The sequence below is a fragment of the Pseudomonas sp. FW300-N2A2 genome (genome assembly GCF_017351735.1).
Lineage (GTDB): Bacteria > Pseudomonadota > Gammaproteobacteria > Pseudomonadales > Pseudomonadaceae > Aquipseudomonas > Aquipseudomonas migulae.
The window spans coordinates 288,358-403,700 of sequence record NZ_JACNDU010000001.1 but is presented as its reverse complement, the minus strand read 5'-3'; the positions used below and the strand labels follow the sequence as shown (position 1 = coordinate 403,700).

Annotated in this window: 99 protein-coding genes and 1 pseudogene (2 of these 100 only partly in view); 40 read left to right on the top strand and 60 right to left on the bottom strand. The window is 59.1% G+C overall.

The features are described from left to right. The 5 genes from J4E42_RS01615 to J4E42_RS01595 form a co-directional block, all read right to left on the bottom strand. On the bottom strand, positions 1-74 hold the 5' end (the start) of the coding sequence (locus tag J4E42_RS01615; protein ID WP_192416248.1) for an alpha/beta fold hydrolase. The gene continues 949 nt to the left of window position 1, outside the view; 74 of the gene's 1,023 nt are visible here — the first part of the coding sequence; the start codon lies at positions 72-74; its stop codon lies beyond the left edge, outside the window. Between the two features lie 84 nt (positions 75-158). After that, positions 159-593, bottom strand: a complete 435-nt coding sequence (locus tag J4E42_RS01610; RefSeq protein WP_192227077.1) for a YqaA family protein — start codon at positions 591-593, stop codon at positions 159-161. After that, positions 593-1,042, bottom strand: a complete 450-nt coding sequence (locus J4E42_RS01605) for a DUF411 domain-containing protein (protein WP_008031144.1) — start codon at positions 1,040-1,042, stop codon at positions 593-595. The genes J4E42_RS01610 and J4E42_RS01605 overlap by 1 nt, the downstream gene beginning before the upstream one ends. Positions 1,043-2,234: 1,192 nt before the next feature. Further along, positions 2,235-4,226 (bottom strand): methyl-accepting chemotaxis protein, encoded by a 1,992-nt coding sequence (locus J4E42_RS01600; protein ID WP_207284396.1) that lies wholly within the window; start codon positions 4,224-4,226, stop codon positions 2,235-2,237. Positions 4,227-4,405: 179 nt separating this feature from the next. Next, entirely contained in the window at positions 4,406-5,401 is a 996-nt protein-coding gene (locus tag J4E42_RS01595) for an aldo/keto reductase (RefSeq protein ID WP_207284395.1), read from the bottom strand. A 118-nt stretch (positions 5,402-5,519) separates the two neighbouring features. Between J4E42_RS01595 and J4E42_RS01590 the strand changes: the two genes are divergently transcribed. After that, positions 5,520-6,446: a LysR family transcriptional regulator gene (locus J4E42_RS01590; RefSeq protein ID WP_207284394.1), complete on the top strand. Its 927-nt coding sequence runs from the start codon at positions 5,520-5,522 to the stop codon at positions 6,444-6,446. A 6-nt stretch (positions 6,447-6,452) separates the two neighbouring features. Here J4E42_RS01590 and J4E42_RS01585 read toward each other — a convergent pair whose 3' ends face one another. Continuing rightward, positions 6,453-6,593 (bottom strand): hypothetical protein, encoded by a 141-nt coding sequence (locus tag J4E42_RS01585; protein WP_008024803.1) that lies wholly within the window; start codon positions 6,591-6,593, stop codon positions 6,453-6,455. A 182-nt stretch (positions 6,594-6,775) separates the two neighbouring features. On the opposite strand from J4E42_RS01585, the gene J4E42_RS01580 reads away from it, so the two are divergent. After that, positions 6,776-6,964, top strand: coding sequence for a hypothetical protein (locus tag J4E42_RS01580; RefSeq protein ID WP_008024801.1), 189 nt, complete (start codon positions 6,776-6,778; stop codon positions 6,962-6,964). Positions 6,965-6,983: 19 nt separating this feature from the next. On the opposite strand, the gene J4E42_RS01575 is transcribed toward J4E42_RS01580, so the two are convergent. Further along, positions 6,984-7,355 (bottom strand): hypothetical protein, encoded by a 372-nt coding sequence (locus tag J4E42_RS01575; protein WP_008043684.1) that lies wholly within the window; start codon positions 7,353-7,355, stop codon positions 6,984-6,986. A gap of 309 nt (positions 7,356-7,664) precedes the next feature. Here J4E42_RS01575 and J4E42_RS01570 point away from each other — a divergent pair, with 309 nt between their 5' ends. Further along, a complete protein-coding gene (locus tag J4E42_RS01570) occupies positions 7,665-10,013 on the top strand; it encodes an acylase (RefSeq protein ID WP_207284393.1) in 2,349 nt (782 codons plus the stop codon). 55 nt (positions 10,014-10,068) lie between these two features. On the opposite strand, the gene J4E42_RS01565 is transcribed toward J4E42_RS01570, so the two are convergent. Together J4E42_RS01565 and J4E42_RS01560 are read right to left on the bottom strand one after the other, a co-directional pair. Further along, positions 10,069-11,070, bottom strand: coding sequence for a FecR family protein (locus J4E42_RS01565; protein WP_207284392.1), 1,002 nt, complete (start codon positions 11,068-11,070; stop codon positions 10,069-10,071). Positions 11,071-11,167: 97 nt separating this feature from the next. Further along, the gene (locus tag J4E42_RS01560) at positions 11,168-16,024 is read right to left on the bottom strand and encodes a dermonecrotic toxin domain-containing protein (protein WP_207284391.1); all 4,857 of its coding nucleotides are present in this window, start codon (positions 16,022-16,024) and stop codon (positions 11,168-11,170) included. Positions 16,025-16,207: 183 nt separating this feature from the next. On the opposite strand from J4E42_RS01560, the gene J4E42_RS01555 reads away from it, so the two are divergent. Beyond that, on the top strand, positions 16,208-17,248 hold the full coding sequence (locus J4E42_RS01555; protein ID WP_207284390.1) for an Ldh family oxidoreductase: 1,041 nt from the start codon (positions 16,208-16,210) through the stop codon (positions 17,246-17,248). Between the two features lie 156 nt (positions 17,249-17,404). Here J4E42_RS01555 and J4E42_RS01550 read toward each other — a convergent pair whose 3' ends face one another. After that, positions 17,405-17,722 carry a YqjD family protein gene (locus tag J4E42_RS01550; protein WP_008029950.1) on the bottom strand — a complete coding sequence of 106 codons (318 nt, stop codon included), beginning with the start codon at positions 17,720-17,722 and terminating at the stop codon, positions 17,405-17,407. A gap of 165 nt (positions 17,723-17,887) precedes the next feature. Between J4E42_RS01550 and J4E42_RS01545 the strand changes: the two genes are divergently transcribed. After that, a complete protein-coding gene (locus J4E42_RS01545) occupies positions 17,888-18,139 on the top strand; it encodes a hypothetical protein (protein ID WP_007937833.1) in 252 nt (83 codons plus the stop codon). Positions 18,140-18,147: 8 nt separating this feature from the next. Here the strand turns inward: J4E42_RS01545 and J4E42_RS01540 are convergent, their stop codons facing one another. Then, positions 18,148-19,056: a LysR family transcriptional regulator gene (locus J4E42_RS01540; RefSeq protein WP_207284389.1), complete on the bottom strand. Its 909-nt coding sequence runs from the start codon at positions 19,054-19,056 to the stop codon at positions 18,148-18,150. Between the two features lie 84 nt (positions 19,057-19,140). On the opposite strand from J4E42_RS01540, the gene J4E42_RS01535 reads away from it, so the two are divergent. After that, on the top strand, positions 19,141-20,061 hold the full coding sequence (locus J4E42_RS01535; RefSeq protein WP_207284388.1) for a carbon-nitrogen hydrolase family protein: 921 nt from the start codon (positions 19,141-19,143) through the stop codon (positions 20,059-20,061). A 106-nt stretch (positions 20,062-20,167) separates the two neighbouring features. On the opposite strand, the gene J4E42_RS01530 is transcribed toward J4E42_RS01535, so the two are convergent. Together J4E42_RS01530 and J4E42_RS01525 are read right to left on the bottom strand one after the other, a co-directional pair. Then, entirely contained in the window at positions 20,168-21,601 is a 1,434-nt protein-coding gene (locus J4E42_RS01530) for a nucleobase:cation symporter-2 family protein (RefSeq protein ID WP_008036659.1), read from the bottom strand. Between the two features lie 190 nt (positions 21,602-21,791). Beyond that, the gene (locus J4E42_RS01525) at positions 21,792-22,685 is read right to left on the bottom strand and encodes a LysR family transcriptional regulator (protein ID WP_192227090.1); all 894 of its coding nucleotides are present in this window, start codon (positions 22,683-22,685) and stop codon (positions 21,792-21,794) included. A gap of 101 nt (positions 22,686-22,786) precedes the next feature. Between J4E42_RS01525 and J4E42_RS01520 the strand changes: the two genes are divergently transcribed. Beyond that, the gene (locus tag J4E42_RS01520) at positions 22,787-23,878 is read left to right on the top strand and encodes a polyamine ABC transporter substrate-binding protein (protein WP_008036664.1); all 1,092 of its coding nucleotides are present in this window, start codon (positions 22,787-22,789) and stop codon (positions 23,876-23,878) included. A gap of 21 nt (positions 23,879-23,899) precedes the next feature. After that, positions 23,900-24,859, top strand: a complete 960-nt coding sequence (gene speB / locus J4E42_RS01515; RefSeq protein ID WP_207284387.1) for an agmatinase — start codon at positions 23,900-23,902, stop codon at positions 24,857-24,859. Positions 24,860-24,966: 107 nt separating this feature from the next. Here speB and J4E42_RS01510 read toward each other — a convergent pair whose 3' ends face one another. Next, positions 24,967-26,019, bottom strand: a complete 1,053-nt coding sequence (locus J4E42_RS01510; RefSeq protein WP_207284386.1) for an aldo/keto reductase — start codon at positions 26,017-26,019, stop codon at positions 24,967-24,969. A gap of 191 nt (positions 26,020-26,210) precedes the next feature. Here J4E42_RS01510 and J4E42_RS01505 point away from each other — a divergent pair, with 191 nt between their 5' ends. From J4E42_RS01505 to J4E42_RS01485, 5 genes are all read left to right on the top strand, one after another. Next, positions 26,211-26,927, top strand: coding sequence for a YafY family protein (locus J4E42_RS01505; protein WP_008040237.1), 717 nt, complete (start codon positions 26,211-26,213; stop codon positions 26,925-26,927). 52 nt (positions 26,928-26,979) lie between these two features. Further along, on the top strand, positions 26,980-27,321 hold the full coding sequence (locus J4E42_RS01500; protein ID WP_008029932.1) for a nuclear transport factor 2 family protein: 342 nt from the start codon (positions 26,980-26,982) through the stop codon (positions 27,319-27,321). Between the two features lie 30 nt (positions 27,322-27,351). Next, positions 27,352-28,470, top strand: a complete 1,119-nt coding sequence (gene zapE / locus J4E42_RS01495; protein ID WP_008040240.1) for a cell division protein ZapE — start codon at positions 27,352-27,354, stop codon at positions 28,468-28,470. Between the two features lie 18 nt (positions 28,471-28,488). Continuing rightward, positions 28,489-29,070, top strand: coding sequence for a DinB family protein (locus J4E42_RS01490; RefSeq protein WP_207284385.1), 582 nt, complete (start codon positions 28,489-28,491; stop codon positions 29,068-29,070). 127 nt (positions 29,071-29,197) lie between these two features. Next, positions 29,198-29,689 carry a GNAT family N-acetyltransferase gene (locus J4E42_RS01485; protein WP_008040243.1) on the top strand — a complete coding sequence of 164 codons (492 nt, stop codon included), beginning with the start codon at positions 29,198-29,200 and terminating at the stop codon, positions 29,687-29,689. A 106-nt stretch (positions 29,690-29,795) separates the two neighbouring features. Here the strand turns inward: J4E42_RS01485 and J4E42_RS01480 are convergent, their stop codons facing one another. The 4 genes from J4E42_RS01480 to J4E42_RS01465 form a co-directional block, all read right to left on the bottom strand. Further along, a complete protein-coding gene (locus J4E42_RS01480) occupies positions 29,796-29,996 on the bottom strand; it encodes a hypothetical protein (RefSeq protein WP_008040245.1) in 201 nt (66 codons plus the stop codon). Between the two features lie 98 nt (positions 29,997-30,094). Further along, positions 30,095-32,329 (bottom strand): TonB-dependent siderophore receptor, encoded by a 2,235-nt coding sequence (locus tag J4E42_RS01475; protein ID WP_207284384.1) that lies wholly within the window; start codon positions 32,327-32,329, stop codon positions 30,095-30,097. A gap of 202 nt (positions 32,330-32,531) precedes the next feature. After that, positions 32,532-34,274, bottom strand: coding sequence for a phosphoethanolamine transferase CptA (locus J4E42_RS01470; protein WP_207284383.1), 1,743 nt, complete (start codon positions 34,272-34,274; stop codon positions 32,532-32,534). Between the two features lie 200 nt (positions 34,275-34,474). Beyond that, on the bottom strand, positions 34,475-34,657 hold the full coding sequence (locus tag J4E42_RS01465; protein WP_008029917.1) for a DUF6026 family protein: 183 nt from the start codon (positions 34,655-34,657) through the stop codon (positions 34,475-34,477). 272 nt (positions 34,658-34,929) lie between these two features. On the opposite strand from J4E42_RS01465, the gene gnd reads away from it, so the two are divergent. The 3 genes from gnd to J4E42_RS01450 are packed head-to-tail and all read left to right on the top strand — an operon-like array spanning position 34,930 to position 38,251. Further along, positions 34,930-35,910 (top strand): phosphogluconate dehydrogenase (NAD(+)-dependent, decarboxylating), encoded by a 981-nt coding sequence (gene gnd, locus J4E42_RS01460; RefSeq protein WP_207284382.1) that lies wholly within the window; start codon positions 34,930-34,932, stop codon positions 35,908-35,910. Beyond that, positions 35,907-37,430, top strand: a complete 1,524-nt coding sequence (zwf, locus tag J4E42_RS01455) for a glucose-6-phosphate dehydrogenase (protein ID WP_008029913.1) — start codon at positions 35,907-35,909, stop codon at positions 37,428-37,430. Before gnd ends, zwf begins: the two co-directional genes overlap by 4 nt. Further along, on the top strand, positions 37,427-38,251 hold the full coding sequence (locus tag J4E42_RS01450) for an HAD family hydrolase (protein ID WP_207284381.1): 825 nt from the start codon (positions 37,427-37,429) through the stop codon (positions 38,249-38,251). Before zwf ends, J4E42_RS01450 begins: the two co-directional genes overlap by 4 nt. Before the next feature lie 97 nt (positions 38,252-38,348). Here the strand turns inward: J4E42_RS01450 and nhaB are convergent, their stop codons facing one another. The 3 genes from nhaB to J4E42_RS01435 all read right to left on the bottom strand — a co-directional run bounded on the left by nhaB (position 38,349) and on the right by J4E42_RS01435 (position 41,765). Further along, positions 38,349-39,851, bottom strand: a complete 1,503-nt coding sequence (nhaB, locus tag J4E42_RS01445) for a sodium/proton antiporter NhaB (protein ID WP_207284380.1) — start codon at positions 39,849-39,851, stop codon at positions 38,349-38,351. 78 nt (positions 39,852-39,929) lie between these two features. Further along, the gene (locus tag J4E42_RS01440) at positions 39,930-41,219 is read right to left on the bottom strand and encodes a hypothetical protein (protein WP_207284379.1); all 1,290 of its coding nucleotides are present in this window, start codon (positions 41,217-41,219) and stop codon (positions 39,930-39,932) included. A 282-nt stretch (positions 41,220-41,501) separates the two neighbouring features. Beyond that, on the bottom strand, positions 41,502-41,765 hold the full coding sequence (locus J4E42_RS01435; protein WP_008040259.1) for a hypothetical protein: 264 nt from the start codon (positions 41,763-41,765) through the stop codon (positions 41,502-41,504). A gap of 343 nt (positions 41,766-42,108) precedes the next feature. On the opposite strand from J4E42_RS01435, the gene J4E42_RS01430 reads away from it, so the two are divergent. After that, on the top strand, positions 42,109-43,434 hold the full coding sequence (locus J4E42_RS01430; RefSeq protein WP_008040261.1) for a sigma-54 dependent transcriptional regulator: 1,326 nt from the start codon (positions 42,109-42,111) through the stop codon (positions 43,432-43,434). Positions 43,435-43,503: 69 nt separating this feature from the next. Here the strand turns inward: J4E42_RS01430 and J4E42_RS01425 are convergent, their stop codons facing one another. The 9 genes from J4E42_RS01425 to J4E42_RS01385 all read right to left on the bottom strand — a co-directional run bounded on the left by J4E42_RS01425 (position 43,504) and on the right by J4E42_RS01385 (position 52,593). Beyond that, a complete protein-coding gene (locus tag J4E42_RS01425; RefSeq protein ID WP_008040263.1) occupies positions 43,504-44,784 on the bottom strand; it encodes a transporter in 1,281 nt (426 codons plus the stop codon). A gap of 46 nt (positions 44,785-44,830) precedes the next feature. After that, positions 44,831-45,571, bottom strand: coding sequence for a hypothetical protein (locus J4E42_RS01420; protein WP_008040265.1), 741 nt, complete (start codon positions 45,569-45,571; stop codon positions 44,831-44,833). A gap of 33 nt (positions 45,572-45,604) precedes the next feature. After that, a complete protein-coding gene (locus tag J4E42_RS01415) occupies positions 45,605-46,285 on the bottom strand; it encodes a C39 family peptidase (RefSeq protein WP_008040267.1) in 681 nt (226 codons plus the stop codon). A 62-nt stretch (positions 46,286-46,347) separates the two neighbouring features. Beyond that, positions 46,348-47,658 (bottom strand): hypothetical protein, encoded by a 1,311-nt coding sequence (locus tag J4E42_RS01410; RefSeq protein ID WP_008040269.1) that lies wholly within the window; start codon positions 47,656-47,658, stop codon positions 46,348-46,350. A gap of 51 nt (positions 47,659-47,709) precedes the next feature. After that, positions 47,710-48,282: a hypothetical protein gene (locus tag J4E42_RS01405; RefSeq protein ID WP_008040271.1), complete on the bottom strand. Its 573-nt coding sequence runs from the start codon at positions 48,280-48,282 to the stop codon at positions 47,710-47,712. Position 48,283: 1 nt separating this feature from the next. Beyond that, the gene (locus J4E42_RS01400) at positions 48,284-48,718 is read right to left on the bottom strand and encodes a hypothetical protein (protein WP_008040279.1); all 435 of its coding nucleotides are present in this window, start codon (positions 48,716-48,718) and stop codon (positions 48,284-48,286) included. A 357-nt stretch (positions 48,719-49,075) separates the two neighbouring features. After that, a complete protein-coding gene (locus J4E42_RS01395) occupies positions 49,076-49,600 on the bottom strand; it encodes an AAA family ATPase (RefSeq protein WP_207284378.1) in 525 nt (174 codons plus the stop codon). Continuing rightward, positions 49,597-50,160 carry a nicotinamide riboside transporter PnuC gene (pnuC, locus tag J4E42_RS01390; protein WP_207284377.1) on the bottom strand — a complete coding sequence of 188 codons (564 nt, stop codon included), beginning with the start codon at positions 50,158-50,160 and terminating at the stop codon, positions 49,597-49,599. The genes J4E42_RS01395 and pnuC overlap by 4 nt, the downstream gene beginning before the upstream one ends. 798 nt (positions 50,161-50,958) lie before the next feature. Continuing rightward, the gene (locus J4E42_RS01385; protein ID WP_008043778.1) at positions 50,959-52,593 is read right to left on the bottom strand and encodes a methyl-accepting chemotaxis protein; all 1,635 of its coding nucleotides are present in this window, start codon (positions 52,591-52,593) and stop codon (positions 50,959-50,961) included. Positions 52,594-52,886: 293 nt separating this feature from the next. Here J4E42_RS01385 and J4E42_RS01380 point away from each other — a divergent pair, with 293 nt between their 5' ends. After that, a complete protein-coding gene (locus tag J4E42_RS01380) occupies positions 52,887-53,717 on the top strand; it encodes an undecaprenyl-diphosphate phosphatase (protein WP_008043777.1) in 831 nt (276 codons plus the stop codon). Continuing rightward, the gene (locus J4E42_RS01375) at positions 53,714-54,139 is read left to right on the top strand and encodes a DUF1294 domain-containing protein (protein WP_192227108.1); all 426 of its coding nucleotides are present in this window, start codon (positions 53,714-53,716) and stop codon (positions 54,137-54,139) included. The genes J4E42_RS01380 and J4E42_RS01375 overlap by 4 nt, the downstream gene beginning before the upstream one ends. Here the strand turns inward: J4E42_RS01375 and J4E42_RS01370 are convergent. Together J4E42_RS01370 and J4E42_RS01365 are read right to left on the bottom strand one after the other, a co-directional pair. Next, positions 54,136-54,495: an MmcQ/YjbR family DNA-binding protein gene (locus J4E42_RS01370; RefSeq protein WP_008043775.1), complete on the bottom strand. Its 360-nt coding sequence runs from the start codon at positions 54,493-54,495 to the stop codon at positions 54,136-54,138. The two genes, J4E42_RS01375 and J4E42_RS01370, sit on opposite strands and share 4 nt — an antisense overlap. Next, a complete protein-coding gene (locus tag J4E42_RS01365) occupies positions 54,492-55,400 on the bottom strand; it encodes a LysR substrate-binding domain-containing protein (RefSeq protein WP_008029879.1) in 909 nt (302 codons plus the stop codon). Before J4E42_RS01365 ends, J4E42_RS01370 begins: the two co-directional genes overlap by 4 nt. Positions 55,401-55,529: 129 nt before the next feature. Here J4E42_RS01365 and J4E42_RS01360 point away from each other — a divergent pair, with 129 nt between their 5' ends. After that, positions 55,530-56,141: an FMN-dependent NADH-azoreductase gene (locus tag J4E42_RS01360; protein WP_008043774.1), complete on the top strand. Its 612-nt coding sequence runs from the start codon at positions 55,530-55,532 to the stop codon at positions 56,139-56,141. A gap of 257 nt (positions 56,142-56,398) precedes the next feature. Then, positions 56,399-57,436 carry a dienelactone hydrolase gene (locus J4E42_RS01355; protein ID WP_192227111.1) on the top strand — a complete coding sequence of 346 codons (1,038 nt, stop codon included), beginning with the start codon at positions 56,399-56,401 and terminating at the stop codon, positions 57,434-57,436. Positions 57,437-57,730: 294 nt separating this feature from the next. Here the strand turns inward: J4E42_RS01355 and J4E42_RS01350 are convergent, their stop codons facing one another. Beyond that, the gene (locus J4E42_RS01350; protein ID WP_207284376.1) at positions 57,731-58,918 is read right to left on the bottom strand and encodes an MFS transporter; all 1,188 of its coding nucleotides are present in this window, start codon (positions 58,916-58,918) and stop codon (positions 57,731-57,733) included. 251 nt (positions 58,919-59,169) lie between these two features. Next, entirely contained in the window at positions 59,170-60,759 is a 1,590-nt protein-coding gene (locus tag J4E42_RS01345; protein WP_008026595.1) for an ABC-F family ATPase, read from the bottom strand. 494 nt (positions 60,760-61,253) lie between these two features. Here J4E42_RS01345 and lpxO point away from each other — a divergent pair, with 494 nt between their 5' ends. The 3 genes from lpxO to J4E42_RS01330 all read left to right on the top strand — a co-directional run bounded on the left by lpxO (position 61,254) and on the right by J4E42_RS01330 (position 63,873). Further along, positions 61,254-62,153, top strand: a complete 900-nt coding sequence (gene lpxO, locus J4E42_RS01340; RefSeq protein ID WP_207284375.1) for a lipid A hydroxylase LpxO — start codon at positions 61,254-61,256, stop codon at positions 62,151-62,153. 160 nt (positions 62,154-62,313) lie between these two features. Next, positions 62,314-62,670 carry a hypothetical protein gene (locus J4E42_RS01335; RefSeq protein WP_207284374.1) on the top strand — a complete coding sequence of 119 codons (357 nt, stop codon included), beginning with the start codon at positions 62,314-62,316 and terminating at the stop codon, positions 62,668-62,670. A gap of 51 nt (positions 62,671-62,721) precedes the next feature. Beyond that, positions 62,722-63,873 (top strand): PQQ-dependent sugar dehydrogenase, encoded by a 1,152-nt coding sequence (locus J4E42_RS01330; RefSeq protein WP_207284373.1) that lies wholly within the window; start codon positions 62,722-62,724, stop codon positions 63,871-63,873. A 133-nt stretch (positions 63,874-64,006) separates the two neighbouring features. Here the strand turns inward: J4E42_RS01330 and rimI are convergent, their stop codons facing one another. Then, positions 64,007-65,107, bottom strand: a complete 1,101-nt coding sequence (gene rimI, locus J4E42_RS01325) for a ribosomal protein S18-alanine N-acetyltransferase (protein ID WP_192229990.1) — start codon at positions 65,105-65,107, stop codon at positions 64,007-64,009. Between the two features lie 92 nt (positions 65,108-65,199). On the opposite strand from rimI, the gene J4E42_RS01320 reads away from it, so the two are divergent. Continuing rightward, positions 65,200-66,774, top strand: a complete 1,575-nt coding sequence (locus J4E42_RS01320) for a RimK family protein (RefSeq protein ID WP_259331653.1) — start codon at positions 65,200-65,202, stop codon at positions 66,772-66,774. A gap of 7 nt (positions 66,775-66,781) precedes the next feature. Continuing rightward, the gene (locus J4E42_RS01315; protein WP_008044231.1) at positions 66,782-67,705 is read left to right on the top strand and encodes a magnesium transporter CorA family protein; all 924 of its coding nucleotides are present in this window, start codon (positions 66,782-66,784) and stop codon (positions 67,703-67,705) included. A 114-nt stretch (positions 67,706-67,819) separates the two neighbouring features. On the opposite strand, the gene J4E42_RS01310 is transcribed toward J4E42_RS01315, so the two are convergent. Continuing rightward, positions 67,820-68,155 carry a DUF2834 domain-containing protein gene (locus J4E42_RS01310; RefSeq protein ID WP_207284372.1) on the bottom strand — a complete coding sequence of 112 codons (336 nt, stop codon included), beginning with the start codon at positions 68,153-68,155 and terminating at the stop codon, positions 67,820-67,822. 247 nt (positions 68,156-68,402) lie between these two features. Between J4E42_RS01310 and ilvA the strand changes: the two are divergent. Beyond that, positions 68,403-69,419: pseudogene (gene ilvA, locus J4E42_RS01305) on the top strand (threonine ammonia-lyase, biosynthetic); the annotation flags it as partial. A 117-nt stretch (positions 69,420-69,536) separates the two neighbouring features. Here ilvA and eco read toward each other — a convergent pair. After that, the gene (gene eco / locus J4E42_RS01300) at positions 69,537-70,019 is read right to left on the bottom strand and encodes a serine protease inhibitor ecotin (protein WP_008026580.1); all 483 of its coding nucleotides are present in this window, start codon (positions 70,017-70,019) and stop codon (positions 69,537-69,539) included. Between the two features lie 304 nt (positions 70,020-70,323). On the opposite strand from eco, the gene J4E42_RS01295 reads away from it, so the two are divergent. Further along, positions 70,324-70,593 (top strand): DUF1652 domain-containing protein, encoded by a 270-nt coding sequence (locus J4E42_RS01295; RefSeq protein WP_008026579.1) that lies wholly within the window; start codon positions 70,324-70,326, stop codon positions 70,591-70,593. A gap of 131 nt (positions 70,594-70,724) precedes the next feature. Here J4E42_RS01295 and J4E42_RS01290 read toward each other — a convergent pair whose 3' ends face one another. Next, positions 70,725-70,991 (bottom strand): DUF2790 domain-containing protein, encoded by a 267-nt coding sequence (locus J4E42_RS01290; RefSeq protein WP_008044241.1) that lies wholly within the window; start codon positions 70,989-70,991, stop codon positions 70,725-70,727. A gap of 507 nt (positions 70,992-71,498) precedes the next feature. Between J4E42_RS01290 and J4E42_RS01285 the strand changes: the two genes are divergently transcribed. Then, positions 71,499-71,795 carry a hypothetical protein gene (locus J4E42_RS01285; protein ID WP_207284370.1) on the top strand — a complete coding sequence of 99 codons (297 nt, stop codon included), beginning with the start codon at positions 71,499-71,501 and terminating at the stop codon, positions 71,793-71,795. A 104-nt stretch (positions 71,796-71,899) separates the two neighbouring features. Here the strand turns inward: J4E42_RS01285 and J4E42_RS01280 are convergent, their stop codons facing one another. Genes J4E42_RS01280 through tssI form a run of 3 tightly spaced genes read right to left on the bottom strand, consistent with a single transcriptional unit; the run spans position 71,900 to position 75,187 of the window. Continuing rightward, positions 71,900-72,433 carry a hypothetical protein gene (locus tag J4E42_RS01280; protein WP_207284369.1) on the bottom strand — a complete coding sequence of 178 codons (534 nt, stop codon included), beginning with the start codon at positions 72,431-72,433 and terminating at the stop codon, positions 71,900-71,902. Then, the gene (locus J4E42_RS01275; protein WP_207284368.1) at positions 72,430-72,990 is read right to left on the bottom strand and encodes a transglycosylase SLT domain-containing protein; all 561 of its coding nucleotides are present in this window, start codon (positions 72,988-72,990) and stop codon (positions 72,430-72,432) included. The genes J4E42_RS01280 and J4E42_RS01275 overlap by 4 nt, the downstream gene beginning before the upstream one ends. A gap of 1 nt (position 72,991) precedes the next feature. Beyond that, positions 72,992-75,187: a type VI secretion system tip protein VgrG gene (gene tssI, locus J4E42_RS01270; protein WP_207284367.1), complete on the bottom strand. Its 2,196-nt coding sequence runs from the start codon at positions 75,185-75,187 to the stop codon at positions 72,992-72,994. A 371-nt stretch (positions 75,188-75,558) separates the two neighbouring features. Here tssI and J4E42_RS01265 point away from each other — a divergent pair, with 371 nt between their 5' ends. After that, complete coding sequence (locus J4E42_RS01265; protein WP_207284366.1) at positions 75,559-76,860, top strand: OprD family porin; 1,302 nt, start codon at positions 75,559-75,561, stop codon at positions 76,858-76,860. Positions 76,861-76,982: 122 nt separating this feature from the next. Here the strand turns inward: J4E42_RS01265 and J4E42_RS01260 are convergent, their stop codons facing one another. From J4E42_RS01260 to J4E42_RS01205, 12 genes are all read right to left on the bottom strand, one after another. Further along, positions 76,983-77,927 (bottom strand): carbohydrate kinase, encoded by a 945-nt coding sequence (locus tag J4E42_RS01260; RefSeq protein ID WP_207284365.1) that lies wholly within the window; start codon positions 77,925-77,927, stop codon positions 76,983-76,985. Positions 77,928-77,940: 13 nt separating this feature from the next. Further along, positions 77,941-79,437, bottom strand: a complete 1,497-nt coding sequence (xylB, locus tag J4E42_RS01255) for a xylulokinase (protein WP_207284364.1) — start codon at positions 79,435-79,437, stop codon at positions 77,941-77,943. A gap of 159 nt (positions 79,438-79,596) precedes the next feature. Continuing rightward, positions 79,597-81,069, bottom strand: a complete 1,473-nt coding sequence (locus tag J4E42_RS01250) for a mannitol dehydrogenase family protein (RefSeq protein WP_207284363.1) — start codon at positions 81,067-81,069, stop codon at positions 79,597-79,599. Between the two features lie 16 nt (positions 81,070-81,085). After that, a complete protein-coding gene (locus J4E42_RS01245; RefSeq protein WP_207284362.1) occupies positions 81,086-82,189 on the bottom strand; it encodes an ABC transporter ATP-binding protein in 1,104 nt (367 codons plus the stop codon). Positions 82,190-82,363: 174 nt separating this feature from the next. Then, on the bottom strand, positions 82,364-83,194 hold the full coding sequence (locus J4E42_RS01240; protein ID WP_008026557.1) for a carbohydrate ABC transporter permease: 831 nt from the start codon (positions 83,192-83,194) through the stop codon (positions 82,364-82,366). 10 nt (positions 83,195-83,204) lie between these two features. Then, positions 83,205-84,131, bottom strand: a complete 927-nt coding sequence (locus tag J4E42_RS01235; protein ID WP_032828623.1) for a carbohydrate ABC transporter permease — start codon at positions 84,129-84,131, stop codon at positions 83,205-83,207. A gap of 164 nt (positions 84,132-84,295) precedes the next feature. Next, positions 84,296-85,606 (bottom strand): sugar ABC transporter substrate-binding protein, encoded by a 1,311-nt coding sequence (locus J4E42_RS01230; protein WP_008044262.1) that lies wholly within the window; start codon positions 85,604-85,606, stop codon positions 84,296-84,298. A gap of 337 nt (positions 85,607-85,943) precedes the next feature. Continuing rightward, entirely contained in the window at positions 85,944-86,849 is a 906-nt protein-coding gene (locus tag J4E42_RS01225) for an AraC family transcriptional regulator (protein WP_008044265.1), read from the bottom strand. Positions 86,850-86,944: 95 nt separating this feature from the next. Continuing rightward, positions 86,945-87,820: a phospholipase gene (locus J4E42_RS01220; protein ID WP_207284361.1), complete on the bottom strand. Its 876-nt coding sequence runs from the start codon at positions 87,818-87,820 to the stop codon at positions 86,945-86,947. Between the two features lie 119 nt (positions 87,821-87,939). Next, positions 87,940-88,833 carry a phospholipase gene (locus tag J4E42_RS01215; RefSeq protein WP_207284360.1) on the bottom strand — a complete coding sequence of 298 codons (894 nt, stop codon included), beginning with the start codon at positions 88,831-88,833 and terminating at the stop codon, positions 87,940-87,942. 50 nt (positions 88,834-88,883) lie between these two features. Next, entirely contained in the window at positions 88,884-90,185 is a 1,302-nt protein-coding gene (locus J4E42_RS01210; RefSeq protein WP_207284359.1) for a glycosyltransferase, read from the bottom strand. A 91-nt stretch (positions 90,186-90,276) separates the two neighbouring features. Continuing rightward, positions 90,277-90,642: a response regulator gene (locus J4E42_RS01205; protein ID WP_008044272.1), complete on the bottom strand. Its 366-nt coding sequence runs from the start codon at positions 90,640-90,642 to the stop codon at positions 90,277-90,279. A gap of 262 nt (positions 90,643-90,904) precedes the next feature. Between J4E42_RS01205 and J4E42_RS01200 the strand changes: the two genes are divergently transcribed. From J4E42_RS01200 to J4E42_RS01180, 5 genes are all read left to right on the top strand, one after another. Then, positions 90,905-94,396 carry a response regulator gene (locus J4E42_RS01200; protein WP_207284358.1) on the top strand — a complete coding sequence of 1,164 codons (3,492 nt, stop codon included), beginning with the start codon at positions 90,905-90,907 and terminating at the stop codon, positions 94,394-94,396. Next, complete coding sequence (locus J4E42_RS01195; protein WP_008044275.1) at positions 94,396-95,229, top strand: protein-glutamate O-methyltransferase CheR; 834 nt, start codon at positions 94,396-94,398, stop codon at positions 95,227-95,229. The genes J4E42_RS01200 and J4E42_RS01195 overlap by 1 nt, the downstream gene beginning before the upstream one ends. Beyond that, positions 95,226-95,819, top strand: coding sequence for a chemotaxis protein CheB (locus J4E42_RS01190; protein WP_008026546.1), 594 nt, complete (start codon positions 95,226-95,228; stop codon positions 95,817-95,819). Before J4E42_RS01195 ends, J4E42_RS01190 begins: the two co-directional genes overlap by 4 nt. Then, the gene (locus tag J4E42_RS01185) at positions 95,813-96,994 is read left to right on the top strand and encodes a hybrid sensor histidine kinase/response regulator (protein WP_192227134.1); all 1,182 of its coding nucleotides are present in this window, start codon (positions 95,813-95,815) and stop codon (positions 96,992-96,994) included. Before J4E42_RS01190 ends, J4E42_RS01185 begins: the two co-directional genes overlap by 7 nt. Before the next feature lie 77 nt (positions 96,995-97,071). After that, on the top strand, positions 97,072-97,449 hold the full coding sequence (locus J4E42_RS01180) for a response regulator (RefSeq protein ID WP_008026542.1): 378 nt from the start codon (positions 97,072-97,074) through the stop codon (positions 97,447-97,449). 181 nt (positions 97,450-97,630) lie between these two features. Here the strand turns inward: J4E42_RS01180 and J4E42_RS01175 are convergent, their stop codons facing one another. Then, a complete protein-coding gene (locus J4E42_RS01175; RefSeq protein ID WP_207284357.1) occupies positions 97,631-98,686 on the bottom strand; it encodes a lipopolysaccharide assembly protein LapB in 1,056 nt (351 codons plus the stop codon). Positions 98,687-98,865: 179 nt separating this feature from the next. Between J4E42_RS01175 and J4E42_RS01170 the strand changes: the two genes are divergently transcribed. The 3 genes from J4E42_RS01170 to J4E42_RS01160 are packed head-to-tail and all read left to right on the top strand — an operon-like array spanning position 98,866 to position 102,173. Further along, complete coding sequence (locus J4E42_RS01170) at positions 98,866-101,013, top strand: FUSC family protein (protein ID WP_207284356.1); 2,148 nt, start codon at positions 98,866-98,868, stop codon at positions 101,011-101,013. Next, complete coding sequence (locus J4E42_RS01165; RefSeq protein WP_008026537.1) at positions 101,003-101,203, top strand: DUF1656 domain-containing protein; 201 nt, start codon at positions 101,003-101,005, stop codon at positions 101,201-101,203. The genes J4E42_RS01170 and J4E42_RS01165 overlap by 11 nt, the downstream gene beginning before the upstream one ends. A 4-nt stretch (positions 101,204-101,207) precedes the next feature. Beyond that, entirely contained in the window at positions 101,208-102,173 is a 966-nt protein-coding gene (locus J4E42_RS01160; RefSeq protein ID WP_008044282.1) for an HlyD family secretion protein, read from the top strand. 228 nt (positions 102,174-102,401) lie between these two features. Here the strand turns inward: J4E42_RS01160 and J4E42_RS01155 are convergent, their stop codons facing one another. The 6 genes from J4E42_RS01155 to J4E42_RS01130 form a co-directional block, all read right to left on the bottom strand. Beyond that, complete coding sequence (locus tag J4E42_RS01155) at positions 102,402-103,823, bottom strand: efflux transporter outer membrane subunit (RefSeq protein WP_207284355.1); 1,422 nt, start codon at positions 103,821-103,823, stop codon at positions 102,402-102,404. Next, complete coding sequence (locus J4E42_RS01150; RefSeq protein WP_008044286.1) at positions 103,820-106,999, bottom strand: efflux RND transporter permease subunit; 3,180 nt, start codon at positions 106,997-106,999, stop codon at positions 103,820-103,822. Before J4E42_RS01150 ends, J4E42_RS01155 begins: the two co-directional genes overlap by 4 nt. A 15-nt stretch (positions 107,000-107,014) precedes the next feature. Beyond that, a complete protein-coding gene (gene mexE, locus J4E42_RS01145; protein ID WP_008026285.1) occupies positions 107,015-108,268 on the bottom strand; it encodes a multidrug efflux RND transporter periplasmic adaptor subunit MexE in 1,254 nt (417 codons plus the stop codon). 250 nt (positions 108,269-108,518) lie between these two features. Further along, positions 108,519-109,277 carry an HNH endonuclease gene (locus J4E42_RS01140; protein WP_207284354.1) on the bottom strand — a complete coding sequence of 253 codons (759 nt, stop codon included), beginning with the start codon at positions 109,275-109,277 and terminating at the stop codon, positions 108,519-108,521. Beyond that, entirely contained in the window at positions 109,274-111,586 is a 2,313-nt protein-coding gene (locus J4E42_RS01135; RefSeq protein ID WP_207284353.1) for an ATP-binding protein, read from the bottom strand. Before J4E42_RS01135 ends, J4E42_RS01140 begins: the two co-directional genes overlap by 4 nt. Before the next feature lie 87 nt (positions 111,587-111,673). Then, positions 111,674-112,588 (bottom strand): LysR family transcriptional regulator, encoded by a 915-nt coding sequence (locus J4E42_RS01130; RefSeq protein WP_259331652.1) that lies wholly within the window; start codon positions 112,586-112,588, stop codon positions 111,674-111,676. 269 nt (positions 112,589-112,857) lie between these two features. On the opposite strand from J4E42_RS01130, the gene J4E42_RS01125 reads away from it, so the two are divergent. Together J4E42_RS01125 and J4E42_RS01120 are read left to right on the top strand one after the other, a co-directional pair. Then, a complete protein-coding gene (locus tag J4E42_RS01125) occupies positions 112,858-113,880 on the top strand; it encodes a zinc-dependent alcohol dehydrogenase family protein (RefSeq protein WP_008044290.1) in 1,023 nt (340 codons plus the stop codon). Between the two features lie 563 nt (positions 113,881-114,443). Continuing rightward, positions 114,444-115,343 carry the 5' portion of a hypothetical protein gene (locus J4E42_RS01120; protein WP_207284352.1) on the top strand. It continues 591 nt past the right edge of the window, so only the first 900 of its 1,491 coding nucleotides appear in the window; it begins with the start codon at positions 114,444-114,446; the stop codon falls past the right edge of the window.

Here is a 115,343-nt window from a genome sequence, read left to right as displayed (position 1 = left end):
CCGTCGGCCGCGATGGCCGGCAGTGCGGCGGTCAGCAGCAGGCTCGGAAGCCAGCGGGAGCGTGCGAGGGGCATGGGTGGACTCCAGAGGAAATCGGCGATGCTGGATCGGAATGATTAGGGCGGCATTAAGCACAGGCCATCGCGGCGGGTGATGGTTCAACCGATCCAGCCCAAAGTCGCCAGGGCCAGCACGCCGTAACGGGCGCCTTTGGCGAGTGTCACGATCAGCAGGAAGCGCCCCAGCGGTTCGCGCATGACGCCGGCGACCAGCGTCAGGGGATCACCGATGACAGGCACCCAACTCAACAGCAACGACCAATGACCGTAGCGCTGATAATGAATGCGGGCCTTGTCCAGATGGCGTGGGCTGACCGGAAACCAGCGCCGGTCGCGGAACCGCTCGATACCGCGACCCAACCACCAGTTCAGCAGCGAGCCGAGCACATTGCCCAGCGTCGCAACTGCCAGCAGCGACCAGAGCCAGTACTGCTCGCTGAGCAGCAGCCCCACCAGGACCGCTTCGGACTGCAACGGCAGCAGGGTCGCCGCACCGAATGCGGCGAAAAACAGCCCGATGTACGCCGCAGACATCAATGGGCGGCGGGGTAGTCCGCCACCACCACGTCAGCGCCGTCCTTTTTCAGGCCGATCACCTGATAGGCGTCGCTCATGCCGTCCATTTCCATGCCGGGCGAACCCATCGGCATGCCGGGTGCGGCCACGCCCAATAGATCGTCACGCTTGCTCAAGGCCAGCACCTGATCGGCCGGGACATGGCCTTCGACGAATTTGCCGTTGATCAAACCGGTGTGGCAGGAAGCGAGACGTGGCGGCACGCCGTGCTGTTGCTTGAATTCGCTCATGTTGGCTTCGACGTGATCCTCGACCTTGAAGCCATTGGCCTCCAGGTGGCTGATCCACTTTTTGCAGCAGCCGCAGTTGGCGTCGCGGTGAACCTCGATGGGGATGAGGTCGGCGGCCTGGGCCAGGGACGAAATGAACAGGGCGCTCAGGGCGACCAGACGCAGATGGGTTCGCATGGAGGGATCTCGACTCGGATGGCGGTCAAAAAAAGAGGCATTTTGACTACTTTAGCCGGTTAAGAGCGACGAGATTGTTTCGAATTAATGCTGGGGTTGTGGGGGATTCTGGGTTGCACGGGGTTTGGTTGGTGTACATATCCATTGGTTTGGTGATGGCGGATATGGGTTTCGCCCTTACGGCGAGTCACTTGGAGAAGCGCCAAGTAACCAAGCGCTTTTGCCCCTTTCGTTCGGTGGCTCGCTAAGGCTCGCCATGCCCTCGCTCCGGTCCTGCTCCGTGGGCCCGCCGCGATCGGCCATCCCTGGCCGTGCGCGGCTAACCCGGCATCCATGCCGGGTTGCCCACTGCGCAGAACCTGCGCTCGGCCTCTCGAGGGGGCGTGTACCTCAAGATCAAGAGCTGAAGGCGAGCTAACGCTCGGCCTGATGAGTGGTGAAGATCAAAAGCAAACGCCAATCCTTGTAGGAGCCGGCTTGCTGGCGATGGCGGTGGGTCATCCAGCATATTGGTTGACTGGACGGATGCCATCGTCGGAACGCCGCCCGCAGCAAGCCGGCTCCTACAGTTGATCGTATTTATCCAAACGCATGTGCATTTCCCTTGTAGGAGCCAGCTTGCTGGCGATGGACGTCAACGATAACGCGGGCTGTCTGAATGAACGCGTCGCCTAGACGTTTTTCGCCGGCAAGCCGGCTCCTACAGTTGATCGTATTTATCCAAATGCATATGCATTTCCCTTGTAGGAGCCAGCTTGCTGGCGATGGACGCCAACGATAACGCGGGCTGTCTGAATGAACGCGTTGTCCGGTCGTTTTTCGCGGGCAAGCCTCGCTCCTACAGGGAATCGCGTTTGCTTTTGCTTCTCACCACTCATCAGGCCGAGCGTTAGCTCGCCTTCAGCTTTTGATCTTGAGGTGCACGCCCCCTCGAGAGGCCGAGTGGAGGTTCTGCGTAGTGGGTAACCCGGCATGGATGCCGGGTTAGCCGCCCCCGGCCATGGATGGCCGATGGCGGCGGGCCCACGGAGCAGGACCGGAGCGAGGGCATGCCGAGCCTAGGCGAGGCACCGAACGAAAGGGGCAAGAGCCCTTGGTTACTTGGGGCTCTTCCAAGTGACTCGCCGTAAGGGCGAAACCCATATCAGCCATCACCAAAACAATGGATATGCACACAAAAGCCTTCAGCCAATCAGCGGACTTTGAACCGCCCCATAATCGCACTCACGCGGCTATTGGCTTCCAGCAACTGCCGGGTATTGAGCTCACTGGCCTGACCGCTTTTCACCAGTTCATCCACCATGTGGCGGATCTGCACCATGCTGCGGTTGATCTCCTCCGTCACCGCACTTTGCTGTTCGGCGGCGGTGGCGATCTGGGTGCTGAGGCTGTTGATGTGGCTGACGGAACCGGCCATTTCGTCCAGCCCGGTGTTGACCCGCGCCGTGGCATCGGCCGCTGACTGGCAGCTGGCCTGGGTGTTTTCCATGGCGCTGACCGACGAACTGACGCCTTGGGTCAGGCGGGTGAGCATCTCGTTGATTTCCGAGGTGCTGGCCTGGGTGCGGGCGGCGAGGGCGCGGACTTCGTCGGCCACCACCGCAAAACCGCGACCTTGCTCGCCGGCACGCGCCGCTTCAATGGCCGCGTTAAGGGCCAGCAGGTTGGTCTGGCCGGCGATGGCGCCGATCACCCCGAGGATTTCGGTGATGCGCTGGGCGTCTTGCTGCATGCTTTCGACTTTATGGGTGGCGCTGGCCACTTCGTCGATCAACGCAATCACACTGCTGGACGCTTCGCCCACCACGACCCGCGAACGGTCGGCGTTTTCGTTGGCGCGTTGAGTGAAAGCAGCGGTTTCAGCCGCGTTCTGCGCCACGCTTTCGGCAGTCGAACTCATTTCGGTAATGGCGGTGACGGTCTGATCGGTTTCCGAAGCGTGGCGCACCAGAATCTGGCTGGTATGCGCAGAGGTGCGTTGCAGGTTGTCGAGGCTGGAGGCCATGGCGCCCGTGGCCTGGGTGACTTCGCCGATCATGTTTTGCAGGTAAGCGATGAACGCGTTGACCGAGTGGCCAATGGCGCCCAGCTCGTCTTCGGCACGAATGGTGATGCGTTTGGTCAGGTCGGCGTCACCGGCGGACAGTGCGTCGATATTGGCCTTCAGGGCTTTCATGCGCTGGATCAGTTGGCGGATCGCATAGATTTGCAGCAGCACCAGCAGGATCACCATCGGGATTTGCAGCAGGCTCAGTGTGCTGAGCACATCGTCGCGCTGGGCGGTGATCAGCTTGGTCGGCAGGGCGGTGGCGAGGAACCACGGCGTGCCTTCGATAGGGCGCATGAAGAAGGTGCTGGCTTCGCCTTTGTTGTCGAACTCGACGCGCTGCGCCTGATCACGGTTTTGCAGGCCGGCCTTCACCTGGCTGGCGAAAGGTGAGTTGCCGGCCAGTTCGCTGATGTTCTTCAGTACGATCGGTCCGCTGATGCGTGAGCTGTTGCTGATGATCTTGCCGTCGGCCTCGACGATGAGCATTTCGGCACCGAGGTCTTTTTCCTTGCGCGCCACCAGCTCGTTGAAAAAACCCAGGGTCACGTCGATGGTCGACACGCCGTAGGCGGCGCCGTTTTTCTGGATCGCCATGGCGCAGTTGGTGCGCGGCTCGGCGCTGGCGTCATCTTTATAGGCCGCTGCCCAGGCGCATTGCCCGCGTGGGGTTTGCATGCCGCCCTTGTACCAGCTCTGGTCGTAATAGTTAGGCGCGGCGTCGCTGTTCCAGAAGGTATTGACCGCCAGTTTGCCCGAGGCATCACGATGCCAGAACGTGCTGAACTTGTTGCGCCCTGCTTCACGCTGGCCGGGCAGGGGCCAGATGCCGCCACCGAAGACTTTCAGTTCGCCGTACTGATCGACCAGCCCCGGCAGGACCGTGTCGATGGCGGCGCTGTCGAGCAAGGGGATGGTCTGGGTGATACTGCGCTGTTGCGCCTGAACCTTGTTCAGTTCGCCCTGGATTTGTTCGGCGACTTCGGCGATGCGATTGAGCGCGACTTGTTCTTCGGTGTGGCGCAGCTTTGGCGCGACCAGTTGGCTGATGCCAACCACGGTGAGAATGGACAGCAGCAGAATGAACAGGACCAGAAACAGCGTGTAGCGAGCCTGAATAGTGCGGAATGCGGGCATGGGGCCGGGTCCTTTTGAGCAGCGATCTTATTGTGGGTATCGGTATGAAACTGGACGCTTCAAAGGGCTATCGGCTGGCTCAAGTTGAGCTTTAGGTACGATCGTACAAGAACGGAGGGAGGTGACGGACGGCGGGATTGCGCCGGCCCGTTCAGGCAATTGAACGGGCCGGACGCAGGTTAACGGTCGAGCAACTTCAGGATTTCTTCCGGGTAACGCAAGCCGGCGGTGGCATTCGCCGGGAAGATCGCTTCCAGCGCGTGCAACTCTTCGCGGCCAAGTTTGATTTCCAGCGCTGCCACGTTTTCTTCCAGGTATTTACGCTGTTTGGTCCCGGGGATCGGGATCACGTAATCACCCTGGGCCAGCACCCACGCCAATGCGAGTTGACCCGCCGTCACGCCTTTTTCCGCCGCCAGGTCCTGCACTTGCCGCACCAGCAGCAGGTTTTTCGCGAAGTTGTCACCCTGAAAACGCGGGCTGAACCGACGGTAGTCGTCTGCCGCAAAGTCGTCCGGGCTTTTCAGTGCGCCCGTCAGAAAGCCCCGACCCAGCGGGCTGTAAGGGACAAAGGCAATGCCCAGTCGCTGGCACGCGGCCAGGCAGCCGTTGTCTTCCTGATCCCGGCTCCATAACGAATATTCGCTTTGCAGCGCGCTGATCGGATGAACCTGGTGCGCCCGCTCCAGCGTTGTGGCCGAGGCTTCGCTCAAGCCCAGGTAACGCACCTTGCCGGCCTTGACCAGTTCGGCCATGGCGCCGACGGTTTCCTCGATGGCCACTTGCGGGTCGATGCGGTGCTGGTAGTACAAGTCGAGGGTTTCGACGCCGAGCCGCTTGAGGGTGCCATCGATAGAGGCGCGGATGTATTCCGGGCGTCCGTCGACCCCTCGGGCGGACGGGTTCGCCGGATCGCGGACGATGCCGAACTTGCTTGCCAGAAACACTTGATCACGCTTGCCGGCGATGGCTTTGCCGATCAGTTCTTCGTTGGTGTGCGGGCCGTACATGTCGGCGGTGTCGAGCAGGTTGATGCCCAGTTCCAGCGCACGATGCAGGGTGGCCGTGGCTTCCCGGGTGTCCGTGCCGGTGGTGTAGAAATCGGTCATGCCCATGCAGCCCAGACCGATCGCGCTGACCTGCGGACCGTTTTTACCCAATTGACGTGTTTGCATGAAATCAGCTCCCTGTGAATGTGAATCCCATTGTTAACCTCGACAGAATCCAGATAAACCAGCTAAAACTGCTATCACTATTAGTAATTTCTAAATAATCAGCCGGTACGACTGCACAATGGATCGATTCAACGCCATGCGCGTATTCACCCGGATCGTCGAGCTGGGAGGCTTTGCCAAAGCGGCAGACAGCCTGCAATTGCCCCGCGCCTCGGTGACCATTCTGATCAAACAGCTTGAGGCGCATCTGGGCGTGCAGTTGCTGCAACGCACCACGCGGCAGATCAGCCTGACGCTCGACGGGGCAGCGTATTACCCGCGTTGCGTGCGTTTGCTGGCGGATCTGGAGGAAACCGAAGCGGTGTTCTCCGCCGCGCGTCAAAACCCCAAAGGTTTGTTGCGCGTGGACATGCCCGCAGGGGTGGGGCGACTGATCGTGATCCCGGCCTTGCCGCAGTTCACGGCCCGTTATCCCTTGATCGAGCTGGAAATCGGTTTGAATGACCGGCCCGTGGACCTGATTCGCGAAGGCGTCGATTGCGTGCTCCGGGGCGGTTCGTCACTGGACGACTCTCTGGTGGCGCGACCGCTGGTCATGCTGGATCAGGTCACCTGCGCCAGCCCCGGTTATCTGCAACGCCACGGGACGCCGCAGTGCCTGGCCGATCTGGAGGGGCATGAAATGGTGGAGTACGTTTCCAGCCACAGCGGCAAACGTTTCGGACTGGAGTTTGTGGTCGATGGCCAGATACAACCGATCAATCTGTCCAAACATGTGGCGGTCAACAGTGCCGACGGTTATCTGGCGGCGTGTGAGGCGGGGTATGGATTGGTCCAGACCCCGTACTATCACGTAGCCAGGCAATTGAAGGAGGGCAATCTGGTCGAGGTGCTGAGGGAGGTGCCGCCACCGGGGATGCCGTTGGCGGCGCTCTATCCTCCTCACCGTCAGCTGTCGCGGCGGGTACGGGTGTTTGTCGACTGGATGGTTGAGCTTTGCGCGCAGCCGGGAAATGGCTTTGTCAAAGAGCATTCAGGCCGCTGAAAAATCCTAACGGTGTTGGTAGTAACCCGGTCCGCCACGGCCGTCGTAATGGTGGCCGCCGTGCCATCCGCCGTGGGGGAAAATAATGCAGCCGCTCAGGGAAAGTATGGCCAGCAGGGGAATCAGCAGTGTGATTCGACGGAACATTTCAAAATCCTCATGGTTATCGCCGCTATGAAGCCAAAAGGCTTCATCGGCTGTAACATGAGACCCCGTTTGCAGCGCCCCATCCCCGGAAAACGGTAGTGGCTTGGCATGCATTCGGATACAAACCCGATACATTTTCAGGTTCGCCTTACGTTTTAGCTTTTTGTTTAAGGAAAAGGGCAATGACCCAGTCGCAACGTTTGAAATACTCGATTCTGATCTCCCTGGTGGTGCTGGGGATCATGTTTGGCCTTTCGTATTTGCAGAATGCCGGGGTCATCAGCGAAAAACTGTTCCAGTACATCGCTATTGGCGTGGCGGTGATCGTGGTGGTGATCAATGGCGTGATGCGTCGCAAGGTCAAGCCCTGAGCGACGCACCACGGGCAGGTTATTCGCCGTGCAATGCGGCGAACGCCTGTGGGTGCAAGCTGTAGCTTTTGTCCGGGTTCAGGGTGATCACGCCTTCGCTGCACAAGCGTTTCAACACTTCGCGCACACTGAGAAAGGACAGCGGAATATCCAGGTCCAGCAGGTGACTGTGGACGCCGCGCACACCCAGGCTGCGATCGCTTTCGGCGGCGGTCAGCAAGGCGTCGATGACTTTCAGGCGGATCAGGCTGGTGCGAAGGCCGAAGCTCTTGAGCAGTACCCGGATCCGTTCGTTGCTGTGTCGTTCAGTACGCGGATTGAACAGGCCCGAGCCCATGGAAGTGCCCATTGGCGCAGCGCTACCGTCCGTTGGCAGTTGCGAGTTGTACATGCAAAATCTCCTTTTCAGAGCCTGAACCGGAAAGATGTGTTGGGTGCTCTTACTCAATAAGACGTACGAGCCACCCAAATCATGAAGGATCAGATGTAGAAATTTTGTTGCCATCACGTCAGAAGCTTGTAAACCCCCGCAGAAACGCCCTCCGGCGGCCTAAATTTTTGTCATGGATTTCGTTCCTGTAGGAGCGAGCCTGCTCGCGATGGACGTTAACGATTGCGCGTATTTCCTGGATGAACGCGCCGACCTGACGTCCATCGCGAGCAGGCTCGCTCCTACAGGATAAAGGCATCAGGAGCGAGTGTGATTATTACCAGGCAGTTAACCCGATTGAGCCTTGCCGCCGTGTTGGTGGGCTTGAGTCTTGCGGCACACGCGCGCAGCCAGCCGGATGCTTCGGCGACGGCCGATATCCGCCGGACCAGCTTCGGCGTGCCGCATATTCGTGCCGACAACGAACGTGGCCTCGGCTACGGCATCGGCTACGCGTACGCGCAGGACAATCTGTGCCTGCTGGCCAATGAGATCACCACGGTGAACGGCGAGCGTTCACGTTATTTCGGCCCGGAGCAGTTCACGGTCGAAGAGCGCGAAAATCAGGTCAGCGATGTGTTTTTCAACTGGTTGAATAGGCCGCAAGCCGTCGCTGCGTTCTGGCAGGCGCAGACCCCGGAAGTCCGCGACCTCATTGAAGGGTATGTGGCGGGTTACAACCGCTCGCTGGCGGAACGTCGCGCACAAGGTTTGCCGCAGCAATGCCAGGGCGAATGGGTGCGGGACATCACCGCGCAGGACCTGGTCAAGTTGACCCGGCGGCTGTTGGTCGAAGGCGGCGTCGGGCAGTTTGCCGAAGCGCTGGCCGGTGCCACGCCGCCCAAAGCGGTCGCGCAGAATACGCAGGCCTCGGCGCAGTTCCAGCTAGCCGCTGCGCGCATTCAACGCTTCGCGCTGGATCGCGGCAGCAACGCAGTCGCGGTGGGCAGTGAACGCTCCTTCAATGGCCGTGGCATGTTGTTGGCCAACCCGCATTTTCCGTGGGTCGGCGGGATGCGCTTCTACCAGATGCACCTGACCATCCCCGGTAAACTCGATGTGATGGGCGCCGCGCTGCCCGGTCTGCCGATGATCAACATCGGCTTCAACCAACACCTGGCCTGGACCCACACCGTGGACTCGTCCAAGCATTTCACCCTGTATCGCCTGCAACTCGATCCGAAGGACCCGACCCGCTATTTGCTCGACGGCAAATCGCTGCCGATGAAGCAGCAGACCGTGACCGTTAAGGTGAAACAGCCTGACGGACAGACCCGGGCGGTCTCTCGCGTGATCTACAGCTCGCAATTCGGCCCAATCGTGCAATGGCCGGGAAAACTGGACTGGGATAACCAGTTCGCCTACAGCCTGCGCGATGCCAACCTCGATAACGACCGGGTGTTGCAGCAGTGGTACGCGATGAATCGTGCGGTCAGCCTCAAGGAATTGCAGGCATCGGTTCACAAGATCCAGGGCATCCCGTGGGTCAACACCCTGGCGGCGGACGATCAGGGGCAGACGCTGTACATGAACCTGTCGGTGGTGCCGAACGTCAGTGTCGACAAACTGGCCGCGTGCAGCGATCCACGGGCCGGGTTGCAGATGATCGTGCTCGACGGTTCCAACAGCGCTTGTGCATGGGACATCGACCCGGCGGCGGCGCAAAAAGGCATTTATGCCTCGGACACATTACCGCAGTTGCTGCGCAAGGACTTTGTGCAGCACTCCAACGATTCGGCGTGGATGGCCAACCCGGCACAACCGCTCACCGGTTTCTCGCCACTGATCAGCCAGGACAGCCAGCCGTTGGGCCTGCGCTCACGTTTTGCCCTGGATCGCCTGGCCACACTGAACAAGACTGGCCCGATTGCCGCGACCGATCTGCAACAGATGGTGATGGACGATCAGGTGTACCAGGCGACTCAAGTGATGCCTGATTTGTTGAAATTCTGCGCTGAAGACCTGGGCGCCGATGCGCCGACGCTCACGCCGCTGTGTGCCAGTCTGAAAGCCTGGGACCGCAGCGCGAACCTGGACAGCGGCGTGGGATTCGTACATTTCCAGAATGTCATGGAAGCGCTACAGGAAGCGCCCGATGTCTGGCGTGTGGTGTTTGACCCGAAAGACCCGCAACACACGCCTCGCGGCCTGGCGGTCGAGCGGGTGGAAGTTGCCAAGGCTGTGCGCGAGGCGATGCTGGCGTCGGTGGAATCGGTCAACACATCGGGGCTCAAGACGGACAGCCGCTGGGGCGATATCCAGGTGGTCAGCAGCGGTGGCCAGCAGACGCCGATTCACGGCGGACCGGGCACCCTGGGCGTGTATAACGCGATTCAGAGCGTGCCGAGAACCGACGGCAAACGCGAAGTGGTCAGTGGCACCAGCTATTTGCAAGTGGTGACGTTCGACGACAAGGGACCGCAGGCCAAAGGGCTGTTGGCGTTTTCGTTGTCCAGCGACCCGGCCTCAAAGCACGCCAATGACCAGACGTTGGCCTTCTCGAAGAAACAGTTGAGTGTGTTGCCGTTCACCGAACAGCAGATCACTTCGGACCCGCAGTACCAGACACAGACAATACGCGAGCAGGATGAAAAAGCCGCGAAGGTAGCCAAACAGTAAATCGAACAGAGTTTGCGTTCAGAAAGAAGGCCGCACCCCGCAAGGGTTGCGGCCTTCAGCTTTTAGGCGGTTGCTGCGGCATGGAATTGAGGACCGGATTGCCTTCCTTGTTGCGGGTCAGGTAGACCGGCAACACCTTGGGCAGCGTCGCCACAAGGCTGTTGAGTTCCTTGATGTTGTAGATGCCACCGAGGCGGATTGAGCCGGTGCTGCTGTCGGCGACCATCACCGGGGTGTTCAGGTAACGATTGATCAATGGCAGGGCTTCGGACAACGCCAGGTTATCGAGCACCAGTTTGCCGTGACGCCAGGCCAGCGAGCTGTCGTTGGCGTAGGTCTGGCTGATTTGCGGCGTGAAGTCGCCGTGTTTGTAGCGCGCCTGCATCGACGGCTCAAGCCGCAGGCCATCACCTGGCAGGTCATTGTTGCTGCTGACCAGAACCGAACCTTCGATCAGGTTGACGCGCACCTGATCCTCGTACATCCAGACATTGAACTGGGTGCCGGTGACCCGGATTCTGCCTTCCGCCGCCCGAACGATAAACGGGTGGTTCGCGTCGTGGCTGACTTTGAAGAAGGCTTCGCCTTTTTCCAGGCTGACGCGGCGCTGATCCTTGTAATTGCTGTAGGTCAGCTCGGTGCCAAGGTTCAGTTCGACCTGGGTGCCATCGCTCAATGTGACCTGACGGACCGTATTGCTGGCTTCGAAATGCTGGTACGAGTTGGGAATCCAGCCCAGGTTCCACCCGCTAAAAGCCGCCAGTGGCAGCGCCAGGGCACACACGGCGGCAGCGATGCCGAACGTGCGCCAAGGCGTTGTGGGTTGGAGGCGAGCGACGGGCATGACGGCTTCGGGACGAGGCAAATCTCCCGCGACATCCCAAATCTCCAGCATGGCCTCGTACTCGAACGCATGCAGTGGATCAGCGTCAAGCCACTGTTCGAATGCTTGCCGTTCCTCAGCCGTGCAGTCGGTGGCGTGCAAACGCATGCACCAGTGCGCAGCGGCATCGGTGATGGCGTCATATTGGGCTTGCGAGAGAGGGGTGTCGGTCATTGACTCATCCTGATTTCCTGCATTCTAACCTTGAGGGCAGTCTGCGAGAACAGCCGTCATGGCATTTACCCATCAAACGGCTGTTTATTTTCTGGACTCAAGGTGTATTGACGTGTAACTCGCGGCCGAGATGACTGATTAACCAGGCCACGCTGTCGGCATTTCCAAGTTGTACCGCCAGCCGGGTCAGTGAGTTCCTTTTGAAGGTCTCGCGAGCACCGCTCAGGTTTTCTGCACCGGTCAACGTCAAAAGTTGGGCTTTTACCCGGTCAGTGTTTTCATAAGTCGTACTTCCCGGGTCTTCCCACACGCCGGTGTCGGCATCCTGGGTCATGAACAATTGTGTGTAAGGTGTCTTGATCGACAGTGCGGTGTCCTGAGCATCGGTCAATGCATTCTTGAGATCAGTGGCGGTCGCGCTGGCCGTGCCGATCAGGTCGGTGAAAGGTCTGCCAGGGTCAAGGTAGGAAATGTCCTCGGTATTACAAACAAGGTGTGAAAGCTCATGCAGGAGCGTTATCGCCCGGGCATGCGTGTGGATCGGGAAGGCCGTGTCGGTAAGATATTGGCGGTAATGCTCGAAACCGGGATCGAAGAATTTTTCTGCCAGATAGATTTTCTTCTCGGTGTCATTCGGGATGGTGAGGCCGAATGTACTGTCGGCGCCAGCGTTTACCCGGCCGACGACAAAACGATCGGACCTGGCCTTTCTGAGCGTAGGGTCCAACAACGCGGTAAACATGTCGCCCACGACTTTTTCCAGTTTCTCGACATGCTCCGGCAACACCTCAGGCACTTCAATGAAACGCTTGATGAGTTGATGCACGGGGGTGTCCGTGTCGTTGGTGTTCTTCAGCAACTGCAGGTTTCGAAAGCTGTTCCAGGCATAGCTCGTTGCCTGGTCAAGCGCCTGGTCGATCTGCCGAGCCTTGTGCGGGTAAAAACGTCGTATCTGTCGCATTCCATGGGCGTCGATGTTCATGCCCTCCCAAGCCGCTGCCAGAGTATCCAGCCGACGGAGAAGGCCGAACTGCGGCTTCGGTGCATCCCGGTCGAGCACCCATTGTTTCGATTCGTTTTGCCGTAGGTAAGGGCCTAGCGCCTTTGAGTCGGCAATACGCCAGTGGGTGCCGCGTTTGGTCACCGGAAACACTTTGCCTTCCACCGGCCCGTAAAGTTGTTTGGTCGTCGGGTGCGCGTAGAGCCCGGGCGTTGAGTCGGGCTTGAGCGAATCCAGGTCGATGTGGAGGCTTTCATGACGCTTCAAGCCTGTGCGCTCGGGGGCGGTCACCTTGATGTCCTGCCATTTGCAGCGGGCATCGGTTTTTTCCGGTGGCGGTTCGGCTGGCGTGGAAGTCGGCGGTGCGTGAGTGTCCAGCGATTGGCGCAACGAAGCGAGTTGAGCAATGCCGCTGATGAATTCTCTGAGGGCCGCACCCCATTTGTGCGTTTGCAGGTCTTCGGCGGATTGTTTGATGTCAAGGTAGCTGTGGTACACCGTGACGGGGTAGGCGAGCTTGCCCATGAAAAATGAATACGCCTCGTGCAGGTCCTCGCCCAGAACGTGCTTGATGGTTGCCCATGCACTCTGCTTTTGGTTATCGGACTGACAACCGAGCAACCGACCCAACAACGCGGCATTTTCATGGAACAAGTGCCCGAACAGGTGCCCCTTGATCGGGTTGGACGCCAGCGTGACTTCGGTATCGGCATTGCCCGTGGCCACAGGTGCGGCTCTTGTAGCCCGGTTGCTGCGCGTTGCCATTCGGGTTTCGAGCAAGATCCGCTCGGGTTGCGGCAGGTTCATGAGCACCCAGTCGAGCAGTGCGCCGCGGGTCTTCAGTTCTGCCAGCAGCTGGGTTTCGCTTTGGTATTCCTTGATCCCGTGCCGTGGACTGTGAGGGGCGACAAGCACCTGCGGCGCCGTGCTGTCGGCCGATGAACCGATCAGGTAGACGCCCGGTACTTTGACGGTTTGTCCGCTCCTGACACCGAGGAACTCCAGGGGCCGGATGATCGCGTGGGCGCCATCGACGGCTGCACGGGCGATGGCGTCTGGCATGTCCATGACCTGGCGGATCAGATCGAACCCGGTTTCGCTCAGGCGCTCCTGCAGTTTTTCCGTGTGAGCGTGGTGCATCAGTTGCCAGGGCAGTTGCGTGTAAAAACGTTGCCTGCGAATCGCGTTTGCCTCGGTGTCTGCGAGGGCCGCGCTGAGTATTTTCTGCTGATGTTCACCCGGTTTCAGGTTGCGTATCAGGTCTTTGATGTAGCGTTCGTCCATGCCCTCCGGAATGACCGTGGTGTCCAGCGACGTCAGTTTGAGCGAGACAGTGTCCAGGTCCTTGAGGTGAGCCAGCGCAAAATCGGTCAGGGTCTGTTTGCTGGACGCGGACCAGGGGCTGGCGCTGATCTCGACCTGGACCTTGTCCGGATTGATGTTGAACGTGTCGGCCTTGAGTTGTTTTTCCAGTTCATGGTGGGTAGTTTTCTTCAATGATCGGATGCCGGTGAGGTAGTCCTCGTCGTCTTTGACGTTGTGCAGATATTGCTGAAGCAGTTCGCCATGCAGGATCAAGTCGTTGATCGGCGCCTTGGCCAGCCAGGCCGGCAGTTTTTGCTGGGTGATCAGGGACTGGGCAATGTCGCTCGCGCGACTTAGCCCGGTCATCGGCTCACGCAGGGCCACCAGGTTCAGCAGACTGGCCAGCGGCGCGGGGGAGAGCGGGGTGGTCAGCGCGCGGGTGACGAAGGTCTGGTCCAGATCAACAAAGGGCCTTTGCACATTGTCGAGAAAATGCCCATGGACCTGTTGCAGCGGCGCCAGTGTGTAGGCCCTGTCTGGCAATCGCTCGCTACGGCCAAGGTTTTCCAGAAGCATGGAACGATGATTCTTGTCTTTAAGGCGTCGTTCGAGCTCTTCCTTTAGCGGCGTCAGTGCCTTGAAGGCTTCAAATCCCAGTGCCGGCGTCCACAGAATGGCCTTGCCCGAGTGCAGCGGATCCAGGCCGCCCCGTTCAGTCAGGACAAAACAGCTGGCCAGTTTCAGTGGGGTTGCCGCGGTGCCGGCCTTCAACGCCAGGGAAAAGACCTCCGGTAAAAAGCCGTTCAATGCTGCTCGGTCCGCGCTTGTAGGCGTATCGAGCACGGTTTTGATGATCGCTTGTTCCGCCGCACCCAGGGTGCGTGAGACGGCGCGAAGCTTCAATTCACTGCGCAGTGCAGTTGACAGTGTGTGGGTAAAACTCGATTTCAAACCTGCCAATGATGAACTGACGAGGCTTTGCGCCGCGGTGAACGTGCGGGTTGTTGTGGGAATGACCGGGTGTTTTTCAAGGACTTGATCAAGCGCCTGTTCGACCGAGCTCAGCAGCGACAGCTCCTGTTTGGCCGACTCGGCGCGCACGGTGGCCGGCCGCGCATTCACGCCATGGTCCGGTCGAGTGCTCCAGCGTCCCACGGCTTCAGGCAGCAGCAAGCGGGGATCGATCAATGCCCGGACGTCCAGGGCATTGTCGAGCAAGGCATGAGGGTCCAGCGTGCCTTCGCTTTCACGGTAACGGCTCAAGGCATGGCTGAGGTTTTGCCGTTGTTTATCAATGATGTCAGTCATCACGCCTGCAAACACCGGGCCGACGATGGGTTCACCGACGATCACCCGATCGTTCAGTACCAGTCCAAGAAACGTGCAGCGTTCGTTCAATGACATGAACTTGAGCAGCGTGTCTTCATGCTCTGCGCTGTTGAGCATTTGCAGGGCGATTTTTTTCACTGCTGGCAGGTTGCTTGTGGCCTCGATGCCGCGGGACGGGCTGTACAGGAAACCCAGCGTGTTCGCGCCGCCGATCATCAAGGTCGAGGCAAGCTCTGCGAATTGTTTGAAGGGGGCGGTGAACCGCACTTTTTCGATGCGAAGGGGATCGACCGTGGCCGGGGGGAGGCTGACATTCATCAGTCGCAGGTATTGCTCTGTCGTCAAAGTGCCCTGCTGGTGCTGGTTTAACAGCCTTGCGTGAAAAGTGTCTTGCAGGCCCTCGGTGAAAAAAGCCCGGCGCGACAAGCCATTGCTCATGAGCGAGTCCCAGAAGGTCTCGAGCAGGCTGTGCAGGTGAGGCGTAAAACCTTGCGCGATTTTTTTTACCGCGCTTTCCCAGGTCTGGTTGTCGGCATTGCTGCCGGTGGCGTGCTCGGGATGGGTAAACACCCTGGAGGCCCCCGTCGGCCACTGATTCGTCAGGTAAAAATGCAGGAGGGCCTCGCTCAGTGACATCGTTGCAATCCCATGGGGCGTTCCACGTTGATCAAACGCAGAACCCGTACTGACAAAACTGTTCAGCCGCGTCAGCCGCTGGTCCAGTTTGGGGAATGGCTTGGACAACGCGTGCTTGAGGACCTCGTCCAGCATTGATTGCAAGGTGGGCATCTTGACCAACTCGTCCGCCATCGCCTTGAGGTTTTGTTCCTGCTGTTGCTTGAGCGTGAGTTCCTGGTCTTCGAATACCGCGCCTTCGATTTCCTGAGTGGAAATATCGAGTGCAGCGGCGGCGGCCAAGGGCAGGCGTTGTTCGATGGAGTGGAAGCGCAACAGCTCACTTTTTTCAGTGGCCTGCGCCAACCATTCTTTGAGTTTGCTTTTGAGGTCGGCCATGCCCGCGAATTTGACCAGGCCTTTGCACGGTGTGAAGAGCGTGACCGCGCCATTATTGGGCCGGCTCATGGCAAAGGCACCGGCCAATGGAATGCCGGCCTTTGCGGGCAAAGACAGCAGCAGTTGGAAGGCCTGCATCGGTTTTTCATGGGCTTTGCGGGCTGCCTGGGTCGGCTTATAAACCGTGTTCAGCCAGTCCAGATCGTCCAGGGTAAAGCCTAGCTCGGTTTCCCGTTCGCCAAGTAGCGCGGCAGTGGATGCAGACAAGGCTTCGTCAAAAAAATACGGCAGTGCAGGTGTCGTCATGATATTTCCTCGATGGACTGCGGCGGTGTTCAGCGCAGATCGTTGGGTCGAGGGGCAACAATAGGGGGCGGGAAAAGGCGGGGTGCGGTACATATTGCTTGCGCGAGAGACTTGACAGGAAGCCGGTAAAAAAGCGCTTAATCGACCTGTCGCCCGCCTCTAAAAATAACACTGGAGCTTCAGATGACCGCTTCGCCTGAAATGGCAGTCAGTTCGGCCAACTCAACCCTGGATTTTGATTCTCTCGTCCTTTTGCTCGAACGCATTTTCGTTCGTCACGGCACCTCCGCCGAAGTCGCCAGGGCACTGGCCCTCAACTGCGCCGGTGCCGAACGTGATGGCGCCCACAGTCATGGCGTGTTCCGCATTCCCGGTTACGTATCAACGCTGAAAAGCGGCTGGGTCAATGGCCAGGCCGTGCCGGTGGTTGAAGATGTGGCCTCGGGTTTTGTCCGGGTCGACGCCGGCAATGGCTTCGCCCAACCGGCGCTCGCCGCTGCACGTGCCTTGCTGGTAGAGAAGGCCCGCAGCGCCGGGATCGCGGTGTTGGCGATTCGCAATTCCCATCACTTCGCGGCGTTGTGGCCGGACGTCGAGCCGTTCGCCTATGAAGGGCTGGTGGCGTTGAGCGTGGTCAATAGCATGACCTGCGTGGTGCCGCACGGTGCCGATCGCCCGCTGTTCGGTACCAACCCGATTGCCTTCGCCGCCCCGCGTGCGGACGGCGATCCGATTGTCTTCGACCTGGCCACCAGCGCCATCGCCCATGGCGATGTGCAGATCGCCGCACGCAAGGGTGAGCGCTTGCCCGCGGGCATGGGCGTGGACGGCCTCGGTCAGCCAACCCAGGACCCGAAAGCGATTCTGGAGGGTGGGGCATTGCTGCCGTTTGGCGGCCATAAAGGTTCGGCGTTGTCGATGATGGTGGAGCTGTTGGCGGCGGCGTTGACCGGCGGCAATTTCTCCTTCGAATTCGACTGGAAAAACCACCCTGGTGCCAAGACGCCATGGACCGGCCAACTGTTGATCGTGATCGATCCGAGCAAGGCCGCCGGGCAGAGTTTTGCCGAGCGCAGCCAGGAACTGGTGCGGCAGATGCACGGTGTGGGGCTCAAACGGTTGCCGGGTGATCGCCGCCATCATCAGCGCGCCAAGTCCAACGCTGATGGTATTCAGCTGGATGCGGATACGCTGGCGAATCTGCGCGAACTAGCTGGTCTCTAAATTCGAAACCGAGTTGGCCGAACTCTAACGTCGAAACACGGACTGTGTAGGAGCCGGCTTGCTGGCGATGGCGTCCTTGAGATCGCTATCGCCAGCAAGCCGGCTCCTACATTAAATTGCGTTTAGCCAACGTCAGCGTGACAAAGGCGCGGCCGGTTAGCGTCGGCCCAGCAACAACCCGACAACCAAACCGAAACCGGCGGAAATCGCCACGGTTTGCCACGGATGACCACCGATATAGGTCTCTGTCGCTTCGACTGCGGGCAAGGTCCGGTCACGAACACGGGTCACCGAGTCTCGCGCCTGCTGGAGTTTCTGGGCGATTTGCCCACGGAGCGTGTCCGCTTCCTCACCGACCAGCGAGGCACTGCTTTTCAGCAATTTTTCCGACTCTTCGATCAGCGCCTGAAGCTCGCTGAACGCTTGATCCTTGATTTGGTCTTCGGCGGCTTGTGCGGCGGTTTTCCGAGCCATTGGGATACTCCTTGCAGGTGAGTGGGCAGTGAACAATGGAGTCTGCGGCGATTGAAAAAGTTGCAGCGATTTTACCTGCGCAGGCCCTACTGTAGAAAAATCCTGCGCAGGACATTTCTTCCTACAGTGTAAGATGTCGCCTATTTACGCAGCAGGTAACTCCCCATGAGCTTCAATCTGGCCGACAAACCCCTTGCCGAGCGCGCAGCGCTTGAAGACGAGAAATCCCGTCTGTTCGAACTCTGGCAGAACAACCTGGGCAAAGCCAAAGGCGAGGCCGCACGCTTGTTTGGCGAACGCGCCAAGCGCAAAGGCAAATGGGCCGAATGGGTCCGTTCCGAACTCGACGGCATGTCGCCTCCGGAATTCGCCAACATGGTGCGCAGTGAAGTCAATCGGTTGATGGCGGCCAAATAAGGCCGGCTTCACGCAAAAATCGCGACAATTGCCTCACGCACTTTCAACACCACCGGATCGAGCTGCGTGCTGGTACGCCAGCCCAGTTCGATCGGGTAACGCGGCAATGCCAACGGGCAGGGCAGCAACGTCAACCCGCTGAGTGCGGCGATGCTTCGGGCGGCATGTGCCGGGATGGTCGCCACCGCCTGACTGCCCTTGAGCAGATGCGGCAACGCCGCGAAATGCGTGGTCGAAGCGCATACCCGCCGGCTCAGGCCCAACGCGGCCAATCCTTCGTCGGTGATCCCGATAAAACCACCCGATGACACCAGAATATGTTCACGGGTGACGAACTCCTCAAGGTCGATGGTTTGTTGTCCCGCGGCCAGACTCGTCGGGTCAACCAGACACAGATAATCGCCTTCCCCCAGCACCTGACGACTCAGCAACCGTTCGGCAAACCCGCCGGCCGTGATCGCCAGGTCGATACTGCGCTCCATCAACGCGTGGGCGACGATCTGGCTGTGGGTCTGGCGGAAGATCAGCCGTAACTTCGGCGCGCAACGGTCGATCTCTTCGATCAAGCGGCGGCCGTAGGCAATTTCGAAATCATCCGACATGCCCACCGTGACCGAGCGGCCTTCGTAGTGATGGGCGGCCGGATCGACCATCGCCAGGCTTTGTCGGCATTTGTTCAGCGCGTCGCTGACCACCGGTTTCAACTGATTGGCCTTGAGCGTCGGCGCCAGGCCTCGGCCGGTGCGCACAAACAACTGATCGCCATACACCTCGCGCAGTCGGCGCAACGCCGCGCTGACCGCCGACTGCGTGACGCCCAGACGCAACGCTGCACGGCTGGCGCTGGACTCTTCATGCAAGGCTTCGAAGACTTTGAGCAGGTTGAGATCGACGGTGGCGATATTCATGGTGTTCATATCATTCAGCAGCGAACGGGGCTTTATTCATGATCCGGTAGCGCCTGAGAATGAGCAACACCCGATTCGAATGGAGTTACTGCAATGCCCAAGTCAATCGTTGCTGCACTGCAAATCGGCGCACTGCCCGGCGGCAAGGCCGAGACCCTGGAGCAAATCCTCTCTTACGAAAACGCCATCCTTGAAGCCGGCGCGGCGCTGGTGGTCATGCCCGAAGCGTTGCTCGGTGGTTACCCGAAAGGCGAGGGGTTCGGCACGCAACTGGGTTATCGACTGCCGGAAGGTCGAGAAGCATTTGCCCGGTATTTCGCCAACGCCATCGACGTCCCGGGCGTAGAAACCGAAGCGCTGGCCGGGTTGTCGGCGCGCACCGGGGCCAATCTGGTGATTGGCGTCATTGAGCGCGCCGGCAGCACCTTGTATTGCACCGCGTTGTATTTCGATCCGCAGGCCGGACTGGTCGCCAAACACCGAAAACTGATGCCCACGGGCACCGAACGGCTGATCTGGGGCAAGGGTGATGGCTCGACGTTACCGGTGATCGACAGCCAGGTCGGGCGGATCGGCGCGGTGGTGTGCTGGGAAAACATGATGCCGCTGCTGCGCACCGCCATGTACGCCAAAGGTGTGGAGGTGTGGTGCGCACCCACGGTAGACGAGCGGGAAATGTGGCAGGTGAGCATGCGCCATATCGCCCACGAAGGGCGCTGCTTTGTGGTCAGTGCCTGTCAGGTTCAGGACTCGCCGCAAGCGCTGGGCGTAGAGATCGCCAACTGGCCGGCGGACCGACCGTTGATTGCCGGCGGCAGCGTAATCGTTGGCCCAATGGGCGACATTCTGGCCGGGCCGCTGCGCGGTGAGCGCGGCCTGCTCACCGCCGAAATCGACACCGAAGACCTGATCCGCGCGCGTTACGACTACGACGTCGTCGGCCACTACGCGCGCCCGGATGTGTTTGAGTTGACCGTGGATGAGCGCGCCAAACCCGGTGTCCGCTTCCTCTGACACACCACCCCCTGTAGGAGCCAGCTTGCTGGCGATGGCGGCCGAATAATCAACGCAAGTCTCACGGCCGCCATCGCCGGCAAGCCGGCTCCTACAGAGTGGCGGGTTAACCTTTGGCCGGGACATCCGGGTTTTCCATGACCTGGAGGATCGAGGCTTCCGGATCGAAATCGTCTTCTTCCAGCTCGATGAATTCCTCAGGCAGGAAGATGTTCAGCACGATAGCGCACAACGCGCCGACGGTAATCGGCGATTCAAAGATGTTATGCAGCGCCTTGGGCAACTCGCGCAACACCTCCGGCACGGCCGCCACACCCAGGCCCATGCCGAGGGAAATCGCCACGATCAGCATGTTGCGACGATGCAGGCCGGCTTCGGCGAGGATCTTGATCCCGGCCACTGCAACGGTGCCGAACATCACCAGTTCAGCGCCGCCGAGCACCGGTTTCGGCATCAGTTGCAGCACCGCACCGATCATCGGGAACAGCCCCAGCACCACCAGCAGGCCGGCAATGAAAAACGCCACGTAGCGGCTGGCCACGCCGGTCAGTTGAATCACGCCGTTGTTCTGCGCGAAGGTCACCATCGGCATGCTGTTGAACACCGCCGCCATGGCCGAGTTGAGACCGTCGGCGAGCAGGCCGGATTTGATCCGGCGAATGTAGATCGGGCCTTTGACCGGCTGCCGGGAAATCATCGAGTTGGCCGTCAGGTCACCGGCAGCCTCCAGCGGCGACACGAGGAAAATCACCGCCACCGGCACGAACGCCACCCAGTCGAAGTTGAAACCGTACTTGAACGGCACCGGCACGCTCATCAGCGGTACGTCGGGCATGCTGCCGAAATCCACGTGGCCCATGAGCCACGCCACGAGATAACCGAGGGTCAGGCCGATCACGATGGCGCCCAGGCGCAGGAACGGCACATCAACACGGTTCAGCACCACGATGGTGCCCAGCACCAACGCAGCCAACGCCAGATGACTGGCGGCGCCGAGATCCGTCGCGCCGAAGCCGCCGGCGATGTCGGTCATGGCGACTTTGATCAGCGACAGCCCCATCAACGTGATGATCGTCCCGGTTACCACCGGCGTGATCAGCATCCGCAATTTGCCGATGAACTGGCTCAACACCACTTCGATGAACGCGGCGAAAAAGCACACGCCAAAGATTGTCGAAAGGATTTCATCAGTGCCGCCGCCGCGGGCCTTGACCATGAAACCGGCGCTGAGGATCACACTGATGAACGAGAAACTGGTGCCTTGCAGACACAGCAAACCGGAACCGATCGGGCCGAACTTGCGCGCCTGGACGAAGGTGCCCAGCCCCGAGACAAACAGCGCCATGCTGATCAGATAGGGGATTTCGCTTTGCAGGCCGAGGGCGCTGCCCATGATCAGGGTCGGGGTGATGATGCCGACGAAGCTGGCGAGTACGTGTTGCAGGGCGGCGAAGACGGTGGCGGTCAGATGCGGGCGGTCGTCGAGGCCGTAGATCAGGTCGTTGTGGCGCGGGGCAGGGGCTTTTTCAGAGGCGGTCATGGTGGTTTGCGTGCCGAAAGGCGGGCCGGGTCAGAAAATGGAGGCGCAGGATGCCAGAAAATTCATCGACTTACACAAAACCCTTGTGGGAGCGAGCCTGCTCGCGAAGCGGTGAGTCAGACGATACAAATGTCGACTGAAACACCGCTTCGCGAGCAGGCTCGCTCCTACAGGGGATTTGCGGTGTTCTTCAGGTGAACGCGGCGAGCAAATCCTCTTCAAAGGCTTTCTGCGCATCCCCCGGCACCTGCGCACGGTGGCGGGCCAGATGGAATGCCACGTCGAAACTCATGTCGCTGCGGCGCACGGCCCTGAGCAATCCTTTGTCTTCCCAACTGCGGGCAAAGTGGCTGGGCAGGTAACCGACATGCTTGCCGGACAGAATGAAGGCGAGGGTGCCTTCGACCTGTTCCGAGCGCGCCGAGCACCGTTTGCCCTGAAAGGGTTCGTCGCTGCGCAAAAAACGGTAAGGGTGATCCACCCGGTCGCACGCCTGCAACGCTTGATCGTCCGGCGCCTCGTCGGTGAACAGCGGATGGCCGGCGGCGCAATACAAGTGCTGGGTTTCCGTGAACAGTTCGCGGTAGTCAAACGCGCTCTGCACCTGTGAGAAATAGCCGATCGCCAGGTCCAGCCGTTGTTGCAGCAGCAAGCGCTCCATCTCGCCGGGCATGGCGCTGATCAGTTCGATGCGCACCGACTCATCGCGTTCGCGAAAGCGCCGGATCGCCTCGGCCACCCGTTGCAGCACCGATTGATCCACGGCTTCGGACAGCCCCAGGCGCACCTCGCCGATCAGCCGACCGGCCACGCCATTGGATTGATGACGGAACGCTTCAATGGATTCGAACAGTCCGCGTGTCGCGGCCAACAGTTGTTCACCTTTGGGGGTGATCCTGAATCCACCCTTGCCGCGACTGCACAGCCGATAGCCGAGCCGGGTTTCAAGCCTGGCCATTTGCTGGCTGATGCTCGACTGGCTCAGGCCCAGTTCACCCTGGGCTGCGCTGAAACCACCGCATTCCACCACGCTGACGAACAGGCGCAGCAATTGCAGATCCACATCGTGAAGCTGGCCGAGCATCAAACATTACTCCGCAATAAAGTCAGGGTAACTGACTTGGTATTTTTCCAATGTATCCGACGACGCATGCTGGGGCCACTTCCTCTGGTCAGGTGTTCGTCATGGCTCCTCTATTCAAGCTGTGTTTACCCGCGCTGTTCCTTGCCGCCTCCGTGTCGGCCCATGCCGAGGAGAAGGTCGTCAATCTTTACAGTTGGGCCGATTACGTGGCCCCGGAAACCTTGCAGCGCTTCGAGCAGGAAACCGGCATTCACGTGCGCTACGACACGTTCGATTCCTCGGAAGTCCTGGAAACCAAGTTGCTCACCGGCGGCAGCGGATATGACGTGGTGGTGCCGTCGTCCAGCGTGCTGGCGCGGGGTTTGGCAGCCGGTGCGTTGAAGGCTATTCCCCACGAAGGCCTCAAGGGCTACGCCAACCTCGATCCGGATTTGCTGGAAAAACTCGCCGCGGTCGATCCCGGCAACCGCTACGGCGTGCCGTACACCTGGGGCACGCTCGGACTCGGGATGAATGTGGAGGCGGTGAAAAAGCGCTTGCCGGATGTGCCGCTCAACAGCCTCGACTTGCTGTTCAAACCAGAATACGCCAGCAAGCTGAAAGATTGCGGCGTGGCGATCATCGATTCGCCGCAGGAAGTGATCGGCCTGGCGCTGCACTACCTCGGTAAAGATCCCTACAGCACCGACAAGTCTGATCTGTCAGCCGCCGAGGCGTTATTGCATCAGTTGCAGCCGAATGTGCTGTACGTCGCCAGTGGCCGGCAAATTAACGACCTGGCCAACGGCAGCGTCTGCCTGGCCTTGACCTACAACGGTGACGCGAGCATGGCCGCCGATCAGGCGCGCAAGGCCAACAAACCGTATGAAGTGGCGTACCGGATTCCCAAGGAAGGCACGCTGGTCTGGCAGGACAACCTGGCCATCCCCAAGGACGCGCCGCACCCCGAAGCCGCCCGCGCCTTTATCGAGTTCATGTTGCGTCCCGAATCCGTGGCGGCGCTGACCAACACGCTGTTCTTTGCCACGGCCAACCAGGCCGCCACACCGCTGGTGGATGAGGCAGTACGCAGCGATCCCGACATTTACCCCCTCGCCGATGTGCGCGAGCGGTTGTACGCCGACCGCAGCATGAGCCTCAAGGACATGCGTCAGCGCACCCGTTTGTGGACCACTTTCCGTAGCCGCCAGTAAATAAACAAGAAGGAGCACCTGATGGACGTCCCAGTGCAAAACGATCAGGCCATGACCCGCGACAGTCTCTACGGGACTGCCGCCGAAAGTACCTACGCCGGTATCACCAGTTTCATGCGTCGCCGGTACAGCCGCGACTTGCGCGGTGTCGATGTGGCCGTCAGTGGCGTGCCGTTCGATACCGCCACCAGCAACCGTCCCGGCGCGCGTTTCGGACCGCGCGGCATTCGTGCGGCGTCCACCGGGATCGCCTGGGAGCGGCATTGGCCATGGACGTTCGACCCGTTCGATCATCTGGCGGTGATCGACTACGGTGATTGCGACTTCGATTACGGCTCGCCGCATTCGGTGCCGGAAAGCATTGAAGCCCACGCCGAGCACATTCTGAATGCCGGTTGCGCCATGTTGACGTTCGGCGGCGATCACTTCATCAGTTATCCATTGCTCAAGGCGCATGCCCGTAAACATGGGGCGCTGTCGTTGATTCACTTCGACGCGCACAGCGACACCTGGCCGGATGAAGAGGGCAAGCGCGTCGATCACGGCACGATGTTCTGGCACGCGGCCAAGGAAGGTCTGGTGGACCCGTCGCGCTCGGTGCAGATCGGTTTGCGCACCACCAATGACGATCCTCAGGGCTTTCAGGTGCTGGATGCGCGACAAGTGCATCGGCGTGGGGTGGACGCGATTGTCGAAGCGATTCGCGCACGGGTCGGCGACAACCCGGTGTACCTGACGTTCGACATCGATTGCCTCGACCCGGCGTTTGCACCCGGCACCGGCACACCGGTGTGTGGCGGTTTGAGCACTGTACAGGCGCTGGAAATCCTCGGCGGCTTGCGCGGGATCAATCTGGTGGGGATGGACGTGGTGGAAGTTGCGCCGGCCTACGACAGTGCGGACATTACCTCACTGGCGGCGGCGACGTTGGCGATGGAGATGCTGTGTTTGTATGCGGCTAAGCATAAGGTCGATCAATAACCGTGCTAACGCCATCGCCGGCAAGCCGGCTCCTACAGGATTGCGCCGAACACAACAGGTGTGAACGCCGCAAAACTTGTAGGAGCCGGCTTGCCGGCGAAGCTTTTTCAGGCGACCGGGATTATTGGCAGGTCCAGGGTTTCGCCCCCGCTGAAACGTGCAAAAGAACCGGCAATGGACTCATGCGGCACCCCCTTCGCCACTTCGCTGATGCCATCCAGCCGCGACAACTGATCGGCACTCAACTGCACATCCAACGCGCCCAACGTCGCATCCAGCTGCTCACGCGTACGCGAACCCAGAATCGGAATCAGCGCCGTGGTCGAGCGTTTGGCTTTTTCCCGCAGCCAGGCAATGGCCACGTGCGTCGGGCTGGCGTCCAGCTCTGCCGCGACCGCGAGCAAGGTGTCGAGCAGGGCGGTTTCGCGGGCACTTTTCTCGGCGTGTACCAGCATGCCCAGTTTGGCGGCACGGCTGTTCTCGTCGTTGGTGCGGTATTTGCCGGTCAGGAACCCGCCACCCAGCGGCGACCATAAGGTCGCGGCCAGCCCCAACGCTTCGGCCATCGGCAGTTGTTCACGTTCAGCTGTGCGCTCGGCGAGGCTGTACTCGACCTGAATGGCGGCAATCGGCGCAAAACCGCGAACTTCAGCCAGCAGATCAGCGCGGGCGATGCGCCAGGCCGGGAAGTTCGACAGCCCGGCATAATGAATCTTGCCGGCGCGCACCAGATCATCAAAACCACGGAGGATTTCTTCCATGGGCGTGACACCGTCGCTCATGTGCGCCCAGAACAGGTCGATGTGGTCGGTCTTGAGCCGTGTCAGGCTTTCTTCCACGGCGCGGACCATGTTCTTGCGGTTGTTGCCGGTGTAGGAAATGCCTGCGGCCGGCGTAGTCCCCAACGTGTATTTGGTGGCGATGACCAGGTGATCGCGCTCAGCGGCGATGAATTCACTGAGCATGGCTTCCGACTGACCACCCTGATAGCCATTGGCGGTGTCGATGAAATTACCGCCGGCCTCCAGGTAGCCATCAAAGATGCGCTTGGCTTCATCGCGCTCGGCGCCATGACCCCAACCGGTACCAAAGTTACCGGCACCCAGCGCCAGTTCCGCAACGCGCAAGCCGGTTTTTCGGCCGAACACTTTGTAATGCATGGGATGACTCCTGAAGGAAGACGCTGCGGATTAATATAAATGTCGTAAGACATGTATTTAAGATGATGCTAGTCATGTATTCAGTCAAGGTGCTTTTTCATGAGTGGCAAAACGGGCCCGTGGTTACTGCCACTTTCTGACAGGGGGCTCTGCTAATCTGCGACATCCTTTCCGAAAAGAGCCTGCCGATTGTGTCTCGCACCACGCGTTTACTGACTTTGTTGCAAGTGCTGCGCGGCAAAAGTCGTCCGGTCACGGCGGCGACACTCGCCAGCGAGCTTGAGATTTCCGAGCGTACGCTCTATCGCGACATCGCGGAACTCACCGCACTGGGCGCGCCGATCTACGGTGAGGCGGGGATCGGTTACGTGTTGCGCAGCGGTTTGTTCCTGCCGCCGTTGATGCTCAATGCCGATGAAACCGAAGCCATCGTGCTGGGGCTGCGTTACGTGGATCAGCGCGGCGATGAAGTGTTGAGCAAAGCGGCAGCCGATGCGTTGGCCAAGATTGCTGCGGTACTAGCCCCCGAAGCGCTGGACGCTCTGCGCAACCCTACGGTGATGCCGGGCCCGCCCGGTTATGGCTTCGCGCCAAATGCCGTGCCGCTGAATGCGTTTCGCCAGGCGATTCGCGATCAGGCCAAGCTGCACATCGACTATGCGGACGCACAGCAAGTGCCGAGTCAGCGGCTGATCTGGCCGCTGGCGCTGGGGTTTCTCAATGAAGTGCGGATCATCGTCGCCTGGTGTGAGTTGCGTAGTGCCTATCGGACTTTTCGTACCGACCGGATTTCGGCGGCGAGCGAGCAGGGCGAGCGTTATCCGGGGCGGCGCAGCGATCTGCTGCGCACCTGGCGCAAGCAGATGCAACTGGATGAAGCCGGGCGTTTCACTCCTGACAAGAACTGACACAGGCGTGTTCTAGCATGGCGTCAGAATCAACCAACAAGGAGCTGTCACCATGTCCCATCCTGCCTCTGCACTGGCGCCCGCCATCGCCGCTTACATTGCTGCCGCCAATGCCCGCGACACCTCGACGGTCGCCAGTTTTTTCGCTGAGGACGCCAATGTGTTCGATGAAGGTCAACACCGGATTGGCACCCAGGCCATCGCCCAATGGATGCAAGACACCGCCCGGCGTTACCAGCCAAGGGTCGAAGTGCTCGACGTGCAACAGCGCACCGGCAAGGTGTTGGTGCACAACCTGATCTCCGGCACGTTTCCCGGCAGTCCGCTGGAGCTGCGCTACATGTTTCGCCTGAACGAGCAGGGCAAGATCGCCCGGCTGGACATTTCACTGTAGATGTCGCGTCACGATGGCATACTGCCGCGCATGAATGCCGACTCCCCGTTAAGCGCCTGGCAACACGCCATCGAACAGAAGGGCTTCGTCCAGGACGAAGCCCAGGAACATGCCGTCTGGGCGTTGCAAAAATGCCATGAAGCGTTGCATGAAGGTCAGACGCCGGTCACGGGCGTGTACCTGTGGGGACCGGTTGGGCGTGGCAAGACCTGGCTGATGGATCAGTTTTACCAAAGCCTGCAGGTCCCGGCCCGTCGCCAGCACTTTCACCATTTTATGGGGTGGGTGCATCAACGCTCGTTTCAGCTGACCGGCACCGCCGATCCACTCAAAGCCCTGGCCCGCGAGCTGAGCGAAGAAGTCCGCGTGTTGTGTTTCGATGAGCTGTTCGTCAACGACATTGGCGACGCAATCATTCTCGGGCGCTTGTTTCAGGTGATGTTCGAGGAGGGCGTGGTGGTGGTTTGCACGTCCAATCAGCCGCCGGACATGCTGTACGCCGATGGCTTCAACCGCGACCGCTTCGTGCCCGCGATCGAGGCGATCAAGCAGCACATGCAGGTGATCGCGGTGGATGGCGGCGAAGATCATCGCCTGCATCCCGGCGCTGGTTTGCAACGCTATTGGGTCGCCGCGCCAGGGCAACCCGGCGCGTTGGAGGATGTGTTCAAGGCCCTGACCGCCGGGCAGTCAGTCTCCAGTGAACCGATCAAGGTCGGTTACCGCTCGCTGAATGTGGTGCAGGCCAGTGAAACCGTGCTCTGGAGCCGATACGCCGATCTCTGTGAACAACCCTTTGCCGCCATGGATTTCATGGCCCTGTGCGACACCTTCAGGGCTATTCTGTTGAGTGACGTGCCCAACCTCAGCGCGCAAAAACGCGCCGGCCGCATTGCCCGTGGCACCGAAGACGGGGTCGAGCGGGTGGTGGCGGGTGATCGCGAGTTGCCGCAATTGTCGGTGCACGACGACGGTGTGCGGCGCTTCATCGCGTTGGTGGACGAATGCTATGACCGCAAAGTGCCGCTGTACCTCGAAGCCCAGGTGCCGATGGAATCGCTCTACACCGAAGGCTATCTGGAATTCCCGTTCCGCCGCACACTCAGTCGCCTACAGGAAATGCAGCTGCAACGTTTCGCCGACGCTTGAACCCAAGGAGCCGCGAACATGAATCAGCCCTTGTCCCACCATTTGCTGACCATGGCTTATCAGAACGCCTGGGCCAATCATCGACTGGCCAAGGCCTGGAGCCAGTTGAGCGCAGAGGAGCTGGCTGCGCCGCGCGTCAGTTTCTTCCCCAGCCTGCGTGCGACCCTCAACCACATCCTGACCTGCGACTGGTTTTACATGGATGCGCTGGAACGGGAGTTGCGTGGCGATGTTCCGCATCCTGAATGCACGGTGTTCTTCAACAAAGACGAGCCGTTCACCACTGCCGCTGACCTGCAGCGCGAACAGGCCCAGGTTGACCGCCGCTTGATCGCCTACTGCGAGCAAATGCGCGACGCCGACCTGGGCAAAATCGTGACAATCGCCCGAGACACGCCGCAATACGACAGCCGTTTGCGCCTGCTGTCTCATCTGCTCGAGCATCAGATCCATCATCGCGGGCAGGTACACGCCATGCTCAGCGGCACGTCGGTTGCGCCACCACAACTGGACGAGTTTTTCTGCGCCGGGGAGTCGGGCCTGAGGGCGGCGGATTTCGCCGAACTGGGGTGGACCGAAGCATTGATCTGGGGGTATTGAAAGCGGATTTTCCCTGTGGGAGCGAGCCTGCTCGCGATGGACGTCAACGATAACGCGGGCTTGCTTTTTAAACGCGGCGCTCTCAGGCTCATCGCGAGCAGGCTCGCTCTCACAATCGAGGATGGAAATGGAATCCGCAGAAATTCTAGTGCTTCAGGCCAGTTACACCAATCCGGTGCATGCCGAGGCGATAGGTCAGGTGTTGAATCATTACGCCGAGGACCCGATGGGTATCGGTCATTCTTTGCCGGCCGAGGTGCTGGAGCACCTTCCGAGGGAACTCGCCAAACGTCCCCATGCGTACAGCGTGCTGGCGTTCGTCGGGGGCGAGCCGGCAGGGCTGGTCAATTGCTTTGAAGGTTTTTCGACGTTTGCCTGTCGGCCATTGGTCAACGTGCATGACGTGGTGGTGGTGAAACAGTTTCGCGGATTGGGCCTGAGCCAGAAGATGCTGCAAAAGGTCGAGGAAATCGCCCGTCAGCGCGGCTGCTGCAAAATCACGCTGGAGGTGCTGGAAGGCAATGCCGTGGCGCAGTCGTCCTACGCTAAATTCGGCTTCAGCGCTGGCATGTTCGATCCGGAGCACGGCCGGATGCTGTTCTGGACCAAACCCCTTTAACCTACCGCGCACCGCGTTCTGTAGGAGCCAGCTTGCTGGCGATGGCAATTTTGAAGACGCCATCGCCAGCAAGCTGGCTCCTACAGGTCCGAGATTCCACGCCGGTTCAAGGCTTGTAGTGCTCGGTCACTTGCGCCGTTTGATCGTCCGGAACCCGGACCTCAGCGGTTTGCTGGCTTTGATTCTCCTGTTGGCTGAGCCGCAGGCTTTCGTAGTAATAGCGCATGCGTTCTGCGCCACCTTCGGCAAATGCGCTGACCGAAACGAACGTCATCAGGCCGGCAACGATCAAGGGTGTACATTTCATGGTTCGCCTCCCAAAACGGATATCGGGTGCTTTTCATCCATGAAGCAATGTCGCGAGAACATTATCTGCCGATTTCGTCGATTGGGAATTAACTGCGCCTAGAGTTTCCAGTCCAGGCTCAGTGTCACCGTACGCGGATCACCCCAATACACACCGTTATAGAAACCGACGTTGTCGTAATACTTCTTGTCGAACAGGTTCTCGACGTTGAGCGAGGCGGACAGGTGCGGGTCGAACTCGTAACGTGACATCAGGTTGACCACGGTGTACGCGCCTTGCCGGATGTTTGTGCGTTCAGTTATCACATTGCCAGCGGCGTTGCGTCCGACCGGGCGATTGGCGGCGCGGTAAACGTCACTTTGCCAGTTCACTGCACCGCCCACGGTCAGGGCCTGCCAGTCGCCAGGCAAGCGATACGAAGTCGACACCCGAAGCAGGTTCAGCGGCTGACTGGTATTGGTGCGTTTTTCTTCGCCATTGACCGAGTGGGTGTAGGTGTAACCGGCGGTCATGTTCCAGTGCGGCATGACCTCGCCGGAGAGCTCGGCTTCGAACCCCTGTACCTTGTTGCCCTTACCGCTGGAGGTGTAGAACTCCTCGCCGGTAACCGGGTCCGGCGGCACCGAATCGTCGCGTTCGGCGACATTGTCCTGTTTGCTCCAGAACACGGCGGTGGCGAGGTTCAGTCGCTCTTCCAGCAGGCTGCCCTTGAGGCCAAGTTCATAGTTGCTGCCCACCACCGGTTCGAGGTACTTGCGGCTGCTGTCGCGGTTGGTTTGTGGCTTGAAGATATCGGTGTAGCTGATGTAAGCCGTGTATTCGGGCGTCAGGTCGTAAAGCAGTCCGGCGTATGGCGTCCATAGGTCGTTGTGTTGCTGGCGGGTAACTTCGGACTCGCTCAACTGCAGATTGTCGGTGTAACTGTTAGCCGTTTTCGACGCTTTCCAGCTGCCATAGCGGCTGCCGAGGACGGCGTGCAGATCGTCGGTCAACGTCAGGCGAGTGGCCAGGTAACCGGCCTTTTGGCGGGTGTTGTCGCTGGAGCCACGCAGGCTGGTGACGGTGTCGGGGAATTTGGGGATGCCGCCCATGTACTTCCAGTCGGGTACGTTTTCGTAGTCCTTCGCGCGGGCGCCATCGACGGTGTGTGGGCTTTCGTCGCTGCGTTCGGCTTCGCCATACCCGAGCATCATTTCGTGCTCACGCCCGAACAATGAATAGGGTCCGGACACGTTGAAGTCATAAGCCTTCATTTTTTGCGTGCCGATCATGTGGCTGACGTTGGCGATCATGCCGCTGCGATCCGCCTCGGGGAAGCCGCCACCGCCGTAGTAAATCTTACCGTCGGTGTCGCTTTCGCGATGGGTGTAAGCCGCCTTGAGGTGCCAGCCCATCCCCAGTTGCTGATCCAGCGTGGCGAACGCGGTCTTGTCTTTCAGCGGCCAGGAACTCCAGGGTGTGGCCATGTTGGTGGAGCGGCCGAGGTTGGCTTTGCTGCCGTCCGCGTTCCAGTAGGGCACGGTCCCCCAGGAGGTGCCCTGCACCTGTTTGTCCTGATAGTCATAACCCACGGCGAGCAGCGTATCGTCGGTCAGGTCGGCTTCGAGAATCCCGTAGCCGACTTCCCTTTGCAGCTGATACTTGTCGCGTACCGAATGACTGTCGCGATAGGCCAGCACGCTGCGCCCGCGCAAGCGTCCGTCGAACGCCAGCGGCCCGCCGACATCGACGTAACTGTAGTAATCGTCATAACTGCCGCCGCTGACACCGGTTTTGGCTTCCCACTGCGCCGTCGGACGCTTGCGCACCATGTTGATGGTGGCCGAAGGGTCGCCTGCGCCCGTGGTCAGGCCGGTTGCCCCGCGCACGACTTCGATACGGTCATAGATGATGGTGTCGGAATCGGACTTCATGTAGTTGAAGGTGTTGAGCATCCCGTCGATCTGGAAATTGTTGATCGTGTAGCCGCGGGAGGAATAGACGACCCGGTCCGAGTCGTTGTGCTGAACCACCACGCCCGTGGTCTGGCGCATGGCGTCGGAGAGCGTGTCGAGTTTGAAGTCGTCCATTTGCTGGCGCGTGATCACGGACACCGATTGCGGCGTCTCCTTGATCGACAGGTTCAGGCGGGTGGCGGTGCTCATGGCGCCGGTGGTGTACGACCCGGTGTTTTCAGTGGTGCTGCCCAAGCCTTGGGCCGTGATGCTGGTGGCACCGAGTACCAGGGCGGAGGGTTGTTTGTCCGGGTCGGTTTCAGCCAGCAGGTCCGGGCTTAGTACGGCACTGCAAAACCCAAGGGTAAAGGTCATGGAACGGGTGATAGGCGCGAACATCGCGGCCGACTCCTTGTCGTCAATGAAAAAATTCCGTTTGTTCAAAGACGAAGGAGGGCGGGGGTATTTAGCAATAAACGAGAATTATTATTATCTTCCGAGTGAATTGTAGGAGCGAAGCTTGCTCGCGAAGACGTTGCCCCAGCCAGCATAGATGTTGAATCTGCCGACCTCTTCGCGAGCAAGCTTCGCTCCTACAGGTTTACTGCTGAGCGACTGCCGGGGTCGGCTTCACCTTGGGTTTGATCAGGCTGAAGTCGATCAGCGCTTTCTGCTCGCGCTCATAAGGATTGCCGATCAGCAGTGGGCGCGGCTTGAAACTGTCGCTGACCACGCTCTTGCTGCGATCCAGTTCATCGAAGCTCAGCCCCGCCAGATCGGCCCAGGTATGGATCAGGTGCGAGCTGCTGTACGGCCGCCCCAGATCACCGGCGAAGCTCCAGTCATGGCTTTCGCGCCATTTCGGCGAGGCCCAGGCCATGAATGGAATGGTGTACATCGGCGCCGTCGGCTTGGCTTCGTTGCGACCCAGGGTGTTGTGACCGGCAGAGTCGAAAACGTCTTCGCCGTGGTCGGAAAGGTACAGCAGGAAGCCGTTAGGATCGGTCTTGGCGTAATCCTTGATCAGGCTCGAAACCACGAAATCGTTGTACAGCACCGCGTTGTCATAGCTGTTGTAGGTCGGCAACTGATCGTCACGCACGCCAGCCGGAACGCCGTTGCGGTCCTTGAACTTGTCGAAGGTCGATGGGTAGCGGTACTGATAGCTCATGTGTGTGCCGAGCAAATGCACGACGATCAACTTGCGTGGCGCCGCGTCGGCCAGGGCCTTGTTGAACGGCTCGATCACGTCGCCGTCGTACTGGGCGGCGTTCTGGTTGCGGTTGTTGTTCAGGTACACCTGCTCGTCGGCCTGCTCGGAGAAGGTCGTGAGCATGGTGTTGCGCTTGGTCATGGTTTGCTGGTTGGTGATCCAGAAGGTCTTGTAGCCCGCCTGTTTCATCATGCTGACCAGCGACGGCGTTGACAGGTACAGCTCCGGGTTTTCTTCGTCGGCGAACGTCAGGACCTGCTGCAATGCCTCGATGGTGTAAGGGCGCGGGGTGATGACGTTGTTGAAGACCGCCAGTTGGTCCTTGAGCTTGTCCAGTTCCGGCGTGGTTTCACGCGGGTAGCCGTAGAGACTCATGCGCTGACGGTTGGTGGATTCGCCGATCACCAACACCAGGGTGGCGGGCTGATTGGCCATCGAATCCTTGAAATTGTGCAGCGGTGGAATCTTGCTCGCGCTGTCGAGCATGCCCTGCATGTCGGCCAGGGTGTCGAGGTAGCGGTGATAGGCCACGGCCATCTGCCACGGCACTGCCGGTTCGATACGGGTTTCGAACTTCTCGAAACCACTGGCGAAACTTCCGGTGTGAACGGTCTGCTTGGCCAGCGGATAACCCACCACGGCCACCAGAATGGCGGTCGCGGCGACCAATGCGCGACCACGGGGCATGTACACCGGGCGCAAGCGGGTCCACAGGAAATAGGCGAACAGCGTGTGGGCGACAAATGCCGCCACCATCCACCAGGCAAAATACTGGGTCATGTACTCGCCGGCTTCAGAGATGTTCGACTCGAACATGATGAAGATGACGCTCTGGGAAAATTCCTGCTGATAGATGAAGAAGTAACCGAGACTGGCCATGGAGCAGGCCCACAGCACCACGCCGATCAGCGCCGCCAATACACGCGTCTTGCGGGGAAACAGCAGCATCGGCGCCAGCCAGATGGCGCTCATGGTGAAGGCCTGGCGGAAACCGCTGAACCCGGAGGTGCCCGTCAATTGGATCAGCAGTTGGGTAATGCCGGAGAAATACCAGAAGAACAGAAACAGCCAGAGAAACCCTGCCCAATCAAACTTGTCCGCAGTCGAATTGCTGCGTTCATACAAAGCCATTGCGTGCTCCAGCCAGAAATCACTTCCACCGCCGGGACGGGAAGGTCGCCGACGAACAGGCGCCGCGCAGATACCGGGCGGCCATAAAGGACCGGAGTATCAACAAGGGCGTGTGAAAGTTTTGTGAGCTGCTGAGCGCGGGTAAATCGTGATGGCGTATCGGAAACAGCGATTGGCTGCTTCCGATTCAGGCGAGGGGATCAGGCGTGGGGGGCGCGCAAAGTGACAGGCATCGGCTGAGCCTGGATACCTTGCGTCAGCAGGCGCAATTGCTCGACTTCCTGTTTGAGCTGGTCGCGTTCGTCTTTCAACTGGCGCAATTCATCACGACGGATCGTGACGTAAAGGGTTTGTGCTGGCCGTGCTGCTTGTACTGTGCCCATTGCTCACCTCGCAAATGGCTTGCCTCAACTGTAAATCCGCCCCGACATCGGTGCTGATTTACTATCGGCGCTGATTTTGATTTCTTTTGTCCCGGAAGGGAACTTTTTTATTTTTCGTGGTCGTTGTGTCTTCGGCACGATTCCCGACGTTATCAATCAGGATCGGGCACAATGCCCGGAAACTTCATGCCAACGCTCTGGACTAACCCTCATTAGTCGCGTTGGGCTATAACCTTTGACACACATTTATTTGTAGTAGGGAGCATCAGCACATGCAACTCGGGATTATTGGACTGGGCCGCATGGGCGGCAATATTGCGCGGCGCCTGATGCTCAACGGGCACACCACCGTTGTTTACGACCGCAATACCGCCTTCGTCGACACCCTGGCCGCCGAAGGCGCCAAGGGCGTCATCGACCTGCCGGCCCTGGTCGCCGGCCTGGCCAAACCACGAGCGGTCTGGATCATGCTGCCGGCAGGCGCACCGACCGAAGACACCATCGACACCCTGAGCACCTTGCTTGAAGCCGGCGACACCATCATCGACGGCGGCAACACCTTCTATAAGGACGACATTCGCCGGGCAAAAACCCTCTCGGAAAAAGGCCTGCACTACATCGACGTCGGCACCTCCGGCGGCGTCTGGGGCCTGGAGCGCGGTTACTGCATGATGATCGGTGGCGAAGCCGAAGTGGTTAAACGCCTCGATCCACTGTTCGACACCCTGGCGCCTGGCATGGGTGACATCCCGCGCACCAAGGACCGCAAGTCGGACGACGATCGCGCCGAACGCGGTTACATCCACGCCGGCCCCGCAGGTTCCGGCCATTTCGTGAAGATGATCCACAACGGCATCGAATACGGAATGATGCAGGCCTTCGCCGAAGGCTTCGACATCCTCAAGACCAAGGCCAGCACCAACCTGCCGGAAGACCAGCGCTTCAACCTGAACGTCGGCGACATCGCCGAAGTCTGGCGTCGTGGCAGTGTGGTCTCGTCCTGGCTGCTCGACCTGACCGCCGATGCCCTGGCTGCCGATCCGCAGCTCGATAATTTCTCCGGTTCCGTAGCGGACAGCGGTGAAGGTCAATGGACCATTGAAGCGGCGATGGAACAAGCGGTACCGGTGCCGGTGCTGTCGAACTCGCTGTTCGCCCGCTATCGCTCGCGCGGCCAAGGCACCTTTGGCGACAAGATTCTCTCGGCCCAGCGCTTCGGCTTCGGCGGCCACGTGGAGACTGCGAAAAAATGACCCGTTTGATCCGCAATAAATCCAAGGCAGAACCCGCACCACCGACCACGCTGTTCCTGTTCGGTGCCCACGGTGACCTGGTCAAGCGCTTGCTGATGCCGGCGCTGTACAACCTGAGTCGCGACGGTCTGCTTGGTGATGGACTGCGGATCATCGGCGTCGACCACAACGCCATCACCGACGAAGCGTTTGCCCAGAAGCTCGAAGACTTCATTCGGGCCGAAGTGGCAAGCAAGGTCGGCAAGGGCGATCAAGCCCTTGACCCGGCATTGTGGGCCAAACTGGCCAAAGGCATCAGCTACGTCCAGGGCGACTTCCTGGACGACAGCACGTATCAGGCGCTGGCGGCGAAAATCGCCGCCAGCGGCACCGGCAACGCGGTGTTCTACCTGGCCACCGCGCCACGTTTCTTCAGCGAAGTGGTGCGTCGTCTCGGCGCTGCCGGTTTGCTGCAAGAGACGCCGGAAGCGTTCAGAAGGGTAGTCATCGAAAAGCCGTTCGGCTCTGACCTGCATACCGCCGAAGCCTTGAACGCATGCTTGCTCAAGGTCATGACGGAAAACCAGATCTACCGGATCGATCACTATCTGGGCAAGGAAACCGTGCAGAACATTCTGATCAGCCGGTTCTCCAACAGCCTGTTCGAAGCGTTCTGGAACAACCATTACATCGACCACGTACAGATCACCGCCGCGGAAACCGTCGGCGTGGAAACCCGTGGCAGTTTTTATGAACACACCGGCGCCCTGCGGGACATGGTGCCCAATCACCTGTTCCAGCTATTGGCGATGGTGGCCATGGAACCGCCGGCTGCCTTTGGCGCCGATGCGGTTCGCGGCGAGAAGGCCAAAGTGGTGGGAGCGATCCGTCCCTGGTCCACCGAAGAGGCACGGGCCAATTCGGTGCGCGGCCAATACGCCGCCGGCGAAATCGACGGCAAGCCGTTGGCGGGTTATCGCCAGGAAAACAACGTAGCGCCTGACAGCACGACGGAAACCTATGTCGCGCTCAAAGTCATGATCGACAACTGGCGTTGGGTCGGCGTGCCGTTCTACCTGCGCACTGGCAAGCGCATGAGCGTGCGCGACACCGAGATTGTCATCTGCTTCAAACCGGCGCCTTACGCGCAGTTCCGTGATACCGAGGTCGATGAGCTGCAACCGACCTATCTGCGGATTCAGATTCAACCCAATGAAGGCATGTGGTTCGACCTGTTGGCCAAGCGCCCCGGCCCCGCGTTGAAAATGGCCAATATCGAACTGGGTTTTGCCTACAAGGATTTTTTCGAAATGCAGCCGTCCACCGGCTACGAAACCCTGATCTACGACTGCCTGACCGGCGATCAGACGCTGTTCCAGCGCGCCGACAACATCGAGAACGGCTGGCGTGCCGTGCAACCGTTCCTCGATGCCTGGCAGCAGGATGCGAGCGTGCAGACTTACGCGGCGGGCGAAGACGGGCCGGCGGCGGCAGAAGACCTGCTGACCCGCGATGGTCGCGTCTGGCATAGCCTCGGATGAGTGACGAAACGCAACAACCCATCCGCTTTTTGCTCAGTGACATGGACGGCACCTTGTTGCTGCCCGATCACAGCCTCAGTCAGCGCACCATCGAAGCGGTCCGTTCGTTGCGTGAGTCGGGCGTGCTGTTCAGTCTGGCCACCGGCCGGCCGCCGAAAGCCATGCTGCAGCAGATCGAAGCCTTGGGCGTCGATCTGCCGACGGCGGCGTTCAATGGCGGCACCATCGTAAACCCCGACGGCAGTTTGCTGGTCGCGCATTATTTGCCGGCAACGGCCGCGCTGACCACGTTGACGCAGTTTGCCGATCTGCCGGACATCGAGGTGTGGGTGTTCAGCGGCGGCGACTGGCTGGTGAAAGACTCGAATGGCCCCATGGTGCCGCGGGAACAGCACGGCCTGGGGTATCCGCCCGTGGTGGTGGAGAGTTTCGAGCCCTATCTGGAATACATCGACAAGATCGTCGCGGCGAGCAACAACACGCAGTTGTTGATTGAGCTTGAGGCGCAGTTGCTGCCCAGGGTCGAGGGCCAGGCGCAGGTGTCACGCTCGCAGCCGGTGTACCTCGACGTGACCGCGATGCAGGCAAACAAGGGGGACGCACTGGCGACACTGGCGGAGTTCCTCGGTGTACCGCTCGGGCAGACCGCCGCCATGGGCGATGGCGGCAATGACCCGGCGATGTTTCATCGCGCCGGATTGTCGATTGCCATGGGTCAGGCGGAGGAGGCGGTGAAGCGTCAGGCCGACGTAGTGACCGGGGCCAATACCGAAGACGGCGCAGCGCAGGCGATCGAGCGGTACATCCTCAACGCAGGTTAACCGCGTTATCGTTCTTCGCGGGCAAGCCTCGCTCCTACAAGTTAGCGGTGAATCTGTAGGAGCGAGGCTTGCCCGCGAAGGCGTCAAACCTGCCAACTCAAAGCCAGAAACTCACCGCATACCAGCCCAGCACACCCATCACCACCGTATACGGCAACGCCATCCACACCATCCGCCCATACGACAGGCGAATCAGCGGGGCAATCGCCGACGTCAGCAGAAACAGAAACGCTGCCTGGCCATTCGGCGTCGCCACGCTCGGCAGGTTGGTGCCGGTGTTGATCGCAATCGCCAGTGTCTCGAAATGCTCACGGCTCATGTGGCCGGAGATGAACGCCTGTTTCACTTCGGTGATGTAAATGGTCGCGACGAACACGTTGTCGCTGATCGCCGAGAGCAAACCGTTGGCAATAAACAGCATGCCCGGTTGCTGATTCGCCGGCAGCGCCAGCACCCACTGGATCAGCGGCGTGAACAACTGCTGGTCGTGAATCACCGCCACTACCGCGAAAAACACCACCAACAGCGCCGTGAACGGCATGGCGTCCTTGAAGGCGTTGCCGATGCGGTGCTCGTCAGTGATGCCCGTGAATGCGGTAATCAGCACGATCACCATCAAGCCGATCAAACCGACTTCGGCAATATGGAACGCCAGGGCGGCAATCAGTATCAGCGCCGCCAGCCCCTGAACGATCAGCGCAGCGCGTTGGTGTGAGGTGCGTTGGGCGTTGTCTTCGGCGGCGTAATTGGCCAGCACCGCGCGCACGTTATCTGGCAGGAGCGTGCCGTAACCGAACCAGCGCAGTTTCTCCAGCAGCACGCAGGTCACCAGGCCCGCCACCAACACCGGCATGGAAACCGGGGCGACTTTCAGGAAGAACTCAGAGAAGTGCCAACCCATTTCGTGGCCGATCAGCAGGTTCTGCGGCTCACCGACCAGCGTGCAAACGCCACCCAGTGCAGTGCCCACGGCGCCGTGCATCAGCAAGCTGCGCAGGAAGGCGCGGAACTGTTCGAGATCCCCGTGATGCAGCGTTGGCAGGTGCTGGTCATCGTTGAATTCGCTGTCCTGGCGCGGATCATTACCCGAAGCGACACGGTGATACACCGAGTAAAACCCCACGGCGGCACTGATGATCACGGCGGTCACGGTCAAGGCATCGAGAAAAGCCGAGAGGAACGCCGAAAGAAAGCAGAACATCAACGCCAGCATGGCTTTGGAGCGAACGCCGAGCAGCAGGCGCGAAAACAGAAACAGCAGCAGGTCTTTCATGAAGTAGATGCCGGCCACCATGAACATCAGCAGCAGAATCACCGGGAAGTTGTGCAGCAGTTCGTCATACAGCGCCTGAGGCGTGGTCATCTTCAGCAACAGCGCTTCGACCAGCAGCAAGCCGCCCGGCATCAGCGGATAGCACTTGAGCGCCATGGCCAGGGTGAAGATGAATTCCAGCACCAGCAGCCAACCGGCCGCTACCGGACCCACGATCCATAGCACCAGGGCATTGAGAATCAGGAAACCGACAATACTGGCCTTGTACCAGCGAGGTGAGTGCCCGAGAAAATTATGCGCGAACGCCTGGGCCATTGAGCCGGACATCGGCTGCTCCTTGTATTAAGAAGCGCGCAACTTGCCGCAAGCGGTACGGAAGATCAAGCGCAGGAAAGCTCGGCAGGCCTATCCCAGATAGCGAGCGACGATTGCCCGGTAGTTGCCATCCAGCGAATAGCCGCCAACGACAATGTTGCCATCGTCCTGCACGGCCAGCGACGTTGCGGTATCCAGGCTGCGACCCAGACGGGTACGGACCCAGCCGATGCCTTTGCCGAACAGCTCGTCGAGTTGTCCGTCAGGGCGATGCCGGGCCAGGATGAAGTCGGCTTCGACACCGCCGATGGTCGCGCCAACGGTCAGCACACGCCCGTCTGCAAGGGCGTGGGCGGCGGTCCACTGGCAGCCACTGTGGCCGATCCCCAGCAAATGCGGCTGGCCACCGTTGCAATGGATGTCCGGGCGACCGTTGCTGTGTACTTTCAAGGCCATGCAATGCATCGGGTCGCGGCTGCTGCCAAAACAGTGCAGGTCGCCGTTGGCCTGCTGGACGACCTGGCTGACCTGAGCGTGACGCCCTTGTGCCATGAAACTCATGAAGCCATCCACGGCGAAACGGTCGTCCAGGCTGCCGTCGCTTAGATAACGCGCAAGCAGTCCTTCTTCAGGGAAGTTGATCGAGCCGCCCACCAGAATCCGGCCGTCGCGTTGCACCAGCAGGCTGCTGAGCCAGGTGTTCATCAGCAGGTGTCTGACCAGGACGAAGCCACGACCGTTGAAGGTGTCGTCCAGCGAACCGTCGGGGTTTAGTCGCACCAGCAGGCCGACGTGATCGGCCAGTTCAAAATGATGATTGGCCAGCAGGACCATCCGGCCGTCTTCCTGCACGCACACATCACAGGCTTCGGCGCCCGGTACGCCGGGGGGAAGCCAGGCATCCCGCACGCCCCGGGAAAGATTGCCCGGCAGGCGTACGACAAGGCGTCCGTTGTCGCCAAAGTCGGGGGCCGGTTTGCCTTGCTGATCGAACAAGGCGAGGGCAGGCAGTGTCTGGTGCTCATTTTCATAGTGCAGGCCGGCCAACAGAATGCACCCGTCGGGCCGGATCAGCACTTTGCCACCCATGGACTCGAAGCCGGGTTCGAACTGGCTGATGACACTGCCTTGTTTGCCGAACGCCAGATCCGCCGAGCCATCCGCAAGCAGGCGGGCCACACCGAAGCGGCTGCCGCTCGGGGTTCCGACCTTGGCCGCGACGAGCAGCCGGCCTTGTGAATCAATCGCGACGCCGGTGGCCATGCTCGACGTGCTGCCGGCGAAATACACCTGGGTTTTGCCGGCGCTGGCAAAGGTTTTGTCGAGCTCCCCGGCGGCGCTCAGCGTCGCAGGCAGGACCACAGCGGTCTGGGTTGACATGCACGCATCTCCTTGCGAGTCGTCTTGATCCAGGAGTTGGGGGGGGCGACTTATAGTAGAAACATTCAATCCCTGAATGATTGGTTGCACAACTGTAATAACTAACAGACGGAGGGTCGTTTTGTGCCAGAACAGTGTCTTTTCGACCCACTGACAAGCCTGCCAAGTATTTGGCCGCGTTCAGGTACAAATAAATGTTGTGCGTGTTGTCTGCTGGCAAGGCCGGCAAACTAACGATCATGGAGGAGGGTGCGGATTACCGATAAGTAATCCGCAAAAAGATTAGTGCGGCATCGACCACGATTGCAGCGTGTAACCTTCCTGGCTCAGCTCTTTACGGGCTTCTTCCAGAACATGTTCCAATTGTGCCGGGTCGGTATAGGCACTGCTTGGGATCTGCTTGCGAATGCAGGTGTTGGTGCGGTCGATGACGGTCAGGCTGAGTTCGCCGTTGCCGTCTTGTGGGGCCCAGGCCACGCATTGAAATGGCTTGAACGCGCGGTCGGCAATCAAAAGAGCTTCGTTGATACGGAGCGGGGCGGTCATGGGGTCTTCTCTCTGTATGCCCAATCAAGTGATGTGCCGTCGGTTGGGCTTACCGTTCGGCTGGTTACTTGTACTGATGCCCGCAACCGGTGGGTGGGTCACATACAATTAAAAGAATTTTCAACTTTCTTTCATCGGTTCGAGGTTTCGACGGCTTTTGAAAGCTGGGTGAAAGGTTCGAGTCGTTAGGTAACTAATAAAGTTGCTTCTTATAACTGCTTGCGCGCACTTCCTATAGTCAATCGATACAAGACAGTGTCAAATTCTTGCTAGTGTTACAGCCAGATCCGCCAAATGATTGTTTTTAATAAAATTTCATAAAATTTGGCGTCAAGGAACAGTCATGATCGAAGCGCCTGCGTTACGACGTCTGTTAGTAGTGGACCCTTGCGACGACTGTCATCGCCTGCTGCCAGGTCTGCGTTCTGTAGGTTGGGACGTTGATAGCTGTACGCTGGAAAATGCCGCTGACCGAACCTGCGACGTCGGCCTGTTGCGGCTCCAGCCTTTTCATCTGGAGCACCCCGATGCGGTCAAGGAACTGATCAGCCGCAGCGGCACCGAATGGATCGCTGTGCTCAACCAGGAAGTCCTGCGGCTGCAAAACGTCGGGGACTTCGTCTGCGAATGGTTTTTCGATTTCCACACCTTGCCGTTCGATGTCTCCCGGGTTCAGGTGACGCTGGGTCGGGCGTTCGGTATGGCGCGCTTGCGTGGTCAAGGCACGGTTCACATCGATCAGCCCGAACACGAGCTGCTCGGTGACAGCAAACCGATTCGCGAACTGCGCAAACTGCTGAGCAAACTGGCGCCAACCGAATCTCCGGTGTTGATTCGCGGCGAGAGCGGGACCGGTAAAGAACTGGTCGCCCGCACCCTCCATCGGCAATCCCAGCGCCACAGCAAACCCTTTGTCGCGATCAATTGCGGCGCAATTCCCGAACACCTGATCCAGTCCGAATTGTTCGGCCACGAGAAAGGCGCCTTTACCGGCGCCCATCAGCGTAAGGTCGGGCGGATCGAAGCGGCCAATGGCGGCACTCTGTTTCTCGATGAGATCGGTGACCTGCCGCTGGAGTTGCAAGCCAACCTGTTGCGTTTTCTCCAGGAAAAACACATCGAACGCGTGGGCGGCAGCCAGCCGATTCCGGTCGATGTGCGGGTGTTGGCGGCGACCCACGTCGACCTTGAAGCGGCCATCGAGAAGAAACGCTTCCGCGAGGATTTGTATTACCGCCTCAACGTGCTGCAAGTGGTCACCGCACCGCTGCGTGAGCGGCATGGCGACCTGTCGATGCTGGCCAACCATTTCTCCCATTTCTACAGTCATGAAACCGGCCGTCGTCCGCGCAGTTTCAGCGAGGACGCACTGATCGCCATGGGCAAGCACGACTGGCCGGGCAACGTGCGGGAGCTGGCCAACCGTGTACGTCGCGGGCTGGTTCTGGCGGAAGGGCGGCAGATCGAGGCGCGAGACCTCGGGCTGATTAGCCAGCATACAATCGCCGCACCGATGGGCACCCTCGAAGACTACAAGACCCGCGCCGAACGGCAGGCGTTGTGCGATGTATTGAACCGCCACAGCGACAACCTGAGTGTCGCCGCCCGAGTGCTGGGCGTGTCGCGGCCAACCTTCTACCGACTGCTGCACAAGCACCAGATCCGTTAGGGCGGGGCGAAATGAAAAGGCCCGCTGCGATGAACCTCGCAGCGGGCCTTTTTCATTCAGGTGTAGCGGTTAGAAGTAGTACGGGAATTTCAGGCTGAAGGAAAAGTCTGGCGCGTCGTCGGTCAGGCCGATGGCCAGGTTGGGGACGATCGTCAGGTTGTCGGTGGCTGCCATGGTCATGCCGATGTTGAAGTTGGCCGCGTTGTAATCGCTGTTGGAAATTGATTGCCAATCGCCGCCGTCGGGCTTGATTTTGCTCTTGCGGGCGAACTGATCGGTGAACGAGAACGACATACTCATCTTCTCGTTCAAGGCGAATGCAATGCCGGCGCCGACTTGCCAGGAATCGCCCAGTTTCACGTCCCCTTTCACCTTGGAGCCGACCTGAGGGCTGATGTCGCTGAAAGAGTCCTCCATATTGTAGGTGTAGGCCAGGGTGCCGAACAGCACGGCCGGGTCGAAGGTCTTGACCAGCGAGATACCCGGGGTGATCGACCAGACACCATTGCCGGTAGGCAAGTCCTCGGGGACCGCGAGGTTGTCGTTGTTCGGGTCTTCGACCAGTTTGATGCCGTAAGGGTCCTTGCCGGTCGGTGCCTTGACGCGCAGTGTAAAGACCGCGTCTGGCAGACTGACCGACTCATCCAGAAACTTGTAAGCAACGCCAACGTTCACATCGCCGATGGTCGGGTCGCGGGTGACGGTTGCGTCCGACGTCACGGGGCCAGCGCCACCGGCGCCACCGGAGGAATACGTCGACTCGCGATACACCACGGGGACGTTAATGTCGAACTGCCAGCGTTGCGCCACGTTGTAGCGGGCGGTCAGGTCCAGTGTCCAGTTGTCGGCCTTGATGCGGTCGAGGTTGATGTTGCCGAGGAAAATCGAGTCCAGTGCCAGAAAACCATTGAGCGTCAGCGCGCGTGTATCGAAGTGCGTGTAGGTGAGGCCGGTTTCGACACTGAACTTGCCGCCGCCGAAGAACCCGCTGGCTTCGTCATACAGGTTGGACACGCTTTGCGCAGGCTCGGCATCCTCTTTGAGCGATTGGCCGTATGAACTGCCTGTGGTGCCCGGCGCACCGGCGGCCACCGTCTGGCCACCCCTGGTCGGCTCGGCAGGGGATTTGGTCAGGCGTTTGGGGGCCGGTGTCGCAGGTGCTTCTTCTACTTGGCGAACGCGCTGTTCAAGTACCATCAGCGCGTTCTGTTGTGCTTCGTAACGCTGTTTCAACTCCATGAGTTCTTGTTTTAATGCTTCGACCTGGGGGTCCGGTGCTGCGTACAGCAATGTGGCCGGGGCCAGGCTACTCAAACAAACGATAGCTCTGAGCGTTATAGATCGGTGCATGGGTTAGCCGTCCCTTCTGACTGCATCTAATGAGACTGAGCGTAGATCAGAATCCTAGAGTGCGAACTCCTTTGAGTTGGTCCAGATTGCCGTTCATTGAACCGGTTGATGGCAGGTTGTCGCGCAGCACAACGTTGATCGACATCATGTTTCTGACCTGGTTACCACCGCCAAGCAGGGTCGCGTTTTGCATCAGCCCGCCTTGGGCAAGGCGCTGCACGGTGTTGCCCTGGTTGTTGTTGGCGATGATGTTGAGCTGCACGCCCGTGCCGGTGGCGGAAATACTCATCGCGCCGGCACCGTTGGTGTGGTTCAGGGTTGAGCCCGAGGCCAACGCTTGCCCCTGGTTGTCCATCTGTGGTGCCTGGCTACCTCTGCTGACGTTGAGATCAACGTTGTTGTAAGCGCTGTTGTTGTCGCCGGCAGCGCGCACAACCTGAGTGACGCCCTGGGTAGTGCTCAAACCGTTACCGCCGCTGACGGTCCCGGTGCCCTGAGAAACCGCCGAGCCATCGCCATTCCGATCGATCATCGACACATAGAACTGTGGCTTGATGGTCGTTTGTTGAATTTGCATCGAGGAGGTTGCCCCGATCACCTGACCGTTGGCATTTTGCCAGGTGCTGGTCATGACAATCCCGAAACTGATGACGCGCCCCGGCATGACATAGCGGCCTCGCAGGTTCGCCAGTTCCTGATCGCTCAGTTCAATAGGTTTGAACGTCTGTGCCTGGGTTGGCAGGCTGGCGGCCAGGCAAGCCACGGCCAGCCAGATTGGAGTCTTCATTAGATGCTCCCGGAGCGTCATGCTCCCTTGTTATTAGAAGAAGTCGCTTCGGATAAATCCGAAGTCCAACAACTCTGCGTCTTGCACCGGGCTGAAGGTGTCGAGGCGGTTCTTGGCGGTCAGTGGCACGGGAGGGTCGAGCAGCGCGTTGGTTTTGTCGTAGCCCTGGCCAATGACAGCAAAGATGATGCCGTTCCAGCCTTTGACAAAGTCGTCGACTTGGTAGCGTTTATGACCGAGTACCGGATCTCCGATGTATACCCAGCCCTTGTGGACTTTTTGCAGGACCACAAAATGTTTGTAGCCACGGATATCCATGAGGACCACGACCGGAATTCTGATGTCGTTCAGCGTTTCCGGCGCCACCCGGTAGCCACGGGCCCGCATGCCGATACTTTCCACGTAACGCTTCATGTCGAGCATGGAGAAGCCCTGAACGCGGACAAGGTCTTGATCGGCGTATGCCAGCATGCCTTCGATGATCTGTTCTTCGTTCACGTCCAGCCAATAGGCCTGGCGCAATATGGTCGCCAGCGCAGCTGCGCCGCAACTGAAGTCGGTTTTCTGTTGCACCAGGTCGGCAAATTTACGCTCGCGTATGCTCTGGATCGGCTTGTACACCACCGCGCCGCCCGGCAGGACGGAAAGCGGCATTTGTGCAGCCTCGATCACACTGGACACACAAAGCAAAAGTACCAAGGCGATAATGCGCATGGTGGGACGCCCTCTGGTTGTGTTGAAAAAGGCCCCCGTGAGGGGGCCTCCAGAGACAGCCATCAGAACGATTGGTTGGAAATGGCCAACGAGTTGCTTTGTTGGTTACCCACACCGGCAGCCACGTTGACGCCGAGGTTGCCACTGCCGCCATTCACCGAACCGCTAAGGGTTGCAGTGTTGGTGACAGGGTTAGCCCAGCCATTTGGGGTCAGGATTTGATAGGAAACAGTGTTGCTCAATTCCCATGCATTGCTTTCGCTGTAGCCCTTCTCTTCGTGTTTGGTAGAAGCGGACGATTTCTCGCCTGATTTCTCGAACGAAGAGTCAAACGATTTTGAGAACGAAGAATCGAACTTCTTCTCGAACGAAGAGTCGGTCGATTTTGAGTGCTCTGTATCGATAGATGCTTTAAGCGATGCGTCAACCGATAGGTCGACAGACTTGCTGCGAGTGCGATCGCCATAGCCGTTATTATGAGTAACGGTTTTGGTAACATTCGCATCTGCGGTCAACATAGCTTCCACAGCAGCATGGCTGGTGGAGCTCTTGTCGGTGCTTTTTGATCCGATTGCTTCAAAGTGCTTGGTGCCACTGACGTCAAAACTGCTAGCACCTTTCTTGGTCCAGTTGCTGGACGCGCTCTTATCAATGTTCAACTCGGAGTTATGACTGAAAGAGGAATTACCGCTTTTGGTTGTGGTTAGCGTCACCGTCGTCAGGGCGAAGTTCCGATCGGCGTTGTTATTCACTACCAGACCAGGACCATTCTGATCGGCGGAGGCGGTGGCTGTTGCGTTACCCAGCGGCGAATTGGAGTTGGCAATCGCCATGGTGTTTTTCTGTTGGTTCAGGTCGCCACCGGCAATGTTGATCCCCATATTGCCGTTGCCACCATTGCCCGATCCGCTCATCACGGCAGAGGCTGTGGTGTTGTAGTTGTCGACCTTGTTGTGGTTGCTGTACTGCTTGACGCTGGCAGTGGCAGTGGCAACCCCGAACACGAAGGAGTTATCCAGAGCGGAAGTGGCGCCAGCGTTCGCGATGGCGGCAGCGTTGTCCTGTTGGTTGCCGTCGCCTGCCGCCACGTTGATACCGACGTTGCCGTCGGCGCCTGTGGCAGAGTCGGTCATCTCTGCCTTGTTAATAGTCCCTTCGTTACGGATGCGATTGTTGGTGCTGCTTTGTTTGTCGTAGGCATTGGCAGTCGCGTAAACAGGGATCTTCATTGGAGGAGGATTGTGGTGACCGTTGTTATGATGGCCATTGTGGTGGTCATCGTGACGCCGATCGTTTTGCCCAGCTTGTACAGCAACAGCCATGACCGCAGCAATTGCGAAAACCAGAGGCTTGAGTGCCGTCGAAGGTTTCATGGTGATTCTCCGTACTTATTTTAGGTTAAGTGTTGTTCCTAACTGTTTGGGTCAATCCGCGACCCGTACGTTCAGGGTGTTGGCCATTCGGTTTCCCACCCCGGCGCTCTGATTCAACTGAATCACCCCGCGGCTACCGGTGAATGCCTGGTCACTGGTAGAGACCTGGCGATAGCCTGGTGCAGAGTCAGTCGGATCGGAGTTTTTGATCAGCGCCACGTTCTGTTGCATGAGGACGCTGTCGTCGATACTTTGCGGTTGATTGCTGATGCTTATCCGCAGGGCATTGGCTTGCTGAGTGCTGGCACCGGCGCTCTGGTTGACACCCAGTACGCCGTAGCCGCGGCTGAAGGAGTCGCCCTGAATGCTGGCTCGAGCATCCATCCTGGGGTCGACTTCGGTATGCAATCGTTGGCGAATCTGTGTGGTCGCGCTGGCGCCATGGCCCATGGCGATGGCCCGGGCATTAGCCTGTTGCTGCTGATCGCCGGCAGCCTGGTTGACCGCGAAGTTACCTTGGTACTGCGCGCCCGAATTACTGATGTCGGCATTATTGATAACGGGGGGTTGAGCAAAGCTCGATGCGCTGCAAAACATGCTGATAATCAGCAGCTTACGATTCATCTCAACGGCCTCCCGTAATGACGTTCAGACCGCTCAGGCCTCGCTGGACGCTTGAATTGACCAGGTTGGAAATACCGTTGCCCGAACCTCCCGAGCGTCCGGCGGGAAGGTTGGAAAGCTGATTCTGGGTGGTGATGTTGCCGCCCAGGTTTGTGTTGCCTAACGTGACGAGGCGGGAGATCCCGGCACCACTGGCGACGTTGGCAAAGTCGCCGTCGTTCAACTCGTTCGTTTGCCTGAGGATTTGTTGGCTCGGGTTGGCATTTGCGGTCGTGGGGTTAGGATCGGGAGCCACCGGCGCTTGCACGGCGTTTCGTGTCTGGACATCACGCTTGATAATGATGATGCCGTCGTCAGCCTGGACACTTGAGCCCAATGCGCATCCGATCAGGAGGAGGCAGGTAAAGCCTTTATTGAAAGTATTGAAAGTCCCCACAGTGGCAATTCCTTCTTTTTGTGGGCTGGCCCTAGTCAGCGATGTGAAGGAGAGAGCGAATGCTGTGCCGTTTTTTGAATTTTGTTTTAATTCAACGGGTTAAAAATTTTGTCCGGGAGGCCGATGTCGGTGCTGTTTCACGTCTGAGACGGGCGCGGGCGCTTTTGTCCAACAAAAGCGGTTGCAGTGCTCTAGATCAATGCTTTGCGCCGAGGTGTATTGGGGGCTTAACAGCTGACGGGCGAAGAGGGTGCAGACCGCTGAAACGGCCTGTTTGGGGTGGGGTGGGTGTAACAGGTATGGACACTTTTGCCCCCAAAACAGGGGAATTACTGGGTGAAAACCCCTAAAAACGGGTCAGGGGTTCAGCAGCAGGGTGACGGCTTGCAGTGCCTGAAATCGCCGTTCCGCCCAGTTTCCCTGCAGAATTTGAAAAGGCTGTTGATGGGTTTCAAGCCATGTCAGGGTTGCGTCGAAAAATGCCCGGCGCTCGCTCAATTCGGGTTGGCAGCGTTGGCCATCATCCTTCCAGTCGACCTGTTCGGGAGACAGCAACAGATGCAAGTCGTACTGGCGAGCCAGCAGCGCCTGCTCGAGCCACGCGGGGCAATCGCCAAACAGGGTCTGGCTCCAGAGGATGTTACTCAGCAGGTGGGTGTCGAGAATCAGCAACGATGGCTGCCGGGCGCGGGCCTCGTCTTCCCATCGCAATTGCCCGCGGGCGATCTCCGGAATGTCGGCCAGGCAGGTATCACGCGGGTTTTGTTCGATAAACCAGCGGACATATTCGTCGACCAGCACTCCGCCGAAATGCGCTTGCAACTCGGCCGCGAGCCAGCTCTTGCCGCTGGATTCAGGGCCGGTGAGTACCAGGACTTTCATGTGCGCAATGCCGGGTCGGTGCGCCATTCCCGCCAGCCTTGAACGGCGATCACGGCAAACAACGCATAGAGCCCGGCGGTCAAGTACATGCCCTTGTAGACGAAGAGCCCGACGAAAATCACATCCAGGGTGATCCACAGTGGCCAGCATTGAACGCGCTTTTGCGCCATCCAGACCTGCGCCACCAGGCTGAACCCCGTCAGTGCCGCATCGAGCCAGGGCTGCGCGGCATCGGTCCAGTGCGCCATGGCCGCGCCGAGCAACAGACTGCCGATGGCACCGATGGCCAGACCTGTCGCGATCGATTTGCCCTTGAGTTGGCTAACCTGCCGCCCTTGCCGCGCACCCCCCGCGCGGGTCCACTGCCACCAGCCATAGAGTTGCAACGCGGCGTAGATCACCTGCAACAGCATGTCCGAATACAGCTTCACTTCAAAAAAGACCCAACTGTACAGCGACACCATGACCAGACCGATCGGCCAGCACCAGGGGTTCTGTTTGACCGTCAACCAGACGGCAATGACACCGAGGGCGGCGGCAAACAGTTCAAGCCCGGACATGGAGGTTCCTTGGAGCAGACGAAGAGGGGAGCGAATTGTACCCGGATTGCAGCGGATGAGGCTGTGCTGGCGAGGGAGAAAGCACTCGTTGACCTGTAGGAGCCCGGCTTGCCGGCGATGGCGATTTCATGGGCGCTATCGCCAGCAAGCTGGCTCCTACGGATCGCGGGGGTGTTGGGGATTGTGGGTTCACCCAAAACCTGTAGGAGCCCGGCTTGCTGGCGATGGCGATTTCATGGGCGCCATCGCCAGCAAGCTGGCTCCTACGGATCGCAAGGGTGTCGGGGATAGGAGGTTCACCCCAAACCTGTAGGAGTCCGGCTTGCCGGCGATGGCGATTTCATGGGCGCCATCGCCGGCAAGCTGGCTCCTACGGATCGCGGGGGTGTTGGGAATAGGAGGTTCACCCGAAACCTGTAGGAGTCCGGCTTGCCGGCGATGGCGATTTCATGGGCGCCATCGCCAGCAAGCTGGCTCCTACGGATCGCGGGGGTGTTGGGGATTGTGGGTTCACCCCAAACCTGTAGGAGTCCGGCTTGCCGGCGATGGCGATTTCACGGGCGCTATCGCCAGCAAGCCGGCTCCTACGGATCGCGGGGGTGTTGGGGATTGTGGGTTCACCCCAAACCTGTAGGAGCCCGGCTTGCTGGCGATGGCGATGTCATGGGCGCTATCGCCAGCAAGCTGGCTCCTACGGATCGCGGGGGTGTTGGGGATTGTGGGTTCACCCGAAACTTGTAGGAGCCGGCTTGCTGGCGATGGCGATGTCATGGGCGCTATCGCCTACAAGCCAGGCGCCTACACCCGGAATTGTTTGAGCAATCCGTTCAATTGCTCACTCAGTTCCTTGAGGTGGACGCTGGCCACGCTCGACTGTTCCGCCGCCAGCGCCGTGCTGTGGGACAAGCCGGCTGCCTGGGTCACGTTCTGGTTGATGTCTTCTACCACATGGGCCTGTTGCAGGGTGGCGCTGGCAATGGAGGCGTTCAACCCGTTGAGGTTGCGCAGTGCCTGGCCAATGGCATTCAGGCTTGCACCGGCGAGGCCGGCCTGTTCGATGGTCAGTTGCGAGGCGCGGCTGCTGTCGCCGATGACCTTGACCGCCGCTTCGGAATGGCTTTGCAGGCGTTCGATCATTGCCTGGATCTCGGCGGTGGACTTCTGCGTGCGCTGGGCCAGCAGGCGCACCTCATCGGCCACGACGGCAAACCCGCGACCCTGCTCACCGGCACGGGCGGCTTCGATGGCCGCGTTGAGGGCCAGCAGGTTTGTTTGCTCGGCGATTGAGCGGATCACTTCCAGCACGCTGCCGATCTGAGTGCTTTCGGCGGCGAGGGTACGGATGACCTCCACGGCCTGATCAATCGTTGAAGACAGCTTGTCGATTTGTTGCAGGCTGCTGTCGATGTTGACCTGGCCCTGCTGCGCCTGAGACTCGGCATCGCGCATCTCGCTGGCGGCGTGCTCGGCGTTCTTCGCCACGTCCTGCACGCCATAGGTCACTTCATTGATGGCCGTGGCCACCAGTTCCATCTGTTGCGATTGCTGCTGGCTGCGTTGCTGGGCCTGGACGGCGTCGTTGCCCAGTTCGCTGGACGACTGGCCCAGGGCGCTGGCGGACACCTGCAATTCGCTGATCACCAACCGTAGCTTGGCGGTGAACGCATTGAAGTGGTGTGCCAACTGCGTGACTTCGTCCTGGCCATGGGTGTCGAGGCTGCGAGTCAGATCGCTCTCGCCGCTGGCAATGTTGGCCATGGCGTTCACGGTGTCCTGCAGCGGACGGACGATGCTGCGGGCAATCAGGATCACCAGCAGCGCCATGAAGGCGGCGATCACCAACCCGACCACTGTCGCTTTCCAGACCTGGCCCATGAACTCGGCTTGCATGTCATCTATATACACGCCCGAGCCGATCACCCAGCCCCACGGTTCGAAGAGTTTGACGTAGGAGGTTTTTGCGACCGGCTCGCTGGCGCCCGGTTTCGGCCAGCGATAGTCGATCGGGCCGGCGCCCTTGGCCTTGGCGAGGGCGACCATTTCATTGAACACCGCAAAGCCGTCCGGGTCGCGGATCGCCGAGAGGTTCTGGCCATCGAGTTTGGGGTTGGCCGGGTGCATGATCATCACCGGCGTCAGGTCGTTGATCCAGAAGTAGTCGTTCTGGTCATAGCGCAGGCCGCGAACGGCGGTCAGCGCCTGTTTCTGCGCAGCTTCGCGGGTCAGCGTGCCGGCGGTTTCGAGCCCGTGGTAATAGGTCAGAATGCCGCTGGCCGTCTGCACGACGTGCTGGGTTTTCTGCGCCTTGGCGTGATACAGGTCCTCGTGAATCTGCTTGAGCATCAACACGCCCAACGTCAAAAGCATCATGACGGCCACGATCAAAATCAACCACAAACGCCGGCTGATCGACATATTGCGCAAGCTGTTCATAACGCTGTCACTCCTGTTTCTTTTTCTTGTAATAAACGACCGCCAGCATCCAACCACATTTTGCCGATCGGGCATATCCGACCCAAGTCCAATAACGTGGCAGCGTTATTCAGCCTTGTCTGATAGGATTTCGGCCCCGCACGGAAAAACCTGAATCCAAGTTGATTTTTCACGGAATTTTTACGGTTTCGTCTGGATTCTGTGCGCGTCTGGCTGCAGCTGCGCTGATCGCAGTCAATGTTTTGAAAAATATTAACGGGGCATGCCGTGGCGCATCGCTTCTTGGGGGATTGATGGATCTTTGGACCGCCTTTCAGGCATTGATACTTGGCGTTATAGAAGGGCTGACGGAGTTTTTGCCCATTTCCAGTACCGGACACCAGATCATCGTGGCCGACTTGCTCAATTTCGGTGGTGAACGGGCCATTGCCTTCAACATCATTATTCAACTGGGTGCGATTCTGGCGGTGGTGTGGGAGTTTCGTCGCAAGATTCTCGATGTGGTGACCGGTTTGCCAACGCAGCCCGGCGCCCGACGCTTTACCGCCAACCTGTTGATTGCCTTCATGCCGGCCGTGGTGTTGGGGGTGATTTTTTCCGACTTGATTCACCACTACCTGTTCAACCCGATTACGGTCGCGTCGGCGTTGGTGGTGGGCGGGATCATCATGTTGTGGGCTGAAAAGCGTCAGCATGAAGTGCATGCTGAAACGGTCGATGAAATCACCTGGCAAGATGCGCTTAAAGTCGGTTTCGCCCAGTGCCTGGCAATGATTCCCGGTACATCGCGTTCCGGCTCGACCATCATTGGCGGGTTGCTGTTTGGCCTGTCGCGCAAGACCGCTACCGAGTTCTCCTTCTTCCTGGCAATGCCGACCATGGTCGCTGCGGCGGTGTACTCGGGCTACAAATACCGCGACCTGTTCGTCCCGGCCGATTTCCCGGTGTTCGCCATCGGCTTTGTCACTGCGTTCATTTTCGCAATGATTGCGGTACGGGGCTTGCTCAAGTTCATCGCCAGCCACAGCTACGCGGTGTTCGCCTGGTACCGTATTGCATTTGGCCTGGTCATTCTCGCCACCTGGCAGTTTGGCTGGGTTGACTGGACAGCGGTCAAGCCATGAATGACACCCGCGCACGCAACAATCCCGGGCGCCAGTCCGGGGGCGGAATCCAGAACCCACGGCTGAAACTGCTGGTGTTCGCGATGGTGTGTGCGCTGCCGTTGTTCGGCTCGATGTCGTTCTGGCTGCGAGGGGTTTCGCTGATTCCCCTTGCGGCCTATGGCATCGTCAGCGTGCTGGCGTTCTTCCTTTATTGGAGCGACAAGCGCAAGGCCCGGACCGATAGCTGGCGCACGCCGGAAAACGTGTTGCATGCGGTGGAACTCGCCGGCGGCTGGCCGGGCGCGTTGCTGGCCCAGCAGGTGTTTCGGCACAAGACCCGCAAAGTGTCGTTTCAGTTGCTGTTCTGGGTGATCGTGCTGCTGCATCAAGTGTTCTGGATCGATCAACTGTTCCTGGGCGCCAATCTGGCGCTGCTTTAAAGCAGCAGCCCGACCTGCGTGCGTTTGGGCAGTTTGCTCACCACCAGTTGATGGGAGCGTTGCAGCAGCCCTTGCAGTTCTTCGCTGCCCAGCGGGTAGGGCGTTTGCATGATGATCCACTGGGCCCGGGCCAGATACGGCGCCGGATGAATGCCCGGACGGTCGCAATGCCCCAGAAACAAGTCCTTGTCGACCTTGAACGCCAAAGAGTCGCCCCGCAGGTTCTGCAGGGCGAACATCTTGTTCCCGGCAATCGAAAACACCCGCACGCCACCCCACTTGTAATCTTCCCGCGCCCCCGGCAGCGCGAGACAGAATTGCGCGACATCCTCTTCGCTCATACGCCCAGCCTTCATATCAGTCGGTCCCCACAGGCATTGAATGATTCGATCAAATGGTCGAGCCAGGCGCGAACGGCCGGCATCACTCCGCGCCGATGAGGGTAGACCGCTTGCAGCCAGCCGCCAGGCAAAGACCAGTCGGGCAGTAACTGCACCAGCGCGCCGCTTTCCAGTTCCTGCTCGCAATACATCATCGGCAGCATGGTAAAACCCTGGCCGGCGAGGGTGCAGGCCCTGCGCACGATAAAGTCATCGATGCCCAGTCGCGCTTCGAGCGCGAGTTCATGACTTTTACCCTGTTGGTCGAGCATGCGGATGTGCACCATACGGTCCGCTTCCAGAGCGCCGAGCACCGGCAAGCCCTTGAGGTCTTCGGGATGATTGATTGCTCGTCCATGAAGAAAACCCGGACTGGCCACCATCAGCATCTGCGCCTGACGCAGGCGCCGGGTCACCAGCAGAGGGTCTTCATCGCCCGGTTCGCGAACCCGCAACGCGACGTCGACGCCCTCGGTCACCAGATCGACCCGGCGATTTACAAGCATGACCTCCAGCTGGACATGAGGGTATTTCTCGAGGAATTTACTGATCACCGTTGGCAACATTTCGTGAGCCAGCCCGACGGGGGCGGACACCCGCAAGCGTCCGCGAGGTTCGCTGGACATGCTGGCCACGGCCTCATCGGCCATCTCGGCTTCCAGCAGCATGGCCTGACAGTGGCGTAAATAGCGCTCGCCCACAGCGGTTAGCTTGAGCTGCCGGGTGGTGCGTTGCAGCAGGCGCGCACCCAGGCGTTCTTCCAGTTCGGCGATGCGGCGCGACAACCGTGATTTGGGAATCCCCAGCAAACGCCCGGCTGCCGCGAAACCGCCGGCTTCGACCACTTTGGCGAAGTAGTAGAGGTCATTGAGGTCTTGCATGGTGTTAACTCGATTGTTCTATCAGTGAGACGAACTATCGCATTGTTGCAGTCTAATCAGCTATTGGTTTCGTCTGTAGGATTGTCTCCATCAGATCGCCTCGTGGCGGTCCTCACCTGGAGATCCCATATGAAACTGCTGCATATCGATTCGAGCATTCTTGGTGACAACTCGGCTTCCCGTCAGCTGAGCCGCGAAGTCGTCAGCGCCTGGCAAGCTGCCGAGCCGACCGCCGTCGTGACCTACCGCGACCTGGCCAGCGATGCCATCAGCCACTTCTCCGCCACGACCCTGGTCGCCGCCGGCACCTCCGCTGAACTGCGCAACGCCGCCCAGCAGCACGAAGCCGAACTGAGCGCCTCGACACTGGCCGAATTCCTCGCCGCCGATGCCGTCGTCATCGCAGCACCGATGTACAACTTCACCATCCCGACCCAACTCAAGGCCTGGATCGACCGCATCGCCGTTGCCGGTCAGACCTTCCGCTACACCGAAGCCGGCCCTGAAGGCCTGTGCGGTGGCAAGAAAGTCGTGATCGTGTCGACTGCCGGCGGTTTGCACGCAGGTCAGGCGAGTGGCGTTGCGCACGAAGAGTATTTGAAGTTGCTGTTCGGTTTCCTCGGCATCACCGACATTGAATTCGTCCGTGCCGAAGGCCTGGCGTACGGTGATGAAGTCCGCACCAAAGCCATGAGCGCTGCTCGCACTCAGATCAGCGAGCAACTGTTCGCCGCCGCGTAAGGCTTGCGTAAAGTTGTAAATCAGCTCGGGCAACACCCCAAAAAACTCTGTATTCTGATCCCGCAAGGTCAGATACGGAGTTTTTTGTTTCTGATCATTGCGCAATCTTTCATGTTGTGGCCCAGGTTATGCAGTCGAGGGTTTAACGTCCCCGTTCTGTAACGACCTTGGTGGCCGCAATTGCTGGTACAAGGCCGCTTCCTCGGTAATCGATGGAGAACGGGCTTCCCGGTCAAGTAACAAAGGTGGGGCATCCCATGGTGCGTCTTTGGGCAACGTTACTGATTTGCCTGCTCAGCAGCCTGAATTCAGTGCACGCCGCGCCTGCGCCACATCCTCACTGGAGCGTCGGTTTCCATGAGATGAGTTTTCTCGACCCACTGGACCTGCAACCGATGCGCGCCATCGCGTTCTATCCCTCCAGCGACCGTGAACACTCCAGTAAACTCGAGGGCTACACGGTCGAAGCGGGCGAAGACACCCGCGTCGCCATTGGCCGCTTCCCGATGCTGATGCTGTCCCACGGCAACACCGGAACCCCGATGGCCCTGCACGACCTCGCCACATCGCTGGCACGCAAGGGTTTTGTGGTGGTGGCGGTGATCCATCCCGGCGACAACTCCAAAGACCACAGCCGCCTCGGTACCTTGAGCAACCTGTATGGGCGGCCGATCCAGATTTCCGAAGCCATTACCGCGACCCTGGGCGACCGTATGCTCGCGCCGTTCGTCAATGCCGATCAGGTGGGGGTGATCGGTTATTCGGCCGGTGGGGAGACGGCGCTGATTCTGTCGGGGGCGACGCCAGATCTGGATCGTCTGCGTCGCTATTGCCAGGAACGTCCGGACGACCACGATGCCTGCAACACCCAGGGTGAACTGATTGTCGACCGTGATGACCTGCAACCGGTGGCGGATCCACGGGTGCACGCGCTGCTGCTGATGGCGCCGTTGAGCCTGAAATTCGGTCGCCATACGCTGGCCGACGTGCATGTACCGGTGCTGTTATATAGTGGTGACGGCGACAAACTGGTGGCCTTCGACAAAAACGCCGCCGCGCTGGCGCGCAAACTGCCGACCGCACCGGACTTCAAGCTACTGGCGGGGGCAGGGCACTTCGTATTCATGGCCCCGTGCAACGAAGAACAGATCAAGGCGATGCCGGCGCTGTGCACCGATGCCGACGGCGTCGACCGCGAGGACATCCACCGCAACATGATCTCCGAAGCAGGGCGCTTCTTCTCCCACGCACTGGGCAAACCGACCCGCGCCGGCATGCAAACCGCCGATCAATAGGACCCACACACCACTGTAGGAGCCGGCTTGCCGGCGATGGCGCCCATGAAATCGCCATCGCCAGCAAGCCGGGCTCCTACAGGTCTTGCGGCGCACCCACAAACCCCAATATCCCCGAATCCGTAGGAGCCGGCTTGCCGGCGATGGCGCCCTTAAAATCGCCATCGCCAGCAAGCCGGGCTCCTACAGGTCTTGCGGTGCACCCACAAACCCCGGCCCCCCCCCAATCCGTAGGAGCCGGCTTGCTGGCGATGGCGCCCATGAAATCGCCATCGCCGGCAAGGTTTGAAATGATCAGGCTGTAGCGCGGCGTTTCAGTAGCAGGGTCAGGGCCAGGCCGGTGATCGACAACATTGCCGCACTGAAGAAAATCCACGAGTACCCCATGTTCAACGCCACCGCGCCCATCAGCGGTCCGGCAATCGCCAGCGCCAGATCGAAAAACACTGCGTAAGCACTCAAACCCGCGCCGCGACTGGAGTTGGGCACCTGTTTAATGGCTTCTACCCCCAGCGCCGGGTACACCAGCGACAGGCCAAACCCGGCCAGACCCGCGCCAATCAGGGCGAAACCGGTCGACGGCGCGAGCCACAGCAGCACCAGGCCCACTGTTTCAATGCTCATGCAGACAATCGCCGAGGTGAATCCACCAAAACGACTGATGCTGGAAATGAACAGCAGTCGCGCCAGAATGAAGCAGACGCCGAACACCGTCAGGCAGTACGCGGCGCCGGTCCAGCCACGGTTGACGTAATACAGGGTAATAAAGGTGGTCAACGTGCCGTAGCCGATTGACGCCAGGCTCAAACTCGCGCCGAACGGTGCAATGCGCCCGAACACCGCCCAGAACGGCAGGCGCTCACCGCGAACCACTGGCACCGAAGGTTTATTGCGGATCAGCAGCAGCGCCAACGCGGCCAGCAATGACAGCGCGATGCCCAGGCTGGCAAAACCATACGCGGCCACCATCACGACGCCCAATGGCGCACCGATCGCGATGGCGCCGTAGGACGCGATGCCATTCCACGAGATCGAGCGCGCGGTGTGTTCCGCGCCAACCTGGCCCATGCACCAACTGATGGTGCCGACGCCGATCAAGCCCTGAGCGATGCCCAGCAACAAACGGCCGGCGATCAGGATCAACAGGCTCGTCAGCGGAAAGCTTTGCAGCAGCGTCGACAGCAACGTCAGCGCGCCGCTCAAGACAATCCCCGCCAACCCGTAAACAATCGATCGTTTCGTGCCGATGCTGTCCGACATGCGCCCGGCCATCGGGCGGCTGAGCAGGGTGGCGAGGTATTGCGAACCGATGGTCAGCCCTGCGACGACGGCGCTGAACCCGAGTTGTTCGTGGACATAACCCGGCAACACAGCAATCGGCAGGCCGATGCAAAGGAAGGCAATAAAGGTATAGAAAACGATGGAGACGATCTGCAGGGTGATCGCCATGGGGCTTTGCGGTGGCAGTTGCTGCGCAGACATGAGGGCTCGTTCGCGGGCGGCGGTGGGAGAGGTCCATCATGGCGCGGGTGTGGAATAAAAGAAAGCAGGCTAACTATATCGGTGGTGTTTTTAAGGGCCTCTTCGCGAGCAGGCTCGCTCCCACATTGGAATGCGGTCACCTGTGGGAGCGAGCCTGCTCGCGATGGTCTTGGCACCCCAACATTCCTTGGCCATGTAATGCAAAAAGCCCCGTCACAAGGACAGGGCTTTTAGTTGCAGCAAGGCGTGTCTTAGAACACAACGCCCTGGCTACGCAGGTAATCATCATAAGTACCGCTGAAGTCGATCACGCCGCTAGGGCTCAACTCGATGATGCGGGTGGCCAGCGACGATACGAACTCACGGTCGTGGCTGACGAAGATCAGCGTGCCCGGATAGTTCTCCAGCGCCAGGTTCAGCGCCTCGATGGATTCCATGTCCAAGTGGTTGGTCGGTTCGTCCATGATCAGCACGTTCGGTTTTTGCAGGATCAGCTTGCCGAACAGCATGCGACCTTGCTCACCACCGGAGATGACTTTGACCGACTTCAGAATCTCGTCGTTGGAGAACAGCATGCGGCCGAGGGTGCCGCGAACCAGTTGCTCGCCGCCCTGGGTCCACTGGCCCATCCAGTCGAACAGGTTGCAGTCGTCTTCGAAGTCGTGTGCGTGGTCCTGGGCGTAGTAGCCCAGTTCGGCGGCGTCGGTCCACTTCACGGTGCCGGCATCCGGGGTCAATTCGTTGACCAGGGTGCGCAGCAGGGTGGTTTTACCGATACCGTTCGGGCCGATGATCGCAACGCGCTCGCCAGCTTCAACCTGGAAGCTGAAGTCCTTGAACAGTGTCTTGCCGTCGAAGCCTTTGGCCATGCCCTCGACGATGACCGCTTGACGGTGCAGCTTCTTGGTTTGTTCGAAGCGGATGAACGGGCTCACACGGCTCGAAGGCTTGACCTCGGCCAGCTGGATCTTGTCGATCGCCTTGGCGCGGGAAGTGGCCTGCTTGGCTTTCGAGGCGTTGGCCGAGAAGCGGCTGACGAACGATTGCAGTTCCGAAATCTGTGCCTTCTTCTTGGCGTTGTCCGACAGCAGTTGCTCGCGGGACTGGGTCGCCACGGTCATGTACTCGTCGTAGTTGCCCGGGAACAGGCGCAGCTCGCCGTAATCCAGGTCAGCCATGTGGGTGCACACGCTGTTCAGGAAGTGACGGTCGTGAGAGATGATGATCATCAGGCTGGAGCGCTGGGTCAGCACGTTTTCCAGCCAGCGGATGGTGTTGATGTCCAGGTGGTTGGTCGGTTCGTCGAGCAACAGTACTTCAGGATCGGAGAACAGCGCCTGCGCCAGCAATACACGGAGTTTCCAGCCTGGGGAAACCTCGCTCATCGGGCCAAAGTGCTGCTCGATGCCGATACCCAGGCCCAGCAACAGTTCGCCGGCACGGGACTCGGCGGTGTAGCCGTCCATTTCGGCGAATTCGGTTTCCAGCTCGGCCACGGCCATGCCGTCTTCTTCGGTCATTTCCGGCAGCGAGTAGATGCGGTCGCGCTCGGCTTTAACCTTCCACAGTTCTTCGTGACCCATGATCACGGTGTCGATCACGGTGAATTCTTCGTAGGCGAACTGGTCCTGGCGCAATTTACCCAGACGCACGTTCGGCTCGAGCATGACCTGACCGCCGGAAGGCTCGAGGTCGCCACCGAGGATTTTCATGAAAGTCGACTTGCCGCAGCCGTTGGCGCCGATCAAGCCGTAGCGGTTGCCCGCGCCGAATTTGACCGAAACGTTTTCGAATAGCGGCTTGGCGCCGAACTGCATCGTGATGTTAGCTGTAGAGATCAAAGGTTTTTCCTGCGAAGCATTCAGAGTAGCTAGGGTTGCGGCAGTACCGATTCAGTACCCGTTTCCGGTATTCAAACCACGGGAAATACATCCCGATCAGAAGCGGAAGGTCCATCTGGCAATAAGTGGACAGCAGCAGTTGGAGCGCTTGGCCCGAGTCGAAGTGCGCTGAGACGGGGTTCATTCCCGTCATCAACCAAGGGGGGCGCGTAATGTTTGGCGGCGATTGTACTGGTCTGGCTCTTTAAACGATAGGGCGTTGAGGCCGCACCGGTGCTTTGGCGGTACAAGTGGACAGATTTTCACAGTTGAACGCTAACTATTTGTTACAACTCGTGGCTAAAATGCCATCTTTCAATCGGATGCCGACCGCCGGCATGCTCAAGGACGCGCCTCAGGGACGCTGTTTCGTATTCAGACGCTGCACAAGACCCTTGGGCCGTCGGGCCTGTCAGGGGACGCAGTTTGTTCACTTCTGACGTGTGACGATTTCCGTGAAACTCATCATTGCCGCTATTTATGTTGTATCGATTGCGTACGTCCACCTGCGCGGTCAGGTGCGCCACAAGCTGGGCCGCCAACTGAGCGATCACTCGACGTTTCTCGCGCCGATCAATTGCTTCCTGTACCTGTTCTCGAAAATTCCCAACAAACCGTATCTCGATCCGGCCGACTTCCCGGACCTGAGCCCGTTGCAGACCCATTGGGAAGAAATCCGCGCCGAAGGTCAGAACCTGCTCAAGGCGGGTGAGATCAAACGCTCGAACCAGTACGACGACGTCGGCTTCAACTCGTTCTTCAAAACCGGCTGGAAGCGCTTCTATTTGAAGTGGTACGGCGACAGTCATCCTTCGGCAATGAAGCTTTGCCCGCGCACCACCGAACTGGTGCAGAGCATCGGTTCGATCAAGGCGGCGATGTTCGCCGAACTGCCGCCCGGTTCGAAACTGGTGCGTCACCGCGACCCGTATGCCGGTTCCTACCGTTATCACCTGGGCCTGGAGACGCCGAACGACGCCGGTTGCTACATCAACGTCGATGGCGAGAATTATCACTGGCGTGATGGTGAAGCGGTGATGTTCGACGAGACCTTCATTCATTACGCCGAAAACACTACGCAGCAGAACCGCATCATTTTGTTCTGCGACATCGAGCGCCCCATGAAGTATCGCTGGGCGGCGGCGTTCAATGGCTGGTTCAGCCGTAACGTGATGTCGGCGGCGGGCGCACCGAACGAAGCGGGCGACAAGACGGGTGGCATCAATCGACTGTTCACCAGGATCTACAAGATTCGCCTGCGCGGCAAAGCGTTGAAGAAGCGCAACCGCACACTCTATTACCTGGAAAAGTGGGCGATTTTTGCCGGGTTGCTGGCGATTTTTGTCTGGATCTGATTGACGCGTCGCGGCTGCCCATGGCCCGGCGCAAAGTTTTCAGCGGCGTACCAGCCAGTCCTGGCAGGGGATCAACTTCGTGTTACATGGTTTTGGTTAACAAATCCGAACCCTCGGCGTAGCGTGCTATCGAAGGCTGTATCACCTCGAGAGGCTGGCCATGAACCGATTAGCGTTTGGCATCATCACGATGGCATTGACTGGCGTACTGAGCCAACTGGCCCAGGCCGACACCCGGTTACCCGCATTCCCGATGCTGTTGGCCCAGAGCCCGACGGGCGCCACCAGCAATCCTTACAACAGCCCGATTCGCCGGGCCAACCCCAATAGCATGCAAGGCACACAACCCAGTGCGCCGGCCATCCGCGGGCCGAACACGGTTCCCGTTCCGCGGCCACCGACGCTGGACAACGGCGGCATTGGCAACCGCTATCCCCAGGATCGGTCGGCGCCTGTCAGTCCACCGAAATTCATCCCTAATCCACCCCCTCGGGACGCAGGCACCAGCAACCGTTGAGCAGCAGGACGCACGTCTTGCCAGCCATTCAGACGACAAAAGGAATCGTGCATGTTGCGTAAAACCCTCCTGGCTACCGTTTGCGCCAGCGCCCTGATCAGCGCCGCCGCACCGGTTTTCGCGGCGTCCGTGCAAACGCTGAAAAGTGAACAGGGCACCCTTGAGGTCACGCCCATCGCCAAGGGGCTGGATCACCCGTGGGCCTTGGCGTTTCTGCCGGATCGCCAAGGGATGCTGGTGACCGAACGGCCCGGCAACCTGCGCGTGGTCAGCGTCGACGGCAAACTTTCGGCACCGCTCAGTGGCGTACCGAAGGTCTGGGCCAAAGGGCAGGGTGGCCTGCTCGATGTGGTGCTGTCGCCCGATTTCAAACAGGACCGCACGGTCTATCTGTCCTACGCCGAAGGTGGCGGCGAGGGGAACAAGGCCGGTACGGCGGTCGGTCGCGGGCAACTGTCGCAAGACCTGACGGCGATCAGGAATTTCAAAGTGATCTTCCGTCAGGAGCCCAAACTCTCGGTCGGCAATCACTTTGGTTCGCGACTGGTGTTCGACCGTGACGGCTACCTGTTCATCACCCTCGGCGAGAACAATGACCGGCCAACCGCGCAGGATCTGGACAAGCTGCAAGGCAAGGTCGTGCGGATCTACCCGGACGGCAAGGTGCCCGACGACAACCCCTTTGTCGGCCAGGCGGGTGTACGTCCGGAAATTTGGTCGTATGGCCAGCGCAATCCACAAGGCGCGGCGCTCAATCCCTGGACCGGCGTGCTCTGGGAAAACGAACACGGCCCGCGCGGCGGTGACGAGATCAACATCATCGAACGTGGCAAGAATTACGGCTGGCCGCTGGCGACCCATGGCATCAACTACTCCGGTCAACCGATCCCGGAAGCCACGGGCAAGACCGCCGAAGGCACTGTTGCGCCGCGCCACGTCTGGGAAAAGTCTCCCGGCCTGAGCGGCATGGCGTTTTACGACGCTGACCGCTTCAAGGCGTGGCAGCACAACGTTTTCATCGGTGCGCTGGTCAGTCAGGAGTTGATACGCCTGCAGTTCGACGGCGACCGGGTGGTTCACGAAGAGCGCTTGATGGGCGAGCTGAACAAACGCATCCGCGACGTGCGGCAGGGGCCGGACGGGTATTTGTATGTGCTCACCGATGAAGATGATGGCGTGTTGTACAAAGTTGGCCTGAAATAAACACAATTCCTGCAGCCGCTGGCGAAACTTGTGGGAGCGAGCCTGCTCGCGATAGCGGACTTATGGCCAACATCTATGTTGATTGGTAAGGCCCCATCGCGAGCAGGCTCGCTCCCACAGGTTCCGTCAACTGCTACAGGGAGCGGCGATAAAGAATCACCGCCGCCCGCAACTTGCCGCGCCCGAAACTGCACATCTTCTCGAACTCCCCATGGCTGACCGGCAAATGCTGGCAATCCATGGGCTGACGATGCTGGCTATGGTCGACATCCGGGTCGTGCAGGTACACAAATTCCTCATCGCAATCGGTGACGATCACCCAGTGCGGCGACTTGGAGCGGGTCAGCCGGTAGCTGCTGATCAGCACCAGCGGCTGGCCGCCGTCGTTCAGTACCCGTGGCAGGTCCAGCGGACCACCGAGCACCTGTTCGACGTCGGTCGTTCCCAATTGAGCCATGAACTCCTCGTGCACCAGGCGCATGACGTCTTTTTTATGCTCATCGCGCACGCCATCGAGAAACAACGGCCCGGCCATGCTCACTTGCAGGCGCACACGAAACCCGCGTCGCGCCGCCGCCAATGCCAGGCCTTGAGGGCTGCACCCGCCGTGGCCAGAGGTCATGAACACGGTGGTCGCTTCGCGCCAGATCTGCAGTTCTTCGCGGCGCTCCAGCATGCGACCGGCTTGCAGTGCGCCCATGGCCATCAACAGGCACGCGGGGCCGCAGGTGAAATCGGTGGTCTGGGCGTACCAGGGCACGTTGATATTGCGCGAGTCACGGTGCTGAAGGATGCGTTTTTCCAGGCGCAGCGCATCGGCATGGTCCTGGTAATAATCATGGATCAGCGCGAAGCGCCGGTAACCGTTGCGCTCATACAGGGCGATGGCGGCGGGGTTGTCGATGCGCACTTCCAGCCGCAGGTACGCGCAGTCGTGTTCCAGGGCGCAGGCCTCGATGCGTTCCAGCAATTGCTTGCCGAGCCCACTGCCGCGAGCCTGTTCGGCGATGGCAATCGAGTAGAGCCGCGCCAGCGATGTGCCCCGGTGAAACAACACCACCGCGTAACCCAGCAATTGCTCGCCACGCTGGGCCACCAGCAGTCGTCCGTGAGCGCGGGTGATCATCCATTGAAAGCTGCGGCTGGTGAGCCGGTCCGTGGTGAAACATTGCTGTTCGAGTGCCAGCAACGCGGGTAAGTCTTCAACTACCGCCAAGCGAAAGACAGGATTCATATGACCGCCGTAAAAGTTGCGTAACGAAACGGGACTTTCGAAAAAGTTCGTGCTTAATAGGAAAGGTCTTGTTCTCCAACGGATCAATCACTATGTCAGCGGTACAAGGTCATTGGCGCGAAGTATCCGAGCAAAGTTTGCCGGCAGCAACTTATTTAAATGACACGATTAGAACTTCAAGTCAGTTGATTATCATCGTCGAACGCAAGGAAGACTGGGCGTCCTACTTTCCCAGCGAAGACATCGTCACGGCTCAGGAATACCTCGAGCAGACCCGCGACAACGAGCAGGGCAAACGGGTCCAGGTGATCAACCTGTGCCGCAGCTACAAGTACCTGGGGCACGGTTATTACTGCTCGCTGCTGGCCGAGGCGCGGGGGCACAAGGTTATTCCATCGGTGCGCACCATCAGCGAACTGACGCGCAAAGCCCTGTACGGTCTGGCGCTGGATGACCTGGATAAAACCCTGGAAAAAGCCCTCAGTCATCACCTTTACAGTGATACCGAAGGTTTTACCCTGACCCTGTATTTTGGCAAGACACATATAGAGCCGTTGCAGGATTTGGCGCGGCAGTTGTTTGAAGTGTTTCCGTGCCCGATATTGTTAGTTGAGTTTCGCCGAACTAACGGCTGGCACATCGAAGGGATAAAGTCTGGCGCCTTACACAAGTTGCGCGAAGATCAGGAAGATCAGTTCGCCCACTCACTGGACACGTTCAGTCGAAAGATCTGGCGTGTGCCACGGTCGCGACGCCTGGCGCGTTATGACCTGGCGATCCTGCACGATCCGCAGGAAGCGTTGCCGCCGTCCAACCCCAAGGCGCTGGAAAACTTCGTACGTGTCGGCAAGACCTTGGGCATTGACGTGGAGCTGATCGAGCGCAAGGACTACGCACGCATCGCCGAATACGACGGGCTGTTGATCCGCGAGACTACAAGCGTCGACAACCATACCTACCGTTTCGCGAAAAAGGCCGAGAGCGAAGGGTTGGTGGTGATGGACGACCCGGCCTCGATCCTGCGCTGCACCAACAAGGTCTACCTGACCGACCTGCTCAACAGCCATCAATTGGGCATGCCCGCCACCGAAATCCTCTACAAGGAACGACCGGAAGATTTCGAACGGGTCGGCGAGCGCCTGGGTTTTCCGCTGGTGTTGAAGATTCCCGACGGCTGTTTCTCCCGTGGCGTGATCAAGGTCGAAAGCCAGCAAGCCTTACTCGAAGCGACCGCCGAACTGTTCGAACACTCGGTGCTGTTGCTGGCTCAGGAGTTCTTCTACACCGAGTACGACTGGCGCATCGGCGTGCTCAACCGCAAACCGATCTTTGCCTGCCAGTACTTCATGTCCAAAGGCCATTGGCAGATCTACAACCACAAGGCCAAGGGGCAAGACATCAACGGCGAATGCCGTACCCTGGCAATTCACGAAGCACCGCGTGCGGTGGTGGAGCTGGCGTTGAAAACCGCGAACCTCATCGGCGACGGCCTCTACGGCGTCGACCTCAAGCAGTCCGGCGACAAGGTGGTGGTCATCGAGGTCAACGACAACCCGAACATGGATGCCGGCATCGAAGACGCGTATCTGCAGGACGATTTGTACTCGCTGGTGCTGGAAGAGTTCGTCCGCCGACTGGAACTCAAACGCCGCGGCCAGGCCTGGTGATCGGCCGATGATCAAGAGCTTCCAACTGACCCACGGCGTGCTGCATGCGGTCGAACGGCTGGACGCCGAAGTGATGCTGTTCAGCAACCCCGATGCGGCCGAGCGCGACTTGCTGCACAGCCATTTCAAACTCGATGAACACGCCCTGGCGTCGGCGCTGGACCCGGACGAGGTATCGCGCATCGAGTTTCACCCCGACAACCTGTTCCTGATCTGGAAGCGCCCGGAGAACTACTCCGGCGCCGGCAGCCTGGCTTTTGAAGTGTCGTCCTGCGGCTTGCTGTTTTCTACCCAGCGTTTGCTGGTGATCGCCACCGACGATTCGCCACTGCATGGGCTCGGCACCCGGCAGAAACTGAACACGCCGCTGGATGTGTTGCTGGATCTGCTGTTCAACAACATCCATCACTACCTGGGCCACCTCAAGGTGATCAAGCTGGTTGCGCGGGAGTTGCAGCAGAAATTCAACGCGTCGATGCAGAACCAGCACCTGATCCAGATGTTCAACCTCAGCGAAAGCCTGATCTATTACATCAATGCGATTCACAGCAACGGCGCGGTCCTGACCCGGCTGCGCAACCACGCGGAAAAGGAGCACTTCGGCGCCGAGGCCATCGGCCTGATCGACGACCTGATCATTGAAAACAACCAGTGCTACAAACAGGCGGAAATCTATTCCACGGTGTTCTCCGGGCTGATCGACGCCCGGGGCAACCTGATGAACAACAGCATGAACAACCTGCTGCGCAAACTGACGCTGATCAACGTGGTGTTCCTGCCGCTGAACCTGATTGCGAGCATCGGCGGCATGTCCGAGTTCAGCATGATGACGGCGGGTACGCCGTGGTGGGTGTCGTATCCATTGTTTTTGACGGCGATGATGCTCGGGGCGGGAGTGATGGTGTTGGGGCTCAGGCGGTTGGCCAAATGATGTGGTGAATGTCAGGCCGCCATCGCCGGCAAGCCGGCTCCTACAGCGGCGCGCACAACTTGTAGGAGCCGGCTTGCCGGCGATGGCGGCCTCAATAACACCAAACACTTCGGATCAGACTTCTTGCGCGGCACCCACAGACCTCTTCCGATCCTGCAACCCGCGAACCACCAGATACAACAACGGCCCAATCGACACAAAAACCGCCGTAATCACCAGATAAGGCACCACCGACCACCCCGACTGCCCACGCTTGCGCGCATCGCTGTACATCCACACCCCGGCCAGCGTCGCCAGCAGATAAAGATCAATCACCACCTGCGCCGTATCAGGTCGTGACATCAGGCTGATGCCAAATTCGATCAACGATTGTTCCGCCTGGAGCATCACCGCAACGGTGTAGCCAGCGAAGGCGAGCAGGGCAATCAGGGGCAGGGCGATGGACTTCATGGTTTCCTTCCTTGGACGATGAGCAGAACAGCGAGCCTACACAGGCCGGGAAAATTTGGCCATTGACTTGCCTGTCGTGCCCGGCTAATTTCCAGCCATGACTTCCACCGTATTGCGCTGCCAGCCAAGCATTATTACCGCCATTCCTTATTTGGCGGGCTAGCTCACGACTGCAGCACCCAACCCGCCCTAGAGGCGGGTTTTTACTTTCTGTCTCTTGGGTTCTGATCAACGTCAGGAGACGACCATGAACAGCACACCCGCCCAGCAGACCTTGCTTGAGCATTACGTCAAAAAGATCCTCGCCGCGCCGGTGTACGAACTGGCGGTACGCACGCCGTTGCAAGTAGCGCCGGCGCTGTCCGAAGTCCTCGGCAATCAGATCCTGTTGAAGCGCGAAGACTTGCAGCCGACTTTTTCCTTCAAGATCCGTGGCGCCTACAACAAGCTGGTGCAACTGAGCGATGAGCAGAAGGCGCGCGGCGTGATCACCGCCTCGGCAGGCAACCATGCCCAGGGCGTGGCGCTGGCGGCGCGTGAATTGGGGATTGCCGCGACCATCGTCATGCCCGCCACAACGCCGGAATTGAAGGTGCTCGGAGTGCGCAGCCGTGGTGCCGATGCCGTGCTGCACGGGGAGAGTTTTCCATTTGCCCTGACGTACGCCTTGAACCTGGCAGAACAAACCGGCCGCACCTTCGTTTCGCCCTTCGACGACCCGGACGTGATCGCGGGACAGGGCACCGTCGCCATGGAAATCCTCCGTCAGCACCAAGGAGCACTCGACGCGATCTTCGTGCCGGTGGGCGGTGGCGGCCTGATCGCGGGCATCGCCGCGTACGTCAAATACCTGCGACCTGAAATCCGCATCATTGGCGTCGAGTCGGAACATTCCGCATGCCTGCGCGCCGCCTTACAGGCAGACGAGCGTGTTGTCCTGCCCAACGTCGGCACATTCGCCGATGGCGTCGCCGTCGCTCAGATCGGCGCTTATGGTTTCGAGGTCTGCCGGTTTTGCGTGGATGAGGTGCTGACTGTCAGCAATGACGAACTCTGCGCGGCGATCAAGAACATCTACGACGATACCCGCTCGATCACCGAACCTTCCGGTGCGTTGGCCGTGGCGGGCATCAAAAAGTACGTGGCGCAGACTGGCGTGCGTGGTCAGACGCTGGTGGCCATCGACTCCGGCGCCAACATCAACTTCGACAGCTTGCGCCACGTCGCCGAACGCGCTGCGCTGGGCGCCAATCGATCACCCGTTCCCCCCTGTGGGAGCGAGCCTGCTCGCGATGACGGTTGTACATTCAACACATCTGGTGGCTGAAAGTCCGCTATCGCGAGCAAGCTTGCTCCTACAGGTTTTGCATTTGGGCGGGGATTATTCCTGAACAGCTTTTTCGACCGTGCTCGACGCCGACCAGATCCGATAACGCACTTCAACGTCCTTGGGCACATACAGCACGATCGGCAGCTTGCTGTTGTAGCGCAACCTGAAGCCGTCACCGACCACCGGGACGAAGTCCTGTTTGCTTTTGCCATCCGGGCAGGCCATCAGCGTGCTCATCGGGCCGATCACCTTTTCCAGGCGGTAGAACGGGTAGCCCCAGCCTTCGAGGTTTTTCTCCTCGAGCATGCCGCCCAGGCGTTGGCGATTGCAGTCAACGGTCAAGGTCTTGCCGGCGAGAATTTCGACCTGGTAGTTGTCTTCAGCGGATTGCGGGGCGAGGTGAATGACCTGGCGGGTGAAGCCGTTTTCGGCTTTGGGAAACGGTGCAACGTCTTCGAGTTTGGCTGCGTGAACAACGGTCGATAGCCCGGCAACAATCAGGCCGACGGTAGTGATTCGGGTCAATGAACCCATGATGCCTCCTTGCGTGTGAGTAGGGTCAGCGGATGTGAAAGGGAGTGGCCGCATTTTTACTGCCATGGGCGGCCAATGCAAACCCGGACTCATCAGGTTGCAATTTGCAGGGGCGACAACCTGCGTTCATGCAGACTGCATGAGTCCATTTACTTGAAGACACATTAAACCTTTGAATTACCGATGAGCTGCACGGCGAAATCCGGGGCATGTTTTATGCTTCATCTGGTCCTGAAGCTGGCCGCGAATGAGTTGAGTCGGCATTGATAGCTGATTGGCAATCTCACATAAGGAGAGGGTCGCCATGTTTCTTTCTGCCTTGGAACTTCGCAACATCATCGAAAGCAGTTTTCTGCCGAAACGTTGTCAATGCACGCTGACGCCCGACCTGTCGATGAGCATCAAGGTGTATGCCGACGGCCAGACCGATCAAGTGGATCTATTGGTCACTGGCATAGACGCCAGCACACTCAATGGCTGCCGGGAAATCAATGACCTGATTGCCGAGCTGCGCACCGAAATTCAGCATAGGGCAGCGCTGCAGACGCTGCATCCCGACCGGCAAGCGCTTTAAGCCCACTCCTGTAGGAGCAAGCTTGCTCGCGATGGACGTAAACGATAACGCGTGTTTTCTGAATAAACGCGTTATCCGAACGTTTTTCGCGAGCAAGCTCGCTCCTACAGAAAAGCATGAGTGTCGCGTTATCAATTCTGATAACTGCACGCATCCGACCATTTGCGATACGAGATCTCTGCGGGTTTTCCCGACGTATCGATGTACTTCATCTCAGCCGTAATGACTTTGCAGTCCAGCGTCGTAGGTTCGGTCAGCGCAACCACCTTGGCCACGTGCAGCGGCATCCCGTATTCGTAGGGCACGGCTTGTGAGGAAGTGGTGTCGTCGGCCTGGGCAAGCCCGGTAAACCCGGTGCAGGCGAGGGCAGCGGTAACCAGCAAAATGCGCGTATTCATGAGCAATCTCCGGTGCGGACGGAACGAGAGTTCGACGTAGTGAACGTCGAACCTGCCGCACTGGGCGTCAGAGGAACCTGAGGGCGTGCGGTCCAGTAAAGTCTTGGACCGCAGGGTTAAGCAATGGTTAACCCGGCTGAATGCCGCCTGTCGTAAGGGACGATTCTGTCAGGCGTTTCGTTGGGGTGAAAATCTTCGGTAGCTTCGGCTTCGTCCTACAAGGATGGATGCTTTGTCGACTTTCGGCTGATGGGGCGTAGCGATTACTGTTTGGGCTCGCTGCAAAATCAGCGAACAGGTTTGGTCACCTGATAACACTTGTGCATAGATGTGCGATCATTCGCGCCGCGGACTTCTGCGTCTTGTAGTGCGTTGCAATGGTGGCTGTGTGCAGGACGCCTTCGGGCGAGCCGTTTGAGTGTTACCGGTTGACCAAGCCTGTACACAGCCGCCTCCATCGTTTGGTCACGGTGCTGGCGATTACTAATTAATACTCGAGTAATTACTATGCATACGTTAAATCCATTCCCCGAACGTCACCGTTCAATCAAAAGCAGCGTCACCGAAACATCTCCTCTGGTCATCGACACCGAAGCCAACCCCCAAGACATCCTCGAAGCCGCCCTCCAGCGCATCCGCGCCTCCAGCGAGCTGCTTGAGACACTCCACCTCCAATGTTTCAAGGACGGCGACGTCCAGGACATCCCCCACATCACGCATGCCCTTTACCTGCTGACGCAGGACGGTTGCGATTTACTCAAGGTTGCGCAGCAACGGATGCTGGGCTGGAAGGCACCTGTCTGACCCCGCACAAATGCAAAAATCCAGCCGAGTAGGGCTGGATTTTTTTATGGAATGAAGATGCCAGATCCGGCTCAAGAGGATTCGGAAGTACTGCGATTGGTTGCTTACTTAAGGCGTACGACCTTAAATCCACGCCCGTTTGGTACGACATTACTGCCCGTTGCCTCATCCGGTTGGCCTTTACCCGAGAGGTAGTCATAAACCAGAAACTTTGTGGAAACCTCGTTCCCGATATTTGGAATGATTAGCCGCATCTGCTTTTGTCCCAGGTAGAGGTAACTGGGCAAGGCTTTCTCGGCAAAATTTATTCTCTCGATCGTATGACTGACCGGATTTTTGCGTAAGACGACGCCCTTCAAATAGGGCGACCCGTAGTTCATGGCAAATATCAAGCTGGAAGAGGCGCACTTGGCTAAAGCTATTTCGCCCAAAAAGTCAGAGTCAGGCATGTCGGTAAATGCAGTTTCTATTTTTTTATCAAGTTCGACGAATAGACGCTGACCCTCCGGGGTTTGTTCAGTCAACAAAGATATCCGCGTTCCGTCAGCCAAGGGGCAGCTAAGGATTGATTTGCTCGGTTGTGCTTGGGCGGAAACCCCGAGCAATACTGCGGTTAAACAAAACCATGCCTTCTTCACTTTAATGTATCCCTCAGCACTTGCATTGAATCAGGGTTGGCTGCGAGCTTTGTTGCGCAAGCACTTATTTTTTTGTAATAAACCCCATTGGAAAGACCGCGATACTTTTTGTACGCCTCCTCAATAGAGCTGGATATGTCTATCCAGTACTGCATGTATTCGGTGCCGAGTTGAATATTTTTGGCTTCGTTGAAAATGTCGGCGCTCGCGTGGAATGCCTTGCCGTCAGCGAATGCTGCTTTGGTTTGGTCGTCGTTCGGCGTGCGGCCAAGCTCTTTCTTTTTTCGAATTTTGTAGACTTGCTGCACTGCCTGCATCTGCATTTGCATCAGGCCTCGAGCATTGTGACCCGCGCCGGCATTTGCATCGAAGCGGGACTCCATATAAATCTGGCAAATAACAGTGTTGGTATCGATCGTGGACTTGTTGTTGGCTTCAACAAGCTTTCTGATCTCTTTCAATCGCTGGCTATCATCAACCATCACTGAAGCTGGCTTTTTATCAGTCACCGGAGTCAACGCTTTTTGACTCGTGGTCAAAGGTTTATGTTTAGGCATATCAGGCATCCCAGTTCGGATTAATTGGAGGGATATCGTCATAAACCTCAATCACTGCCAACTCTGCTTCTGTACTTTTGATTTTTGCGGTCCGCCCTTCATCGTTGGTGCGCCCCGTCAGACTTTTGCCTGAGGAGGTTTTGATAACGTATGGAAAGTTTTTCAACGGTAAACCTGTGTTTTGATCAGTAATCAGAAAATCCAGATCGTGGTCTGTTTTTTCCGGAACTGTTTTTCGTTCCAAAAGTTGTCCTGCACTTGCGATCGCGGCTGCTAACGGGATTGATGGGGTCAATGCTTGTACACCGGACCCAGCACCCGGCGCACCGCCCGAGTTGGCCTTCACCTCAGCCCCACTAATCGTCACACCACCCGCATCCACCTTGACGAAACTCCCGCCAGCCTTCGCCGTCAGTTCCATCCCGCCTTCAACCACCACTTTATTACCCGCGTGGTAGTGAATCTCTTCACCAGCCTCAACAAACTGCGCCGTGCCGACCTTCACGTGCTGGGTCACGCCCACCGTAAGGTGATCATCCGCCCGCGCTTCAGTCTTGCGGTCCAGATGCGTGATCCGATGCTCTTCTACCTTGAACTCGCTAAACACCTTCGCCTCGACCGTGTCATGCCGCTCGTTGCCGATGCGGATTTTCTGGTCGTGTTCGATGTTTTCATCCCAGTCGCGCTGGGCATGCAGGTAGATCTGTTCCGCGCCTTTTTTGTCTTCGATGCGAAATTCGTTGTAGCCCTTGCCGCCCGGTGAGCTGAGGGTCTTGAAGGTGCTGCGGGTTTTGTTCGCCGGCAGGTCGTAGGGGACGACGTTTTCCTTGTGGTACAGGCAGCCGGTGACCAGCGGTTGGTCGGGGTCGCCTTCGAGGAAGGTGACGAGCACTTCCATGCCGACACGCGGGATGGCGATGCCGCCGTAGGCGCTGCCGGCCCAGCCGGTGGCGACGCGCAGCCAGCAACTGGTGTTGTCGTTGGCCTGGCCGTCGCGGTCCCAGTGGAATTGCACTTTGACGCGGCCGTACTCGTCGCAGTGGATTTCCGAGCCGGGCGGGCCGGTGACGATGGCGGTCTGGCTGCCGAGGACTTGCGGTTTCGGGTGTTCGAGGGCAGGGCGGTAGTGCGCGTCCCACGGCGTGGCGAGGAAGCGGTTGCGGTAGCCCTGGTGGAAATCGTCTTTGTTGTGGGTGACGTCGCTGGTGATGTTGGCGCCGAGCACTTGCGGTTGCTTGCCTTCGTGGACCACTTCCAGCAGTAGCCAGAGGTCATTCCATTCGGCGCGCGGGTGTTCGCTCAGGGCCATGAAGTGACCGCTGACCAGCGTCGGTTGATCGCCTTTGCCTTCCGCGAGTTTGTAGTCGCTGCGGTGGCGTTCGAGGGCGCGGGTTGCCAGTTGCTTGCCACGGGCACGGTCGGTGAAACGGCCGGGGTAGTCGTAGTCTTCGAGGTCCGGAGCGAACGCACTGGAAGCGGCGCCTTCAGGCAGGATGCGCGGTTTTTCAAAGTCGTAATCGCGGCGGCTGACACGGCTGGTGCGGGTTTCCAGGCGCAGGTTGAAGCGCTTGATCACCGGTTTCTCGGCGGCCATGCCCGAGTCTTGCTGATAGGCCACGGGCGCGAGTTTGCGGAACACCGTCTGGTCATCGCCGAACACCAGTTTGTGGCCGCTGCTGCTGTGCTGGAAGTGGAAGTGAATGCCTTCTTCTTCGCACAGGCGCTGGATGAAATGCAGGTCGGATTCGTCGTACTGCACGCAGTAGACGCGCTCCGGATAGATCGCGCCGAGCTGGAAGTCATAAGCGTCGGCCAGAATGCCGCGGGCCTCAAGGACCTGGGCGATGATCTTCGGCACCGTCAAATGCTGGAAAATCTGCTGGTCATGGTTGTGGCGCAGGTAGGCCAGTTGCGGCACCAGGCTGATGCTGTAGCGGGTCAGGCTTTTGCCGGAGTCGCCTTGCTCGATGCGATAGACCAGGCCGTGAATGATGCCTTCGCCGGTGGCGCCGAAGGTCAGGCAGCCGGGCTTGTGCAGCAATTCTTCGAGTTTCAGGTCGGGGCGCGCGCTGACCAGTTCGATGTCAAAACAGAAGGGCTGATTGAGGGCTTCGCGACCGACGAAACTGAGTACCTGAAGGTCAGCGGAAACGCCTTCCAGCGTGAGGGAAATATGGATTGCGTTTGCGTCCAGCATGCCTTGAATTCCGTCCTTTGGATAAGCAGGAGCGGATGGTGCAGGATTAAACCGCCTCGTTCAAGGCGCAAATGCCGTAGATGAGGGCGCACCCCGGCATCGGGAAAACCCCTAATGGCACGGTTTCGACCAATAAACACGGGGGCTCTTCGCCTGCGGGCTCATCGATCAATTGCCCCCGCTGGTCAACGCCGTGCCAGAACAGGGAGTTATTTTCCGACTAAAGTCGTCTGTAGCCGGTAAAAGCCTTCTGCCATCATTGCCGCTCACCCCCGTGTGTCGCCTTCATCCTGGCCAGTTCCTGGTCCGGGGCGAAGCTATTTTCTGGCTTATTGCGCCTTGCGCAAACGCTGCACTGTTGGAGCTTTTTCATGCGTCCCCCTTTTCAACTCATCACCGCGCGCCAGTCACTCGGCTTCGGCGCTTTAGTCCTGTGCGCCGGTTTTACCGTCCAGGCTCAGGCGAGCGGTTTTCTCGATGACACCACGGCGAAGATCGAATCGCGCACGGTGTATTTCAACCGTGATTTTCGTGATGGTCATACGTCCACCGAACAGGGCGCGTCCAAGCGCGAAGAGTCGGCGCAGGGCTTCATTCTCAATCTGCAATCGGGTTACACCGAAGGCACCGTCGGCTTCGGTATCGATGCGCTGGGCATGCTCGGGTTCAAGCTCGATTCCAGCGCCGACAGCAGCAACAGCGGCTTGCTGCCATCGTCGGGTGAAAACCCGCGTGGCTCGAAAGACCAGTACGCCAAACTTGGCCTGACCGCCAAGGTGCGCGTCTCCGATAGCGTATTGAAGTACGGCGCGCTGCTGCCGGACGTGCCGCTGCTCAAGTACAACGACGGGCGTTTGCTGCCGACGATGTTCAACGGCGCGCAGCTCACCTCTAAAGAGATCAAGGACCTGACGTTCATGGCCGCGCGCCTGGACCAGTACACCGCCCGGGACTCGACCGACGCCCAGGACATCCGCGTGCACTGCAAGAACAAGCGCTACGCCTGCAACGTCACCGCCGATCACTTCGACATGTATGGCTTCGACTACAAGATCAATGAGCGCCTGACTGCGCAGTATCACTACGCCGAGCTGGAAGACATCTATCGCCAGCACTTCGTGGGTTTGCTGGCCAGTCAGCCGCTGGGTGAGGGCGTGCTCAAGGCTGATCTGCGTGTGCTCAAGAGTGCCGACAGCGGCGCCGAGCGTGCCGGTTCCATCGACAACCGCGCACTGAGCGGCATGCTCGCGTACGCCATCAGCGGCCACACCTTCAGCGCCGGTTGGCAGCGCATGAACGGCGACAACTCGATGCCGTACCTGGATGGCACCAATCCGTACCTGGTGAACTACGTGCAGGTCAATGACTTCGCCGCCGCGCAGGAGCGTTCGTGGCAACTGCGTTATGACTATGACTTCAAGTCGATTGGTATCAACGGCCTGAGTTTCCTGACCCGTTACGTGAACGGCGACCACATCAAGGTGTTGGGCAGCGATCAGGAAGGGAAGGAGTGGGAGCGCGACAGCGAGCTCAAGTACGTGGTGCAAAGCGGGACGTTCAAGGATGTCAGCCTGCGGCTGCGTAACGCGACATATCGGACCAACTACGAGAAGTTTGCCCGGGATGTGGATGAGACGCGGTTGATCATCAGCTACAACTTTTCAGTCTTGTAGCGCCTGACAGGCCGCCATCGCGAGCAGGCTCGCTCCCACAATGGATCTTTAGTGAACATGGATCTTGTGTTCGGCATCGAGCCAATGTGGGAGCGAGCCTGCTCGCGATGGGGCCCTCACATTCAGCCAAGATCCAACTGCTGCCGATACGGCAAATCCGGCCCGGTCTTGCTGCACGTCAGCGCCGCTGCCCGCACCGCAAACTTCAACATCCCGTCGATCTGCTCGCGCGCCAGCGATTGCACGCCCTCGACCGAATCCAGTTGCTGCTCGGTCAGCCAGGTAATCAACGCCGCCTGGAACGTATCGCCAGCCCCAACGGTGTCGGCAATCTTCACCGGACAGGCCGGCACCGACCACGAACCGTGATTGCGGCTAAACACCGTCGCCCCTTCGCCGCCACGGGTCAGGAACACCACCTGACAGCGATGCTGCAACCAGCCTTCAATCACTTGCTGCGGATCCTGCCCGGGATACAACAGGCTCAGGTCCTCATCGCTGACTTTGATCAGGTCGGCCAGCTCAACCAGCGTCGCGACCCGCGAACGCCAAAGCTCGATGTTCGGTTCAGGATTGAGCCGCACGTTCGGATCAAGGCTGATCAGGCGCGTGCCACTTTCCCGCTGCACCAGAGCCAGCAACGTGTCGGCAATCGGTTGCACCACCAACGAGAAAGAGCCGATGTGCAAGCCGCGCACCTCTGGCCCCAGTTCCGGCAAATGCTCCGGTTTCAACTGCCGATCTGCGCAACCTTCACCACGGAAACTGTACTGCGGTGAACCATTGGCACCGACCGCGACCATTGCCAGGGTGGTCGGTGCGGCGAAATCCACCAGGTAATCCGGGCGTACGCCTTCATCTTGCAGCACTTGCTGCAAACGCCGGCCCAGGTAGTCGGTCGACAACCCGGCAAACAGCGCCGAGTCCACACCCAAGCGGCGCAACCCGACCGCCACGTTGAAGGGCGAGCCGCCGGCAATCGCCTTGAAGTTCACTTTTGAAGCCAGGCCGCTGGCGTCGTCTTCACTGAAGAAATCGAACAGCGCTTCGCCACACACCAGATACATAGTTGTTCACTCTTTAAAGGGTTGCGACATGCTGTTGATAGCGTTCATAGGCCTGCTGACAGGCCGTTACATTTTCTGCAATCGGCAGGGTTTCGCTGGCCGGATCGAGCTTCACGCAGCGCTCGCACAAGTCCGCGAGGCTGTCTTCGTGGCCGTTTGCCCAGGATTTGCACCACGCCGCCTGAATCGCCGCGCCCAGGGCGGCGGCTTCGCTTTGTTCGGTGCAGATCACCTTGGTGTTCATGATGTCGGCGACAATCTGGCGCCACACCGGGCTTTTCGAGCCGCCGCCGATCAGGCAGATGGTGCGGCTTTGTAAGCCATTGTGGCGCAGCAGGTCCAGCCCATAACGCAAACCGAAGGTCGTGCCTTCGACCACGGCGCGGCACAAATTGGCTTGCGTCAGATTGGTCATGGTCAAGCCCAGCAAGCTGCCGGTGGCGTGGGGCAGGGCGGGGACGCGCTCGCCGTTGAGAAACGGCAGCATGCTCACACCTTCGGCGCCGATTGGTGCTTGCGCGATGAGGGCGTTGAACTGCTCGATATCCAGCTTGAACAGATCGCGAATCACCCCGGTGGCATTGGTCAGGTTCATGGTGCAGATCAGCGGCAACCAGCCACCGCTGGAGGAACAGAATGTTGCGACCGACGCGTCAGCGCTGACGGTCGGTTGGTCGGCATAGGCGTACACCGTGCCCGAGGAACCGAGGCTCATGGTGATCGCTCCGGGCCGGATATTGCCGGTGCCGATGGCGCCCATCATGTTGTCGCCACCGCCGCTGGACACCAGCGCCTTGGGGTTGATGCCCAGGTGCTCGGCGATGCCCGGCAGGATCGTGCCCACCGCTTGATGGGCGTCGATAAGCTCCGGCAGCGCTGCTTGCAAGCGACCGCTGGGGTCAATGTCGCGCAGCAGCTGCAAGTCCCACTGGCGGGTGCGCACGTTGAAATAACCGGTGCCCGAGGCATCGCCGTACTCGCTGCAACTGCGGCCGGTGAGCCAGTAGTTGAGGTAGTCGTGGGGCAGCAGGATGCGCGCGATCCGGGAAAAAACCTCCGGGTGCTGTTCTTTGGTCCAGAGCAGTTTTGAAACGGTGTAGCCCGGTGCGATGACCACGCCGAGGCGTTCGAGCGAGCCTTTTTCACCGCCAATGTGCGCCAGTAGACGGTCGTTCTCCGGAGTGGATTCGGTGTCACACCAGAGCTTGGCGGGGCGCAGTACCTGGCCTTGATCGTCGAGCAGGACCAGGCCGTGTTGCTGACCGGAAACGCCGATGCCGAGGATGTCCTGACCGTCTACGTTTGCCGCGATCAGCGCACGACGCGTGGCTGAAGTGAATGCTTCCAGCCATTGTGATGTGTCCTGCTCGCGACGGCCATTGGCGCCGCTGATCAACGTGTGCGCGGCGGCACCTTGGCCGAGGACCTGACCGCTGTGGGCATCGAGGATGATGGCCTTGGTGCCTTGGGTGCCGCAGTCGATGCCGAGGAATAGTTGTTGGTTTGGCATGGGTGGTCCTTGGTGTGTCAGGTCGATCGAGGTGAAGTCATTCGCGGGCAAGCCTCGCTCCTACAGGGGTTCTTTAGTGGACGCGGATTTTGTGTACGACACCGATCCAATGTGGGAGCGAGCCTGCTCGCGATGACGGCGGTGATGTCACCGCCGCTTTTACGCCAACACCCGCTCCAACGTCCGCGTCACACCCACCTCGCGCAAACTGTTGCAACACCACTCAAACGCCGCGACAAACTCCGGCGAATGCGCAATCGCCGTACCAAAAATCTCCTCCACCCCCAGCAGCCGCTGGGCCATCAACGCATCATCCGCCACCTGCGCCTGACAAAACGCAGCCCGCGGATCGGGAATGGCGTAGGTATCGCCATTCTCGTCCACACCCTTCAAATACAACGCCCAAGCCGCCACCACCAGCGCCGCACGCTTGGTCTCCCGGCCATCGGCAATCAAGCGGTTGATGGTCGGAATGGTGAACTTGGGAAACTTCGACGAACCGTCCGAGCACACACGCTCCAGTTGATCGGCAATCGCCTGATTGGAAAAGCGCTCCACCAGGGTGTTCTTGTAATCAGTCAGATCAATCCCCGGCACGGACGACAGTTGCGGCGTCACGTCCAGGTCCATGTAGGCGCGCATGTAACGCACGAACAGCGGGTCGTTCATGGTTTCGTGGACGAAGCGGTAACCCTTCAAAAACCCCAGGTACGTCAGCGCGAGGTGACTGCCGTTGAGCAGTTTGATTTTCATCTCTTCGTACGGCGTGACGTCGTCGGTGAACTGTACGCCGACCTTTTCCCAGGCCGGGCGACCGTTGACGAACTTGTCCTCCAGTACCCACTGCACAAACGGTTCGCAGACCACCGGCCAGGCATCGTCGACGGCGTGTTTGTCGGCCAGTTGCAGGCGATGTTCGGTGCTGGTCATTGGTGTGATGCGGTCGACCATCGCATTCGGAAAGCTGACGTTTGCGGCGATCCAGTCGTGCAGGTCTGCATCGCGCAGCGCGGCGAAGGCCAGCAGCGCTTTGCGGGTGACCGCGCCGTTGTGCGGCAGGTTATCGCAGGACATCAAGGTGAACGCCGGCGTGCCCGCAGCGCGGCGTTTGGCCAACGCGACGCAGAGAAAACCGAACACGGTTTTCGGCGAGTCCGGGTGCGCGAGGTCGTGCTGGATCTGCGGCAGGTGGGCCATGAATTCGCCGTTGCTGTCGTCGATGCAGTAACCGCCCTCGGTGATGGTCAGCGAGACGATGCGGATCTCGGGACTCGACAGTTTGTCGATCAGCACTTGCGCGCCGTCCTCGGCCAGCAGCATGTCGCGGATCGCGCCGATGACCCGGACTTCGGTGTCATCGGTGTCGCCGAGTTCAAACAGGGTGAACAGGTAATCCTGCTCCTTCAGGTCGTCCCGGGCGCGGCGGTCTTCGGCGCGCAGGCCGACGCCGCAAATCGCCCAGTCCAGGCCTTCGCCAGTGTTCATCAAGGCGTCGGTGTAATACGCCTGATGGGCGCGGTGGAAGCCGCCGACGCCAATGTGCGCGATGCCTTGGCGGGCGTCGCTCAGGGCGTAGGCGGGCAGGACCACTTCGGGCGCGAGGTGGTGCAGGTTCTGTTTATTCAGTTTCATCACACGCTCTCTGAAATCAGGCCGCTGCGCGCAACGGGCGGGTCAGCGCCACGCCGTCGGCATCGAATAAATGGCAGTGTTCGGCGTCCAGGTGCAGGCTCAGCGCCTCGCCATAACGGCTGGCCAGATCGCCACGAACCCGCATGGTCAGCGCTTCACCGGACGAGGTCCGGACGTGGCAGAAGGTGTCGCTGCCCAGTCGTTCGCTGACGTCGGCGGTGACCTGCAAGGTGCAGTCGCCGGTTTTTGCCAGCTCCAGATGTTCCGGGCGAATGCCCAGCGTCACCGCACCACCGACGCTCAGGCTGGCGCCGCTCAGCGGCAACGTGATGCGGGTGCCGGCATCGAGCACCACTTCGCAGCTTTGGCTGTCGACACGGGTGACTTTGCCCTTGAGGAAGCCCATCTTCGGTGTGCCGAGAAAGCCTGCGACAAACAGGTTGGCGGGCTGGTGATAAAGGTCCAGCGGCGAGCCGACTTGCTCGATCTTGCCGCCATTGAGCACGACCACTTTGTCGGCCATGGTCATGGCTTCGACCTGGTCGTGGGTCACGTAGATCATCGTGGCTTGCAGTTCCTTGTGCAGGCGCAACAGTTCCAGGCGCATCTGTACGCGCAGCGCCGCGTCGAGGTTGGACAGCGGTTCGTCGAACAGGAAGATTTTCGGGTTGCGCACGATGGCGCGGCCGATGGCCACGCGTTGACGCTGACCGCCCGACAGTTGCTTCGGCTTGCGCTCCAGCATCGGCCCGAGCTCAAGGATGCGCGCCGCCTCGCCGACTTTCTTCTCGACTTCGGCTTTCGGTACGCCGGCCAGATCGAGGGCGAACGACATGTTTTTGCGCACGCTCATGTGCGGGTACAGGGCGTAGGTCTGGAACACCATCGCCAGGTCACGCTTGGCCGGGCTGACTTCGGTGATGTCGCGGCCGTCGAGTTCGATGCTGCCGCCGCTGACTTCTTCCAGGCCTGCGATCAGGCGCAGCAGGGTGGACTTGCCGCAGCCGGACGGGCCGACGAAGACCACGAATTCCTTGTCGTTCACTTCCAGGTCGATGCCTTTGATGATGGAAAAGCCTTCGAAGCCTTTTTGCAGATTCTTGATTTTCAGGTTGGCCATGGTGATGGGCCTCCGTTTGTTTTTATTCAGTTGAACCGAACGGGCTTTTTTGTAGGAGCCGGCTTGCCGGCGATGAGGCCCTGAAATTTTGCATCGCTCTTGAGGCCGTCATCGCCAGCAAGCTGGCTCCTACAGGGGATCGTGTCAGGCCGGAAATTCGTATCAGGCGTCGTTTCATTTCACCGCGCCAAACGACAGGCCGCGGACCAGTTGTTTCTGGCTGATCCAGCCGAAGATCAGGATCGGCGCACAGGCCAGGGTCGACACCGCCGACAACTTGGCCCAGAACAGACCTTCGGGGCTTGAGTACGAGGCAATCAGTGCGGTCAGTGGCGCGGCTTTCGACGAGGTCAGGTTCAGCGACCAGAAGGCTTCGTTCCAGCACAGGATCAGCGACAGCAACACCGTGGAAGCCAGCCCGCCCTTGGCGATCGGCAACAACACGCGAACCATTTCCTGCCACAGCGTGGCGCCGTCCAGACGCGCGGCTTCGAGGATGTCTTTGGGGATGTCTTTGAAGTAGGTGTAAATCATCCAGACCACGATGGGCAGGTTGATCAGCGTGTAGATCACGATCAGTGCGATGCGCGTGTCGAGCAGGCCAAAGCTCTTGGCCAGCAGGTAGATCGGCATCAGCACGCCCACTGGTGGCAGCATCTTGGTCGAGAGCATCCACAGCAGCGTGCCTTTGGTGCGCTGGGTTTCGTAGAACGCCATCGAGTAGGCCGCCGGCACCGCGATCAGCAGGCACAACGCCGTGGCGCTGAAGGAAATCACCACCGAGTTCCAGGCAAAACTGAAGTAATCGCTGCGCTCGTTGATGTGCAGGTAGTTCTCCAGCGTCGGTGTGAAGATGAATTGCGGCGGCGTGGCGAACGCGTCGATTTCGGTTTTGAAACTGGTCAGCACCATCCAGAAAATCGGGAAGAAGATCAGGATCGCGATGGCCCAGGCCAGTGTGCCGAGCAGCACACTTTGCAGACGACGGGATTGTTGAAGGGTCATGGCGCGGGCCTCAGGCTTTGTCTGTCAGGTTTTTGCCGATCATGCGCACCAGCACGATGGCCGCGATGTTGGCGATCACCACCGCAATCAAACCGCCGGCGGACGCCATGCCGACGTCGAACTGCACCAGCGCCTGGTTGTAGATCAGGTAGGCGAGGTTGGTCGAGGCGTAGCCGGGGCCGCCGTTGGTGGTGGTGAAGATTTCGGCGAACACCGAGAGCAGGAAGATCGTTTCGATCATCACCACGACGGCAATCGGTCGTGCCAGGTGCGGCAGGGTCAGGTGCCAGAAGATCGCAATCGGCCCGGCACCGTCGAGGCGCGCGGCTTCTTTCTGTTCCTGGTCGAGTGACTGCATGGCGGTCATCAGGATCAGGATCGCGAAGGGCAGCCATTGCCAGGACACAATGATGATGATCGACAGCAGCGGGTAGTGCGCCAGCCAGTCCACCGGTTGCGCGCCGAACAGTTTCCAGACGTAGGCGAGAATCCCCGACACCGGGTGGAAAATCAGGTTCTTCCAGATCAGCGCACCGACGGTGGGCATGATGAAAAACGGCGAGATCAACATCACCCGCACAACGCCGCGACCGAGAAAATCACTGGCCTCCAGCAGCGCACTGATCAACACCCCGAGCACCACACTGATCAGCAATACGCTGCCGACCAGCAACAAGGTGTTGGTGGCGCCGGGCATGAACCCGGAGTCCGTCAGGAAGTAGGTGAAGTTCTCAAGCCCCACGAACTCGTTCTCGCCCGGGTTGAGCAGGTTGTAGCGGATCATCGAGAAGTAAACAGTCATGCCCAGCGGCACGATCATCCACAGCAGCAGCAAGGCCACCGAGGGGCTGACCAGAAACCAGCCGGGGTTGGCCAACCGGCTTTTACGCACCGGCTGGGGAATGTCCATGTGAGCTTTGGCAGTTGAAATATTCATGGCGTTAAAACCGATTAGCGATAGGCGAACGAAGATCCACTGTAGGAGCGAGCGGTGCGGCGATCCGACTTGCCCGCGAAAGCGATGGTTCTGGCGAAAGATATTTGTCGGATGTACCGACGCTTTCGCGGGCAAGCCTCGCTCCTACAGGGGGCTTTGCGGGGTTACTTGGGGTAACCCGCGCGCTTCATCTCACGCTCGGTGGTTTGCTGGGCGGCGGTCAGGGCCTGGTCGACCGTGGTCTGACCGATCAGTGCCGCCGAGAACGATTTGCCTACCTGAGTGCCAATGCCCTGGAACTCGGGGATGGTCACCAGCTGAATGCCGATGTAGGGCACAGGCTTGAGCGTCGGCTTGCTTGGGTCCGCCGTTTTCAGCGACTCAAGTGTGACCTTGGCAAATGGCGCGGCGCTCATGTACGCCTCGCTGTAAGTCGAGGCACGCGTGCCTGGCGGTACGTTGGCAATGCCGTCCTTTTCCGCGACCAGTGCGCCGTATTCCTTGGAGGTTGCCCAGGCACTGAAGGTCTTCGCCGCGTCCTTGGCTTTGGAGCTGGTCGGAATTGCCAGCGCCCAGGAATAGAGCCAGGCCGAGCCTTTGTCGGTGGTCTGGTGCGGCGCGTAGGTGAAGCCGACGTGCTCGCTGACCTTGCTCTGGGTTTTGTCGGTGACGAACGAGCCGGCGACGCTGGCATCGACCCAGATCGCGCATTTGCCGCTGTTGAACAGCGCCAGGTTTTCGTTGAAGCCGTTGCTCGACGCGCCTGGCGGGCCTGACTTCTTCATGGTGTCGACGTAGAAATTCAGGGCGTTTTTCCACTCGGGGCCGGTGAATTCCGGTTGCCACTTCTCATCGAACCAGCGCGCGCCATAAGCATTGGCGACGGTGGTGATCAGCGCCATGTTCTCGCCCCAGCCGGCCTTGCCGCGCAGGCAGATGCCGTACTGCTCTTTATCCTTGTTGGTGAGTTTGCTGGCGAATTCGCCGATCTGTTCCCAGGTCGGATGTTCCGGCATGGTCAGCCCGGCGTCCTTGAACAGGTCGGTGCGGTAATAGGTGATGGAGCTTTCGGCGTAGAACGGCAAGGCATACAGCGAACCCTTGACTGACAGGCCTTCACGCACTGACGGGAACACGTCGTCGAGGTCATAAGTGGCCGGCAAATCCTTCATCGGTTCCAGCCAGCCCTTGGCGCCCCAGAGTGCAGCTTCGTACATGCCGATGGTCAGCACGTCGAACTGCCCGCCCTGAGTGGCGATGTCAGTGGTCAGGCGCTGACGCAGGACGTTTTCTTCGAGCACCACCCAATTGAGCTTGATGTCCGGGTGCTCGGCTTCGAAGGTTTTCGAGAGCTTTTGCATGCGGATCATGTCGCTGTTGTTGACGGTGGCGATGGTCAGGGTCTGAGCGCCGAGGCTGACGCTGCTGAGGGTCATGCAGGTGAGGGCTAGCAGAGCTTTTACAGAAGGTTGCATCGTGCACTCCTTTTCTGCTCCCGGTGGGGGACAGAAGGACAGTTATTGTTTTTGTGTCTTCCGGGGCAGGAAGAATGTGCGCTGATTACAGCCTTCAATTGAGGATGAGACAAATCATCCATCGCACTTGAATCGATACTATTTTGCACTGAGGTTGGTGGCGTGAAACACAGGGAAGGGCTTTTCGGCGGTCAGGCGCTATCGAATACGTACAGGTTTCGGGTTGAAATAAGCACCTGTGGGAGCGAGCCTGCTCGCGATGAGGTCGTATCAGCCAGCATTGATGTAGCCTGACACGCCGCCATCGCGAGCAGGCTCGCTCCCACAGGGTTTTGGGTCAAACCAGGTTTTGTTCGGTCAACCGCTGCACAGCCAACCGCCGATAATGCGATGGCGTCATGCCTTTCAACTGCTGAAAACGCCGATTGAAATTGGAGATATTGTTGAAGCCCGACTCGAAGCACACATCGGTCACCGGCTTGTCGCCGTCGGCCAGCAGTTCACAGGATTTGCTGATGCGCAGCCGGTTGACGAACTCGATGAAGCAGCGCCCGGTGGCTTGCTTGAACACTCGACTGAAATAGGTCGGCTTCATGCCCAGGTGCTCGGCGACTTCCTCCAGCGGCAGTTCACGGGCGTAGTGGGCAAAGATGTAATCCACCGCGCGGTTGGTGCGATCGATATTGTGTTCATCCGCCAGTTGCGGCGTTGTGGCACCGGACAGCAGTTGGTAGTCGTCGGTGGCTGCGAGCAGCTCCAGCAAAATGAAAAAGTGCCCGAGGCGGGTCATGCCTTTGGTGTCGGCGATTCGCTGCATCAAGGTCATCGCCTGGCGGATGGTGTGTTTGCAGCGAAATTCGATGCCGTACTGCGCGCGCTCCAGCAAGGGCGCCAGTGTCTTGAGTTCGGCAAACACCTGGTGGCCGCTCTCGAACAGCTCGTCGGTGAAGTTGACCAGCATGTCCCGCTTGGGCACCACTTCGTCCTCGGCGACCTGGCTGATCCAGTTGTGGGGCAGGTTGGGGCCGGTGAGGAAGAGAGTTTCCGGATAGAAGTTGCCGATGTAGTCGCCAATGAACACCTTGCCGGAGCTGGCGACGATCAGGTGCAGTTCGTATTCCTTGTGAAAATGCCAGCGCACCAAGGGGCAGGGGAAACCGTGCTGGCGATAGATGATCGACAACCCGTTATGGTCGTCCATCAGTTCGTAGGAAGGATCGGTGACTCTGGCAGTCCGGGTCATATCAGGGCGCTTTTATTGTTATTGCGCCCTGATCATGCCTCTTTACCGGCCGACATTGCCAGCCTGGGGCATGTCGACCGACGTCATGCGCCCGGTTACGGATGCAAGGCGCTGCCATAAACCGCCTTCATGCTCGACGCGCTCCAGCAGTAACGCACGATGTCTGACTCATCGAAAAAGTCGGTGCTGACAATGCTGCATCGCGTCACCCAGTCCCGGGTCGGGTTGAACCAGGCGTTGATCTGGTTCTTGATGTCCTGAGGCCCGCCCAGAAAACCGTAGCTGGTGGCCGACAACGACCAGAGAAAGCTCTCGAACGGTGCGTCTTGCAGCTCGTTGGCAATGTGGCGCTCCAGTTCCGCCGTGTCGGTGAAGGTTTCGCCGCTCCATTTGTGCGGGATGCGTGGCCAGAAGTAATCATCGTCCAGCCCCCGCACAACATGCGCTGCCAGCACCAGCCTGCGGCGGGTGCTCATGCGTTTGAGTTGACCCACCGTTTTCGACGCGTCATAGGACGGTATGACTCGGTGCCCGAGTCGACTCACCAGCAGGTCATTGAGTTTCTTGTGGTCAAAACGCTTGGCACCGTCGCCCATTTGGTGGAAGTCGAAAACGATGAACTCGTCCGGGTTTTGATCAAGGAACGCGGTTGTCGCGTCGATCAGCTCATCAAGGATACGATGAGACTGAAAGCCATTGTGATGAAAGTAGAAGATCGATTGATCGCGCCCCTCGGTGTAACCAAGTCGGATATCAAATGCCCGTGCACCATTGGCCAGTTGCCACGCAAATGAATCGTTTTGGCACGTGGTCCAGTTACCAATGACAACATCATAGTTGGGGGCTTTTTTGTCCATGCCGCTGTTGTGAGTGCCTGGCCAGATCAAGTCGGTCAACTTCAGGCGGTCGATGTCGAGCACATTACTCATCCATTTCTTTTTGTCGAACGTACCTTGTAAAGATTGGGTCATTGTCATTCCTGATAATGGCTTCAGCCCATCCGTGGGATGAAGTGGATATATGTGATTTCAAGCATAGAGATGCGTTCCAGCATTGCCAGTGACGGAAACATCTGCACAAATTAATAGTGTCAGGCGTTGGCTTTGATCAGATTGGCCATCCGGCAATGGCTGACCAGATTCGACGTTTCAAAAAAGTCCGCATTGATAATGCTGCACTTGAGAATCCACTCGCTGACGGCCGGGTCAAACCATTGATCAAGCTGCTCGCCAATGTTCACCGGACCGCCCACGGCGTGGTAACTGGTGGCGGAGAGCGACCATGGCATGTCGCTGGTTGGCGGGTATCGCATGACCTGCGTGATATGCGCGTTCAGCTCACTGATGCTGGTCGTCCCGATTCCGCTCCATTCGTGCGGAATGTACCGGCAAAACAAGGTGGCATCGAAGCTCGGGTGATATTCGGCGGCAACCAGCACGCGCCGGGCATGACTGGCCCGTTTCAATTGCCCGAGTGTCAGGCCCGCATTCCTGTAGGGAATTATCCGGTCACCCAAATGAGTCATCAGCAGGCGGTTGAACTCCCGATGGTCAAAGGCCTGGTTGCCTGCATTCAACTGATGAAAATCCAGCACGATGAACTCATCGGGGGTTTCCTGCAGAAACCGGATCACGCTCGTGATCAGGTCTTCCAGGGAGCGGGAGGAGCGAAAACCGTTGTGCTGGCACCAGAATGTTCCGACGCCATTGCTGCCGATTACATACTCCAGCCTGATATCGAGCGCGCGGGCGCCTTGGGTCAATTGATAGTAGAACGTATGGGTCTGGCAAGCGGCCCAGTGACTGATGCCCGGCGCCGCATACGAGGCCTTTTTGTCCACGCCGGCATTATGCGCGCCAGGTAAAACAAGTTCCGCAAGCGAGAGTGAATCAATGGCCGGAAGTTGGGTCATCCAACTATTGGTTGTAAATGATTGGTTGTTGTAGAAGAAATTAAGCTTAGTTGCTGTTAGATCGTTATTCATTGTGCGTCCTTGCACAGTAGGTTAATCGTCAGAGGAGACGATTCTAACGATCAAGTGTCATCTTTAGTTCTGTTTTTCGCTTCAATCCATTGCGCCATGTATTGAGTGCTTTTATGTTGGTGGTGGCGCAACATGCTGCCGGTAAAGTTGTCCCGTCTTAGTGTCCGCAAGTGCTGTTGGCAATACTCTAGTTTTGCAATCAGCGCCGGGCCGTGGGTGTGCAGCTGATAACGTTCGGCCAGCAGTTCCAGGCCAACTGCCTGGGCGTTCGACCATTGGGCCTGGTCTTTATAGAGTTGCACCGCGCTATCGGCAAACTCGCGTGCCGTGCGGGTCACGGCGCCCGGCCAGGGGCCTTGGCCATACATCGCTTCGGCACCGATCGGCGTGGTGACATTCGGTGTACCGCAAATCATCGCATCGACGATTTTGCCCTTGATGCCCGCACCGAAACGCAACGGCGCCAGGCACACGCGAGCGGCCGACATCACTTGCAACGCGTCTTCTGCCCAGTTCATTACATGGAAACCTTGCGCCGCATTGTGCAGCGCGGTCGCCTTGGGTGGCGTGTAAGCCCCGTAGATGAGCAAACGAGCGGTGGGCAATTGCTCGCGGATCAGTGGCCAAATGGTGGTTTTCATCCAGAGCACCGCATCCCAGTTGGGCGCGTGACGGAAGTTGCCGATACTGAGGAAGTCCGTGCGCTCCTCAAAACCCGCCAGCGGCGCGCTCGGTGGATCGACCATCAACGGGCACCAGTGCAGCAGGCTGCGCGGCACCTTGAACTGCTCGACCAGCAACTCGATTTCCGTTTCGGAAATCATCAGGTTCAAGTCGCAGCGATACAACGCAGCGATTTCCCGTTTCGCCAGGTCGGTGTCGGCCATCAGTTCGAATTCTTCACGCAAGGCCGGTGCGAACAGCCCGCTGAAGTCATTGTCATCTTCACTGGCCTTCAACCGGTCCTTGAGCCGTTGATGCCGGGCATGGCGCAGGCTTTGCAAATCCTGCGTTCCGAGCACGCGCAAGGCATCGGGGCAGTGCTTCTCGACACGCCAGCCGAACTGTTCTTCCATCATGAATTGCTCGAACAGCACGATGTCCGGCGCCAGTTCGCGGACAAACACATCGAAACTGCTGTTGTTCAGTTCGATCGGCACTTCACGAATGCCCAGCGCCGTCAGGTCTTCCTGATGTTCGCCAGCACCGGCGGGGCTGCTGAAGGTCACGTCCCAGCCTTGTTGCAGAAACGTCCCGAGCAGTTGCATCACATACCCACCCGCCGCGGAAGAGCGTGGCTCGGGCCAGACGTAGCCGATAACCAGGACTTTGGTGGCGCGGGGCAGACTCATGCAGGGAGATTCCTTGAAGCGGGCAGGGGAATAAAAGCGGGGCGCAATTAAACCACAGCCGAGGACGATTCCTCAGCCCGCTCAACGAAGGCTAGGTAATAGCGAGAATGCCTTTGACCTTGTCGCGCAATTGATCAATGGAAAACGGTTTGCCGATCACATGCATTCCGGCGGGCACCTCAATATTTTCTGCGTAGCCGCTGGCAAACAGGACGGGCAGTTCCGGGCGTACCATGCGCGCCTGCGTGGCCAGTTCGCGGCCATCCATGACCGGCAAACCGACGTCGGTCATCATCAGATCGATGTATTGATCTTCATCATTGAGAAATTCCAGCGCCTGCTCGCATCCGTTCGCCTCCAGAACCTTGAATTCCAGCTCCTCCAGCACATCGACGATCAGCATGCGCACAATGTCGTCGTCTTCAACGACCAGGATGATGGATGTTTCAGCGGACATAATGGGGGTTCTCAACAGTTGAATTCGCAGTGACCGGCCGATCAAAAACGCCGGGCTCTAGCATGAGTAAGTAACGGACCCCGACAAGTTCCCGACCCCACTGGAAAAAGAATAGCCGTACCAGGGCGGACAAGGATAACCGCTCCTTTGCGCTGGGGCAGTTGAATGTAGGATTTAGCGCACAATCACGTCAGAAAATTGGATCAATGCGGCAGATTTGAGGCAGACTCCCTGGATTCCAACAGTTCGACAAGGCCCTCCCATGACCACTGCGTCTTCGGTTGACGAGCAACGATTTCGTAAACTCCTGAGCCGCAACGTCAGCTTGCCGTTGGGTGTCGGTGTGCTCAGTGCGGTGTTCTTTGTCTCGCTGATCACCTATCTGCTGTCGGTGATCCAGTGGGTCCAGCACACCGACCGGGTGATCAATAACGCCAATGAAGCGGTCAAGCTGACCGTCGATCTGGAGACCGGCATGCGCGGTTTCCTGCTCAGTGGCGACGAGAGATTTCTTGAACCCTACGAAACCGCCAAGCCGAGAGTCGCGGTAGCGGTCAAGACCTTGCTCGAACTGACGGCGGACAACCCGGTGCAAACCGACCGCCTGCAACGGCTCCAGGCCCTGCAGGATGAATGGGCGACTTACGCGCAGAACATGATCGACTTGCAGCATGCGGGCGGTGACTACCGCAGCGCCATCAAGGCCGGGCGCGGCAAACGCCTGACTGATGAAATCCGCAAGCAATTCGAAGACGTGATCGACATGGAGCAGCAGTTACGCGCCACGCGTAACGAAGAAGTGCGCCGCAGTACGATCTGGAGCATCAGCCTTTATCTGCTGTTCATTGTCGGCATCAGCGGGTTGCTCGCCTACATTGGCAGGCGGGATCTGCTCAACCTTTCGCAAAGCTACAGCGCCAACCTGGCTGCGCAACAGGCCAGTGCCCATCGTCTGGAACAGCAAGCCTGGTTGCGCAATGGCCAGACCGAGCTGGCCGAGCAAGTGCTGGGGCAACTGTCGCTCAATCTGCTGGGGCGCAACATTCTGCAGTTTTGCGCGCAATACCTCGGCACGGCGGTGGCGGCTATTTATGTACGTGAGGAGCATGGCGGCCTCAAGCGCATTGCCTCTTACGGTTTTTCCCGTGAGCAGGAAGCCCTTGAACAACAGATTTACAGCGACGAAGGGATTGTCGGGCAAGTGGCGCAACAGGCGAAGCTGATACGCCTCGACAACGTGCCAAGCAACTATTTCAAGGTCAGTTCCGGCCTTGGTGAAGGCTTGCCGCACAGCGTGCTGGTGGTGCCGACCAGCGATGACGATCGGGTCAACGGGGTCATCGAACTCGGCTTCCTGCGCCCGTTGAACGACCGCGACATCGAACTGCTCGAACTGATTGCCGGCAACATCGGCACTTCCATCGAGGCCGCGCGCTATCGTCAACGCTTGCAGGAAGTGCTGGCCGAAACCCAGCAACTCAACGAAGAACTGCAAGTTCAGCAAGAAGAACTCAAGACCGCCAACGAAGAGCTTGAAGAGCAATCAAGGGTTCTCAAGGAGTCCCAGGCGCATCTGGAAACCCAGCAGGTCGAGCTGGAGCAGACCAACGAACAACTTGCCGAACAAGCCCTGACTCTGGCCGAGCAACGCGATGCCATGGACCTGAAGAACACCGAACTCAATCAGGCCCAGGCCCAGCTCGAAGAGCGCGCCGAAGAGTTGCAGCGCTCTAGCAAGTACAAGTCCGAATTCCTCGCCAATATGTCCCACGAATTGCGCACGCCGCTGAACAGTTCGTTGATCCTGGCCAAGTTGTTGGCGGAAAACCCGCAGGAAAACCTCAGCGCCGAACAGGTCAAATTCGCCGAGTCGATCTATTCAGCCGGTAACGATTTGCTGAACTTGATCAACGACATTCTCGACATCTCCAAGGTCGAGGCCGGCAAGCTGGATATGCGTCCGGAAAACACCAGCGTCGCCCGCCTGGTGGACGGTTTGCGCGGGATGTTCCAGCCATTGGCGACGGACAAGCAGCTGGATTTCCAGGTCGATGTGCAGCCCGGCGCACCGATGATGATTTTCACCGACCGCCAGCGTCTGGAGCAGGTGGTGAAGAATCTGCTGTCCAACGCAGTGAAGTTCACCGAGAAAGGCACGGTCAGCCTGACCGTCGCCAGCCAGCCCGGTGACGGCATTGCCTTTATCGTCCGCGATTCCGGGATCGGTATCGCACAAGAGCAGCAGGAAAGCATTTTCGAAGCGTTCCGCCAGGCCGACGGCACCACCAATCGCCGTTACGGCGGCACCGGGCTGGGCCTGTCGATTTCCCGTGATCTGGCGGCATTGCTCGGCGGTTCCATCAGCGTCACCAGCGAACCGGGGCAGGGCAGTGTGTTCACCCTGGTCTTGCCGCAGCAATACGTTGAACCGGGCGAGACACCGCTCGAGCCGATGCAGGCCTCACCGGTTGCGCTGACGCCGAGAGCACCGGCACCTGCCCTGGTGCCGCTGATCGCCGAAGTCGATATCCCGCGTTTCGACGATGATCGAGGCAAGGCACCTTTCACCACTCGCTGCATTCTGGTGGTGGAAGATGAGTCAAACTTCGCGCACATCCTCTACGATCTGGCCCACGAACTGGGTTATCAGTGCCTGGTGGCCCACGGTGCCGACGAAGGTTATGACCTGGCGAAGGAATACATCCCCGACGCCATCCTGCTGGACATGCGCCTGCCGGACCACTCCGGTCTGACCGTGTTGCAGCGCCTGAAGGAACACGCGGAAACCCGACACATCCCGGTGCACGTCATCTCGGTCGAAGACCGGGTCGAAGCCGCGATGCACATGGGCGCCATTGGTTACGCGGTCAAGCCGACCACCCGTGAAGAACTCAAGGACGTGTTTGCCCGCCTCGAAGCCAAGCTGACCCAGAAGGTCAAACGCGTGCTGTTGGTGGAAGACGATGACTTGCAGCGCGACAGTATTGCCCGGTTGATCGGCGACGATGACATTGAGATCACTGCGGTCGGCCTCGCGCAGGATGCACTGGACCTGCTGCGCACCACAGTGTTCGACTGCATGATCATCGACCTGAAACTGCCGGACATGTTGGGCAATGATCTGCTCAAGCGCATGTCCACCGAGGACATCTGTTCGTTCCCGCCGGTGATCGTCTACACCGGGCGCAACCTCACTCGCGACGAAGAGACCGAACTGCGCAAGTATTCGCGCTCGATCATCATCAAGGGTGCACGCTCGCCGGAGCGTCTGCTGGATGAGGTCACACTCTTTTTGCACAAAGTCGAATCGCGGTTGTCCCATGAACGGCAAACGATGCTCAAGACCGCGCGCAGCCGCGACAAGGTCTTCGAGGGTCGCAAAGTGCTGTTGGTGGACGACGATGTGCGCAACATCTTCGCCCTCACCAGCGCGCTGGAGCAAAAGGGCGCAATCGTGGTCATTGGCCGGAACGGTCGTGAGGCGATTGAAAGACTGAATGAAGTGGAGGACATCGATCTGGTGTTGATGGACGTGATGATGCCGGAGATGGACGGTTTCGAGGCGACGAGCCTGATCCGTCAGGACCCGCGCTGGCGCAAGCTGCCGATCATTGCGGTGACGGCCAAGGCCATGAAGGACGATCAGGAGCGCTGCCTGCAGGCCGGCTCCAACGATTACCTGGCCAAGCCCATCGACCTGGATCGCCTGTTCTCGCTGATTCGCGTGTGGTTACCGAAGATGGAACGCATTTAGTGGAACGCAATTATTCAGTGGAGCGAAGTAGCGAAATCGAATTGCGGTTGTTGATCGAGGCGATCTACCTCAAATACAGCTACGACTTTCGTGATTATTCCGGCGCGTCGATCAAACGCCGCGTCCAGCATGCGTTGAGCCAGTTCGAGTGCGCGACCATTTCGGCGTTGCAGGAAAAGGTGCTGCACGATCCAACCGCGTTCATGCAGTTGCTGCAATTGCTGACGATCCCGGTCAGCGAGATGTTCCGCGACCCTTCGCACTTCCTCGCCATTCGCCAGGAAGTGGTGCCGCTGCTCAAGACCTACCCCTCGATCAAGATCTGGATCGCCGGTTGCAGCACCGGAGAAGAGGTGTACTCGATGGCGATTCTGCTGCGCGAGGAGGGGTTGCTCGATCGCACCATCATCTATGCCACCGACATCAATCCGCGCTCGCTGGACAAGGCCAAGCAGGGGATTTTCTCCATGGAGAATGTCCGGGCCTACACTCATAACTACCAGCAGGCAGGTGGCCAGCGTTCATTCGCCGACTACTACACGGCGGCGTATGGCTACGCGATTTTCGACAAGAGTTTGTGTGAAAACGTGACCTTCGCCGACCACAGCCTGGCGACCGATAGTGTCTTCTCGGAAACTCAGTTAATTTCGTGCCGTAATGTTTTGATTTATTTCAATAAAAAACTTCAGGACAGGGCGTTCGGGTTGTTCCACGAATCCCTTTGTCATCGCGGTTTTCTGGTGCTCGGCAGCAAGGAAACCCCGGATTTTTCGGCCTTCGGCAACCAGTTCGAGCCGTTGGTCAAACAAGAACGGATCTACCGTAAATCATGAACAGTGCAGCGAAATTGCCTTCTGTGGAGGCTATCGTGATCGGGGCTTCGGCCGGTGGCGTGGAGGCGTTGCTGAGCATCCTCAGCCCTCTGCGCGAAGGCTTCGTGCTGCCGATCATCGTGGTGCTGCACCTGCCGGACGAGCGTCGCAGCCATCTCGCCGACGTGTTTTCCCGAAGAGTCGCCATGCGCGTTGTCGAGGCGCATGACAAGACGCTGATTGAAGCGGGCACGCTGTATTTCGCCACGCCGGGCTATCACTTGTCGGTGGAACAGGACCGCAGCTTTTCCCTGAGCCTGGAAGACCGCGTGCATTATTCGCGGCCCGCCATCGACTTTCTGTTCTCGTCGGCGGCGGATGCCTACGGTCCCGCCCTGGCCGCCGTGCTGTTGACCGGCGCCAACCGCGATGGCGCCAGCGGTCTGGCCGAAGTCAAACAGCGTGGTGGTCTGACCATCGTCCAGGATCCGAAAGAAGCCCAAGTCGCGACCATGCCCCTGGCGGCGCTGGATGTTCACCAGCCAGACCATGTTCTCCCTATCAACGACATCGGCCGTCTGCTTGTCGAGCTGGAACGAATAGCATGCTAAGTAACATCCAAGCCAAACTGCTGATTGTCGACGATCTGCCGGAGAACCTGTTGGCGCTCGAAGCGCTGATCAAACGCGAAGACCGCATCGTCTACAAAGCCTTGTCCGCCGACGAAGCCTTGTCGCTGCTGCTGCAACACGAATTCGCCATGGCCATTCTCGACGTGCAGATGCCTGGCATGAACGGCTTCGAACTGGCCGAGTTGATGCGCGGCACGGAAAAAACCAAGAACATCCCGATTGTGTTCGTCAGCGCCGCCGGCCGTGAGCTGAACTATGCGTTCAAGGGCTACGAAAGCGGCGCCGTGGACTTCCTGCACAAGCCGCTGGATATCCACGCGGTCAAGAGCAAGGTCAACGTGTTCGTCGATCTGTTCCGCCAGAGCAAGGCCATGAAACAACAGGTCGAAGCGCTGGAGCAGAGCCGCCGCGAGCAGGAAGCGCTGCTTAAACAGTTGCAGAGCACCCAGCAGGAACTGGAGCAGGCGGTGCGCATGCGCGATGACTTCATGTCCATCGTCGCCCACGAAGTGCGTACGCCGCTCAACGGCCTGATCCTCGAAACCCAGCTGCGCAAGATGCACCTGGCGCGCGACAACGCCGCAGCGTTCACCCTGGAAAAGATGCACGCGATGGTCGACCGCGACGAGCGGCAGATCAAAAGCCTGATTCGCCTGATCGAAGACATGCTCGATGTGTCGCGCATTCGCACTGGCAAGCTGTCGATCCGACCGACACGTTTCGATCTGTCGGCGCTGGTGCGCAACTTGTTACAAAATTTCGCCCCGCAGATCGATGCCGCCGAATCCTCGGTCACCCTGGACGCCGAGCATCCGGTGGAGGGCAATTGGGACGAATTTCGTATAGAACAGGTGATTTCCAACCTGCTGACCAACGCCTTGCGATACGGCGCGAAGAGCCCGATCACCGTGAAGGTGTACAGTGAGAGCGGTCAGGCGCGGGTGGACGTACGCGATCAGGGGATCGGCATTGGTGAAGAAAACCAGAAGCGTATTTTCCAGCAGTTCGAACGGGTTTCGGCCAAACACGCCGTCGCCGGGCTGGGCCTGGGGTTGTTTATTTCAGAACAGATTGTGACCGCCCATGGCGGTACCATTACCGTCGAGAGCCGGATTGGCGAAGGCGCCTTGTTTCGCGTTTGTCTGCCGCTGTAGGAAAACAGCCATTTAAACGCAACCTCTGATCGACCTCACGGTCGTATCAGCAGCTATTGACCGAACAAAGGCTACCCATGAGTGAAGATGCACAAGATGTCGTACTGATCGTCGAAGATGACCCCTCCATCCTGATGGTGCTGTCGGCCTACCTGTCGGGTGAGGGTTACCGGGTTTTGCAGGCCGAAAACGGCGAGCAGGCCTTCGAGATTCTGGCGAGCAAGCCGCATCTGGACATGATGATCACCGACTTCCGACTGCCGGGCGGGATCTCCGGCGTGCAGATCGCCGAACCCGCCGTGAAACTGCGACCGGAGCTCAAGGTGATTTTCATCAGCGGCTACCCGCAGGAAATCCGCGAGACCGACAGTCCGATCACGCGCACGGCGCCGATTCTGGGTAAGCCGTTTGATCTGGATGTGTTGCAGGAAATAATGCAGGACATGCTGTCCTGAGCATGGCTCGACAGGTTGTCCCAGACCTGTAGGAGCCGGCTTGCTGGCGATGGCGTAAGTTCTGACACTGCGCGTTATCGTTCTTCGCGGGCGAGCCTCGCTCCTACAATGCTGCGTCGTGTTGCCCCGATCCTGTAGGAGCCAGCTTGCTGGCGATGGCGACCGCAAGATCAGCGATGATTCAAAGCCCTTGCTGCAGGGCCGGATCGTCGGGATTGAGCTGTTCGAGTTGTGCCAACAGAATCTGCACGTTTTGCAGTTGTCCGCTTTCTTTCCAGTAGTTGATCAACAACACCCGTGCCTTGCGGTCGGCCGGATGGCGCTGGACGATTTCCTGCAACTGTTTCTGCGCCGCTTCCAGCTCTTGTTCGCCGTGTAGCGTGGTGGCGAGGTCGTAGCGGTAATCCTTGTTGTCCGGTTCCAGCTCCACGGCTTTGGACAGGCCGAGCAGGGCGAACTCACTTTGCCCGTGATGCAGCAACCAGAGCCCCAGGGCATGTTGCAGGTAGGCGGAATCGGGTTGAGCCTTCAATTGTTTGGCCAATAGCAGCCGGGCGGCTTCGCCTTGGCCCTGTTTGTCCAGCACCTCGATCTGCATCACCAGTGCCGGCAGATTGTCAGGTGCAAGGCGCAAAGTGTTCTCGAGCGCCTGTTGCGCCGCCTTGAATTCGCCGTTGTGCAGATGCAGCCGGGCCAGCTGGTACTGGTTGTCCGCGCTGTCGGGCGCACTCGTGAGCACTTGCTCCCACGCGTCGATCGCCTGTTGCAACGGCCCAAAGTACAAACCAAGGTCGTCCGGCGAGAGCCCAAGCAATGCGTTCACGGCGGTAAACCGCACGCTTTGTTCGCTGTCATCGAGCAACGGGCCCAACAGCAGGCTGCGTTGCCCGCTGGGAACTAAACCGCTGATGCTTTTGATCGCTGCGATGCGCACCTCGACGGCCGGGTGTTGCAGGTCTGCGTCTGCCAGTTTCAGGGCGAGCGGGCTGGGATAATTGGGCAGTTCGGCATGCAGCCAGACACGGCGTTTGGGCGAAATGTCAGGGCGACCCAATTGCTGGTACAAAACCCGCGCTGCGCCCGGTTGCCCGGCCCGCGCCTGGGCCAGCGCTTCGCTGAAGCCGCGCTTGATCGCCTCCGGCACCACGGGCGTTGTGCTGCGCAGCAACAGCCACGCAAGGCCGATGGCAAACAGGACACAGAGGCTGATGATCAGGTAGCGGCGGGACTGGGGCATGCAGGAATCCGGTAGCAGGCAAGCTTTTGCAAGGTTGCCAGCTTCGGTCAGGCCGGGCTGTGAGTCAAACCCTGAGGCCATTGCGCAGCGAATAGTCAGTATTTTTCCTACAAGTGCTGTCGACACTGAAACCCTGTCGAGCCGCCGAAGCAGTGACTACGCTTGCTGGAGATGACTCGATGAGCGCTCCCATGCAACCGCTGCTTCAATACTTCAAGGCAATACTCAACCCTGGCCCAGGGGTGGTGTTGTTCGCCTTGAGAACCATTGCGGCCGGGCTGTTGACGCTGTACCTGGCGTTCCTGTTCGACCTCGATCAACCCAAGTGGTCGATCATGGCGGTGGTCATCGTCAGTCAACCATTGGGCGGAATGGCCCTGGCCCGCAGTTTCGGTCAGGTCATCGGCACCACACTCGGGGCCGTCGTCGCGGTGGTGATCATGGCCATTTTCCCCCAGGCGCCGTTGCCTTTCATCGTGACCCTGGCCTTGTGGCTGGCGTTGTGTACCGCCGGCGGCACCTTGTTGCGCTACACCAGTTCCCAGGCATTTGTCCTGAGCGGCTACACGGCGGTGGTCGTGGCACTGCTGGCAGTACCTGATCAGGACGGCACGTTCCTGTTGGCCGTGACCCGCGTCACCGAAACCTTGTTGGCGGTGGCCTGCGTGTGTGTGGTCAGCCTGCTCACCGCGCGCCCGGAAACCGTGGCCCGGGACTATTTCGCCAAAATCGATCAAGTCATCAAGCTGCTGGCAACCCATGCCGCTGCGGTCATTCGCACCGAAGAAAGCGAGGCGGACTTTCACCGTCGGCAGATGCAACTGTTGGGGGAAATCAGCGCCCTTGAAGGCGTGCGCCGGCATTTGTATTTCGACGCGCCACGGTTACGCAGCGCCAATGGTCTCGTGCAGTTACTGGGCAATCAGCTCGTGTTGCTGACCTCGCGCCTGACTGCGCTGCGTCACCAGCGAGAACTGCTGACCGAGCGTTGGCAAGGGGCATTACCCGAGGAAATCCAGCGTTTACGCGCCGAAGAGCTGGCCTTCCTCGATCAACTGGCCCTGCAAGGGCGCTCGCTGTCGAGCGAGGCGCGGCACCATTTCGCGGCGCTGCAACAGCGTTTCGATGATCAGGCTTATAAGGCCGAACAACTCACCGAAACAATGCCTGCCACGTTGCGCTCCCTGGCCTGGGCACTGCGCTGGGAACAGGCCCGGATGTTGGAGCAACTGGGGCAGATGCTGGAGCTGAGCGACGCAATCCAGGAAGAGCGGGCGGCCAGTAGCGTATTCCGCGGCCAGGAAAATCCGTTGCATCTGGACTATACGCTGGCGGCAATGAACGCAATCCGCGCCTTTACTGCATTGGTGGTGGCCGGGTTCATCTGGATCGAGACCGGTTGGGACGGGGCTCGGGGCGGGATGATTGTGGTGGGGATTCTCTGTTCGCTGATGGCGACTTTCCCTCGGCCATTACTGGCCAGCCAAAGCTTTGCCAGGGGGTTGGGTCTGTCGTTGGTGGTGTCGGCGCTTTACCTGTTTTTGCTGATTCCGATGATCAATGGCTTCGAGCTGCTGGCCTTGCTGCTCGCTCCGTTGCTGTATGCCGTCGCGGTGGGGCTGTCGAGCCCGCCAACCACGGGCACCGGCATCGGCCTCGGATTGACGACGATGCTGTTGCTGGGCCCGCAAAACGTCGGCGTCGGGCAAAACACCGCGATTCAGTGGTTCGAGTTTGCCGGCGCCTACATCAGTGCCACCGCACTTGCACTCAGTGTCTATGCCTTGATCTTCCCGTTCCGACCCGTCTTGCGGATGCGTCGGCTGTTCAATGAGAACTGCCAGCAGGTCTACGCTTTGCTGAAGACCCCGGCCACCGACGAGCAACAATTTGCGTTTGAAAGCCGCATGGTCGACCGCCTGACCATGATGTTGGGGTTGTTGCCGGCGATCAGTGACAAGCATTCCAGAGACCTGTTTGAAGTCAGCCTCGGGTGCATGGCACTGGGCGTGGCGTTGAATCAGCTCAGGCAACAGGCGCAAGACAACACGTTGCTCAGTACCGATCAATTGAACCGTTTGCTGGCGGCGGTCCGCGAAACAGGGCGATTGATTGCCGGGCGCGCCGGGATCGACCTTGAACGGTTGCTGGAGAACCTGCATATCCTGGGTGATGAAATGGACGACTTGCATCTGGACGTTCATGAACACCTGTGGTCGGTCTTCAGGATGCGCGTGGCGCTATTGATTGTGGTGTCGTTTCTGGAGCGATATCGCGCCTGGTTTCAACCCGCCGAACAGGAAGGAGACCCCATCCTTGCCCATTGACCTGGAAGTAGGCGGCGTCTATTTGCCGCCGATCGCGCAGGCGCTGTTGCTGGCCTTGCCGATTTTCCTGCTACTGGACTGGACCCTGCGCCGCCTTGGTGTGTTGCGGTTCGTCTGGCACGAAGCCTTGTTCGAAGGTGCGTTGTACGCCTGCGTTTGCGCGACGCTGATTCTGGTGATGGGAGCCTGATGCCTTGAAGAAGATCCTTGCCCGGCTCACAACAGTGGCGGTGGTGCTGCTGGCCTTTGTGCTCGGCTGGTTCGCCTGGGAGCATTACACCCGCGCACCCTGGACTCGCGATGCACGGGTGCGGGCTGATGTGGTGACCTTGTCCGCCGATGTCTCGGGTCGCATTGTCGCGCTGAGGGTTCAGGACAATCAGCATGTCGACAAGGGCCAGTTACTGCTGGAGATCGACCCGGCTCGCTACGTTCTCGCTGTGGAGCATGCCAAGCGTTCGGTGGAGGTTTCGAAGGCCACTCTCGGCCAATCCGAAGCAACGATTGTCGCCAGCGAAGCGCTGCTGCGCCAGCGTCAGAGTGAAGAGCGCCGGCGGCGAACACTCAAGCAACGCTTCGCGATTTCGGGCGAAGAATGGGAAAAGTCCAGCACAGAGGTGGCGGTAGCACAGGCCGAGTTGCTGCGTAACCAGGCCAACCTGGGGCTGGCGCAGGCCAATGTGCAATTGGCTGTCGCGGCCTTGACCCAGGCGGAACTGGATTTGCAGCGTACCCGGGTCGAAGCGCCCGTCAGCGGCTACGTCACCAACCTGCTGACCCGACAGGGCGACTATGCCGCGGCCGGGGGCGCATTGTTGGCGTTGGTGGACAGCGATTCGTTTTATGTCAGCGGTTATTTCGAAGAAACCAAGCTGCCGAGAATCGGGGAGGGGGATCGGGTCAGGATCGAATTGATGAGCGGCGAAACCTTCGGCGGCACGGTGCAAAGCATTGCCTTCGCCATCGCCGACCGCGAGAACCTGCCCGGCGGCCGTCTGCTGGCCAACATCAACCCCAGTTACACTTGGGTCAAACTGGCGCAACGGGTGCCGGTGCGGATAAAAATCGACGCCGACTATGCCGGCAAGGACAAACTGCGGGCGGGGACAACGGCCACCGTGACCGTGCAGGAAACCCGCACTTCCCAAAACCACCCCTGATCCCCCGTAGGAGCCGGCTTGCTGGCGATGGTCGTTAACGATAAAGCGTACGGATTGTTTCACTGCGGCGCACTTGAGACCATCGCCAGCAAGCCGGCTCCTACAATGGACCGTGTTGAGGCTGAAAATGATGTAATCCTCAATACCAAAAAAAAGCCCCGCGACCGAATGAGGCGCAGGGCTAAAAAAATGGTTGGTTGCGACCAGCCAAAAGAGCTCTATAACGTGTTACTTGCTGGCGACCGTCTCTGGTTGCCAACCGCCACCCAGGGCCTTGTAGATCGCGACGATACCGCGATACAGATCGACTTCGGCCTGGGCCTGAGTGTCTTCCGCCGCCAGACGTTCGCGTTGGGCATCGAGCAGGACAAGGAAGTCCGCCGTGCCTTCGCGGTAGCGAATTTCAGCCAGGTCGGCTGCCGCGCGGCTTGATTCACTCTGACGAATCAGCGAAATCAGGCGTTGCTGGCGTTTGCCGTAATCACTGAAGGCGTTTTCCGATTCTTCCAGGGCCAGCAGCACTTGTTGCTCGTAGGTCGCCAAGGCGCCTTCGGCATCCGCGTCGGCACCGCGGATACGGGCTCGAACACTGCCCAGGTCAAACGCCGCCCAAGTGATACTTGGGCCCAGTGCCCAGGCGTTGGCCGCCGAGGATCCGATCTGCGAACCACGTCCGGCGGTCCAGCCCAGGAAGCCGCTGAGGCTGACCCGCGGGAACAGGTCCGCCTTGGCCACGCCAATACGCGCCGTGGCCGAAGCCAGTTTGCGCTCGGCGCTGAGAACGTCCGGACGACGTTGCAGCAGTTCGCCCGGATTACCGATCGGCAGTGCCTTGGCAATCGCTGGCAAGTCTTTCGGGCTCAAGTCGACGGTCAGCTTGTCCGGACGTTCACCCAACAAGGTGGCGATACGGTTTTTCTGCCGAACCTGTTCGGCCTGCAATTGCGGCACGCTGGCTTCGACAGACGCCAGGCGTGCATCGGCGCGGACCACATCGAGCTGATCGCCGACGCCGGCATCGCGCAGGCTTTCGGTGATCTTGCGCGACTCCTGCTGGTTGTTCAGGTTGGCCAGGGCGATTTTTTCCCGCAGTTGCGCACCGCGCAGCTGACCGTAGGCGTCCACCAGTTCGGCAATCATGGTGACTTGCAGTTGGTACAGATCCGCTTCGGCCGCTTGCTGTTCGGCGTCGCTGGATTCCAGGTTGCGCTGGATGCGACCAAACAGGTCCAGTTCCCAGGCCATGTCCAGACCCAGGTCATAGCGTTCGCTATTGACCCGTTTGGTGGTCTCGCCCGGAATCTGGCCTTTGCCCAGATCACTGCTGACGCGGCTGGTGATGGTCGGCATGGCGTCATTGCTGACGTCGTCGCGGATCGCCCGGGCCGCCTTCCAGCGAGCGAAGGCGACGCGCAAGTCACGGTTGCCTTGCAGCGATTGCGTCACCAACTGGTTGAGGGTCGGGTCTTCAAACTGCTGCCACCAGATGCCTTCGAAACGTGAGCGGTCGAAGTTTTTCTGACCCGCAGCGCCATCGGTGGCGGTGGTGATGTTGGCCGGTTCAGTGGCCGGGGTCTTGTAGTCCGGGCCGACGGCACAGGCACTCAGGGCCAGTACCAGCAGGCTCGGCAGGAAGGCTTTCAGGCTCATTGTTGCGCCTCCAGTTTCAGGGCTTTGGCCGCTTTGCGCTGCTCGCCGCGTTCCACGAAATTACGGATCAACACGTAGAACACTGGCGTCAGCAACAGGCCGAAGAAAGTCACCCCGAGCATCCCGGAGAACACCGCCACACCCATGGCGTGACGCATCTCGGCACCGGCACCGCTGGAGAACACCAGTGGCACCACACCCATGATGAACGCGAAGGAGGTCATCAGGATCGGCCGCAGACGCAGGCGGCAGGCTTCAAGCACCGCAGCCAGCGGGTTCATGCCTTCTTCCTGTTTGTCCTTGGCAAACTCGACGATCAGAATCGCGTTCTTGCAGGCAAGCCCCACCAGAACGATCAAGCCGATCTGAGTGAAGATGTTGTTGTCGCCTCCCGAAGCAATCACACCGGTGATGGCCGACAGCAGGGTCATCGGTACGATCAGGATCACCGCCAGTGGCAGGCTCCAGCTTTCGTACTGCGCCGCGAGTACCAGGAACGCCAGCAATACGCAGAGCGGGAACACGAACAGTGCGGTGTTGCCGGACAGAATCTGCTGGTAAGTCAGGTCGGTCCATTCGTAGGTCATGCCGTTCGGAAGTTCTTCCTTGAGCAGTTTCTCGATGGCTTTTTCGGCCTGGCCGGAGCTGTAGCCTGGGGCTGCCGCACCGTTGATTTCAGCGGTGATAAAGCCGTTGTAGTGCATGACGCGGTCCGGGCCCGAGGTGTCGCTGACCTTGATGAAGGTCGCCAGCGGGATCATCTCGCCTTTGTTGTTACGCACTTTCAGCTGACCGATCTGGTCCGGTTCGAGGCGGAACTGCTGCTCGGCCTGGACGTTGACCTGATAGGTACGGCCGAAGCGGTTGAAGTCGTTGGCATACAGCGAACCCAGGTAAATCTGCAGGGTGTCGAAGATGTCGCTGACGGCCACGCCGTGAGTCTTGGCTTTTTCCCGGTCGATGGCGGCATCGACTTGCGGCACGTTCACCGTGTAGCTGGTGAACAGGCCTGCCAGTTCCGGCACACCGTGGCTCTTGGTAATGATGTTCATGGTTTCTTTGTACAGCTCGTCGTAGCCCAGGTTGCCCCGGTCTTCGATCTGCAGGCGGAAACCACCGATGGTGCCCAGGCCTTGTACCGGCGGCGGCGGGAAGATTGCCATGTAGGCTTCCTGAATCCCGGCGAACTGGCCGTTCAATGCACCGGCAATCGCACCGGCGGACATGCTCGGGTCTTTACGCTCGTCGAACGGTTTCAGGGTCACGAACACGATGCCGGCGTTAGGGCTGTTGGTGAAACCGTTGATGGACAGGCCCGGGAACGCTACCGCACTTTCCACGCCAGGCTGTTTCAGTGCCAGGTCGGACATGCGTTTGATCACGTCTTCGGTACGGTCCAGGCTGGAAGCGTCCGGCAGTTGCGCGAAAGCCACCAGGTATTGCTTGTCCTGGCCAGGTACGAAACCGGTCGGGGTGTGGGCGAAACCGAAGAAGGTCAGCACCATCAGGCCTGCGTACAACAGCAGGGCAATACCGCTGCTGCGGATAACCCGGGCTACGGTGCCGACATAGCCATGGCTGGCGCGTTCGAAGAACCGGTTGAACGGACGGAACAGCCAGCCGCCCAATAGTTTATCGAGCACTTTGGTAAAGCGATCTTTCGGCGCACTGTGGCTCTTGAGCAGCACGGCGGCCAGGGCAGGGGACAGTGTCAGCGAGTTGAACGCCGAGATCACGGTCGAGATGGCAATGGTCAGGGCAAACTGTTTGTAGAACTGGCCGGTGAGTCCGGAAATGAACGCCGCCGGGATAAATACCGCACACAGCACCAGCGCCGTCGCGATGATCGGCCCGGTCACCTCTCGCATGGCTTTCTTAGTGGCTTCTACGGGCGTTTCTCCCAGCTCGATGTGCCTTTCCACGTTCTCCACCACCACGATGGCGTCGTCCACCACGATACCGATGGCCAATACCAGGCCGAACAGTGACAAGGCGTTCAGCGAGAAGCCGAACAAGTGCATCACCGCAAACGTACCGATCAACGAAACCGGAACCGCCACCAACGGAATGATCGAGGCACGCCAGGTTTGCAGGAACAGGATCACGACCAGAACCACGAGGATCAGTGCTTCGAAGAGGGTGTGAACCACCGCTTCGATGGAACCGCGCACGAAGATCGTCGGGTCATAGACGATGCTGAAGTCCATGCCTTCCGGGAAGCTCTTCTTCAGCTCCGCCATCTTGTCGCGCACTTCGTTGGAGATTTCGATCGCGTTGGAACCAGGACGCTGGAAGATCGGGATCGCCACCGCCGGCTGGTTGTTCAGCAAGGAACGCAGGGCGTATTGGCTGGAACCCAGCTCGACGCGCGCGATGTCTTTCAGTCGGGTGATTTCACCGTTGTCGCCGGAGCGAATGATGATGTTCTCGAACTCTTCTTCGGAAACCAGGCGACCCTGAGTGTTGACCGACAGCTGGAACGCGGTGGCATTCGGCGCAGGCGGGGCACCCAAGGCACCGGCAGCGACTTGACGGTTTTGTTCGCGGATCGCGGTTACCACGTCGGTCGCGGTCAGATTGCGCGAAGCGGTTTTGTTCGGATCGAGCCATACCCGCAACGAGTAGTCGCCCATACCAAACAGCTGCACATCACCGACACCGCCCAGGCGCGCCAGCTCATCCTTGATGTTGAGCAAGGCGTAGTTGGACAGGTAGAGCATGTCGTAGCGTTTGTCCGGCGAGGTCAAGTGCACGACCATGGTCAGGTCGGGCGATGCCTTGTCCACGGTGATACCGATGCGTGTCACTTCTTCTGGAAGCTTCGGCTCGGTCCGGGTCACGCGGTTCTGCACCTGCACCTGGGCGTTGTCCAGGTCGGTGCCCAGCGCGAAGGTGATGGTCAGGGTGATCTTGCCGTCAGCGGTGGACTGCGAGGACATGTACAACATGTTCTCGACGCCGGTGATGGCTTGCTCCAGAGGAGCAGCCACGGTTTCACCGATGACTTTTGGGTTGGCACCCGGGAAGTTGGCACGGACCACAACGGTCGGTGGCACGACTTCCGGGTATTCGCTGATCGGCAACTGGAACAGCGAGATGGCACCGGCGATCAGGATCAGCAGCGACAGCACCGCTGCAAAGATCGGCCGTGAAATGAAGAATTGGGAAAAATTCATCGGAGTCGTTATCCCTTAACCGCGTGGGGTTGCAGCAGCCAGTTTCACAACCGAACCCGGCGCGACCTTGGCAGGTGCGACTTGGGGCAGGTTGCTGGCTTCCAGCGCTTGTCGTTGTTGTGCGAGTGCCGCGAGGGTTTGTTCGCTGGCCATCGGGATCACTTCAGGGGTGACTGGCGAACCGGGACGTACCCGTTGCAGGCCCTTGACGATGATCGTGTCGTCCTTATTCAGGCCGTTGCGCACGATGCGCAGCCCTTCGATTTTCGGACCCAGCTCGACCGCGCGGTAGGCGGTTTTGTTATCCGCATCCATCACCAGCACGAACTTTTTACCGAGGTCGGTACCGACCGCTTCATCGTTGATCAACACGGCGGAGTAGGTGCCGCTGCCGACCAGTTTCAGACGCGCATAAAGGCCCGGGGTGTAAGCGCCGTCGCTGTTGTCGAACACGGCGCGGCCACGGATGGTGCCGGTTTTCGGGTTGACCTGGTTGTCGACGAAGTTCATCACGCCCTGGTGCGGGTTGCCGTCTTCGTTGGACAGGCCGAGGTAAACCGGAGTGGTTGCACCACGTTTGCCCTGGCGAGCGAGTTGGGTGTATTTGAGGAACACACGCTCGTCAGCGTCGAAGTAGGCGTAGACCTTGTCGGTGGACACGACGCTGGTCAGCGCGGTGGTATCGGCGGTCACCAGGTTGCCGGCGGTGATTTCGGCACGGCTGACACGGCCGCTGATCGGTGCGGTGACGCGGGTGAAACTCAGGTTCAGTTTCGCCAGGTCCAGTTGTGCCTGAAGGGCACCGACTGCAGCGCGGGCTTCTTGTGCAGCACTCGTGCGCGAATCGGCCAGCTCGGCGGAAATCGCATTGCTGGTACGCAGACGCTCACCGCGCTGGGCTTCGTTTTCGCTGCGGGTCGCATTGGCGCGCGACTGAGCGACCAGCGCTTCGAGACGGCGGACCTCGGCCTGGAAGGGACGCGGGTCGATCTGGAACAGCAAGTCGCCTTTCTTGACCAGCGCGCCTTCGGTGAAGGCAACGTCATCGATCTGACCGGAGACCCGTGGACGAATCTCTACCGTTTCCGGCGCTTCAAGGCGCCCGGTGAATTCGTCCCACTCATTGACCGGTTGTTCCAGCACCTTGGCGACGCTGACTTTCGCCGCAGGCATGGTCGCGGCAGACTCCGGAGCCTTGCCGCAAGCGCTCATCACCACTACGGCCAGCAGGGCCAACGGGAAGCGCAAATGTTTGAGTGACTGTTCCATGGATGCATCCGCCAATGTATTGAGATGGGCGGATGATGCTCGGCGGGGGTGGTATCGCACGAATCGAATGAAGCGAAGGTAACTATCATTCGGAATGATATAAGAATCAGGTTAGCTCTCTAGCCTGCGCCTTTCCCAAGGCTTCGATCAATGGGGTTGAAGGAAAATCTGTCTTTCCATGGTGGTAAAAGTCTGGCTTGGGACCGAGTCGTTTCCCTCGCGAGCAATCTCGCTCCCACAATGATTGCTCTTACGGGTGTGCCCACAGGGCAGTTGATTGATTGCCGTCATTCAATCGGTTGACGAAAACCCTGTCCATCGCGCTTCGAAACGCTTCTAGCGCCGGGCGAGGCGTGGTTTCTGGCTCGGCGTCGAGTGTCTTCTCCATCCGTACCCAGCCCGCCAAGGTGGGGTAGTTGCGCTTGAGGCTTTGCTTGCCGACCACTTTACTGAGCAGCTCGCTGCATAGGTGTTGACCTTGGGGTGTGAGGCCGTGATAGGTAACGAATTCATACCGGTTGGTTTCCATCCGCATGAAACGAACGTGTTCGTCGTAGTTGTGGAAGCGGGGATGAAAGAACGTCATTGTCTCCACGGCGGGGTAGCGCCGATGGGGGGCGGCGAACTTTCCCCAATCAGCTTTGCTTTTTATCGAGTTGCAGTCGACGCATATGATCGCCAGATTGCGTGTGCGCAAGACGAACTCCGGATAGACATGACGAGGCAGAACATGCTCGATTGGTGCGGCATGGGCATTATTGAGCAGCCATCGCTTGCAGTAGCAACAGCGCGGCTCCTGGCGATTCATCAGGCTTTTGCGTAAAAGTTTCTTGAGATCGCTGTGTTTAGCGTCCTCAATGTCTCCCAAACGAGTCCACACCTCCTTATCACCCGCTTTGGCTGCTCGCCGCAACTCATGCAGCAACGTCATGCGCTCACGGCGTTCGGGCTTCTTTTTTTTGACAGCGCGAAGTTTAAGCTCAACTGGCTGCGGGGGCTGGCTGGTCATACCGATAGCTCCTGATGCGCCAAGGTAAAGGTTTCGACAATGGCGTGACGCGCCTGATCGATCAGTTGCATATCCTGCTGGTATCGCTTGTCGTTGTCGTCACCGGAGCTCTCCATGATATCGGCCATACGTACAAGAGAAGTCAGCAGTGCTTGCTGCAGCTCGGGGTGGTTACCACGCTCGCCTCGATTCGTCACCCGGATAGCTTCGGTTACCAAGGCGGCACAGCGCTCCGCGATTTCGCGATTGTGTGGCGTGTAGGTCTCGAAGCCACCCATCAGGATGGTTTCGACCGAATGACGTTGATCAGGCGCAATAATTGTCAGTTGCTGATCCTTGGCGAGGAAACAATGGCTCAGGTCGTCTTGGGCATTGGCGATCAAAGTGGGGGAGTGGGTAGCAATCACCAGCCGGCATCGCAATTGCCCGGCTGTGAGGCTGAACAAGGTTGGCAACAATTGTTGCCAACTTACATGCAGGCTGATTTCCGGCTCGTCGATCAGCAATACCTTATCGGGTCCTGCGCTGGCGATGATCTTCGCGAACAGTAATAGGACTTGCTGTTCGCCGGAACTGAGGTCGCTGAATTTCAAAAGTTGTGAGCTTTCATGCTTGATGAGTGCGAGGTAGAGCCCCTTGAGCGGGACGGCTTCTCGCACTGCATCGGCCAGTGGCTTTACTTGGTCGACGAGGTCGAGGGGTTGCAACAGCTCACTGAAGACCCCTTTTGGCGCGAGATAGAGTCGCTGTTTGAAGCCCAACTGATTCAGCACTTCTTCCAGCAATTGCGCACGATCAGGCAGCGTGAAGATTTCGGCCAGGAGGCCGATAAGCCCGAGCTCAATGGCTCGCGATAGATATCCTTTGCCTGTCCTGTCGCCCAGGTAGCGATAGTCGGGGTTTTTCTTGCGGTCGGTTAAAGGAAAGCGGTCGTTGGGGCCACTCACAATAGCCACGCTGGCAATTCGTTGTTCCTGCAGGTGGCCGACCAATGAAGCCAGCAACAGACTTTTGCCTGTGCCGTTGTTGCCGATGATGTAGGCGCAGACAGACGATTGATGAGTTACGAAGAGCAAATGCTCAAGTGGGCGACGGTCGAGCAGTGACACTTCGCGGCTGATAGAAGGGGGTGGCACTCGCTTCGCAGCGATAGAGGACTTCAGCACATCTAATAACGGTAGTACTTTGCAGACACCATCGATATCGCGGTAACCGCCATCAAACCACTGAGCGAAAAGACCTTTCAGCGGACCAAGGAACTGTGACAGGGGGTACTGGCTAAAGCGCAATTCAACAGGCGAAGCCCATACTTCGCAGATCGCTGCGGCAAACCACGCGAGTTGCTGTGTGCTAACGACGTGAGCAGTGTCCATCAAATAGCGTGTATCGATACATAGTGTTTGTCGACGATGCTGTTTGCGGCTGTTCAACAGCCAGGCACACCAGCGGGTTGCATTGGCGTTGCCGTTATAGCTGGTGAAGTCGAAGACTGCCTCGAGCAGGTCGTCGTCGTACAGTTTTCGCCTGAGGTTTTCCAGAACGATGCGCTCTGAACCGGGTGTTGGTTTGAAAAACACCAGCATTCGCTCCGTCAGGTTTTGCTGTTCGAGGCGTTTGTGCAGGTAGTCGAGGGGGCCCAAGTTCGCCGGGTTGTCCAGCAGGATGAGGCAATCGTCGTCGAGGTCTTCGGTTTCATCGGTATCGTCCGACGGGACATCGTTCAACGCCACCTCGATGTCCCACACGATCAACCTCAGGCGGGTCAAGTCCAGCATTGTGTAGCCGGTTTTGGCGAGCTTGTATTTGAACCTGTCCCGGTGCAGCTCAAAGTGCCTTACGAATGGCTCTCCACTGTAAGCGAACAAGTCTGACAATCCTTGCTTGCGCGCCAGGCCGCAGGCAAATGCGGCAATGTTTTCAGCATGGCGGCGATCGAAGCGATACTTGGAGATGGTGTGGTAGAAAAGCGCGTCGAACAGTTTTGGCCAATCGCTTTCATGGAGGTCATCGAGCACGGCATCCAGCAGCAACTCCAGTCGTTCGTAAGTATCAACTTGTAAGCTGGCGAACTTGGTGGCGCGACCGCAACACTCCATCAGCATTTGTGCACGGGCTTCAAGGGAATCGTGGAATGCCCAATACCGCTTCTCGCGCTCTGCAAGCCATCTGAGGCTGTTCCAGTCGATGATTCGTGCAGCAAGGGCGTAAATCAGCAAAGACTGGAAATCGTCCTGCGTCATATTGCCTTGAACCTGTAGATCGTGTGTTTGCTTCAGAAGGCTGCTCAGCCAAATACTGCTTTCATCCATGAGCGTCGACCTGATTTAAATCGATAAAGGGCTGAGGGACACGTCCACGGTGTGAGACGATTCTGGGGTTTGCGCCGGTTGTTTATTTCAAAGGCTATCCGGATCCCCAAAGAACATCTGAATCCGCGACCTCAACCAACGCTCGCCCGGGTCATTGTCCTGCGACCCGCGCCACGCCATGTGCAATTCAAAGCTGCGCACCGGCAACGGCGGATCTTCCGCCCGCACACCGCCTGCTGCCGTCAATGCGTCAGCCGTGTAATCCGGCACCGTCGCGACGATATCCGTCCCGCTGAGGAGCGTGCTGAGTCCGTTGAATTGCGGCACCGCGAGTACCACGTGACGTTTGCGCCCGAGTTTTTCCAGTTCTTCATCTATAAAGCCGCTCAAGTCACCGGCGAACGACACCAGCGCATGGGGGCGGGCGCAGAAATCATCCAGGCTCAACGGGCCCGGCACTGTATCGGCACGCAACAGTTTGGGCATGCTGCGGCGCAGCACTTTACGCTTGGCGTTGGCCGGCAGGTCGGCGGTGTAGCTGACGCCGATTGAAATCTCGCCCGAGGCCAGCAGGCTCGGCATCAGGATGTAGTTGGCCCGCCGGACCACCAGCACAATCCCGGGCGACTCGGCACGCAGGCGCTTGAGCAGCATCGGCAACAAAGCGAACTCGACATCGTCCGACAGGCCGATGCGGAACACCGCCGTACTGGTCGCCGGGTCGAATTCTGCTGCGCGGCTGACAGCCGTGGAAATCGAGTCCAGGGCCGGGGAGAGCAGGGCGAAGATCTCCACCGCCCGCGCGGACGGTTCCATGCTGCGCCCGGTTCGCACGAACAATGGATCATCGAACAGCCCGCGCAGGCGCGAGAGCGCAGCACTGATCGCCGGCTGGCCGAGGAACAATTTCTCCGCAGCGCGGGTCACACTGCGTTCGTGCATCAGTGTTTCGAAAACGATCAACAGGTTCAGGTCGACACGACGCAGGTCATTACGATTCATCTGGAGTCCTGGCAGAGTCATCAAGCTTGACGGGAGCAGCCATATGAGAACAATGGCCGGCATGAATATTACGGGGAAAGGCTGCTACTCTGCACCGAGTAATTCAGTTTTCCTACAAAGGCTGCTTCGGTTTCTTACGACATTTGAAGATGTCGCCGGCGCTGCGGAATCAATGACAGGCATGTCGACTATTAATAGCCACTGATAGTCTTGGGTAGAAAGCCCAGATAGAGTTCAGGGCATTAGAGGTTTCTTTGACGAGGTTTGCGATGTCCCGCACGATCCGTTTTCACAAGTTTGGTCCAGCCGAGGTGCTCAAATGCGAAGAGCATGCGGCCGCTCTCCCTGCACCGGGCGAAGTGCAGGTGCGCGTCGAGGCGATTGGCATCAGCTGGTACGACATACTCTGGCGCCAGAACCTGGCGTCCTCCCATGCTCGCTTGCCTTCAGGCCTTGGCCATGAAATGTCCGGCGTCGTGACGGCGGTTGGCGATGGCGTTGATGACCTGGCGGTTGGCGACAAGGTCGCCAGTTTCCCGGCTGAAAGTCCGAACGACTATCCCGTCTATGGCGAGCAAATCGTTCTGCCGCGCTCGGCACTGACCCGTTATCCGGACGTGCTGAGCCCGATTGAAGCGGCGGTGCATTACACGCCGCTGTTGATTGCTTACTTTGGTTATGCCGATCTGGCACGGGTCAAGCCTGGGCAATTTGCCCTGGTGACTGACGCGAGCCACTGCGCCGGGCCTTCATTCGTCCAATTGGGTAAAGCCTTGGGTGTACGGGTGATTGCCGCCACGAAAACGGCCGAAGAGCGTGAATACCTGCTGTCGCTGGGTGCCGAGAAAGTCATCGTCACCGAGGAAGAAGATCTGCTTATGCGGATCAACAAGATCACCGATAACCGCGGTGTCGATGTGGTGTTCGATGGCCTGGGCGGCCCGCAGATGTCGCTGCTCGGCGATGTGCTCGCGCCTCGCGGCAGCCTGGTGCTGTATGGCCTGCAAGGGGGTAACCAGACGCCATTCCCGGCCTGTGCAGCGTTCCAGAAGAACATTCAGTTCTTTGTACACTGCATCGGCAATTTCACCGGCAAGCCGGAGTTGGGCATCATTCAGGACCAGGTCGCACTGCAACGGGCCTTGCGCGACATCAACCAGATGACCGCCGATCGCGTACTGCTGCCGCTCAAGACTCGGGTCTTCCCGTTTTCCGAGTTTGTCGAAGCACATCGCTACATGGACGAATGCCCATGCCGCGAGCGGGTCGCCCTTCAGGTCGAACCTGCGTAACAGCCCCTGAAAAAGTCCGTGCCTGCACGGACTTTTTTATTGCCCCTCGCAAAACATTGGGACGTCTCATCGATCTGTCGATGGGTCAGTTCAGCAACTGAACTGGTTTTTGCTCTCGATCTGTATCTTCTAATCAGCATCTAAGCCTTGATAATTGAATGATTACTTTCATCTCAAGGAATGAGTCATGTCTGGGTGTCAGGCTGATACTTTTCAACGCACATTGTTAATAGATATCCGACCAGCAGTAATTCTTTGCGCAGCTTTCAAAAAGACATGTGCGGCTTCTATCTTTATTTCTTGTACTACCTATATGTGGGACGTTGTCGGACATTTCCTAGGATGTTCTGTTAAGTCGCCAGATGCCGGTGGTACGGGGCTTTTGTGCCATCCGGCTTCGACGGATACAGCGTCGGCGATCAACTATTTCAAATAATTACCAAAAGTATAAGTGCTAGCCTTTGACAATAATATCCAGCACTTCATCCGTGTCAGACAATCCGCTGTGCAGTGCATATCGCTGTTTATGCAGTACTGAACTTACGAGCATCAGGTAAATAAAGATGACCCATATCCATGATCAGGCGATGAACTATGTCTATCAGCAAATGCTGCAACGCTTGCTGAGTTTTTTCTCTCGGGCCGAACGCACGGCATTGCAACTGATGATCCAGCGTCTGGTGGTCGCCGCGGGGGGCATGGAGCGCATTGGCGATTACAAGGTGCTGGCGATCCAGTCCGGCTCGCGGGACAGTTGCTACACCCTGGCGCTGCTGCGCGCCGCACAACTGAGCATTGCCGGCCGGGCGCCCGCCACGTTCCAGTTGCGCGTGGCCTCCCTGCGAATGAACGGTGCCAGCTCGATGGCCCAGGAAAACATCCATCGCAGCTACAGTTCGTTGTTTCTCTACGACGATCCACGGGTCGAAGTGCTGATGGTGGATAACCGCGAAGTGTTGCCGTTCAGCCACCCGGCACCGATCTCCGACGCCGGTCGAGAAGCCAATCGGCTAAATGTGCTGATGGTGGGCCACCGTCGAACCTGGAACGGGCCAATCGATCTGTGGGACGACGGCTATCTGGCGACCGGCGAGTTCTATGGGCAGATCGCGCGTTGGGACGGTGGCGTCGATGCCTTGGTCAGCAGTGACACGTCACGTCAGCAAAAGCAGTTTCTCGAAGGCTTGAAGCGGGCGGCGGCCAAGGCCGGGCTCAAGACCTCAAGTCCGGTTGAAACAGGCTTTGATGAACTGTTCGCCTTGCTCGATGAGATCGGCAGTGACTGCTATCGCGCGTTTTATGCCGGACAGGGGCAGGCGGCATGGCGGCCGGCCGAGCGCTTCGAGGCCTGTCGCCGTACCACGTTCATCGACATTCAAGACATGCTGGTCAGCAACCTCGAAGAGCGCTGGCCGCTGCTCACCGAGTTTCTCGGTTTTCAACCTGACGAACTGGCGGCTCAG

Coding starts and splice junctions, on each gene's coding strand:
- J4E42_RS01320 (WP_259331653.1), top strand. CDS start 65,200: ATGTCAGCGGTACAAGGTCATTGGCGCGAAGTATCCGAGCAAAGTTTG.
- gnd (WP_207284382.1), top strand. CDS start 34,930: ATGCAACTCGGGATTATTGGACTGGGCCGCATGGGCGGCAATATTGCG.
- J4E42_RS01580 (WP_008024801.1), top strand. CDS start 6,776: ATGACCCAGTCGCAACGTTTGAAATACTCGATTCTGATCTCCCTGGTG.
- J4E42_RS01360 (WP_008043774.1), top strand. CDS start 55,530: ATGAAACTGCTGCATATCGATTCGAGCATTCTTGGTGACAACTCGGCT.
- J4E42_RS01220 (WP_207284361.1), bottom strand. CDS start 87,820: ATGACCCAATCTTTACAAGGTACGTTCGACAAAAAGAAATGGATGAGT.
- J4E42_RS01555 (WP_207284390.1), top strand. CDS start 16,208: ATGACCGCTTCGCCTGAAATGGCAGTCAGTTCGGCCAACTCAACCCTG.
- J4E42_RS01380 (WP_008043777.1), top strand. CDS start 52,887: ATGGATCTTTGGACCGCCTTTCAGGCATTGATACTTGGCGTTATAGAA.
- J4E42_RS01170 (WP_207284356.1), top strand. CDS start 98,866: ATGAGCGCTCCCATGCAACCGCTGCTTCAATACTTCAAGGCAATACTC.
- J4E42_RS01545 (WP_007937833.1), top strand. CDS start 17,888: ATGAGCTTCAATCTGGCCGACAAACCCCTTGCCGAGCGCGCAGCGCTT.
- nhaB (WP_207284380.1), bottom strand. CDS start 39,851: ATGTCCGGCTCAATGGCCCAGGCGTTCGCGCATAATTTTCTCGGGCAC.
- J4E42_RS01310 (WP_207284372.1), bottom strand. CDS start 68,155: ATGAAGTCCATCGCCCTGCCCCTGATTGCCCTGCTCGCCTTCGCTGGC.
- J4E42_RS01485 (WP_008040243.1), top strand. CDS start 29,198: ATGGAATCCGCAGAAATTCTAGTGCTTCAGGCCAGTTACACCAATCCG.
- J4E42_RS01480 (WP_008040245.1), bottom strand. CDS start 29,996: ATGAAATGTACACCCTTGATCGTTGCCGGCCTGATGACGTTCGTTTCG.
- J4E42_RS01490 (WP_207284385.1), top strand. CDS start 28,489: ATGAATCAGCCCTTGTCCCACCATTTGCTGACCATGGCTTATCAGAAC.
- J4E42_RS01150 (WP_008044286.1), bottom strand. CDS start 106,999: ATGAATTTTTCCCAATTCTTCATTTCACGGCCGATCTTTGCAGCGGTG.
- J4E42_RS01330 (WP_207284373.1), top strand. CDS start 62,722: ATGTTGCGTAAAACCCTCCTGGCTACCGTTTGCGCCAGCGCCCTGATC.
- J4E42_RS01225 (WP_008044265.1), bottom strand. CDS start 86,849: ATGACCCGGACTGCCAGAGTCACCGATCCTTCCTACGAACTGATGGAC.
- zapE (WP_008040240.1), top strand. CDS start 27,352: ATGAATGCCGACTCCCCGTTAAGCGCCTGGCAACACGCCATCGAACAG.
- J4E42_RS01585 (WP_008024803.1), bottom strand. CDS start 6,593: ATGTTCCGTCGAATCACACTGCTGATTCCCCTGCTGGCCATACTTTCC.
- J4E42_RS01375 (WP_192227108.1), top strand. CDS start 53,714: ATGAATGACACCCGCGCACGCAACAATCCCGGGCGCCAGTCCGGGGGC.
- J4E42_RS01240 (WP_008026557.1), bottom strand. CDS start 83,194: ATGACCCTTCAACAATCCCGTCGTCTGCAAAGTGTGCTGCTCGGCACA.
- J4E42_RS01185 (WP_192227134.1), top strand. CDS start 95,813: ATGCTAAGTAACATCCAAGCCAAACTGCTGATTGTCGACGATCTGCCG.
- J4E42_RS01510 (WP_207284386.1), bottom strand. CDS start 26,019: ATGCATTACAAAGTGTTCGGCCGAAAAACCGGCTTGCGCGTTGCGGAA.
- J4E42_RS01605 (WP_008031144.1), bottom strand. CDS start 1,042: ATGCGAACCCATCTGCGTCTGGTCGCCCTGAGCGCCCTGTTCATTTCG.
- J4E42_RS01260 (WP_207284365.1), bottom strand. CDS start 77,927: ATGTATCTGGTGTGTGGCGAAGCGCTGTTCGATTTCTTCAGTGAAGAC.
- J4E42_RS01155 (WP_207284355.1), bottom strand. CDS start 103,823: ATGAGCCTGAAAGCCTTCCTGCCGAGCCTGCTGGTACTGGCCCTGAGT.
- J4E42_RS01265 (WP_207284366.1), top strand. CDS start 75,559: ATGCGTCCCCCTTTTCAACTCATCACCGCGCGCCAGTCACTCGGCTTC.
- J4E42_RS01525 (WP_192227090.1), bottom strand. CDS start 22,685: ATGCTCGGCCAGCTTCACGATGTGGATCTGCAATTGCTGCGCCTGTTC.
- J4E42_RS01175 (WP_207284357.1), bottom strand. CDS start 98,686: ATGCCCCAGTCCCGCCGCTACCTGATCATCAGCCTCTGTGTCCTGTTT.
- J4E42_RS01200 (WP_207284358.1), top strand. CDS start 90,905: ATGACCACTGCGTCTTCGGTTGACGAGCAACGATTTCGTAAACTCCTG.
- J4E42_RS01230 (WP_008044262.1), bottom strand. CDS start 85,606: ATGCAACCTTCTGTAAAAGCTCTGCTAGCCCTCACCTGCATGACCCTC.
- J4E42_RS01315 (WP_008044231.1), top strand. CDS start 66,782: ATGATCAAGAGCTTCCAACTGACCCACGGCGTGCTGCATGCGGTCGAA.
- J4E42_RS01540 (WP_207284389.1), bottom strand. CDS start 19,056: ATGAACACCATGAATATCGCCACCGTCGATCTCAACCTGCTCAAAGTC.
- J4E42_RS01210 (WP_207284359.1), bottom strand. CDS start 90,185: ATGAGTCTGCCCCGCGCCACCAAAGTCCTGGTTATCGGCTACGTCTGG.
- J4E42_RS01180 (WP_008026542.1), top strand. CDS start 97,072: ATGAGTGAAGATGCACAAGATGTCGTACTGATCGTCGAAGATGACCCC.
- J4E42_RS01560 (WP_207284391.1), bottom strand. CDS start 16,024: ATGACGACACCTGCACTGCCGTATTTTTTTGACGAAGCCTTGTCTGCA.
- J4E42_RS01355 (WP_192227111.1), top strand. CDS start 56,399: ATGGTGCGTCTTTGGGCAACGTTACTGATTTGCCTGCTCAGCAGCCTG.
- J4E42_RS01350 (WP_207284376.1), bottom strand. CDS start 58,918: ATGTCTGCGCAGCAACTGCCACCGCAAAGCCCCATGGCGATCACCCTG.
- J4E42_RS01250 (WP_207284363.1), bottom strand. CDS start 81,069: ATGAAACTGAATAAACAGAACCTGCACCACCTCGCGCCCGAAGTGGTC.
- J4E42_RS01335 (WP_207284374.1), top strand. CDS start 62,314: ATGAACCGATTAGCGTTTGGCATCATCACGATGGCATTGACTGGCGTA.
- J4E42_RS01520 (WP_008036664.1), top strand. CDS start 22,787: ATGGCTCCTCTATTCAAGCTGTGTTTACCCGCGCTGTTCCTTGCCGCC.
- eco (WP_008026580.1), bottom strand. CDS start 70,019: ATGGGTTCATTGACCCGAATCACTACCGTCGGCCTGATTGTTGCCGGG.
- J4E42_RS01595 (WP_207284395.1), bottom strand. CDS start 5,401: ATGCAAACACGTCAATTGGGTAAAAACGGTCCGCAGGTCAGCGCGATC.
- J4E42_RS01245 (WP_207284362.1), bottom strand. CDS start 82,189: ATGGCCAACCTGAAAATCAAGAATCTGCAAAAAGGCTTCGAAGGCTTT.
- J4E42_RS01610 (WP_192227077.1), bottom strand. CDS start 593: ATGTCTGCGGCGTACATCGGGCTGTTTTTCGCCGCATTCGGTGCGGCG.
- J4E42_RS01405 (WP_008040271.1), bottom strand. CDS start 48,282: ATGAATCGTAAGCTGCTGATTATCAGCATGTTTTGCAGCGCATCGAGC.
- J4E42_RS01470 (WP_207284383.1), bottom strand. CDS start 34,274: ATGGCTTTGTATGAACGCAGCAATTCGACTGCGGACAAGTTTGATTGG.
- J4E42_RS01295 (WP_008026579.1), top strand. CDS start 70,324: ATGTTTCTTTCTGCCTTGGAACTTCGCAACATCATCGAAAGCAGTTTT.
- zwf (WP_008029913.1), top strand. CDS start 35,907: ATGACCCGTTTGATCCGCAATAAATCCAAGGCAGAACCCGCACCACCG.
- J4E42_RS01500 (WP_008029932.1), top strand. CDS start 26,980: ATGTCCCATCCTGCCTCTGCACTGGCGCCCGCCATCGCCGCTTACATT.
- J4E42_RS01550 (WP_008029950.1), bottom strand. CDS start 17,722: ATGGCTCGGAAAACCGCCGCACAAGCCGCCGAAGACCAAATCAAGGAT.
- J4E42_RS01135 (WP_207284353.1), bottom strand. CDS start 111,586: ATGGATGAAAGCAGTATTTGGCTGAGCAGCCTTCTGAAGCAAACACAC.
- J4E42_RS01125 (WP_008044290.1), top strand. CDS start 112,858: ATGTCCCGCACGATCCGTTTTCACAAGTTTGGTCCAGCCGAGGTGCTC.
- J4E42_RS01395 (WP_207284378.1), bottom strand. CDS start 49,600: ATGAAAGTCCTGGTACTCACCGGCCCTGAATCCAGCGGCAAGAGCTGG.
- J4E42_RS01440 (WP_207284379.1), bottom strand. CDS start 41,219: ATGTCAACCCAGACCGCTGTGGTCCTGCCTGCGACGCTGAGCGCCGCC.
- xylB (WP_207284364.1), bottom strand. CDS start 79,437: ATGCCAAACCAACAACTATTCCTCGGCATCGACTGCGGCACCCAAGGC.
- J4E42_RS01285 (WP_207284370.1), top strand. CDS start 71,499: ATGCATACGTTAAATCCATTCCCCGAACGTCACCGTTCAATCAAAAGC.
- speB (WP_207284387.1), top strand. CDS start 23,900: ATGGACGTCCCAGTGCAAAACGATCAGGCCATGACCCGCGACAGTCTC.
- J4E42_RS01425 (WP_008040263.1), bottom strand. CDS start 44,784: ATGCACCGATCTATAACGCTCAGAGCTATCGTTTGTTTGAGTAGCCTG.
- mexE (WP_008026285.1), bottom strand. CDS start 108,268: ATGGAACAGTCACTCAAACATTTGCGCTTCCCGTTGGCCCTGCTGGCC.
- J4E42_RS01410 (WP_008040269.1), bottom strand. CDS start 47,658: ATGAAACCTTCGACGGCACTCAAGCCTCTGGTTTTCGCAATTGCTGCG.
- pnuC (WP_207284377.1), bottom strand. CDS start 50,160: ATGTCCGGGCTTGAACTGTTTGCCGCCGCCCTCGGTGTCATTGCCGTC.
- J4E42_RS01565 (WP_207284392.1), bottom strand. CDS start 11,070: ATGACCGACACCCCTCTCTCGCAAGCCCAATATGACGCCATCACCGAT.
- J4E42_RS01535 (WP_207284388.1), top strand. CDS start 19,141: ATGCCCAAGTCAATCGTTGCTGCACTGCAAATCGGCGCACTGCCCGGC.
- J4E42_RS01430 (WP_008040261.1), top strand. CDS start 42,109: ATGATCGAAGCGCCTGCGTTACGACGTCTGTTAGTAGTGGACCCTTGC.
- J4E42_RS01130 (WP_259331652.1), bottom strand. CDS start 112,588: ATGAATCGTAATGACCTGCGTCGTGTCGACCTGAACCTGTTGATCGTT.
- J4E42_RS01235 (WP_032828623.1), bottom strand. CDS start 84,131: ATGAATATTTCAACTGCCAAAGCTCACATGGACATTCCCCAGCCGGTG.
- J4E42_RS01415 (WP_008040267.1), bottom strand. CDS start 46,285: ATGCGCATTATCGCCTTGGTACTTTTGCTTTGTGTGTCCAGTGTGATC.
- J4E42_RS01275 (WP_207284368.1), bottom strand. CDS start 72,990: ATGCCTAAACATAAACCTTTGACCACGAGTCAAAAAGCGTTGACTCCG.
- J4E42_RS01575 (WP_008043684.1), bottom strand. CDS start 7,355: ATGTACAACTCGCAACTGCCAACGGACGGTAGCGCTGCGCCAATGGGC.
- J4E42_RS01590 (WP_207284394.1), top strand. CDS start 5,520: ATGGATCGATTCAACGCCATGCGCGTATTCACCCGGATCGTCGAGCTG.
- J4E42_RS01475 (WP_207284384.1), bottom strand. CDS start 32,329: ATGTTCGCGCCTATCACCCGTTCCATGACCTTTACCCTTGGGTTTTGC.
- J4E42_RS01465 (WP_008029917.1), bottom strand. CDS start 34,657: ATGGGCACAGTACAAGCAGCACGGCCAGCACAAACCCTTTACGTCACG.
- rimI (WP_192229990.1), bottom strand. CDS start 65,107: ATGAATCCTGTCTTTCGCTTGGCGGTAGTTGAAGACTTACCCGCGTTG.
- J4E42_RS01215 (WP_207284360.1), bottom strand. CDS start 88,833: ATGAATAACGATCTAACAGCAACTAAGCTTAATTTCTTCTACAACAAC.
- J4E42_RS01140 (WP_207284354.1), bottom strand. CDS start 109,277: ATGACCAGCCAGCCCCCGCAGCCAGTTGAGCTTAAACTTCGCGCTGTC.
- tssI (WP_207284367.1), bottom strand. CDS start 75,187: ATGCTGGACGCAAACGCAATCCATATTTCCCTCACGCTGGAAGGCGTT.
- J4E42_RS01190 (WP_008026546.1), top strand. CDS start 95,226: ATGAACAGTGCAGCGAAATTGCCTTCTGTGGAGGCTATCGTGATCGGG.
- J4E42_RS01290 (WP_008044241.1), bottom strand. CDS start 70,991: ATGAATACGCGCATTTTGCTGGTTACCGCTGCCCTCGCCTGCACCGGG.
- J4E42_RS01420 (WP_008040265.1), bottom strand. CDS start 45,571: ATGAAGACTCCAATCTGGCTGGCCGTGGCTTGCCTGGCCGCCAGCCTG.
- J4E42_RS01530 (WP_008036659.1), bottom strand. CDS start 21,601: ATGACCGCCTCTGAAAAAGCCCCTGCCCCGCGCCACAACGACCTGATC.
- J4E42_RS01365 (WP_008029879.1), bottom strand. CDS start 55,400: ATGCAAGACCTCAATGACCTCTACTACTTCGCCAAAGTGGTCGAAGCC.
- J4E42_RS01370 (WP_008043775.1), bottom strand. CDS start 54,495: ATGAAGGCTGGGCGTATGAGCGAAGAGGATGTCGCGCAATTCTGTCTC.
- J4E42_RS01435 (WP_008040259.1), bottom strand. CDS start 41,765: ATGACCGCCCCGCTCCGTATCAACGAAGCTCTTTTGATTGCCGACCGC.
- J4E42_RS01600 (WP_207284396.1), bottom strand. CDS start 4,226: ATGCCCGCATTCCGCACTATTCAGGCTCGCTACACGCTGTTTCTGGTC.
- J4E42_RS01385 (WP_008043778.1), bottom strand. CDS start 52,593: ATGAACAGCTTGCGCAATATGTCGATCAGCCGGCGTTTGTGGTTGATT.
- J4E42_RS01205 (WP_008044272.1), bottom strand. CDS start 90,642: ATGTCCGCTGAAACATCCATCATCCTGGTCGTTGAAGACGACGACATT.
- J4E42_RS01450 (WP_207284381.1), top strand. CDS start 37,427: ATGAGTGACGAAACGCAACAACCCATCCGCTTTTTGCTCAGTGACATG.